Origin of the sequence: Vibrio sp. 10N.286.49.C3 (genome assembly GCF_041469545.1) — a bacterium.
Taxonomy (GTDB): Bacteria; Pseudomonadota; Gammaproteobacteria; order Enterobacterales; family Vibrionaceae; genus Vibrio; species Vibrio tasmaniensis_A.
In genome coordinates this window covers 1-82,952 of sequence record NZ_JBFRKT010000058.1, presented here as the reverse complement: position 1 = coordinate 82,952, position 82,952 = coordinate 1, and the positions used below count along the sequence as shown (strand labels likewise).

72 protein-coding genes and 1 pseudogene are annotated in these 82,952 nt (G+C 43.6%); 44 read left to right on the top strand and 29 right to left on the bottom strand.

The genetic code is table 11. The features are described 5' to 3' along the window. From AB4180_RS21050 to AB4180_RS21035, 4 genes are all read right to left on the bottom strand, one after another. On the bottom strand, positions 1-974 hold a 974-nt coding region (locus AB4180_RS21050; protein ID WP_241909512.1), incomplete at its 3' end, for an ISNCY family transposase. A 298-nt stretch (positions 975-1,272) separates the two neighbouring features. After that, on the bottom strand, positions 1,273-2,997 hold the full coding sequence (locus AB4180_RS21045) for an ATP-binding protein (RefSeq protein WP_009846704.1): 1,725 nt from the start codon (positions 2,995-2,997) through the stop codon (positions 1,273-1,275). Beyond that, positions 2,997-4,181: an FIST signal transduction protein gene (locus AB4180_RS21040; RefSeq protein ID WP_009846705.1), complete on the bottom strand. Its 1,185-nt coding sequence runs from the start codon at positions 4,179-4,181 to the stop codon at positions 2,997-2,999. The genes AB4180_RS21045 and AB4180_RS21040 overlap by 1 nt, the downstream gene beginning before the upstream one ends. A 115-nt stretch (positions 4,182-4,296) precedes the next feature. Then, entirely contained in the window at positions 4,297-4,662 is a 366-nt protein-coding gene (locus AB4180_RS21035; protein ID WP_009846706.1) for a hypothetical protein, read from the bottom strand. Between the two features lie 252 nt (positions 4,663-4,914). Between AB4180_RS21035 and ccoN the strand changes: the two genes are divergently transcribed. From ccoN to uspE, 10 genes are all read left to right on the top strand, one after another. Next, a complete protein-coding gene (ccoN, locus tag AB4180_RS21030) occupies positions 4,915-6,348 on the top strand; it encodes a cytochrome-c oxidase, cbb3-type subunit I (RefSeq protein ID WP_009846707.1) in 1,434 nt (477 codons plus the stop codon). An 11-nt stretch (positions 6,349-6,359) separates the two neighbouring features. Next, positions 6,360-6,980 carry a cytochrome-c oxidase, cbb3-type subunit II gene (gene ccoO / locus AB4180_RS21025; protein WP_004742292.1) on the top strand — a complete coding sequence of 207 codons (621 nt, stop codon included), beginning with the start codon at positions 6,360-6,362 and terminating at the stop codon, positions 6,978-6,980. A 9-nt stretch (positions 6,981-6,989) separates the two neighbouring features. Beyond that, entirely contained in the window at positions 6,990-7,166 is a 177-nt protein-coding gene (locus tag AB4180_RS21020; RefSeq protein WP_009846708.1) for a CcoQ/FixQ family Cbb3-type cytochrome c oxidase assembly chaperone, read from the top strand. Then, positions 7,166-8,140 carry a cytochrome-c oxidase, cbb3-type subunit III gene (ccoP, locus tag AB4180_RS21015; RefSeq protein ID WP_009846709.1) on the top strand — a complete coding sequence of 325 codons (975 nt, stop codon included), beginning with the start codon at positions 7,166-7,168 and terminating at the stop codon, positions 8,138-8,140. The genes AB4180_RS21020 and ccoP overlap by 1 nt, the downstream gene beginning before the upstream one ends. 85 nt (positions 8,141-8,225) lie before the next feature. After that, positions 8,226-8,705, top strand: coding sequence for a FixH family protein (locus AB4180_RS21010; protein WP_009846710.1), 480 nt, complete (start codon positions 8,226-8,228; stop codon positions 8,703-8,705). A 5-nt stretch (positions 8,706-8,710) separates the two neighbouring features. Further along, positions 8,711-11,083, top strand: a complete 2,373-nt coding sequence (locus tag AB4180_RS21005; protein ID WP_102250104.1) for a heavy metal translocating P-type ATPase metal-binding domain-containing protein — start codon at positions 8,711-8,713, stop codon at positions 11,081-11,083. Next, positions 11,083-11,319: a cbb3-type cytochrome oxidase assembly protein CcoS gene (gene ccoS / locus AB4180_RS21000; RefSeq protein ID WP_009846712.1), complete on the top strand. Its 237-nt coding sequence runs from the start codon at positions 11,083-11,085 to the stop codon at positions 11,317-11,319. The genes AB4180_RS21005 and ccoS overlap by 1 nt, the downstream gene beginning before the upstream one ends. Beyond that, positions 11,309-11,983 (top strand): sulfite exporter TauE/SafE family protein, encoded by a 675-nt coding sequence (locus AB4180_RS20995; protein ID WP_102250105.1) that lies wholly within the window; start codon positions 11,309-11,311, stop codon positions 11,981-11,983. The genes ccoS and AB4180_RS20995 overlap by 11 nt, the downstream gene beginning before the upstream one ends. Positions 11,984-12,069: 86 nt before the next feature. Then, a complete protein-coding gene (locus AB4180_RS20990) occupies positions 12,070-12,816 on the top strand; it encodes an FNR family transcription factor (protein WP_009846714.1) in 747 nt (248 codons plus the stop codon). Positions 12,817-12,948: 132 nt separating this feature from the next. After that, positions 12,949-13,899: a universal stress protein UspE gene (uspE, locus tag AB4180_RS20985; protein ID WP_017097864.1), complete on the top strand. Its 951-nt coding sequence runs from the start codon at positions 12,949-12,951 to the stop codon at positions 13,897-13,899. A 272-nt stretch (positions 13,900-14,171) separates the two neighbouring features. On the opposite strand, the gene ttcA is transcribed toward uspE, so the two are convergent. The 4 genes from ttcA to AB4180_RS20965 all read right to left on the bottom strand — a co-directional run bounded on the left by ttcA (position 14,172) and on the right by AB4180_RS20965 (position 17,818). Further along, the gene (gene ttcA, locus AB4180_RS20980) at positions 14,172-15,065 is read right to left on the bottom strand and encodes a tRNA 2-thiocytidine(32) synthetase TtcA (protein WP_029222956.1); all 894 of its coding nucleotides are present in this window, start codon (positions 15,063-15,065) and stop codon (positions 14,172-14,174) included. 289 nt (positions 15,066-15,354) lie between these two features. Next, positions 15,355-16,005 (bottom strand): DUF2987 domain-containing protein, encoded by a 651-nt coding sequence (locus AB4180_RS20975; protein ID WP_102250106.1) that lies wholly within the window; start codon positions 16,003-16,005, stop codon positions 15,355-15,357. A gap of 123 nt (positions 16,006-16,128) precedes the next feature. Next, a complete protein-coding gene (locus AB4180_RS20970) occupies positions 16,129-16,977 on the bottom strand; it encodes a glucosaminidase domain-containing protein (protein ID WP_102250107.1) in 849 nt (282 codons plus the stop codon). Beyond that, positions 16,970-17,818 carry a hypothetical protein gene (locus AB4180_RS20965; protein ID WP_102250108.1) on the bottom strand — a complete coding sequence of 283 codons (849 nt, stop codon included), beginning with the start codon at positions 17,816-17,818 and terminating at the stop codon, positions 16,970-16,972. Before AB4180_RS20965 ends, AB4180_RS20970 begins: the two co-directional genes overlap by 8 nt. A 329-nt stretch (positions 17,819-18,147) precedes the next feature. Here AB4180_RS20965 and potA point away from each other — a divergent pair, with 329 nt between their 5' ends. The 6 genes from potA (at position 18,148) to AB4180_RS20935 (ending at position 24,280) form a co-directional block, all read left to right on the top strand. Then, a complete protein-coding gene (potA, locus tag AB4180_RS20960) occupies positions 18,148-19,263 on the top strand; it encodes a spermidine/putrescine ABC transporter ATP-binding protein PotA (protein ID WP_009846720.1) in 1,116 nt (371 codons plus the stop codon). Further along, a complete protein-coding gene (gene potB, locus AB4180_RS20955; protein ID WP_012603924.1) occupies positions 19,247-20,104 on the top strand; it encodes a spermidine/putrescine ABC transporter permease PotB in 858 nt (285 codons plus the stop codon). Before potA ends, potB begins: the two co-directional genes overlap by 17 nt. Then, positions 20,104-20,874 (top strand): spermidine/putrescine ABC transporter permease PotC, encoded by a 771-nt coding sequence (gene potC, locus AB4180_RS20950; RefSeq protein WP_017100633.1) that lies wholly within the window; start codon positions 20,104-20,106, stop codon positions 20,872-20,874. The genes potB and potC overlap by 1 nt, the downstream gene beginning before the upstream one ends. Before the next feature lie 137 nt (positions 20,875-21,011). Then, positions 21,012-22,046 carry an extracellular solute-binding protein gene (locus AB4180_RS20945; protein WP_017097859.1) on the top strand — a complete coding sequence of 345 codons (1,035 nt, stop codon included), beginning with the start codon at positions 21,012-21,014 and terminating at the stop codon, positions 22,044-22,046. Between the two features lie 227 nt (positions 22,047-22,273). After that, positions 22,274-23,311 carry an extracellular solute-binding protein gene (locus AB4180_RS20940; protein WP_029222954.1) on the top strand — a complete coding sequence of 346 codons (1,038 nt, stop codon included), beginning with the start codon at positions 22,274-22,276 and terminating at the stop codon, positions 23,309-23,311. 102 nt (positions 23,312-23,413) lie between these two features. Continuing rightward, entirely contained in the window at positions 23,414-24,280 is an 867-nt protein-coding gene (locus tag AB4180_RS20935; RefSeq protein WP_017097858.1) for a GGDEF domain-containing protein, read from the top strand. A 110-nt stretch (positions 24,281-24,390) separates the two neighbouring features. On the opposite strand, the gene cobB is transcribed toward AB4180_RS20935, so the two are convergent. From cobB to AB4180_RS20880, 11 genes are all read right to left on the bottom strand, one after another. Further along, complete coding sequence (gene cobB, locus AB4180_RS20930) at positions 24,391-25,125, bottom strand: Sir2 family NAD+-dependent deacetylase (RefSeq protein ID WP_017097857.1); 735 nt, start codon at positions 25,123-25,125, stop codon at positions 24,391-24,393. A gap of 204 nt (positions 25,126-25,329) precedes the next feature. Then, entirely contained in the window at positions 25,330-26,550 is a 1,221-nt protein-coding gene (locus tag AB4180_RS20925) for an ammonium transporter (RefSeq protein WP_102250109.1), read from the bottom strand. A 411-nt stretch (positions 26,551-26,961) separates the two neighbouring features. Next, on the bottom strand, positions 26,962-27,378 hold the full coding sequence (locus AB4180_RS20920) for a hypothetical protein (RefSeq protein ID WP_017059624.1): 417 nt from the start codon (positions 27,376-27,378) through the stop codon (positions 26,962-26,964). Then, positions 27,362-28,435 carry a formate dehydrogenase subunit gamma gene (locus tag AB4180_RS20915; protein WP_102250110.1) on the bottom strand — a complete coding sequence of 358 codons (1,074 nt, stop codon included), beginning with the start codon at positions 28,433-28,435 and terminating at the stop codon, positions 27,362-27,364. The genes AB4180_RS20920 and AB4180_RS20915 overlap by 17 nt, the downstream gene beginning before the upstream one ends. A gap of 13 nt (positions 28,436-28,448) precedes the next feature. Beyond that, positions 28,449-29,057 (bottom strand): formate dehydrogenase FDH3 subunit beta, encoded by a 609-nt coding sequence (gene fdh3B / locus AB4180_RS20910; protein ID WP_004733723.1) that lies wholly within the window; start codon positions 29,055-29,057, stop codon positions 28,449-28,451. 11 nt (positions 29,058-29,068) lie between these two features. Beyond that, a complete protein-coding gene (locus tag AB4180_RS20905) occupies positions 29,069-31,924 on the bottom strand; it encodes a formate dehydrogenase subunit alpha (RefSeq protein ID WP_012603933.1) in 2,856 nt (951 codons plus the stop codon). A 10-nt stretch (positions 31,925-31,934) separates the two neighbouring features. Further along, positions 31,935-32,135, bottom strand: a complete 201-nt coding sequence (locus AB4180_RS20900) for a twin-arginine translocation signal domain-containing protein (protein WP_048610996.1) — start codon at positions 32,133-32,135, stop codon at positions 31,935-31,937. 76 nt (positions 32,136-32,211) lie between these two features. Continuing rightward, positions 32,212-32,880 carry a molecular chaperone gene (locus AB4180_RS20895; RefSeq protein WP_029225439.1) on the bottom strand — a complete coding sequence of 223 codons (669 nt, stop codon included), beginning with the start codon at positions 32,878-32,880 and terminating at the stop codon, positions 32,212-32,214. Positions 32,881-32,889: 9 nt separating this feature from the next. Continuing rightward, positions 32,890-34,551 carry a 4Fe-4S dicluster domain-containing protein gene (locus AB4180_RS20890; RefSeq protein WP_102250111.1) on the bottom strand — a complete coding sequence of 554 codons (1,662 nt, stop codon included), beginning with the start codon at positions 34,549-34,551 and terminating at the stop codon, positions 32,890-32,892. Between the two features lie 302 nt (positions 34,552-34,853). Then, a complete protein-coding gene (locus AB4180_RS20885) occupies positions 34,854-35,540 on the bottom strand; it encodes a DUF3306 domain-containing protein (RefSeq protein WP_102250112.1) in 687 nt (228 codons plus the stop codon). Then, positions 35,530-35,994 (bottom strand): DUF3305 domain-containing protein, encoded by a 465-nt coding sequence (locus tag AB4180_RS20880; RefSeq protein WP_102250113.1) that lies wholly within the window; start codon positions 35,992-35,994, stop codon positions 35,530-35,532. The genes AB4180_RS20885 and AB4180_RS20880 overlap by 11 nt, the downstream gene beginning before the upstream one ends. A 371-nt stretch (positions 35,995-36,365) precedes the next feature. Here AB4180_RS20880 and fdhD point away from each other — a divergent pair, with 371 nt between their 5' ends. After that, the gene (fdhD, locus tag AB4180_RS20875; protein ID WP_009846735.1) at positions 36,366-37,187 is read left to right on the top strand and encodes a formate dehydrogenase accessory sulfurtransferase FdhD; all 822 of its coding nucleotides are present in this window, start codon (positions 36,366-36,368) and stop codon (positions 37,185-37,187) included. A gap of 243 nt (positions 37,188-37,430) precedes the next feature. On the opposite strand, the gene AB4180_RS20870 is transcribed toward fdhD, so the two are convergent. Further along, the gene (locus tag AB4180_RS20870; protein ID WP_009846736.1) at positions 37,431-39,014 is read right to left on the bottom strand and encodes an ABC-F family ATPase; all 1,584 of its coding nucleotides are present in this window, start codon (positions 39,012-39,014) and stop codon (positions 37,431-37,433) included. A 461-nt stretch (positions 39,015-39,475) separates the two neighbouring features. On the opposite strand from AB4180_RS20870, the gene AB4180_RS20865 reads away from it, so the two are divergent. Together AB4180_RS20865 and AB4180_RS20860 are read left to right on the top strand one after the other, a co-directional pair. Further along, entirely contained in the window at positions 39,476-41,821 is a 2,346-nt protein-coding gene (locus AB4180_RS20865) for an ATP-binding protein (protein ID WP_102250114.1), read from the top strand. A 1-nt stretch (position 41,822) separates the two neighbouring features. Continuing rightward, positions 41,823-42,710, top strand: a complete 888-nt coding sequence (locus tag AB4180_RS20860) for a mechanosensitive ion channel family protein (protein WP_009846738.1) — start codon at positions 41,823-41,825, stop codon at positions 42,708-42,710. A 144-nt stretch (positions 42,711-42,854) separates the two neighbouring features. On the opposite strand, the gene AB4180_RS20855 is transcribed toward AB4180_RS20860, so the two are convergent. Continuing rightward, positions 42,855-44,882, bottom strand: coding sequence for a cache domain-containing protein (locus tag AB4180_RS20855; protein WP_102250115.1), 2,028 nt, complete (start codon positions 44,880-44,882; stop codon positions 42,855-42,857). Further along, positions 44,872-46,335, bottom strand: a complete 1,464-nt coding sequence (locus AB4180_RS20850; protein ID WP_009846740.1) for a sigma-54 dependent transcriptional regulator — start codon at positions 46,333-46,335, stop codon at positions 44,872-44,874. Before AB4180_RS20850 ends, AB4180_RS20855 begins: the two co-directional genes overlap by 11 nt. Before the next feature lie 303 nt (positions 46,336-46,638). On the opposite strand from AB4180_RS20850, the gene AB4180_RS20845 reads away from it, so the two are divergent. The 5 genes from AB4180_RS20845 to AB4180_RS20825 all read left to right on the top strand — a co-directional run bounded on the left by AB4180_RS20845 (position 46,639) and on the right by AB4180_RS20825 (position 51,530). Beyond that, the gene (locus AB4180_RS20845) at positions 46,639-47,445 is read left to right on the top strand and encodes a substrate-binding domain-containing protein (protein ID WP_009846741.1); all 807 of its coding nucleotides are present in this window, start codon (positions 46,639-46,641) and stop codon (positions 47,443-47,445) included. A 277-nt stretch (positions 47,446-47,722) separates the two neighbouring features. Further along, positions 47,723-48,421, top strand: a complete 699-nt coding sequence (locus AB4180_RS20840) for an ABC transporter permease (RefSeq protein WP_009846742.1) — start codon at positions 47,723-47,725, stop codon at positions 48,419-48,421. A 10-nt stretch (positions 48,422-48,431) separates the two neighbouring features. Then, positions 48,432-49,151, top strand: a complete 720-nt coding sequence (locus AB4180_RS20835) for an energy-coupling factor ABC transporter ATP-binding protein (protein WP_009846743.1) — start codon at positions 48,432-48,434, stop codon at positions 49,149-49,151. Beyond that, on the top strand, positions 49,129-49,713 hold the full coding sequence (mobA, locus tag AB4180_RS20830; protein WP_009846744.1) for a molybdenum cofactor guanylyltransferase MobA: 585 nt from the start codon (positions 49,129-49,131) through the stop codon (positions 49,711-49,713). The genes AB4180_RS20835 and mobA overlap by 23 nt, the downstream gene beginning before the upstream one ends. Then, positions 49,713-51,530, top strand: coding sequence for a bifunctional molybdopterin-guanine dinucleotide biosynthesis adaptor protein MobB/molybdopterin molybdotransferase MoeA (locus tag AB4180_RS20825; RefSeq protein ID WP_009846745.1), 1,818 nt, complete (start codon positions 49,713-49,715; stop codon positions 51,528-51,530). Before mobA ends, AB4180_RS20825 begins: the two co-directional genes overlap by 1 nt. Before the next feature lie 122 nt (positions 51,531-51,652). Here AB4180_RS20825 and AB4180_RS20820 read toward each other — a convergent pair whose 3' ends face one another. Then, positions 51,653-53,800, bottom strand: a complete 2,148-nt coding sequence (locus tag AB4180_RS20820; protein WP_065680390.1) for a GGDEF domain-containing protein — start codon at positions 53,798-53,800, stop codon at positions 51,653-51,655. Positions 53,801-53,971: 171 nt separating this feature from the next. Between AB4180_RS20820 and AB4180_RS20815 the strand changes: the two genes are divergently transcribed. Further along, positions 53,972-54,238 (top strand): DUF2960 family protein, encoded by a 267-nt coding sequence (locus AB4180_RS20815; RefSeq protein ID WP_004733780.1) that lies wholly within the window; start codon positions 53,972-53,974, stop codon positions 54,236-54,238. A 179-nt stretch (positions 54,239-54,417) separates the two neighbouring features. On the opposite strand, the gene nagK is transcribed toward AB4180_RS20815, so the two are convergent. Further along, positions 54,418-55,326 carry an N-acetylglucosamine kinase gene (gene nagK, locus AB4180_RS20810; RefSeq protein ID WP_012603950.1) on the bottom strand — a complete coding sequence of 303 codons (909 nt, stop codon included), beginning with the start codon at positions 55,324-55,326 and terminating at the stop codon, positions 54,418-54,420. Between the two features lie 163 nt (positions 55,327-55,489). Next, positions 55,490-56,236: a tRNA-uridine aminocarboxypropyltransferase gene (locus tag AB4180_RS20805; RefSeq protein WP_017100056.1), complete on the bottom strand. Its 747-nt coding sequence runs from the start codon at positions 56,234-56,236 to the stop codon at positions 55,490-55,492. Between the two features lie 68 nt (positions 56,237-56,304). Here AB4180_RS20805 and AB4180_RS20800 point away from each other — a divergent pair, with 68 nt between their 5' ends. Beyond that, entirely contained in the window at positions 56,305-57,108 is an 804-nt protein-coding gene (locus AB4180_RS20800) for a sterol desaturase family protein (protein ID WP_069591774.1), read from the top strand. A gap of 223 nt (positions 57,109-57,331) precedes the next feature. On the opposite strand, the pseudogene AB4180_RS20795 reads toward AB4180_RS20800, so the two are convergent. Then, positions 57,332-59,377: pseudogene (locus tag AB4180_RS20795) on the bottom strand (methyl-accepting chemotaxis protein). Positions 59,378-59,481: 104 nt separating this feature from the next. Here AB4180_RS20795 and AB4180_RS20790 point away from each other — a divergent pair. Beyond that, positions 59,482-59,967 (top strand): C40 family peptidase, encoded by a 486-nt coding sequence (locus tag AB4180_RS20790; protein WP_017097841.1) that lies wholly within the window; start codon positions 59,482-59,484, stop codon positions 59,965-59,967. A gap of 91 nt (positions 59,968-60,058) precedes the next feature. On the opposite strand, the gene AB4180_RS20785 is transcribed toward AB4180_RS20790, so the two are convergent. Beyond that, positions 60,059-60,403, bottom strand: a complete 345-nt coding sequence (locus tag AB4180_RS20785; protein ID WP_009846752.1) for a DUF3802 family protein — start codon at positions 60,401-60,403, stop codon at positions 60,059-60,061. A gap of 454 nt (positions 60,404-60,857) precedes the next feature. On the opposite strand from AB4180_RS20785, the gene AB4180_RS20780 reads away from it, so the two are divergent. Together AB4180_RS20780 and AB4180_RS20775 are read left to right on the top strand one after the other, a co-directional pair. Further along, entirely contained in the window at positions 60,858-61,724 is an 867-nt protein-coding gene (locus AB4180_RS20780; protein ID WP_012603955.1) for a fructosamine kinase family protein, read from the top strand. 115 nt (positions 61,725-61,839) lie between these two features. Continuing rightward, on the top strand, positions 61,840-62,043 hold the full coding sequence (locus AB4180_RS20775; protein WP_012603956.1) for a CPXCG motif-containing cysteine-rich protein: 204 nt from the start codon (positions 61,840-61,842) through the stop codon (positions 62,041-62,043). A gap of 177 nt (positions 62,044-62,220) precedes the next feature. On the opposite strand, the gene AB4180_RS20770 is transcribed toward AB4180_RS20775, so the two are convergent. Further along, positions 62,221-62,832, bottom strand: coding sequence for a riboflavin synthase subunit alpha (locus tag AB4180_RS20770; protein WP_102250116.1), 612 nt, complete (start codon positions 62,830-62,832; stop codon positions 62,221-62,223). Between the two features lie 445 nt (positions 62,833-63,277). On the opposite strand from AB4180_RS20770, the gene AB4180_RS20765 reads away from it, so the two are divergent. Next, positions 63,278-64,648 carry an MATE family efflux transporter gene (locus AB4180_RS20765; protein ID WP_102249944.1) on the top strand — a complete coding sequence of 457 codons (1,371 nt, stop codon included), beginning with the start codon at positions 63,278-63,280 and terminating at the stop codon, positions 64,646-64,648. 119 nt (positions 64,649-64,767) lie between these two features. Here the strand turns inward: AB4180_RS20765 and AB4180_RS20760 are convergent, their stop codons facing one another. After that, positions 64,768-65,610, bottom strand: a complete 843-nt coding sequence (locus AB4180_RS20760; protein WP_102249945.1) for a DNA ligase — start codon at positions 65,608-65,610, stop codon at positions 64,768-64,770. Between the two features lie 311 nt (positions 65,611-65,921). Here AB4180_RS20760 and AB4180_RS20755 point away from each other — a divergent pair, with 311 nt between their 5' ends. The 14 genes from AB4180_RS20755 (at position 65,922) to AB4180_RS20690 (ending at position 82,732) form a co-directional block, all read left to right on the top strand. Next, positions 65,922-66,251: an STAS domain-containing protein gene (locus tag AB4180_RS20755; RefSeq protein WP_004733793.1), complete on the top strand. Its 330-nt coding sequence runs from the start codon at positions 65,922-65,924 to the stop codon at positions 66,249-66,251. A gap of 62 nt (positions 66,252-66,313) precedes the next feature. Beyond that, on the top strand, positions 66,314-67,150 hold the full coding sequence (locus AB4180_RS20750) for an OmpA family protein (protein WP_017100333.1): 837 nt from the start codon (positions 66,314-66,316) through the stop codon (positions 67,148-67,150). After that, a complete protein-coding gene (locus tag AB4180_RS20745; protein WP_102249946.1) occupies positions 67,147-69,246 on the top strand; it encodes an SLBB domain-containing protein in 2,100 nt (699 codons plus the stop codon). Before AB4180_RS20750 ends, AB4180_RS20745 begins: the two co-directional genes overlap by 4 nt. Beyond that, positions 69,246-69,935 (top strand): tyrosine-protein kinase family protein, encoded by a 690-nt coding sequence (locus AB4180_RS20740; RefSeq protein ID WP_102249947.1) that lies wholly within the window; start codon positions 69,246-69,248, stop codon positions 69,933-69,935. The genes AB4180_RS20745 and AB4180_RS20740 overlap by 1 nt, the downstream gene beginning before the upstream one ends. Before the next feature lie 599 nt (positions 69,936-70,534). Beyond that, entirely contained in the window at positions 70,535-71,527 is a 993-nt protein-coding gene (locus AB4180_RS20735) for an ABC transporter substrate-binding protein (RefSeq protein WP_009846760.1), read from the top strand. A 147-nt stretch (positions 71,528-71,674) separates the two neighbouring features. Beyond that, complete coding sequence (locus tag AB4180_RS20730) at positions 71,675-72,574, top strand: proline/glycine betaine ABC transporter permease (protein ID WP_102249948.1); 900 nt, start codon at positions 71,675-71,677, stop codon at positions 72,572-72,574. Further along, positions 72,567-73,799 (top strand): glycine betaine/L-proline ABC transporter ATP-binding protein, encoded by a 1,233-nt coding sequence (locus AB4180_RS20725; RefSeq protein WP_009846762.1) that lies wholly within the window; start codon positions 72,567-72,569, stop codon positions 73,797-73,799. The genes AB4180_RS20730 and AB4180_RS20725 overlap by 8 nt, the downstream gene beginning before the upstream one ends. Before the next feature lie 670 nt (positions 73,800-74,469). Further along, a complete protein-coding gene (locus AB4180_RS20720) occupies positions 74,470-74,874 on the top strand; it encodes an Hpt domain-containing protein (protein WP_009846763.1) in 405 nt (134 codons plus the stop codon). Positions 74,875-75,096: 222 nt separating this feature from the next. Next, entirely contained in the window at positions 75,097-76,608 is a 1,512-nt protein-coding gene (locus AB4180_RS20715; protein ID WP_102249949.1) for a sigma-54 dependent transcriptional regulator, read from the top strand. After that, the gene (locus tag AB4180_RS20710) at positions 76,589-77,695 is read left to right on the top strand and encodes a glycosyltransferase family 4 protein (protein WP_102249950.1); all 1,107 of its coding nucleotides are present in this window, start codon (positions 76,589-76,591) and stop codon (positions 77,693-77,695) included. The genes AB4180_RS20715 and AB4180_RS20710 overlap by 20 nt, the downstream gene beginning before the upstream one ends. A 250-nt stretch (positions 77,696-77,945) precedes the next feature. Continuing rightward, positions 77,946-79,322 (top strand): O-antigen ligase, encoded by a 1,377-nt coding sequence (locus tag AB4180_RS20705; RefSeq protein WP_102249951.1) that lies wholly within the window; start codon positions 77,946-77,948, stop codon positions 79,320-79,322. Between the two features lie 92 nt (positions 79,323-79,414). Next, a complete protein-coding gene (locus AB4180_RS20700) occupies positions 79,415-80,200 on the top strand; it encodes a DapH/DapD/GlmU-related protein (RefSeq protein ID WP_102249952.1) in 786 nt (261 codons plus the stop codon). Further along, entirely contained in the window at positions 80,193-81,311 is a 1,119-nt protein-coding gene (locus AB4180_RS20695) for a glycosyltransferase (RefSeq protein ID WP_102249953.1), read from the top strand. The genes AB4180_RS20700 and AB4180_RS20695 overlap by 8 nt, the downstream gene beginning before the upstream one ends. Next, entirely contained in the window at positions 81,308-82,732 is a 1,425-nt protein-coding gene (locus AB4180_RS20690; protein ID WP_012603971.1) for a Wzz/FepE/Etk N-terminal domain-containing protein, read from the top strand. Before AB4180_RS20695 ends, AB4180_RS20690 begins: the two co-directional genes overlap by 4 nt. Positions 82,733-82,952 lie beyond the last annotated feature (220 nt).

Sequence of the window (82,952 nt, the reverse complement as noted above, 5' to 3'; positions counted from 1 at the left end):
GTCAGCGACTTTGAGAGCTTGCGGGTTTCTTGCCAACTGAAAATATCGTCGAGTTCTTGCTTGGACTCTCGAACCGGACGATGCATGTCTTTTGGGTATTGAGCGGACTTAGCAAAGCGATGGTTAAAATCGGCGGTGAAGTAGGGAAGCCAGGCGTTGGCTTGTTCGATGGTGTCGATACCTTGTAAGCGCATCTCTTTAACCAGCCGGTCTTGCAGCGTGAGGTTGGCTCGCTCAACGCGGCCTTTGGCTTGGGAGCTGTTGGCACAGATGAGTTCTATGGCCAGTTCTTTCAGCACGCGCCCGTATTGAGTTTGGCCAACTTGTTTGTGTTTCTCCTGATTCACTCTAAATATGGAGTGTTTGTCGCTGTAAAATGCGATGGGTTTACCGTGCTCATTGAGGTATTCACGCGTCGCCAACATGTAGTCAAACGCGGATTCCGTTTCGCTGAATCTGAGGTTCATCAAGCGGCCAGTCGCATCGTCAATGAACACCAATAGGCAGCATTTGTCGCTGCGGCCTTCAAACCAGTCATGATGGGAGCCGTCAATTTGGATAAGTTCACCCAAGCAATCACGACGGTAACGTGGCTGATAGACTCGAGGTTTTCGTTGTGCATGTGGAAGCCACAGTCCGTCGGCGATCATCCATTGACGTAAAGTTTCGTTTGATACGGGTAAGTTGTGCAGCTCAGATAATTTTTCTTGAGCGAGTGTTGGTGAAAAGTCGCTGTAGTTTTCGCGGACAAGGCTTAACACCGCGTTTCGATAATCACTGGAATACCTATGGTTGCTAGGCTTACCGCGAGCGCGATGAGCCAATCCGCTTGCGCCGTATTTACGAAGTCGGTTCATCAAGCGTTGGATATGACGGACACTCAAGCAGAGAATCTCAGCAGCATCAACTCGACGTATCCGTCGCTGACACACATCTTCAATTACTTTAAAACGATTGATCTCTGAATCACTCATAGTCACCAGCATGTTGTTATGTCCATAGCGTTACCAATATCAATTAAGTCTAGTGGTGATGAGCTAAAGGGACATTTTAACTTTGGAAAATAGTGACATTACAACTTTGCGCCTACAAGCCAACTGCGTATTATGTATATTATGTTAAATTGGGTTTAGTGTTTATGAGGCAGGTATCTTTGTGTGATGCCCTGCCTCTTGTTTGACTACCAAACTGACGTTCTATTTAACAGTAAGTCTATTTACCATAAAATACCTAATAAACATATTTCCTAATCTTCGATTAAGAATACGTTTATTAGACTTCAAGCATTAACCTATCAATTGCTTCAATGATCTCTTTGGTTCTTACAGGTTTGGTAATGAAATCATTCATACCGACATCTAAACAAGAAAATTTATCTTCTACTGATGTGTGTGCCGTTAGCGCGACGATTGGTGTTTTGATGTTTGCGTCTCTCATGTATTTGGTTGTGGTTATTCCGTCCATAACTGGCATCGACACATCCATCAAGATAATGTCTATCGGATCATTACCTCTTTCTACAAAGCCAATGGCTTCTTCACCGTTGCTTGCGATGAAAACTTCGTGGCCTTGCCGCGCAAGGATCAATTGAATCACCATCTGATTCGTTGGGTTGTCTTCAACAACTAACACTGAATAACGGGTTCTTGGAACTTGCGAGTATTTATCTTCTGCAGCATGATCTTGATTGTTCGTAACTCTCGTTAAAACTGGTAACCGCACTTCAAATTTCGAGCCTTTTCCTGGCTCACTCTCGACCGATATACGTCCGCGCATCAGTTCTACTAGTCGTTTTGTTATTGCTAAACCTAAGCCAGTGCCACCAAATCTACGTGTGATTGTGCTATCGGCTTGCACGAACGGACTGAATAATGACGAAAGTTGCTGTGAGCTGATGCCAATTCCGGTGTCTTCTACGCTAATACGGAATGAACTGTGCTGGTATGTAATAGAAACATGTACATGCCCGTGTTCAGTGAACTTTATTGCGTTACCAATGAGATTAAAAAGGATCTGTGCTAAGCGACTTGGGTCGATGTAATGTAGTTCACCTTCTGGAATGTCGCTAGTTAGGGTTAACGACAACCCTTTATCGTCTGCTATCTTCTTTTGTTCAGATAAAACAAAAGTTACAGTGTCTCTTGCGTTGCTCCATTGAGGAGCCAACGAGAAGCATCCAGATTCAATCTTTGAAAAGTCCAATACATCACTGATGATCGCCAATAGGAGTTCAGATGATGTACTCATATTTAACAATATAGACTGTTGTTCATCATTCAGCGGTGTGGACTTTAGCGTGTCGATTAAGCCTATGGTAGCGTTTAGCGGCGTTCTTAACTCATGACTCATCATTGCTAAGAATTCAGATTTGGCTTTGTTGGCTCTTTCTGCGTCTTTTCTTGCTGCTACGAGTTCTGCTGTACGTTCTCGGACTGTCGCTTCAAGTTTTTCTTTGTTTTCAATATCGAAAACAGCACGCTCAATCAGCGGTCGAAATCGGTTTAGAGTGGCTTTGGTTTCAATACTAAAGTGTTTGGTATTGGAATGGATAAAGATGATAACGGATTGTGTTAGCCCGCTATCAATACCAGTAATCAGTACGGAGTTAATTTGGTCTAGGATAATGGGATGCAAAGTGCTGAATTCACCCAGAGATTTGGGTTCAAAAAGAATGGCACATTCTCCATTAATGACTCGCGATAGCTTGCCACAATCTGTCCAATTCATTTGTTCGAATACTTTGTTATTGGTTAACAGGGTTTTGAAACTACCTTCATTCCCTACTCTTGATACCACAATAAAATCATCAAACTTTATGTATTTTTTGAGTGCGAATTCGAGACTAGAAAATATTTCAGATATGTTACTCGCCTTACTGATCGCAGAGATAGTCGATAGGATCACCCTATTCTCTTCAGCTAATTTACGTTCACGGACCTTTAGTTTTTGGAGTTCAATACGAGCTTCTTGCAGCGCTTCTTGGTCTTCAGTATCCATTACTTTTTCAGCCTATAAAACGTTGCAGACGATACCATCAAATTTCCGTGCGCATTTTCACCACCAGAGAGTCTGCCTTGCTCACCAAACGTAAATGGACATATGTATGGAAGCCCACCAAGTGCGTGATTGATTTGGTCACAAACCTCATCCATATCTTGTTTTAGGTGCAGCATTGGTCCTGCACAGAATATGTTGATCGCCCCTAATTTTTCTTCAAGATCCATATCATTATAGTAAGACGAATGAATGATGTTAGCGGCACGACTTATAAGTTGTTGCTTAGAGCCTTGCATCAAATAGATGGTGTCACCTTCATTTATATCAGTGAACAACTCGATACCGTTACACTCAGTTTCTCTGATCGAATGCGATAGCTTGAAATATGGGTAGTCGTAAGAAGAGCCGACCTTTCGGCCTAATGGATAAACTGTCGACTTTTCAAAAATATACCCATCATCACTGCCACCTAAATGAAAATTAGTCCATTCATTATAAACGGTGGTCGCTGGCCTATGGTCGATCTCTAACAATATTCGATTTCTTACTTTGGTGACGGTGCCTGAATACTGAGTGGGTGTATGACCGGCGCTAAAAGATGAATAGATGGATTGTGACGCAAAAAACACCGTTAAAGAGACGCCATTAATAGCAAGAGCTTCTTCGGTAAAGATACTCCAATTTCCAGACACTTGATTGTCTGCTGCGCTTCCACCAATAATCGGCACCTCTGTGCCAAATTTGTTATCGATGGCCGCCATCACCTTCTCTTCATTTCCTGGGGTGGAATGGAGCAAGATAAGATCGGGTATTTCACCTTCTCGGTTGGCGTTCTTTAATGCTTTATCGATGGCGCTGAATGTACTACGGTCTATGGAATCGCCAAAGTGACTGATGCCGGTACCGTAGGCATTGATCCCGGAATCATAGATGATGAGTATCCCAATCACAGGGCCTGAATGGAACCCTGTTTCGGTCATAATACCGTGACAAGTGGTGCAGCCATGTATTGGTGTATTCGGGAGCGCATCTACCAAATATCTCTGCACAGCAAGTGTGGAGTACTCTTCGGTGCAGTAGCAGATAAGACAGGCAATATCGTCAGGGTTTGCCACCCCACTGAGCAGTTCATCTACTGCGATTTTATCGTCTAGGGAATAAGAGACTTTTGATAGAAATTTCATAGATCTCGGAAGATTTTATTAATGCTCTCTTTATAACACTTTTATACAATCTATTTCACTGACTTAGTACATATTTCTATCAAAAGAATTGAGGTGAGACTAACTTGTTACTGTGTTATTCCTTAGAAAGGTTTACAGAAAGTGTGGCTATCTGTTGTGGAAATGTAACCGTTATTGAGGAGTTCTGAGCGTTCGTTCGTAACAGCCAAATTGATGCCCCTTTTTCTTCTAGAGTTCCGCTCTCATTATAGTTAATGATAAATTTACCAGTTTTAGATGTTTCGATCGAATACCCTAGGTTATCACCCGAAATTAAAACATTATGTTTATCAATAGTAATTTGGCAAGGTTTAGAAATTATACAGTTTACTGTTTCGTCATTGTCGTATGTCACTGTTCTCCAAGTAAATGCAGCTATTAAAATAACCAACATGACGATAATTTGAACAAGTCTGCCTTTTGTTAGCTTTTGTGCCGCCATTATAATCTTTACTCCTTGTTACAAAGTTCAAAGTTTTTAAATAAAAATCCAATTCCAGACCAAGCGTAAGGTTACTACTCTGTCATTGATTTGTTAATTCAAGTATAGTGTCGCGTTGAAAATGCCACTTTTTTTTAAAATCAGCAAGTGGAAATAAAGCTCTGAATAGGCTGAATTTCCTTTTCTAATTTGGGTGGCATTACGACGTGAGTCGTGTTGGAAGTAAAGTGTAGTAAATAAGAAATTGGAAGCATGCAAATGAGCCAAGAAAAGCAGCTTGAACAAAACTACAACTATACGGTCGTCCGTCAATTTACCCTCGTTACAATTTTGTGGGGTATTGTCGGTATGGGCGTTGGTGTTTTGATTGCCGCTCAATTAGTTTGGCCACAGCTAAACTTTGATACGCCGTGGCTGACGTACAGTCGTTTACGTCCCCTGCATACTAATGCGGTTATTTTTGCGTTCGGTACAAGTGCGCTGTTTGCAACATCATATTATGTTGTGCAACGTACCTGTCAGACGCGTCTCTTTGGTGGCCCTCTCGTAGCCTTTACCTTTTGGGGTTGGCAAGCGATTATCCTGTCCGCTGCAATTACTTTACCGTTAGGTTTAACCTCTGGTAAAGAATACGCAGAACTTGAATGGCCAATCGATATTGCTATTACTCTTGTGTGGGTAGCTTATGCGGTCGTGTTCTTCGGAACCATGATTAAACGTAAGACATCGCACATTTATGTAGCTAACTGGTTCTTCGGAGCCTTCATCATCACGGTTGCCGTGTTGCACATCGTTAACAGCCTGGCTGTTCCTGTATCTGCGTTTAAATCGTACTCGATTTATTCCGGAGCGATCGATGCAATGGTGCAATGGTGGTACGGACACAATGCGGTAGGCTTCCTATTGACAGCTGGTTTCCTAGGTATGATGTATTACTTCGTTCCTAAACAAGCTGGTCGCCCTGTTTACTCTTACCGTTTGTCGATTGTTCACTTCTGGGCTCTTGTGTCTCTGTATATTTGGGCTGGTCCTCACCACCTACACTACACAGCACTTCCAGACTGGACTCAGTCTCTAGGTATGGTTATGTCTTTGGTTCTGTTTGCTCCATCTTGGGGTGGCATGATCAACGGTATTATGACTCTATCTGGTGCGTGGCATAAGCTACGTTACGACCCTATCCTACGTTTCCTAATCGTTTCTCTATCATTCTACGGCATGTCGACTTTCGAAGGCCCTATGATGGCAATCAAAACGGTTAACGCACTATCTCACTACACGGACTGGACTATCGGTCACGTTCACTCTGGTGCGCTAGGTTGGGTTGCGATGGTTTCTATCGGTTCGGTTTACCACTTAGTTCCTAAACTATTTGGTCAAGAGCGTATGTACTCTGTATCTCTAATCAATGTTCACTTCTGGTTAGCAACGATTGGTACGGTTTTCTACATTGTTGCAATGTGGATTTCTGGTGTGATGCAAGGTCTGATGTGGCGTGCAGTTAACTCTGACGGTACATTAACTTACAGCTTCGTTGAATCTGTAGAAGCATCTTACCCGTTCTACTTTGTACGCTTCTTAGGTGGTTTTATCTTCCTATCTGGTATGTTCCTAATGGCATACAACACGTACAAAACTGTTTCTGCACCTAAAGATAGCCTTAAAGCTATCCCTCAACCGGCTTAAGGAGATTTAGAATGAGCTCAAATTCAAATAATCGCCATGAGTTGGTAGAGAAGAACGTTGGCCTACTGGCGATCTTGATCGTTATTGCTATCAGTTTTGGTGCTTTAGTAGAAATTACCCCTCTTATTTTCCAAAAGCAGACGACTGAACCTGTAGAAAACCTACGCGTTTACTCTGCTCTGGAAATGGAAGGTCGTGATATTTATATCCGCGAAGGTTGTAACGTATGTCACAGCCAAATGATTCGTCCTTTCCGCTCTGAAACTGAACGTTACGGTCACTACTCTGTAGCGGGCGAAAGCGTTTGGGAACACCCATTCCTATGGGGTTCTAAGCGTACTGGTCCAGATCTAGCGCGTGTTGGTGATCGTTACTCTGATGAGTGGCACCGTGTTCACCTTATCGACCCTCGTGAACTTGTTCCTGAATCAAACATGCCTGGTTTCCCATGGCTTGCTGAGAATGTACTTGATGGCAAATTGACTCAACAGAAGCTTGAACTCTTCCGTAATCAATTTGGTGTTCCTTACACAGACGAACAAATTGCTAACGCTAAACAAGATGTTGAAGGAAAAACAGAGATGGATGCAATCATCGCTTACCTTCAATCGCTTGGCCACGCAATGAAATAAGGAATAATTATGGACATTATTACATTTCAAAGTGTTTGGACTGTTACTGTTTTTGCTTGCTTCATCGGCATCGTTTGGTGGGCATACGGCAAGAATCGTAAATCACGTTTCGACGAAGATGCGAACCTAGTGTTTGCAGACGACGAGCCGGCAACAAGTTCTAAAAATCAAGGAGTGACAAAGTAATGAGTACATTCTGGAGTATCTGGGTTAGTGCGATTACGATTGGTACCCTAATTGGTTGTGCTGTCTTGCTTCGTTGGTGTTTTAAAGATCGAACTGGCGTAGAAGAAGGTCATGATATGGGCCATGAATACGATGGTATTCGTGAGCTTAATAACCCACTACCAAAATGGTGGACATACCTTTTCATCAGTACGATTGTGTTTGCAGCTGTTTACCTTGCTCTTTACCCTGGCCTTGGCAATTTTAAAGGTCTACTAGGGTGGACAAGTTCAAACCAAGAAGTTCGTAGTATTGAAGAGTCTCGCTCTTCGATTGCTGCGGCTCAAGCGAACAAGCAGTTAGACGAGTACGCGAAAGAGCTTGATGACGCAAACACCTATTTTGGTGAAGCATTCAAAAAGCTAGCTCACGACGAAAATGGTTTACGTTCTGTCCCTGACATTGCATCAGATGCTGACGCAATTAAAGTGGGCCAACGTTTATTCTTGCAAAACTGTTCTCAGTGTCACGGCTCTGATGCTCGTGGTCAAAAAGGTTTTCCTAACCTAACTGATGACGCATGGCTATATGGTGGTGAACCACAAGCTATCGTGACAACAATCATGCATGGTCGTGTTGGCCAAATGCCTGGCTGGAAAGATGCACTTGGTGAGCAAGGCGTTAAAGAAGTGGTTAGCTACACGCTTAGCCTTTCTGGACGTAGTGTGAATGCTCGTGAAGCTGAAGCTGGTAAAGCTCGCTTTGTTGTATGTGCTGCATGTCACGGTACAGATGGTAAGGGTAACCCTGCTGTAGGTGCACCTGACCTGACCGACCGCGACTGGTTGTTTGGCGACTCTCGCGCTGCTGTGACGGAAACAGTAATGTACGGACGCTCTGGCGTTATGCCTGCTTGGAAAGACATTCTAGGCGAGGATAAAGTACAACTGATTTCATCATACGTGTGGAGCTTAAGCAACTCGGATAATAAGTAACATTTCAATAACAGCCTCTTTCTAAGAGGCTGTCTTTCCTTTATTTTATAACCCCTTCTTTTTATTCTTTTTTGAGATCTTTTTTATGGTAAAGCCTTGGTATAAACAGTTTTGGCCGTGGTTCTTAATCGCGTTGCCAGCGACAGTAGTTATTTGGACCATCATGACGGTTATTGTGTTCACACAGAACTCTGTAGACCTAGTGACTGAGGATTACTATAAAAAAGGAAAAGGCATTAATGTCGACATTTCAAAAGTAAATATTGCAAAGGAACTCGGCCTTTCAGCTTCAGTTAACGAGAAAGGTAACTCAGTTATCATTACTCTTGAGAAAGGTAAACTCGATCACTTCCCTGCGATTAACGCAATGTTTGTTCACAGAACACTGCCTGACCGCGATTTTACTCAACTACTGACAGCGGATGCGAAAGGCAACTACACCATGACTTTGGATCACGAAATGCAAGGACCATGGTTTATTGAGCTTTCTCCGCATGATTCTGAATGGTTAGTGCAAGGTCGCATGAACTTCCCTATTGATACTCCTACTCAACTAACGAATTAAAGCTTATGTGTGAATCCTGTTATCACTGCGGTGAAGATGTACCAGCGGAAACGGATTTTAAAGTAGAAATCTTAGGATCGGTTCGACCGATGTGTTGTCCGGGTTGCGAAACCGTAGCCCAGACAATCATAGATAGCGGTTTGGTCTCTTATTACCAATACCGTACTGCTCCTGCTGAAAAAGCAGATTTGGTGCCAGAGCAGCTTCTGGCACTGAGTCATTACGACAATGAAGATGTTCAATTGGAGTTCGTCCGTAACTCCGAAAACATCTCTGAGGTGACATTGTCACTAGATGGTGTCTCTTGTGCGGCTTGTGCTTGGCTTATTGAGAAGCAAGTTTCTTCAAAGCTTGGCGTTGTGAGTATTCGTGTTAATACCACGACCAACCGTGCTTTGCTTAGTTGGGACAACACTCAGGCCAAACTGAGCGAGTTGCTATCCGCGATTCATAGGTTGGGCTACAAAGCTGCACCATTCGAGGCTGACCAACAAGAAGCCGCTTATCATCGCTCGATGAAGAACTACCTTTATCGCCTCGGTGTTGCTGGGTTAGCAACCATGCAGGTCATGATGCTGGCTGTGGCGCTTTATCTTGAAGTTTTTGGCAGCCTTGAGCCGGAATTCAAAAGCTACTTTCGTTGGGTGAGTTTGATCTTCGCAACGCCTGTACTGCTCTACTCTGCATTACCGTTCTATATTAACGCTTGGCGTAGTATTAAAGGCCGAACCTTGGGCATGGATGTTCCTGTGTCGATCGCTCTATTGTTTGCCTATGTTGCGAGTTTAGTGGCAACGGTGACAGAGCAAGGCGAAGTGTTCTTTGAATCTATCTCGATGTTCACCTTCTTCTTGTTGCTTGGTCGTTTCCTTGAGATGCGCGCGCGTCGTAAAGCAGCAGCCGCGAGTGGTAACCTGCTTAAGTTGGTTCCTGCGATGGCGACAACGTTAGACGGTGAGCAAGTTCCGGTAAAAACCTTGAAGGTTGGCGATCAGATTCGGGTTCTACCCGGTGAGCATATCCCTGCGGATGGTAAAGTACTGTCTGGTAGAGTTCATATTGATGAATCCATGCTGACTGGCGAATCGATTCATGTGGTTAAGAATGAAGGCGATACCGTCTTTGCTGGTACATTGAATGGTGATGAATCGTTTGAATTGGAAGTGATGACGTCTAAAGCGGATTCTGTGATTTCCAATATCGTTCGCCTTCAGGATGAAGCGCAACTGTCTAAGCCTCGCATCGCAGAGATTGCCGATGTGGTTGCTCGATACTTTGTTGCTGTGATTCTGGTTATCTCGTTCGGCACTTGGTTTTACTGGCACCAAACACGTCCAGAAGATGCTTTCTGGATTATGCTCTCGGTACTTGTTGCGACATGTCCTTGTGCTCTATCGCTTGCAACACCGACAGCCATCACCTGCTCAACTTCTCGTATGGGTAATTTCGGTATCTTGCTGCGCAAAGGCCATGTGTTTGAAACTTTGTGCAAAGTGAATCACTTGATCATAGATAAAACAGGCACGTTGACCGAGGGTGATATTCGTATCAGCCAAGTTGAAACCTTCGCACAACTTGATAAAGACACCTGTTTGAAAGTAGCGGCGAGCCTAGAGCAACATGCTAACCACCCTATCGCGAAAGCGTTCAAGACTCATCTTTCTGATGATATCGAAGTAGAGTCTGTCAATAACGTAATTGGCTCTGGTATCACTGGTGAGTGGAATGGACAAGAAGTCGCTATCGGCAGCAGTGAATTCATTCTTGGTGATGCACAAACATCGGAAAGCAATGGTATTTACTTGTCGATGTCTGGTCGACATACCGCAACATTCACTTATGAAGACCCGATTCGTAAAGAAAGTATTGAGTTCATTAAGCAATTCAAAGAAGCGGGAATCAAAACCACGCTGCTGACTGGCGATTCTTTGATTAACGCGAAACCTGTTGCTGAAGAGATCGGCATTACTGACATTGTTGCTAACGCGAAGCCGGAAGATAAACTGGCTTATTTAAACTCTAGAGACGCTAGTGACATCACCATGATGGTTGGTGACGGTATTAACGATGCGCCTATTCTGGCGGGTGCTCACCTTTCTGTCGCAATGGGCGGCGGTACCGACGTGGCGAAAGCCTCAGCGGATATGGTGTTATTGGGTGACAAACTCGATAGATTACTTAAATCACGAACATTAGCGCTTAAAACGCGTAAGATAATCCGTGAAAACTTAGCGTGGTCGTTGGGGTATAACTTACTTATTCTTCCATTGGCTGTTGCTGGTTTGGTTGCTCCATACATTGCCGTTGTTGGCATGTCTGCTAGCTCTATTATTGTTGTGTCTAACTCGTTAAGGCTTTTAAAAGAGCAAGGTAAATAATGGAAAGTTTATACATACTTATTCCAATTGCGATCGTACTTGTGTGCATCGCTGTCGGTATCTTTCTGTGGGCAGTTAAGAGTGAGCAGTTTGAAGACCTTGAGCGTCAAGGCCACAACATTCTGTTTGATGAAGACACTAATGCTCTTCACCATTCTGATAGTAAACCTGTTAAGAACGAGAAAGCTAACGTAGAAAGCCAAACTAACTTAGACAAAAAGAACGATGACGCCTGATTGGATCGGAGCCTTTGTTGTTGGGTTGATCGGCGCAGGTCACTGCATGGGAATGTGTGGTGGCATTGCGTCGCTTCTTTCAATTGGAAACAGTAAACCTTCCCCTGTCATTCCCCTGCTTTATAACCTAGGACGCTTGCTAAGCTATGCCGTGATTGGCGGTGTGATTGGCGGTGCAATTTCTTCTATAGGTCAGCTAAGCGATTTTAACGCTCTGCTAGGTTGGCTTCGATTATTTGCTGCTGGCTTTATGATCGTCTTAGGTTTGTATATTGGCAAATGGTGGTTCGGCTTGTTGTTTTTTGAAAAAGTCGGACAAAAACTATGGCGCTATATCTCTCCTGTCGGTAAATCATTTCTACCATTGAAGCATCCTAGTCACGCTCTACCATTTGGTTTCATTTGGGGGTGGTTACCATGTGGCCTTGTTTATTCTATGCTTACATGGGCGGCCGTATCAGGAAGTTGGTATAACGGAGCGGGTATCATGCTTGCTTTCGGTTTAGGAACCCTCCCTGCGATGCTCACGGTTGGAATGGGGGCAAATTTCCTCAAAAAATTGCAACAAGCTGACTTATTTCGTCAGTTTGGTGCAATTTTAATCCTCATTTACGGCTCCTATACCGGTTATATGGCGCTACAGCTTATTATTTATACCGTATAGCGGCGTCTTTAATCCGGTTTTTTTACTACCCTTTAGGATTAAGGAATGCTAAAATATTGACGTATATCAAATAGTGAAAGATTGTTATGATTTCTGAAAAGCCTGTGACGAAACGTGTTCAGTCTGGTGGCTGTGCGATCCATTGCCAGGATTGTAGTATTAGCCAGCTCTGTATTCCGTTTACTTTGAATGAATCTGAACTCGATCAACTTGATCAGATCATTGAGAGAAAAAAGCCTATTCAAAAAGGCCAAGAGTTATTTAAAGCCGGTGACGAGCTTAAATCTCTATACGCTATTCGCTCTGGAACGATCAAGAGCTACACTATTACCGAGCAAGGTGATGAGCAGATTACTGCATTCCACCTAGCGGGCGATCTTGTTGGCTTCGATGCGATTACTGGTGACATGCACCCTAGTTTCGCACAAGCGTTAGAAACTTCTATGGTCTGTGAAATTCCATACGAAATTCTAGACGACCTATCAGGCAAAATGCCTAAATTGCGTCAGCAAATTATGCGTCTGATGAGTAATGAGATTAAAGGTGACCAAGAAATGATTCTGCTTCTTTCTAAGAAGAACGCGGAAGAGCGTCTTGCTGCATTCCTTTACAACCTTTCTACTCGTTTCTCTCAACGTGGCTTCAGCCCACGAGAGTTCCGCCTAACGATGACTCGTGGCGATATTGGTAACTACCTTGGTTTGACTGTTGAAACAATTAGCCGTCTTTTAGGTCGCTTCCAAAAAGCAGACATCTTGAGCGTTAAAGGCAAATATATCACTATCGAAGATCACGATGCGTTGATGGAACTTGCTGGCGTTTCAAAAGAATAGTCTAGATATCAATGATGTAGTTCAATAATGAGCTACATCATGTTTCTCTCTTAAAACCTCTTATATTTCTCTTATTCTCTCCATAACTACGCTACATTATTTATATGTTCGGTCTGAAAAGTAGGCTTAGTTATGAGTATCTATAACAAAATTTTAGTTGTCGCAGACATTAATCACGATGAGCAACCTGCTCTAGTTCGTGCTATCCAACTTGCCAAGAAAAGCACATCAACAAGCCACATCACTTTCTTTTTATCGATCTACGATTTCTCGTATGACATGACATCTATGCTCTCTGTCGATGAAAGAGACGCAATGCGTAAAGGCGTAATTCATCAACGTGAAATTTGGATGAATAAAGTGGCGGCTCCTTACCTTGATGATTCCATTGAATTTAACGTGCAAGTGGTTTGGCACAACCGCCCGTATGAAGCGATCATTGCAGAGGTTTACAGTGGCGAGCATGACATCCTAATCAAAGGTACGCGTAAGCACGATACCTTAGAATCTGTCATCTTTACTCCTACCGACTGGCACTTATTGAGAAAATGCCCTAGCCCAGTGCTATTGGTTAAAAATGATTTCTGGCCAGAACACGCGAAGATTTACGCTTCAGTTCATGTAGGCTCTGAAACCGAAGCTCACTTAGAGCTCAATGATACGATGGTCGACAGGTTGCTTGAAATCACAGGTCGTTTAGATGCTGAGCCGCTATTGGTAAACGCCTATCCGGTGACACCTGCTAATATCACAATCGAGCTGCCAGAGTTTGACCCAACCTCTTATACTGACGCGGTTCGTGGTCATCACTTAACAGCGATGAAAGCGTTGCGCCAGAAACACGGTATGAGTGAAGAGCAAACTGTTGTTGAGCAAGGCTTGCCAGAAGATGTTATTCCTCGTGTCGCGTCTGAAAACAACGCTGCTATGGTGATTCTTGGTACAACCGGCCGTACTGGATTGTCTGCTGTGTTTATTGGTAATACTGCGGAACATGTAATCGACAAGATTAACTGTGACGTACTTGCTCTTAAACCGTCGGGTTACGTCAGTCCACTTGATCCCAATTTGTCTATAGGTTAATACCTTATAGCTGATTTAAAATCATAAAAAAACGCCTCAAGCACTGCTTGAGGCGTTTTTATTTATCTAGAGCTTCCGCCATTCCAAATACAGAATCGCGAATATCTCGTTATACCAATCACAGTAAGTAAGTGATAATAAATAGCGCAGGAAAAATGCTTGAGAACAAGGCAGAAATTTTCGATAAGTAGTTATTCTACAATCAAAATTTCTAACGATGTTATCGAGTGTTTTAACCAGCTAGGATGAACAGTTATTTACTACGATTGGTATTATACGTTAGTCACGTCGATGAACATTGACTCATCAATATTTGAAGAGGAAATTTCAGCTTCTTCGAATTCGTAGGCCTTGCGATCTTCACTACGGTCTAGTGGAAGGTTTACGAAATCAAACAATTCTCGGTCAGCCAGTTGGCTTGGACTTACGTTCTGAATTGACTTGAAAATCTTCTCAACACGACCTGGCGTTTGCTTATCCCAATCAATCAACATCGCTTTAATGTTCTGACGCTGTAGGTTCTCTTGAGAGCCACACAGGTTACAAGGAATGATTGGGAAATCTAGGTGCTCTGCGTATTGGATTAAGTCCGTTTCACGACAATAAGTCAGTGGACGAATAACAACGTTACGGCCATCATCAGAACGCAATTTTGGCGGCATTGCTTTCAAGCGTGCACCGTGGAACATGTTCAGGAACATCGTCTCAACAATATCGTCTAGGTGGTGGCCAAGAGCAATCTTAGTCGCCCCTATTTTCTCTGCAAACGAGTACAAAGTACCACGACGAAGACGAGAACATAGACCACAAGTTGTTTTACCCTCTGGCACTTTCTCTTTAACTACGGAGTAAGTATCTTTATCTACGATGTAGTAAGGAATGTTCAGAGTTTCGAAGTACTCAGGAAGAATGTGCTCAGGAAAGCCAGGTTGTTTTTGGTCTAGGTTTACGGCAACAACATCGAATTTGATAGGTGCTGCTTCCCGTAAACGTAGCAAAATATCTAGCATCGCAAATGAATCTTTACCGCCACTAATGCACGCCATTACTACGTCATTCTCTTCGATCATGTTGTAGTCAACGATGGCATTTCCAACATTTCGTCTCAGACGTTTCTGAAGCTTGTTGAATTCAAGTGTTTCTTTTTTATTTTCGTTTTGGTTCATTGCGACTCTCACACCGTCGTATTACCGACTGTAGATTGCTAGTGGGACTGTTTTAGGGCGTGGATTATACGGATTTTTATTTGATGTTGAAATAGTAACGGCAGGATTAACAAGCTGAGTATTGGAAAGATTCCGCTTCTTTTGAACTTTAAGCTCTCTAAATGGTTAGATAAACGCGTCTTAACAAATTCGAGGTTTGCATAGTAGACAAAGAAAAGCAGCCTTCTCTAAAAGATCAGGCTGCTTAAGAACTACTTCCTCAAAGCGTAGGGAGTGCTTCTAGCTAGACTTATTGCGCGGGAATGTACGGTAATACGCGAACCGTTGGCTCTGGTAAAGTGATGCTGTCACTTCCATTCAGCTCTTCTAAGGTGAATTTAGCACGCCCTTCTTTAATTGGGATCTGTTTACCGTTAGATAGAGCAATGTTGCCTTCAAGCTTGTCATTGAACTCCAACGTTAACCCTTGGATATTAGGTGTGAACCAGCTAGAGAACATGCCGCTTACGTCTTCTAGCATCGCTTGCATCTGCGGTAACAGGCTTTCTAGCTGTGTAACTTCAACAGTTTCAGCTAAAGGTTCCTGTGTCATGACAACGAGCGAATACGCGCACTCTTGTTCTTGGGTTTGTACAAAGATAAGAGGATTTGCTGAGCGCAGGTTTTGATCTACAGGTAGAAGCAGCTCATTCGCAGGAGACACTTTTAGCTCTTCGTAGTGCTCTTCTTTCTCCATCCACGCTTTGCTGATGTGACAGGTTTTCTGTGCTTGTTGGTCAACAAAGAACACCGCAACTTTGACATCATCGTGCCCTTCTTTGGTGTTGTTTTTCAGCTGAGTATAGAGTTTAGAATACGTGAATATGTATTCTTGCGCCGAAGCTGGAAGAGAAACCCCAAAACTTAAAGTGGCTAATAAAGCGAGTGCTGTCTTTTTCATTATTATAATCTTGTTGAAGTTGAGCGTTTATAAATAGAAAGAGCAGCCAATGAGCTGCTCTTTTGCGATATTGCTTGGTGTCAAATTGACTAAAGAAGTCAATCAAACGGATATCCAAATGAGTTACTTTTCCCAGTATACCTTGTTGTGACGGATCATAGCTTGTAAATCAGTCACATAGTCTGAACCTCGCTCAGAATATTTTAACAAGCCATTGGTCAATTCGGTCGCCGTTTCTTTGGTTAACAGATCATTACCATTTGCTGCCAGTTGCGCACGAATGGCTCTTAAATCTGCATAGGCACGGTTACGATTAAGGTTCATGAAGTAACGGTGTACGGATTCTTGGCTTGAAGAAAATGTTGCTACTTCATGCGAGCTGCCTTCGTTACGTTGTAGCGGAACAAGGCCACAACCTTTGCTGTAACACCAATGTCCGAAATAGTTGTTTGCTTTGGTGGCGAAACGTGATATCCCCCAAGCTGATTCATTAGCAGCCTGTGTCAGTACCAGCGCCTCTGGCAGTACGTTGACTCGGTTAAGCATTTCCGCCAACCATGTCTGTTCTATACCTGTGCTAGGTACCGGTAAGCTGTACAACTTCCCTAACCTTTTCGCATACGACATGTCTTCTGAATCAATATTCGTAATACCTGATTCAGAGATCTTGGTTAAAAACGCACGCTCTTTGGTGATACGTTTGTTTTCAATCTTGATGCTTGGGCGTAGGAACGAGAAAAACGCGTCTTTTTTCTCGTTTACATCCTTAATAGCAGCAAAATTTGGTGCGCTTGAAGCAACAGTTAAGTCATCAAATTGGTCTGCTGAATTCGAGCTTTGTTCTGTCGTACGTCGCCGTTCTTCTTCTTGGTAAAGGTAAGGGCCAATCAGTGAAATAGAACCCACGATTGCTAGTGTTGTTACTTTGAGCGCAAGAGATTTACTCACGCTGCCTTTGTCGTTATTACGCATCGAAGACCTGCGGGTTTTTGTTCTTGTTACCATGGCTATTGTTGTTGCCGTTATTGTTACCGCCATCGCTATCGTCATCGCTCATTGGGCGGTCTGATGCAATTATCTTCAGCTTGATGCCAAACATTTCACGGTAAACGATACCTTTCACGTGGAAGAAGAATGGAAGAACGAAGATCAAGCCAATGCCGTACATCATCGCAGCAACGATGAACATCAGCATAACCATTAGGTATATAGACGCGACTACGAAGATCTTCTTATTTACTGCTCTTAGAGAAAGTAACAGCGATTGCATCGGTGGAACTTTTTTATCACAAATCAGCAGAATTGAGTTGCTGAACGCAAGTGAGAAGTAGATAGACAGAAATGGCAGAATCATACCAGCGATGCCTTGAAGCATTAGGCTGAACAAAGTCACTAGAATGACGGGGATCGTAAACTGTAAACCTTTGCCTATGTGGCGCACTTTAGTTTGAAGACCTGCAGCATGGCTCATTGCCATTAAACAGATGCCGGCATAGATAGGTGCACTGACGACTTCATAGCTAAAATTCGCAATGAAAATCGATTCAACGATCTGGGGTGTAAAGGCCTCAGGGTCGATTACCGCATCTAAGATCACTGCAGGGTCACCAAGTTGCAGTTTTAGCGCGATATAAAAGATAGCCAATTGTACGAACATCAGCGCAACAATCGCAGGGGAAAACGAAAGAAAGTGACTTATCGTATGTTTCCAAGCCTCTTGGAATACAGCCGTTGCTTTGAGCTCATAATCGCCGGAAAGTGCACGGTCGATACTACCGCCCAAATTAAAATCTTTTTCGATGTCGTTGTTCATATTGATACCTAGGTGCGCCAACTAAACGAAGGCACCTAACTTATTGATAAAAAATTACCTTCATTATACCCATATGTCGGATGCAAACTAAAATATGAATCTGTAGCAAGGCTTGCTTTTACGTCTTAATGGTTAATAATTAGACACTTGTTAGGGTGTGAACCCAACAAATAACAGTATGGTAAAGGATGTTTACTTTTACCTGCGAATTTTTTTGTCTTCGAAAGATAAAAAATGCTTTGAATTCACGTTTTTGGTGATTATGATGCGCGCCTTAGAGGTGTATAGCAACAGGTCTCAAATAGAACCAAGGTGGAGAAAAACAGACGTTGAACGCTAAAAAATCAGTAGGGAAGCCAGTAGTACAGCTAACTGGCATCAGTAAAAGTTTCGATGGTAAGGAAGTCATCGGCAATCTGGATTTAAACGTAAATCATGGTGAGTTTCTCACGATTTTAGGCCCATCAGGTTGTGGTAAAACAACCGTGCTAAGAATGATTGCGGGTTTTGAAACGGCGGATAGTGGTGAAATACTATTAGCTGGACAGAACGTAACCCAAGTTCCTGCTGAACAAAGGCATGTAAACACTGTTTTCCAAAGCTATGCCCTATTCCCGCATATGACCGTTTTCGATAATGTGGCATTTGGCTTACGCATGCAGAAAGTTCCAAGCAGCGAGATTGAACCTCGTGTAATGGATGCTTTGAAAATGGTGCGCTTAGAGCAAATGGCACAACGAAAGCCACACCAGCTATCTGGCGGCCAACAGCAACGTATCGCAATCGCTCGTGCTGTCGTTAATAAGCCTAAAGTTCTCTTGTTGGATGAATCTCTATCTGCTCTTGATTACAAACTACGTAAACAGATGCAAATCGAGCTGAAACAACTGCAACGCCAACTTGGTATCACGTTCATTTTTGTAACGCATGACCAAGAAGAAGCACTCTCTATGTCCGACCGCATTATTGTTATGCGTGATGGCGTGATTGAACAAGACGGAACACCAAGAGAGATCTACGAAGAGCCTAAGAACCTATTCGTAGCGCGTTTCATTGGTGAAATTAACGTATTCGAAGCGACAGCTAAATCTCGTCAAGATGAAAAGCGCATTGTTGCGACAATCGAAGGTGAAGAGTCCATTATCTATCACGATAAAGACGTAACACCGGGTCAAAAACTGCAAGTATTGCTTCGCCCTGAAGATCTTCGTATCGAAGAAATCAAAGAATCTGAGCAACGCGGTATTGTTGGTCACATTGTCGAGCGAACCTATAAAGGCATGACATTAGATTCAGTCGTAGAACTTGAGTCGGGTATGCGTGTCATGGTTAGCGAATTCTTCAACGAAGATGACCCTGATGTTGATCACTCACTGGGCCAAAAAGTTGCAGTAACTTGGGTTGAGAGCTGGGAAGTGGTATTAGAAGATGAGCAAGAAGTTTAATTTACAAAACGCAATTGTTGCTTTAATCACAGGTTGGTTGGTGCTGTTCGTGATGATTCCAAACATCATGATCATCGGTACTAGCTTCTTAACTCGTGATGAAGCTAACTTGATTGAGATGACTTTTACTCTCGATAACTATGTGCGTTTGGCTGACCCGCTGTATTTTAAAGTGCTGATGCACTCTTTCTATATGGCAATCGTTGCTACCCTGCTTTGTTTAATTATTGGTTACCCGTTCGCCTATATCGTGGCAAAAATGCCAGCGAAGTGGCGTCCAATCATGTTGTTCCTCGTGATTGTACCATTTTGGACTAACTCACTGATTCGTACTTACGGATTGAAAGTGGTTTTGGGTACTCAAGGGGTTCTGAACAAAGGTTTGTTAGCGTTAGATATTATCGATAAGCCGCTACGCATCATGTACTCAGAAACCGCAGTAATGATTGGTTTGGTGTATATCCTACTTCCATTCATGATTCTGCCGCTGTATTCAGCGATTGAAAAACTGGACGATACGTACCTAGAAGCGGCTAAAGATTTAGGTGCGAACAAACTGCAAACGCTATTGAAAGTCGTGTTACCACTGACTATGCCAGGTATTGTCGGTGGTTGTTTATTAGTGTTATTACCTGCATTAGGTATGTTCTACATCTCTGACCTATTAGGCGGAGCAAAGAACCTGCTGATTGGTAACGTGATTAAGAGCCAAGTACTTAATGCTCGGGACTGGCCGTTTGGCGCTGCGACGAGTATTGCACTGACCGTGGCAATGGCTGTGATGCTTTATGCCTACTACCGTGCAGGCAAGTTATTGAATAAGAAAGTGGAGCTAGACTAATGGGTCGCACAGTTAAGTTCAGCTTTATGGCGCTGGTATACGCTTTTCTATACCTACCTATTATCGTATTGATTACAAACTCATTTAATGCCAATAAATTCGGCATGAAATGGGGTGGTTTTACCACCAAGTGGTATGACGCACTGATTAACAACGACAGCCTAATGCAGGCTGCGTGGCATTCGATCAACGTAGCGGTGTTCTCAGCGACTGCCGCAACGATTGTCGGAAGCCTGACAGCCGTTGCCCTATTCCGTTACCAATTTAAAGGTAAAGGCATCGTCAATGGCATGTTGTTCATCGTGATGATGTCACCAGATATCGTAATGGCGATTTCGCTTCTTGCGCTATTCTTGGTTATGGGTGTACAACTTGGGTTCTTTACCCTACTTGCAGCGCACATTACTTTCTGTTTACCGTTCGTTGTTGTCACGGTCTACAGCCGCTTGAATGGCTTTGATGTGAAGATGCTAGAAGCAGCAAAAGACTTAGGTGCAAGTGAGTGGACGATTCTAAAGCAGATCATTCTACCTCTTGCTAAGCCAGCGGTTGCTGCGGGTTGGTTATTGAGCTTCACTCTGTCTTTGGACGATGTGATCATCAGCTCTTTCGTAACAGGTCCAACTTACGAAATCTTGCCACTGAAGATTTACTCGATGGTTAAAGTCGGTATATCTCCAGAGGTCAACGCCCTAGCAACAGTGATGTTAGTGGTGTCGTTAATACTGGTGATTATTTCTCAGTTGTTAGCGAGAGAGAAAATCAAGTAAGTCTCCTACTCTTTACTGAGACGGACTTGATAAGATTCAAGTTTAATAAAAGTGTTATTCATAAACAGAATGGTAAATTGCCATTCTGTTTTTCTATCTACTGCCTTTAGGCAACGTTTAGTTTGGAGCTAACGTCAATGAAAAAATGGGCTACTCTATTAGCTGGTAGTGCATGTGCGCTTTCAATGTTATCTGCATCATCATTTGCAAAAGATAACAAAGAATTGGTATTCATGAACTGGGGACCTTACATCAATAGTGAGATTCTAGAACAGTTCACTGATGAAACTGGAATCAAGGTTATCTACTCAACTTACGAGTCGAATGAAACCTTGTACGCAAAGCTAAAAACACACAACAAAGGCTACGACCTAGTTGTGCCGTCGACTTACTTCGTTTCTAAGATGCGTGACGAAGGTATGCTACAAAAAATCGACAAAACTAAGCTGTACAACTTCAAGAACCTAGATACTAACTACTTAGATAAGCCGTACGACCCAAGCAACGACTACTCTATTCCACACGTAGTTGCGATTACAGGTCTTGCTGTTAACACTGAAATATACGATCCGGAAGACTTCCAAAGCTGGGCTGATCTATGGAAGCCAGAGCTTGAAGGCCAACTGATGATGATGGACGACACGCGTGAAGTGTTCCACATCGCACTGCGTAAGTTAGGTTACTCTGGTAACACAACCAACGAGAAAGAGATCGACGAAGCTTACGCTGAACTACAAAAGCTAATGCCGAACGTTCTAGTATTTAACTCAGATAACCCTGGTGCGCCATACATGTCTGGTGAAGTGGGTCTTGGTATGCTTTGGAATGGTTCTGCTGCTGCCGCGCAAAACGAAGGTCTACCAATCAAACTGGTTTTCCCTAAAGAAGGCGGTATCGGTTGGGTTGATAACTTTGCGATTAGCTCTGGTGCGGTAAACGTAGATGCAGCTCATAAGATGATCGACTTCCTACTTCGCCCAGAAATTGCAGAGCAAATCTCTCGTGACACAGGCTACCTAACGGCAGTTAAAGCGTCTAACGAGAAGTTTAAAGACAGCCCTGCGCTGTTCCCATCTCAAGAAGACCTTGATCGTGTGGAATGGCAAGCTGCGGTTGGTGATAAGACGGTGAAGTACGAAGATTACTTCATGAAACTTAAAGCCGGTCAGTAAGCGAGTTTGTTATCTAATTGCTCCGGTCAAAAGAGGCTAATAAGTAACTGGTTTACTTAACAAGCCTAGTTAGGTAATCAACAAACTAAAAATAAGAATATCAATGAATAGGCAGCTTAGGCTGCCTATTTTGTTATATCACTGCTATAATTTAGCGCGATTTTTAGAAATCCATTTACTTTGGGTTCAATACCCAGCTCCAAATCAAACAAATGAACGGAACAGTAATGAAAAAAACACTGTATACCGGCGCATTGTGTGCTGCTACTTTACTTTCTACACCCTCTTTCGCAGCTGACCAAGAACTGTATTTTTACAACTGGTCTGAATATATTCCAAATGAAGTACTAGAAGACTTCACCGAAGAGACTGGCATTAAAGTCTATTACTCAACTTATGAGTCTAACGAAAGCATGTACGCTAAGTTAAAAACTCAAGGTACGGGTTACGACTTGGTCGTTCCTTCTACTTACTTCGTTTCTAAGATGCGTAAAGAAGGCATGCTTCAAGAGCTTGATAAAACTAAGCTAAGCCACTTTGCAGATTTGGATCCAAATTACTTAGATAAGCCATTTGACCCAAATAACAACTACTCGATCCCATACATCTGGGGTGCAACGGGTATTGGTATCAACTCAGATATGCTAGACAAGTCTTCAGTTAAAAACTGGGGCGATCTGTGGGATACACAGTGGGAAGGTCAACTGATGATGATGGATGACTCTCGTGAAGTTTTCCATATCGCACTGTCTAAACTGGGTTACTCTCCAAACACGACTAATCCTGAAGAAATCAAAGAAGCGTACGAAGAACTTCGTAAGCTGATGCCAAACGTATTGGTATTTAACTCAGATTTCCCAGCAAACCCTTACCTAGCGGGTGAAGTGTCTCTTGGTATGCTTTGGAATGGCTCTGCTTACATGGCACGTCAAGAAGGCGCAACGATTGACATTATCTGGCCAGAGAAAGGCGCTATCTTCTGGATGGATAGCCTAGCGATTCCAGCAGGTGCTAAGAACACTGAAGCGGCACATAAGATGATCGACTTCCTTCTTCGTCCAGAGAACGCTGCGAAAATTGCTCTGGAGATCGGTTACCCAACACCAGTTAAAACAGCTTACCCTCTTCTTCCGAAAGAATTTTCTGAAGATAAGAACGTTTTCCCGCCACAATCAGTGATGGATAATGGTGTTTGGCAAGACGAAGTTGGCGAAGCGAGCGTTATTTATGACGAGTACTTTCAAAAACTTAAAGTAGACAACTAATTTGTTAGCAAAAATTTAATTGTTGCTAGTAAGTTAAATAAAGCGGCGTAAGCCGCTTTATTTTTATTCAGAAATTATATAGGATTGAGCAAACAATACGAAGTGCGATTACATATGCAAGCAAACCCTATCCTGTTAGTTGTGACTTTTATGCTGTTAGCATCACTGTTGATGCTTGGCTTGAGTTCATTTATTCATATTGATTCAAACTATGATTTGTTTTTCGAAACAAATACCCTCGTGATCACTATGTACATCTATTATGTTGCGCGTCATTCAATTCGTCCCCACAAAGTTCTTCGCTACGGCGCTCTATTACTCATTTTTAACCTATTTTATGACGTATCAACCGAGCTTAAACATCTTGATGAGTGGGCTGACCAAAATGAACTAATAGATACCTTCTTGGAAGACGGGTTGCTACAAATTGCATTTCTATTGATCGCTTACGGCATTACAGAATTAACTGGAAAAATCAAAGACCAAGGTAAACGCGACGAGCTTACTGGTTTGTATAATCGCAAGAAGTTTGACGCGATCAAACTTGCAGAGTTTGAGCTCATTTATTTCGACTTAGATGGACTAAAAGAGGCAAACGACCTTAAAGGCCACAAAGTTGGAGATTTAATGATTGTTCGTTTCTCTCAGGCTCTGAGGCAAACTGCTTTGGAAGATGAAATGGTGTTTAGAGTGGGTGGTGATGAGTTTGTTGCAACGGCTCAACTCGGTCGTGGTGGTGAGTTTGTCAGCCAAGTCAATAACTTACTGCATGGTGAGAACATCAGTTTTTCTTACGGTATCGAAGTGACCAGCCGAGATAATTTTAAACAGGCATTGGTTGAATCCGATAAGGCGATGTACGAAATGAAAAAAGCTCAACGACCTGTTCAAAACTCTTGGTGCACGTCTTGTCCTAATCTAGAGACAAATTGCCTGAATATAGAAACAACAAGGCAAACCGATGACTAGAGCCTCATCTGAATAAATGTCAGTTTGCCACTGATAAATGATAACTGTTGCTGATAACGAGCTCTCAAGTTCCAACCTTAAGCGGGTCAATCAATTTATTGGCACAAGGGTCAGGCCGTTAGAGACCCCTTCTCTGACAGCAATAGCTCACCGACTAGCTTAGGTACCTCGATACTCGCCTTACCGTAACGTTTCTCTTCAAATTCACTCTCTACCGCACTGGGTTCGAGGTTTATCTCGATCGTATGTGCTCCATGCATTTTAGCATCATGTACAAAACCTGCGGCTGGATAAACCACACCTGACGTGCCGATCGAGATGAACAAATCAGCTTCTTCTAACGCTGAATAAATGTCGCCCATCCTCAATGGCATTTCGCCAAACCACACAATATGAGGGCGCATTTGAGCTGGTATCTGGCAACAATGGCACAATTCACCAGTATGAATGTCGTCTTTGTGCTCTAGAACTTGGTTTGACTCACTACAACGTGCCTTAAGAAGCTCACCGTGCATGTGGATGATATTGCTGCTACCGCCTCTCTCGTGCAGATTGTCGATGTTCTGAGTGATGATAGTTACTTTGCCATCGAGCTTATCTTCAAGCTCTCCTAGCGCCTTGTGGGCTGAATTTGGAAAGATATTTTCACTCTGTAATCCATGACGACGCTTGTTGTAAAACGCTTGTACAAGGTCAGGATCTTTTGCAAAACCTTCAGGTGTCGCAACATCCTCGATTTTATGGTTTTCCCATAATCCGTCTTGTGCTCGGAATGTTTGTATCCCCGACTCCGCAGAGATACCGGCGCCAGTAAGAATTACGATATTTCGGTATGGGAAATGCATATAACGTCCTTTTCAATATGTCACTTGGTAACAGCTTAGCACTGTTCAAATTCCAACAATAGTTTTAGGGATTAGACCATAGTCTTAGCCAACTGAATTCATTGGCTATTTGTGACATAACTCGCTTGATCTCTGCTATTCAGAAATGAAATAGGCACAAAAAAAGCGGCCGAAGCCGCTTGATGTTTATCTATTGAACCGTGATCAGTCTTCGTTGATTGATGAGATCTTATGGATAGAAAGATCCGCGCCATTAAACTCATCTTCTTCACTTAACCTTAGGCCAGTTACTTTGCTCAACACACCGTAGACAACCAATGCACCGATTAAAGCCACCGTAATGCCCGCTAGTGTACCAACCATCTGAGCAGTAAAGCTTACGCCCCCTAGCCCCCAGAATGCTTGCTGACCGAAGATACCCGCTGCAATGCCACCCCATGCACCACATACACCGTGCAGAGGCCACACACCTAGCACATCATCTATCTGTGTTTTGTTTTGCATGTAAGTAAACAAGTAAACGAACAATGCGCCAGCTACGCCGCCTGTTACCAGTGCGCCGAGTGGGTGCATTAAATCTGAGCCTGCGCAAATAGCGACGAGACCAGCTAAAGGACCATTGTGGATGAAGCCTGGGTCATTTTTACCTGCAATCAGAGCCGCAAGAATACCGCCAACCATTGCCATGAGTGAGTTCATTGCCACGAGACCGCTGATACCATTGATAGCTTGAGCTGACATCACGTTGAAGCCAAACCAACCCACACATAAGATCCAAGAACCTAGTGCTAAGAATGGGATGTTTGATGGTGCGAAGTTAGTGTGTTTGCCGGCGCGGACACGGCCTTTGCGCATGCCAAGGAAGTAAACCGCGACCAATGCAATCCAGCCGCCAACACCATGAACGACAACAGAGCCCGCGAAGTCATGGAAGCCATGACCGAATTGCGCCTCAAGCCAATCTTGGAAACCAAAATTACCGTTCCAGATGATGCCTTCAAAGAATGGATAAACAAAGCCTACGGTGAACAGTGTTGCGATGAGTATTGGATAGAAACGTGCACGTTCTGCAATACCACCGGATACAATCGCAGGGATTGCTGCGGCAAAGGTCATTAGGAAGAAAAACTTAACTAGCTCGTATCCATTCCCTTGCGATAGCGTTTCTGCGTCGGCAAAAAAGTGCGCGCCGTAAGCGACCCAATAACCGATAAAGAAGTAAGCAATGGCGGAGACTCCAAAGTCCGAGAGGATCTTAACCAACGCATTAACTTGGTTCTTCTTTCTAACTGTACCTACTTCCAAAAATGCAAAGCCTGCGTGCATTAAGAAGACCATGATGGCGCCTAATAATAAAAACAGAGTATCCGAACTCTGCGTCAAGCTCTGTACTGCGCTATGAACTTGGTTAACCGTTTGACTCATTAAAGCTCTCTCCCTTAGCTTTGTCTCAATTGCACTAGAACCGTGCGAATTGATGTCGTAATTAATTAAAGACTCAACAGTAAATGCAAGATGCGTTCCAACTTGGTTACGCAAAAAACGTGCAACAGAGTTTGGTTTTAAGTTATTGATTCTTTGTGGTTAATTTCTTAGGTGCACTTTATTGGTTCTCAGAGAGAGAAAACATTCGATAACTGATTGCACCAATTGTGGGAATTGCACCATATTGATGCGGTCAATATAAGGCATTAGATCAGTTACCTAGCGCCCAAACGACAAAAAGCCCAGTGAAATGAATCACAGGGCTTTTAAGGTCTTTCGCTGATTACAGTTAACTCATCGCAAAGGAGCTATTATCGAGTTTGGTAACCCGAACGGCTTACATATAAACGCTTAAAGGTTTGGACCTGTTGTCGGGTTTTGCGGTAGGTTTTGACTTAAACGCTGCATGCCTTGATACATACGAATAAACCACACCACAATCGCCACACCACCAAATAACATGCCCACATATGGAATGTAGTAAGCGATGTCATCGATAATGTGGTTTTGATACCAGTAATCGTTCACACCGATCAACACGCCATTAGAGGTCGCTACCGTGACGATAAGCACAACAAAGAACGTCAGGTTCAAGAAGAAAGAGCGAATCAAGCCGTAATAATGCGTATCCACTACTTCGCCGTCTTCCCCTTTATCTAAACGATAGCCTGCGTAGATAATCGCGACCACACCAGAGAGAAGACAAGTAAAGGGTGTAAAGCAGCTTAGGATGTAAGCGACCCAAATACCTTTATGAGGTTTGTTCATTCTTATTCACCTCTTCGGTTTTCTCTATTGCTACGTTTGCGCTTTGTTCAGCGCCGCTATTCTCTTGTTCCATCACTTCTTTGTACCAAAGGTCATGGTGCTCTTTAGCCCAAGTTTCATCGACTTCGCCTGTTACCATACCTTCTAGAGCGCCTTCCATACCGAACAGGCCGATGTAGATGTGGAACACAAAGCCACAGATAAGGATTAAAGCAGCCAACATATGGACTAGGTTTGAAAGCTCCATATCTCGACGGGTTTGACCGAAGATTGGAAAGTCCAAAACCAAGCCACTGATCGCAGCGACACTACCCATAACGATAAGCAGCCAAAATAGCGCTTTTTCCCCCGCGTTCGAAAACTCTGCAGATGGATGAGAACCTTTGTGTTTCCCTACCATGCCGCCTAGTTTGATGAACCACTGGATATCGACCATTTTGAAGATCGACTTACGCCACCACTTGATAAGAACAGCCATCAACAACACATAGAAAATCGGGCCGATGTAGTTGTGGTATTGCTTGGCCAGTAGAACGATGAAGCCCCATAAATCGGTTGGGATATAAGGTTTCAAGAAGTGTTTACCGTAAACCAACATCAAACCACTGAAAGCCAGTGTTAAGAAGGTAAACGCCATGCTCCAGTGCAATGCACGATCCAGTCGCGACCAACGTTTGATCTTACGACCCGTTCTTGGTGCACTCAGCATTAATGGGCCAATCACAACGTACATTAAAGTAACGAAAGCAATACTGCCAAAGATAGCGACAGCACCGGCTGGTGACATCCACTTCTCTTTCAATATGTACCACGTTTGACCCGGAGTACTGATCAACACACCATGCTCAGCTGATTGAGATGTGGTGTAACCTTCCTTACCGTTTCTTACTTGTCGCCAAAAATCAGCGCCAGCAAGTTGTGTGATTTCTCTTTCAGTAGAGCTCGATTGAGTTTGTGATGAGTTCGTCTCAGATGCATGACTCAAAGGAGACAGCATTGTTAGTGCTGCCAACATCGGCAGCACAACAAGGAAGAGACGCTTAAACATTGTAAGCATATGTCTCTCCTAACTAGCTCTTCATCGCATCGTAAGAAAGGTCGTTGCCGTCTGTCCAGCCTGCACCCTTCGCACCACGCTCAACAACACGCTGACGGAATACATCAGAGACTTTCTCTGCATCACCCGCTAGTAGTGCTTTGGTCGAACATAAAGAAGCACACATTGGTAGCTTGCCTTCAGCAATACGGTTCGCACCGTACTTCTGACGCTCTTCCACAGAACCAGGTTCTGTTTCAGGGCCGCCAGCACAGAAGGTACACTTGTCCATTTTACCGCGCTCACCAAAGGCTTCCTGTTTAGGGAATTGAGGTGCGCCAAACGGACAAGCAAACAAGCAGTAACCACAACCGATACACAGATCTTTATTGTGAAGTACGATGCCGTCTTCTGTATGTTCAAAACAGTCTGCTGGGCAAACTGCCATACAAGGGGCATCAGTACAGTGCATACATGCGACTGAGATAGAGTTTTCACCCGGTTCGCCATCGTTCAGTGTGACAACGCGGCGACGTTGAATACCCCATTCCAGAGCATCATCATTTTCGTTCTTACATGCAGTGACACAACCGTTACATTCGATACAACGTTTGGTGTCACAAAGAAATTTCATTCTAGCCATTTTAAGACTCCTTACGCTTTACGAATATTACAAAGGGTTACTTTCGTTTCCTGCATCAACGTGACAGGGTCGTAACCATATGTGGTTGCTGTATTGGCAGCTTCGCCAATAACGTAAGGATCAGAGCCTTCTGGGTATTTAGAACGTAAGTCTTCACCTTCAAACTTACCACCGAAGTGGAACGGCAAGAACGCTAAACCCGGTTTAACACGACGAGTAACCATCGCTTTCACCTTGATGCGGCCTTTCTCAGCACCTTCAACCCAAACATCATCGCCATCTTTGAAGCCAATGTCGTTTGCGTCTTTCGGGTTCACTTCAACAAACATCTCTTGTTGAAGTTCAGCTAGCCATGGGTTTGAACGTGTTTCTTCACCACCACCTTCGTACTCAACCAGACGACCAGAAGTCAGAATGATTGGGTATTCAGCAGACTTGTCTTGGTCTTGAATTGATTTGTACAACGTAGGAACACGGAAGATTGCTTCCTTGTCATCCCATGTTGGGTAGTCAGCAACTAGGTCACGACGTGGTGTGTAAAGTGGTTCACGGTGCAGTGGTACGCGGTCTGGGAATGTCCAAACAATCGCACGCGCTTTCGCATTACCAAAAGGAATACAACCGTGCTTGATAGCCACACGCTGGATGCCACCAGAAACGTCAGTCTTCCAGTTTTTGCCTTCAGCAGAGGCTTTTTCTTCTGCTGTTAGGTCGTCCCACCACCCCAGTTGTTTCAGCAGTTTGTCACTGAACTCTGGGTAACCATCTTTGATTTCGCTGCCTTTTGAGTAGCTGTCTTCAGCCAATAGGCTTTGACCTTCAAATTCGACACCGAAACGAGTACGGAAGTTACCGCCGCCCTCAGCAACAGGTTTAGACGTATCGTAAAGGATATGCGTACCTGGGTGTTTCATCTCTGGGTTGCCCCAGCATGGCCAAGGAAGACCGTAAGTCTCGCCATTCGCTGGGCCGCCTTCTGCAGCAAGCGTTGTTTTGTGGAACGTGTGCCAGTTTTGTTGGTGTTCTTTCAAACGTTCTGGGCTTTGACCTGTATAGCCGATCGTCCACATACCTTTGTTGAATTCACGAGTGATGTCTTCAATCAATGGTTGGTTGTTCTCAACACGGATGTTTTTGAACAGTTGATCAGAGAAACCAAGCTTCTTAGAAAGAAGGTACATGATTTCATGATCAGGCTTAGATTCGAACAGAGGATCAACAACCTTGTCGCGCCACTGTAGAGAACGGTTTGATGCCGTTACACTGCCGTAGGTTTCAAATTGAGTGGTTGCTGGAAGCAAGTAAACGCCATCTGTGCGATCGTTCATTACTGCTGCAACTGTTGGATATGGATCAACGATAACCATCATATCCAGCTTCTGCATTGCCTTCTTCATCTCTGGACCACGAGTCTGAGAGTTCACCGCGTGACCCCAGTAGAACATGGCACGGATGTTTTCGCGCTGACGAATCTTGTCTTTGTCTTCAAGTACGCCATCAACCCAACGAGAGACAGGAATACCTGCACTGTTCATTGGTTTTTGACCACCGTATGCGTTGTCGTCGAAACGTCCTTTCACCCAGTCAAAGTCGATGTCCCAAACTTTAGACCAATGGCGCCAAGAACCTTCAGACAAGCCGTAGTAACCCGGTAGTGTGTCTGATAGTACGCCAAGGTCAGTTGCGCCTTGTACGTTATCGTGACCACGGAAAATGTTTGCACCGCCACCTGATTTACCGATGTTACCTAGCGCAAGCTCAAGTACACAGTAAGCACGTGTGTTGTTATTACCTGTAGTATGTTGAGTACCACCCATACACCAAACGATACAACCCGGACGGTTTTCAGAAAGCAGTTTTGCTGTGTGGTAAACGTCTTCTTCGCTTACGCCAGTAACACGCTCAACTTCAGCAGGGCTCCACTTCGCAACTTCTTCACGGATCTCGTCCATGCCGAATACACGTTGGCGGATGAATTCTTGGTCTTCCCATTTGTTAGCAAAGACATGCCATAACACACCCCAGATAAACGCAACGTCTGAACCTGGGCGAAGAGAAACATAGTGATCAGATTTCGCAGCAGTACGCGTACGACGAGGATCCGCAACAACGATCTTACAGTTGTTCTTCTCTTTCGCGATTAAGATGTGTTGCATCGCTACTGGGTGAGCTTCTGCTGGGTTTGAACCAATGAACAGCATCGATTTACAGTTGTGCATGTCATTGAACGAGTTTGTCATTGCACCGTAACCCCAAGTGTTTGCAACACCGGCTACTGTGGTTGAGTGACAAATACGCGCTTGGTGGTCAACGTTGTTGGTGCCCCAAAGCGACGCCATCTTACGGAATGCGTAAGCTTGCTCGTTGCTGTGTTTTGCACTACCTAGGAAGTAAACCGAATCAGGGCCTGACTCTTTACGAAGTTCTAGCGCTTTGTTACCGATCTCTTCAATCGCTTGTTCCCAAGAAAGCTTCTTCCACTTACCGCCTTCCAATTTCATTGGGTACTTAAGACGACGTTCACCGTGGCCGTGTTCACGCAGAGCTGCACCTTTCGCACAGTGTCCACCAGCGTTGAATGGGTGATCGAATGCAGGCTCTTGACCTGTCCAAACACCGTTTTGAACTTCAGCGTAGATACCACAACCCACAGAACAGTGAGAACAGATAGTACGTTTCACTTCTGTTTTCGCTTCAGGGTCGACTGATTTAGCCTGCGCCTTTTTCATCATACCCGGTGCGAATAGACTTGCGCCTACTACCGCACCACCAGCGGCTAATGAAGTGTTTTTCATGAAGGCACGTCGAGACACACCCAGTTGATTGGTTTCTTTGCTCACACTATCGGAGCGTTTGACAAGTTTCATCCGTTATCTCCTAAAGTGTGTCGTAGTAATCGCGAATGTGTTGCGTTTCACGATAGCCAGTCTTCTTCATGTCTTCTTTCGGCATTTCAACCGTTTCTGAAGCTGTTGCCACTTTCGTTGTTCCAGCGACAACCGCACCAGCAACGGCTGCAGTCGTTAAGCCTTTGAGTAAGTCCCTACGGCTTGAGTTTATTTCTTTATTATCTTTCATCATTGCTTCCTTACCTTACGGTAGATCTTTTTGGAGGCTTCATGCCCCTCTATCGATATAATCGCGTACTGCTCGATTACTCGTAATCAGTGACGTTTTTCACATCAATCTTTAATTTGTGTTTACTGCTTTTTGTATTCACGCTGAAACGAACCTGCTCCAACGTTAAGAATGCTTCACATAGCTGTGCTGCTGATTTGTAGAAGTTCGCACTTTCTGCACTTTCAAGCTGACGTGTAAAAGAGTTAAACCAAGGCCCGATATGTTTATTGAAAACGGCTTGTTGTAGCGCGTCTTCTTCATCGGTTAGCATCGCCATTACTTCACAAAGAGCCGCGATATGATCTTCAGGCTCTTTAACCTGCTCATCACGTTCAATGCCAAGCAATTCAAGATCGTGACGGATCTCAGCTAATGGTTTTTCCATCATCGATCCTGTTCTGTGCCAAGATCCAAATGGAACAATCTCCCCACGACCAATGCCAATGAAAAGATTCTGATATTCATCTTCTAGTGCTTCGCGGTTTGATTCAGTTGCTGCTTGTTGAATCGCAATCCAAGCCTTTTGCATCGCACTTTCAGACGCTTCAATGTCTAGTGTCTTTAGAAAGTCGATCACCTCTTCAGAAGGTGCGCTACGAAACAATGCAGAAAGAACCAGATAGATTTCAGTTCTTAGTGTCTGTTCTTGCTTTAATTCTTTTGCGAGCTCAGGCTCTTGTGCCTGATCCAAATTAGTATCCAAGGCCAACTCCTAGTATTTCAATTGTTTCAATGGGTCTTGAGCCATTGAATCGAACATGTCTACCACACGGCAGTCTTCACACATCGCAATACGATTAATTGCTGTCTCATCTGAGAAATGAGAGTGACCGCGTAACTTATTTTGTAACATGTCAATCATAGACTGCGGTGCGAATGGTTTATGACAACGTAAACATTCCGCTGCTTTCTCTTCATGAATCACAACAGCCTTCTGACGTTCTTCTTTCACCCAATTCATACGAGGAGTCAGAGTAAGAACATTCTCAGGACATGCCTTTTCACACAGACCACATTGAATACAGTCTTGCTCTACAAACTTAAGTGATGGAGAGGCACCATCGGTATGCAGCGCACGTGTTGGACACACAGCCACACAGCTCATACACAAAGTACAATCTTTGCTTTCACACGAAACCGTGCCGTATGGCGCATTCGAAGGGAGCTCTACAATGTTTTCAACAGGAATACGAGATGAAGACATCGCGTCAAGTGCTGTGAATAGACGTTGACGTTTATTTCCTTGAAGATCGCCAAGTGCAAGATCGAATGAATCAACACACAGTGTTGGAGGACCTTCACGTAGAGATTCTAAATACAGGATATCGATGGTTTCTTTTGGAACACCGATTTGGTCTAGTAACTCTTGAGCGATCCCTACTTCATTATTCAGGACACGAATGATCGTCTCTGGCATAAAGCGAGAAGCAGCAAACAGAACCTGAGTTGCGCCATTCACTAACGCTGCAAACCAAGTATCAATACCAATAGAAGGCAATTCTTCAACAACGATTGGAATCACGTTATCTGGTAGCGCTTTAAGAGCCATCACGTTGTAAGTTTCATGACGTGAGCTACAGATAAGTACGATTGGGTCCAGACCGCCTGCATGTTCATAGTTAGCTAGCGTACGTTCAATGAACTTTTGCGTATCGTCAGGATTTGGAAGCGCATAGGTAATCGCTTCTGTAGGACAGCTTGTTGCACAAGTCCCAACGCCCTGACATAGGTAAGGGTTAATCTCGATCTTGTGACCTATCTTGTCTGAGCCTTCACTTGATAGTGCGCCAGCAGGACAAGCATCAACACAACGCTCACAGCCTTTAACGCCACGTGAACTGTGCGCACAAAGGTCGGTGTCTAAACGGAAGAACTTAGGCTTATCGAACGTGCCCATTAGCGTTGGAATCTCTTCTAACGCTTCAGCCAGTTTTGGATAACCGCGCCCTACTGGGTAATACCCAGGAACAGGTACTTCTTCAGTCATGCAACTATTCAGACAAAGGTCTAAAACCACATCGAAACAATCGTGATTAATGGCGACTTTCGCTAGGTTGCTTGATGTGCCTTTACTCTCAATCACGACTTCAAACGTGCCGAGGAAACCCGATACTTGAACCGAATTCGCGAAGTACAGTTCTGGGTTTGTGCCCTTTTCGCCGTCTGTTGACAACAAGGTTAAGCTCGTTAATTGAGGTAATTGCGCCGCAGCACTTTCAATGATCGCAGTTGGACCAATAACAAGTGTATTACCGCCGCTTTCGTAGCTAACAGTAGGTGGAATCAGATTTGTTAACTCTACTGTATTTTCAAATGCATACAGTCTTGCTTTAGCGTTATTTGAAGTTGCTTGTTCTAATAATTGTTTAAGCATTGCTCAGTTCCATCTATGGACATGGATAATCTGTTCAACCTTCATTGTAGTAAGCGATAGAGAACTTGCTGAGTAATCCGTTAACAACTAACTCTTTAGCTAGTGTGCCATTCGTTAGACCCTGAACTCGTCTATCTACAAAAAAGTTGATAATGAACGTTATTTAGCAAATGCCATGCCAATTTAATAAGTGTTATATATCAGTGGCTTAATGGTTTTTAGCGTTTATTGTGCGTATAAAAAAACCGCTTGGGACATTTTGTCGCAAGCGGTTCATTGAGTGTTTAGTCAAAATGTACCTATTATTTGTGTGGTATATTTTGTCCCATCTCTTTCAGGTCAGCTTCGTCTGGCATTGTAGCGTTATTATCTGATACTGTTTTTTTATACAGTTTCTTTTCTTCCCCCGCAATTTCGTCACTTTCACTGAATTCTGACTCGGTCTCTTCGGCTTCATTAATAGAGTCATCAACCTCATCAATCAAAGTTTCTTCTTCATTATCAGCGACTTGTTCAGGTTCGTTTACTGTGTCTTCTTCTGTCTTGTCTTTTACCCAATCGCGAAGAGTTTCTGCAACTCCTTCAGACAGAGACTTCAAATTGCTGTAATCGTCGTCGTAATCATCTAAACCATCACGAACGTTGAACTCTTCTGAGAGGAATAGTTTACGCAATGCGGCTTTTTTTACGCTTTCAGAGGCTTCTGATACCAATAATTGGGCAACAGACAAATCTTCAGTGGCTTCTGGTGCGGGATCTTGAACGTCAGCAACATGAACTTCTTCATTGATTTCTATAGTTTCACTCTCTAAAGACTGAGGCGCTGCTGCTTCCATTTCAGACGAAAGATCAGCAGGCGAAATCTCAGAAGTTGAAGAATCAGAGGGAGTGAGTGCTGGTACTTCCAATGTTTGCTCTACTTCCAAAGGTTCGTCAGTGGATTCATCAAGCTTTCGTTGAGACCAACGGCTAAAGAAGTTAGTTGCCATTTGATCTTCCCGCGCCTTTGCGTTTCTTACGTCTTGTTTCTAATAACTCGCCATGACGACCGATGAATGCTTCCATCCAAGCCTGTACGGGCAAAGGAATGTCGTAGGAAAGTACTTGGTTGTCACCGTCCATGTATTGCCCTGCAACGGTTTGTGAGGCAGTAAGTAACTGAATGACGGGCTTAACATCAGAATCGACATTATCCATTACTAAGAAAAGCTTAGGTTGCTGAGAGCTTAGGTTGAATCGATAGTCTGTACGTTCATCTTTATGTAGTTGAAGTAAACAAACGTCTTGGGCGTCATCTTCTGGTGACAGTTCAAACCCCATCAATTCCCATTGAGTGGTTACCCAGATACCTGTCTTGATCTCTTTCTCTATTCTTTGGACACCTATTGGCCAAGTTGCTTCTGTTTTTTCATATTGTTCTTTGAATTCTTTTATCTCAGACATACTTCACCCAATTGATTTTCTTTGGTCTGAATGTGCTTAGGACATTTTGTACTTAGCTCAATCATATAAGCGCTATAAAGCAATAAACACGCCAATACATGTTAACTTTTACCATCTTACATGATGGCTTTCGTTATTAAGTTGTAACTTAACGGTAGTCGATACACGTAAATTCAGACAACTCCACTCGGTGAACTCTCATATTTTGCGCTATTTTAATCTAATGCTTCATGTTTCCATCAATCCCCGTTATTTTGGAATAAGATTTGCTTTAAGTATGAGTTAAAGAATCGATGAACAAGATCGGCGTTAGACCCTCTTGTTAACTTCTTATCTCTTAAAATCGCTATCTCATTAAGTAGGACGTGACTGTGGTAAAACCAAACATAATAAAAACTAGTGAAAACCCACTTCAAACAATCGAAGTTGAAGTGTTTGATGAATATGGTGAGAAGCTAACCAAACAGATCGCTTGTGAACGCCCTCTTACCGTCATGTTGAACTGGAAAGAGATCGTAACCCTGATGACGCTCGGCTCGCGTCCTGAATCTTTAGTCTTGGGTTATTTGAAGAACCAAAGCTTCCTTTCTGACCCTGAAGCAGTTGAATCTATCATCATCGATTGGGAAACCAGCTCTGCAGCGGTTATCACCAATGAAGATACGAGCCAGCTTGAGCAAGCGCTTAAGAAGAAGACGGTGACCTCTGGCTGTGGTCAGGGCACCATGTTTGGTAACGTGATGAAGCAGTTGGAAGATTACCAAGTGCCTCAGACCAAAATTAAGCAATCTGAAATTTACACGGCTTTAGAAGCACTGACTCATTACAACGACACGTACAAGAAAGCTGGCGCAGTCCATGGTTGCGCTGTTTGCAAAGACGACAAGGTTCTATCGTTTGTTGAAGATGTTGGCCGTCACAATGCGGTAGATACGTTGGCTGGTGAGATGTGGCTTAACAAAGAGTCTGGTGAAGATAAGATTTTTTACACTACTGGCCGCCTGACTTCTGAAATGGTCATCAAAGTGGCGCAGATGGGTATTCCTGTTCTGTTATCACGTTCAGGCGTAACGCAAATGGGTTTAGATTTGGCTCAGCAATTTGGTATCACGACCATCGCTCGTGCTAAAGGCCTGCGTTTCCAAGTGTTCACTGGCGCAGAGAAGATTGAATTTGATGTGAAAGGTGAATAATCAGCAGTCGGAAAAAAGCGTAGGTTCGATTGGAGATTCACTAACCGCTTCTAATTGTAAAGTTCTGATGTAAAGAGTTAGTGACCCTTCAAGGATAGATACATAGAAACTTAGCTAGATACAAGATACAAAAACGCCGTCATGCTTTTCAGTATGACGGCGTTTTTAATTTTCAGTTTATAGCTTATGGCTTATGGCTTAATTTCCAACGCATTGAGTTGAAAACTAAGGCTAACTTAAAGCTTAGCCGCGTGCTTTCAAGAACTCAGCGTAAGTACCGCGGAAATCGTTGATCTTGCCATCTTTGATTTCAAGGATACGAGTTGCAAGCGAGTCTACGAATACACGGTCGTGAGATACGAAGAACAATGTGCCTTTGTAGTTCTCAAGAGCCAAGTTAAGCGCTTCGATAGATTCCATATCCATGTGGTTCGTTGGTTCATCCATAAGCAGGATGTTTGGCTTGTGCATCATGATCTTACCAAGAAGCATACGACCTTGTTCACCACCAGAGATAACCTTTACAGATTTCTTAATGTCGTCTTGACCAAACAACATACGACCTAGGAAACCACGAACAACCTGCTCGTCTTCGCCTTCTTGGCGCCATTGGCTCATCCAATCAAACAAGTTCATGTCTGTTTCGAAATCGTGTGCGTGATCTTGAGCGTAGTAACCGATGTTTGAGTTTTCAGACCACTTGTACTCACCAGTACGTGGCTCAAGAGCGCCAGCTAGTGTATTAAGTAGCGTTGTTTTACCCACACCGTTCTCACCGATGATAGCAACACGCTCACCTACTTCGAAAATACCGTCGAACTTGTTGTATAGGTCTTCTTCAAAACCTTGAGATAGGTTTTCAACCACAAGTGCGTTACGGAATAGCTCTTTAGACTGTTCGAAACGGATGAATGGGTTTTGACGGCTAGATGCTTTAACTTCGTCTAGTTGAATCTTGTCGATCTGCTTAGCACGAGACGTTGCTTGCTTCGCTTTAGATGCGTTAGCAGAGAAACGAGATACGAACGTTTGAAGTTCAGCAATTTGTGCTTTCTTCTTCGCGTTGTCAGACAGTAGACGCTCACGAGCTTGTGTCGCTGCCGTCATGTACTCATCGTAGTTACCAGGGAATAGACGAAGTTCGCCGTAATCAAGGTCAGCCATGTGTGTACAAACAGAGTTTAGGAAGTGACGGTCGTGCGAAATGATGATCATTGTGCAGTTACGTTGGTTTAGCGTATCTTCCAACCACTTGATGGTGTCCATGTCCAGGTTGTTCGTTGGTTCGTCAAGAAGCATGATATGCGGGTCTGCAAACAGTACTTGAGACAATAGAACACGAAGTTTCCAACCTGGTGCTACTTCGCTCATTAGACCGAAGTGCATAGATTCTTCAATACCTACCGCAAGAAGAAGCTCACCCGCTTTCGCTTCTGCCATGTAACCGTCCATTTCAGCGAACTGAACTTCAAGATCAGCTACCTTCATGCCGTCTTCTTCGCTCATTTCAGGCAAAGAGTAAATGCGGTCACGCTCTTGCTTAATAGCCCAAAGTTCTTTGTGACCCATGATAACCGTGTCGATTACCGTGAATTCTTCGTAAGCAAATTGGTCTTGGTTTAGTTTAGCTACGCGCTCGTTTGGATCGTAGCTTACGTTACCAGCACTTGGCTCAAGTTCACCAGATAGGATCTTCATGAACGTCGATTTACCACAGCCATTCGCGCCGATTAAACCGTAGCGGTTGCCTTCGCCGAACTTAACTGAAATATTTTCGAAAAGTGGCTTAGCGCCGAATTGTTGGGTGATATTTGCTGTGGAGATCAATGCCGTTACCTTTTTAATGTGAAAAACGCCGCAACGTTACTTGTTCGGGGCTTTAACTGCAAGTCTTGATTGCAATTACCCGCTATTAAGTGAGTGATAACCCAACCAAATCATAGTTTGAGCTGACTCACACTTTTGATTTTCTGTTTATCGACGAAAAGCCGCTGATTTTCAGGGAAAACAAAATATCAAACGGCGCCCTAAAATGGGAGAGATATAACGTCCCAAATCATGCCGACCATTGAATATATCGTATGCTGATTAGTTACAGTAAAACCAACCCGATCAAAGCAGGCACAGACATAGCCAAGATGCTCAAATACTAGACTAATCCCTGACAATTTCATGACAAAATCGATCGAAACAGGAATAAAGTACTCGCCCCCGATACGGGGTTGGATTTCACAAAGTAAGATTATCTAACTATAGTAATCCTAACCTCATAATTCTAAGAGACTTTTATGCGTTCACTATCGCGCTTCTTACTCCTCACTTTAGCCATTCTCTCATGCCCTAGTCATGCCAACTTGGAATACGACTTACAATCTCAGCCGCAGGTATCCGATTCTGCTGTTGACCTCGATGCTCGAATTGATTCGTTACCCGATCCCCTCTTTATGGAGTCGTCGGACCGACGCCAAGTCAATATCTTGTTAGCTGAAGTTCTGCGAGTTCAAAAGCAGGAAATCAAAATCTTCGAGCAACAGATAAAAGCTTATAGAGATAACAACGACGTCGGTCAATGGTTTGAGGTTCAAACCAGTTACGTCACTTTGAATAGCTTAAACGTCAGTAAACAACATCTTCTGGAACAGACGAGCTCTGCGAACAAAGAGCGCTTAACCGGTTTTGGCCCTTATGGTGTTACCCAGTTTAAGCAAGAATGGGAATTAACTAAGCTCAATATTGAGTATCTTGCATACTTCCAAATCCGAAGCTTCAAGGCGTTAGTTAACGATATCTTTATTTCGCCCGTGCCTGTGATTGGTGCGTCGTTAAAAGTGTTGTTCATCTATTTCGGTTTAGTGTGGTGGCTTGCTAACAGCACTCGCTTAATTGAGTTGTTTCGAATTAACTTTCTTGAAGCGAAGACGAATCCTCCTTTCTTGGTTCGTGTCATTTGGTACATCAGCCGCGCTGAAAGTGCGATTGCTTGGCTAATTGCCATCACATTGTCATTGAGAGTGCTTTCTAGTATCCCTAGTCTGCAACATTTGATTTTCCTGGAAATCTTCACGTGGTGGATTCTAGGTGGTTCGATTGCCATCAGCTTTATTTTGGAATTTGCCTACCGTTTGGGGCGTACATCCAATCAAGAAGTGATCGCGCTGCGACTATCGACTATCCGCCGTTACGTGTGGAGCTTCATCGTGGCGGGTGTGATTCTGCAAATATCAAGTATTACGCTAGGCAAAGGCACGATTTATAGTTGGATATATAGCGCCCTGTTTTTCTGGTTTGTATTGGTTACGGTTTCAGTGCTCAAGTTATGGAGAGCGAAAGTCTTCGATACGCTTCAACACATTTCTGATCGTCCGGTATGGGTGAATTGGGCGGTAAACCGTAAGGATACGTTCTTACTTAATGTATTGGCGACGGCCATTGGTATCGTGTGGCTGAGCGTTTACAACTTCCAACACCGCATAATGGCCTTGCTATCTAATTACACGCTGTTTAGCCAAGCTTTGGCGTATCTCTTTAGAATCGAAGTGGCTAAGCAGTCAGATCTTGATAAGAATCAGCAAAACTTGGTTCGAATCAAAGGCGATCAAACGTATGAATACATTCTGCCAGGTAATATAGACAGCACGTTAATTGACTATGCCGGTGACGAGGTTAAGCAACTGTCTCGCTACTTGATGTCTGACAGCCCGGCTATCTGTATTGTTTCAGGCGAGCGTGGTGTGGGCGCGACAACGCTGCTTTATACTTTGCTGCACAAAGTATCTAACGCTGAGCCCGTATATGTAAGCTGCCCTTACGCGGGTTACCAAGAGCTGTTGGCACATCTAGCCGTGAGCATCGGCTTGGAAGAAGAAGCGACTGAAATTCAAATATTAGCGCACCTTCGTAAGAGCAATACCACTTACCTTATCGCGATAGATAACGCTCAACGACTGGTGAAACCAATGGTTGGCGGTCTGTCTGATTTGATTCGTTTGACCAACCTTCTGCGTCGTTCTAAAAAGAACCACCGTGTCGTGATATCGATCGCCAAATCAAGTTGGCGATTTGTGGATAGAGCGCGTGGTGAGCGTCTGCTGTTTGATTTGGTGTGCTTCCTTCCGCGTTGGACAGAGAAACAAGTGGGTGAACTTCTAAATAGCCGTATCAATACGGAGCTTGAGAAGCCGTTGTCTTTTGATGGCTTAGTGGTCCCTAAGCAATGGGACCAAGATGATATGAGTGAAGAAGAACGTGCACGCCAAGGTTTTTATCGAATTTTGTGGCACTACTCTGATGGCAACCCTACCGTTGCGCTGCGTTTCTTCCGACTCTCTTTGAACCGAAATAAAGAGACAGATCAAGCGGTAGTACGTTTATTCCATGTCCCTGAAGCGCAAGAACTAGAGAATATGCCTAAACCTATGTTGGCTGTACTTCGTTCTATTGTACAACTGGAAATCGCTTCTCCAGAAGTGTTGTCTGAATGTACACAGCTGAGCACGGCAGAGATAACGGGGATTCTGCGTTACTTTGAAAGCCGTGGTTATATTGGTTGGCATGAAGAAAAGGCTCGAATTTCCGAGCACTGGTTCCGCCACATTACTAACGTTCTTGATCGTCAACATCTACTGGTGAAGTAAAATGAAGAAGTTATTTATCCTACTATTTGTTGGCTTGGCAAGTGCTGTCAGTTTCCCGACCTTTGCGACGGAAGAGTTAGCTAACGTAGAAAACATCTCTAAGATAGCGAGCTTGGTGCGATGGAGCGGCGTGTTCTTCTCCATGATCGTTATTGCCGCAATGTGGTTGTTGCTTAAGTTCATCAATTCGTTAGTGACCAGTTTTGGTAGTCAGTTCGTGCAATATCGAATGCTGCTACAAAAGCTGCAATCGTTTACTCAGTTCTTTATCTACGTGAGCACCGGTCTTATCGTGTTCATGATGAGCTTTAGAATCAACGACCAAATCTTAGCTTTGATTGGTGGTACGCTCGCCGTGTCGGTCGGCTTTGCGCTTAAAGACTTGGCAGCATCGTTTATCGCCGGCATCACTGTGATGATTGACAGACCGTTTCAGGTTGGTGACCGCGTCACGTTTGAAGGCAACTACGGCGACATCATCACCATTGGTTTACGTTCGGTACGAATGAGAACCCTGAACGATGACATCATTACTATTCCGAACAACAAGTTCTTAAATGAAGTGACCACCAGTGGTAACTATGGCGCATTGGACATGCAAGTGGTGATTCCGTTTTACGTCGGTATGAATGAAGACATCACCCTAGCCCGCGACCTGATTCAAGAAGCCGCGTCTTCAAGTCGTTACATACACTTGCCAAAGCCTGTAACGGTTCTGGTTAAACAGACGATTACCGACAACTACCTAGCGATACAGTTGACGTGTAAGGCTTATGTGGTGGATACCGCGTATGAGAAGTTGTTTGAAACCGACATAACCTTGCGTGTGATGAAAGAGTTTAAGAAGCACAACATCAACCCACCGAAGATTTCAGTGGCAGCGCATTAGGCTTAACGCTTTTCATGTTTTGGGCGCTCGTAATCGTTTGAAATGGCTTGTATTCATTTCAAATGATTAGCCATAAATAAAAACACCTCCGAACTTATCTTAAGTGCGGAGGTGTTTTTTATGTCTTTGTGGTTCAAACTTTGATTAAAGGTTAGACACCAACAACTGCGGTGTGGCTTTTTGCTGAAGATAGATACTAAAGCGACTTCCTTTACCTACTTCGGATTCAACTCGTATTTCGCCGCCCGTTTGGCTCAAAATACTTTGAGAAACGGACAAACCTAAGCCTGTACCGTCTCTTTTGGTGGTATAGAAAGGAGAGAATATACGTTTCAGTTGTTCTTCCTTAATACCACAGCCCTCATCTTCAACATGAACGATCGCACCATGAGATACTCCATTTTCAACCCAATCTTCACTCGAGATAGTCAATGTGCCCTGTCCGTCCATCGCGTGAATCGCGTTCATTTGCAGGTTCACTAGAATTTGCAGCAATTGGTTTCGGTTCACTTCGACTGAGGTTTTAGCATTCAATTGCGAGACATACACAATGCCTTTCTTTTTTGCGCCTGTTTTTACGAGCGTAATACTTTCATCGACAATTGGATTGATATGTTGCCAAGTAATTTCGTCTTGTACACCACCGTGTCGGCTGTATTGAAGTAAGCTTCGTGTGATGTTTCGGATTCGGTCGATCTGCTCCATGATCGCGTGGACTTCTTCGTCTACACGAGCCACTTCATCGCCGAGTTCAAACTTCATTAGTTCAACATTGCCTAGAATTACCGCTGTCGGATTATTGATTTCATGGGCAATACCTGCGGTTAACTCACCTAACGCGGCTAATTTTTCGTTGACCACCAGCTTATCTCTAGCTTGGTTAAGAAGCTGGATGTGCAGTTCGAGTTCTTCCGTTTTCTCTTTCAAACTGGCGGTACGAGAATGAACCTTACATTCGAGTTCAGACGCAGCTTGTTGAATCTCTTGATTACGCTCGTGGAGCAGATCTAACATTTTGTCGAACTGTTTCGCAAGCAACGTAAGTTCGTGTTGATCATCCAAACCCAACGTACCGATTCGCTTGTCTTGCCCCATTTGGACGAGCTTTACGACTTTATGGATGCGTTCAATTGGGTTGAAAAGATCGCGAGCACCACGGTGTACGATCAAACCTGAAGCTAACAGCAGTAATATGATGGTGATGCTGATTTCACCAAGGTTAGTCAGATACGTCTCTACGAGTGGCCAGATTAGATAGCCGGTATAAAGCATGCCAATAACGTTATCAAACTGGTCGTGGATTGGTTGGTAAGCGGTGATGTACCAAGCGTCGTAAACATATGCTCGGTCTAACCACTTTTGCCCTTGATTCAATACTTTTGAATGAACCTCATGAGAAACGCGAGTACCAATTGCGCGCCCTGCACTGTCTTCACTGCTCAACGGTACATTAGTGCTGACACGTAGGTCATCAAGGAACACAGTGACGGTACCTATGCGGCGATTAAAACCATCACGTTGTGGATAGATCAAATTGCTGATCTGATCAACTAACTGTGTGCTGTTGTTAAGTAGGATCCCGCCATCAAGAAAACCAATAACGTGATCATTCTTGTCTCTAATTGACACAACAGTTCGGCTAACTAAACCCCGAGTTTCAACGTTTTGATTATTGAGCATTGGGACTTCGGCTTGCCTTGCAAGGTTTTGGTCTAAATCGTTGAGTTCATTTTGGCTCAATACACTAAAGAACGATTCTTTGCGTGTCAGGTCGAGGTATTCATGCTTTTTCCCCATGCTCTCAACACTTCTCCAACGCAAAAAGTCGAGCTCATAGCGAGATTTGTTTTCAGAAACCCAGCGAGTGAGCTCTTCCTTTGAAATATCACTCGTAAGTTTGATTCGAAAGTTATAAGACTCAGCGAATGCTTGAACGTTATAGGCCTGTTGATTTTGAATTAGATGGATACTGTTGTCGGCAACGTCCAAACGCTCGTCAACATCGATCAAAGCCCCCTGCCACGTATAATGGACAGACCAATACAAAGTGATCGCAACAAGAGCACATAAAGTTAAGATGATCGGCGCTGACGTCAAAAATAACAGACGATAACGCACCATGGTTTTGAACCGGAACGTCCACTTTGACCACCAATGACGTCTAATCGGCATATTCAGAGCCTTCTGTGTTCCAATCTTTATATTTACGCTCTAGCGTTTTCCGTGCAACGCCGAGGTCTCTTGCAGCTGCGGATTTATTACCATCATGAAAACTCACCAGTTGCTCGATATGAGATTTTTCTACTTCTTTGAGTGTCCAAGTGTTGGGGTAACCTTCTGCAGCGTCTACGTTATTCAAGTTTGGTATTTCCGCTCCATGTGACACTGTCACTGAAATGCTGGTGGGCGCAGGATCGCCATTAATTTCGCGCCAATAGTGCGCTGGTGGCTTGTCTAAAAGAATGCATCTTTCGACTAGGTTCTTGAGTTCGCGAATATTTCCTGGCCATTCGTATTCATTCATCGCCAAAATGTCTTCATGCGCCCAGTTTGGGACCGGTACACTAAGTTCACTTGCTAAAAGACGAGTGAAATACGGAACAAGCTCAATTAAATCTGATGGACGTTCTCTCAATGGCACAACATCAATTTTAAGGACATTGAGTCGGTAGAATAGATCGCGACGGAAGTGCCCTTTTTCGACCTCTTGTTGAAGGTTTCGGTTAGTCGCCGCCACTACTCGTACGTCAACGGCAATTTCTTTCTCGCTACCGACTGGACGAATAGTGCGTTGCTCTAACACACGCAACAGCGCTGCTTGCATTGGTAGTGGCATTTCACCAATTTCGTCGAGGAACAAGGTGCCACCACTTGCGACTCTGAATAGACCTTCACGGTTTTTCTTCGCGCCGGTAAATGCGCCAGAGGTATGCCCGAATAGTTCACTTTCAAGAAGTTCTGGGGCGATTGCGCCACAGTTGATTGGCACAAATGGCCCTGTACGTTTACTGGCTTCATGTACACCACGTGCAACTAGCTCTTTACCTGTACCTGACTCACCTTCTATAAGAACGGATGCTCGAGAGGGTGCAAATTGACTGATCAGCAATTTAAGCTGTTTGGTTTTATCTGAGTTACCGATTAACTCGGTCTTGATATGACGGCTAACATCACGCTTCAATGCGTATTGCATTCTTTGGTCAAGGCGCTTATCCATACAACGTAGTACAGCTTGTATCATTTGTTCTAAGTTGAAAGGTTTAAGAATGAAGTCTGAAGCGCCAAGCTTAAGCGCAGATATGGTCATCTCTAGATCAGCATAGCCAGTCATGAAAATAACATCGGCACGTTTGTCGTTGTCGTTAAAAGCCTCTTCCCACTCAATGCCAGAGCGTCCTGGCAGGTTGATATCAAGAACAATGAGATCAAAATGTTCGCTCGAACGCAGTATTTCAGCTTCTTCAACAGACCCTGCACTCGATACCTTGCCAAAGAACTTACCTAGGGCCTTCTTTAGAATAGCCTGCATCCCGACTTCATCGTCCACGACCAAGACGGAAAACGCTTGATATTGAGTCAATGTGTTTGGGTTGAGGTTCGATGCAGGTGAACTAGGTAAAGACATAATGATTAGCCGATGGGGAAAGTTGGGACAGAGTGTACCAATTAACCTTTTGTGCGACAGGGACAATGTGCGACATTTTGTCCTAGCTCATATTTTAATGCATTTTGTTAGCCTAAATGACGCAGTTTTGTTCGATATAACAGCAATTTAATGAAATTTGATGCACTATTTATTGGCATTAAGATTGCTTATTAGGTGTAGATTCCTAATTACAACAATTAGCGTCTTATGCACATGCCCTTCTTTGAGCCCTTTAAAAATAGAGGCATGTCATTCATTTATAACAGAATGGACATAATAATAATGAAAGCAATTCCCCTAACTATTGCAGCTCTATCTATCGTCAGTTACACGGCTAGCAGCGCGGAAGACACCACTCATATCAAATTGGCGACAACCACAAGTACCTACCACTCAGGCTTACTGGACTACTTATTGCCTGAGTTCGAAAAGGATTCTGGTATTAAGGTTGATGTTCTCGCTGCGGGTACGGGTAAATCACTTCGCATGGGTGAAAACGGTGATGTTGATTTGGTAATGACTCACGCACCAAAAGCTGAAGCGAACTTCGTTGAAAAAGGTTACGGCGTTTTACCTCGTAAGCTGATGTACAACGATTTTGTTATCGTTGGCCCACAAAGCGACCCTGCGAAGATTGAATCTCAAAAAGCAGTAGCTGATGTGTTCAAAGCAATCGCGAACAACAACGTGACGTTTGTTTCTCGTGGGGACGACTCTGGTACTCATAAGAAAGAGATGGGTATTTGGGCGCAAACTAAGATGGAGCCGAACTTTGGCGGCTATCGCAGCGTTGGTCAAGGAATGGGCCCAACTCTGAACATGGCGTCTGAAATGCAAGGCTACACCATGACAGACCGCGGTACTTGGTTAGCTTACCAAAACAAACTTGACCTTAAAGTGTTGTTCCAAGGCGACAAGAACCTATTTAACCCTTACCAAGTGATTCTTGTTAACCCAGAACGCTACCCAAGCATCAATTACCAAGCAGCGAAAGTATTCAGTGATTGGTTGGTTAACCCTAAAGGCCAGAAACTGATCAACGACTTTAAACTGCACGGCAAACAGCTATTTGTTGCAAACGCAGAATAGTTGGTTGCAAGCGCAGAATAGCTTGTTGTAAGAAATGAGTCGTGGGTTGTGAGTAAAGCGTAGCGTTGAAGGTTTAACCCTAACCAACTAGCGCTACGCTTAACTAAACAGTCAACGAGACCACCTAAATAATCACGTTTAAAAACCGTCTTGCTTTAAAGGCATTCACGCTTAGAAACAATAGCTGACCAATACAGGCTCAAATAGTTTGTGTCAGCTATGATTAACATCAGACACTACCGATAAAAGCCTATTATCGATTCAAACGAGATACTTCATGACCTTATGGCAAACAACGATTGATGCAATGAATCTACTGGTGAGTTTTGACCACGAATTGTGGCAAATCGTCGCGGTATCCTTCAGTGTATCTTTGTCCGCCATCTCATTAGTGATTGTTCCTGCAATCCTTATGGCTTTCTTACTGGCTTACACCGAATTCCCCGGTAAATGGGCGCTGCTTTCGGTGATCAACACCTTACAAGCGATACCGACCGTGGTAATTGGCTTGTTGATGTACATGATGCTCTCTCGTTCTGGTCCTTTAGGTGACTGGCAATTACTGTTCACGCAAAAGGCGATGATTCTAGGTCAGATGCTGATCTGTTTCCCTATCCTAGTTGCGATGATGCATGGCGCTCTGCAGGCCAGTGACCGCCGAGCAGTAGAAACAGCGCGCACTCTTGGCGTATCAACAACACGAGTCGCGTGTACCTTGATTTGGGAAACTCGTTTCCCTCTATTGGCTGCAACCATTGCTGCCTTCTCTCGTATCGTCACAGAAGTAGGTTGTTCAATGATGGTGGGTGGCAACATTATGGGGATGACAAGAAACATCCCAACAGCTATCGCCATGGAAAGCCACAAAGGCGCATTCGCTCAAGGCGTCGCCCTCGGTATGGTGTTATTAGCATTGGCATTAGCCCTTAACTTTTTCCTTTCCAGTGTGAGAGGAAAAGGCTATTTAAGAACTTAGGAACGCTGTCATGAGTATAAAAATAACAACGCAGCAAATTTCAATGCGCTACAAAGAGCGTGTTTTGTTCCACATCCCCGAATTGTCGATCGGCCCCAACGATGCCATTTATCTCAAAGGGGACAATGGCGTTGGCAAAACGACCCTACTTAAAATCTTATCAGGATTGATCAAGCCGAGCTCTGGCCGTATTCAGTCTCCGACACAAAGCTGGCAACATAGCCTGTTTCCTCGGTTAAAATTTAAAGACATCATCTATCTCCACCAAACTCCTTACCTTTTTGATGGCTCGGTGTACCAAAATGTCGCTTATGGCATTCGCTTTAATAAAGAGAGTCAAAAAGATAAGCGAGCTCAAATAATTAATGCATTAAGAATGGTAGGTTTAGAAACCTTGGCAGATGAGCACATTTCTGTGTTGTCTGGTGGTGAGCGCCAACGCGTGGCAATGGCCCGTGCTTGGATTCTTAAGCCTTCAATCTTGCTTATGGATGAACCAAGTGCTTCTTTAGACAAAGAATCTATTGAAAGATTGGTGATTATGGCCGAAGATCTTCTTCAGAGAGGCGCGAGTTTGGTCATCACTAGCCACCAAACTAACGCGTTAACCGATTTATGTAAGAAGCAGTGGTGGATCAAGGACAACACTTTGACTGAATCACCGCTTCTGCAAGTTATTAAAAAGAACAAAGCACAAGAGAATATTTATGCTGCTTCCAACGCAAACTAGTTGGGTTATTTTGGCTGGCGGACAAGCCAGCCGCATGGGCGGAAAAGATAAAGGACTCGTTGAGCTCAACGGTTCTCCGCTCATTCAATACGTTATTAACAAGCTGTCACAACAAGATGTCAGCATTACCATCAATGCCAACCGTAACTTAGACAGTTACCAAGCATTTGCACCGGTTGTTTCCGATTCTTTCCCTGACTATCCAGGCCCATTGGGCGGCATTCATGCTGGCCTTAAAAACGCGAGCACAGATTGGGTCGGCTTTGTCCCTTGCGACAGCCCACAGATTAGTGATGACCTTGTTGAACGTTTTTGTGCAGCAGTAAAAGAAGACAGCGACATTCTTGTCGCGCATGATGGCGAATTTAAGCAACCAGTATTCACCCTATTCCACAAACGTGTTCTACCAAAGTTAGAAGCGTTTTTGGAACGTGGTGATCGTAAAATTATCTTGCTGTACAAAGAGTGTGTCACGGAATACGTTGATTTTAGCGATTCTCCTAACTGCTTTGTTAATCTCAACACGCCAGAAGAACTCACCCAATTCGGAACGCTTCAATAATGAAAGATTCTAAACAACGCCCTAACCTTCCTCTATTGGGGTTTGCTGCTTACAGTGGCACAGGCAAAACAACCGTATTAGAAGCTCTGCTTCCTTTATTGACAGAGTCGGGTTTAAAAGTTGGTGTGCTAAAACATGCTCACCACGATTTTGATGTCGATAAGCCGGGCAAAGACAGCTACCGTTTACGCAAAGCGGGCGCAAATCAAATGCTGATAGCTTCGCGTAACCGTCATGTGATGATGACTGAGACTCCAGAAGCAGAAGCCGATTTTGATTACCTGTTGACTCGTTTTGATACCAACACACTTGATCTGATTTTGGTTGAAGGCTGTAAGAACATTGCTTTCCCTAAAATCGAGCTTCACCGTGATGAAGTGGGTAAACCTTGGTTGTACCAAAACGATGACAACATCATTGCTATTGCTGCTGATAGCCACGTTGAATCTGACTTACCTCAAATGTCGATCAACGACTTAGAAGCGATTCGTGATTTCATCATCGATTACGCGCAGTCCTTTGACCTTTCCTCTACAAAAGGCAAAGCAGCGTCATGCTCATCTTCAAAAGACGCAGCGCCCGCGGTGTGTTGTGATTCGTTCTCTCCAGCAGGTTTAACCGTAACTCAGGGCCAACAAAAGATTGTTGATAGCATTGACGCGCTTGATCTCACAGAGAGTGTTGAATTACTGCAAGGCTACGGTCGTGTGTTGGCTGAAGATGTGATCTCGCCAATCAACGTCCCACAGAATACTAATTCTGCAATGGATGGCTACGCGATTCGTAGTGAAGATCTTGAATTGGATAGCTACAACATTGTTGCTGAAGTTATGGCTGGTCACAGCTACGACAAAACCGTTCAACAAGGTGAAGCTGTTAAGATCATGACGGGTGCACCAATGCCAGATGGCGTTGATGTTGTTGTGATGCGTGAGCAAGCCGTGCAAGATGGCGATAAAGTTAGCTTCCCAGATGCGAAAATCTCCGTTGGACAAAATGTCCGTATGGCCGGTGAAGATTTAGAAATTGGCCAACCTGTCTTTACACGTGGCACACGCATCGAAGCACCAGAAATGGGTATGATGGCGTCGTTAGGTTTCGGTACCTGCCCTGTTCTGCGTAAAGTGAAGGTGGGTGTGTTCTCAACGGGTGATGAAGTTCAGGCACCGGGCGTTGAGCAAAAGCCAAACTCTATCTACGACTCGAACCGTTTCACTATCATCGGCATGCTTCAAAAGCTAGGTTGCGACATCGTTGATTACGGCATTATCGAAGATGACGAACAAAAGATGATGGATGTACTTCATGCTGCGTCGTTAGAGACCGATATGGTTCTGACTTCTGGTGGCGTGTCTGTTGGTGATGCTGACTACATCAAACTCGCGTTAGATAAGTTGGGTGAGATTAACTTCTGGCGTATCAACATGCGTCCAGGTCGCCCTCTTGCTTACGGCAAAATTGAAGACAAACCTTTCTTCGGTTTACCTGGCAACCCAGTAGCCGTGATGGTGTCGTTCATTAACTTTGTAGAACCTGCAATCCGCAAGCTACAAGGTCAAACTAACTGGACACCAGTGAAAGCGAACGCGATAGCGACTGAGCAATTACGTTCTCGTCAAGGTCGTACTGAGTTCAGCCGTGGCGTGTTCTCAATGAACGAATCAGGCGTGCTTGAAGTAAAAACAACCGGTAAGCAAGGTTCAGGTATTCTACGTTCAATGAGCGAAGCAAACTGTCTAATCGAGATTTCACCAGCGGTAGACACTGTAAAAGCCGGTGAAACGGTGACGATCATTCCTTTGCAAGGTCGTGTGTAAATAAACAAGATTGTTAGCTTTAAGCTAGCGAATTCAGAGTAATACATACTCTAAATAGATGAAGCCCCTGATATTGGATATCAGGGGCTTTCTTTTTATGGGGGGTTGTATACAGAGTTGAACTAAACAAGCTCGACTTTAAGTAATCTGCAATCGACCAAATTATAGTTGTTACGGCCATTTTCTTTGATTTGATAGAGCTGTTTGTCTGCAATATCACAAATCATTTTAAAGTTTCGATCCACATTGTCACTGGCTAAGTCGACGTTAACCCCACCAATAGAGAGTGTTAATTGTTCCGCATAGAGAGCTTTAGGGTTTGCTAATTTGACTTCATTTAACATCTTTCGCAGAGTGACAACCTTATTTTCAATATCACTACTACTCTGTCCGAAGCAAATCGCCATGAACTCATCACCGCCATATCTGAAAAGGTAGTCATTCTTGGTTGTGAATGTTTTTTTAAGTAAGCGACTGATAATACGAAGCGCTTCGTCGCCCTCTAAATGCCCATGAAAATCGTTATAAGCTTTATACTCGTCAACATCGATCATAAGGACCGCTAGAGATTGTTTTTGGTAGTAAGCGTTATGTATTAAGACTGGCGTGATGTTATCTAATTGATATCTATTAGCTAGACCTGTTAGTGGGTCAGTAGTACTCAAGATTTCGAGTGTTTGATTCGCACTTTCTAAACGCTGTCGTTGCTTTTGATTTTCTAGCGACACGGCAATAAAGCTAGCTAAATGTTCTATAAGCTGACAGTGGTGTTCCTGATATTGGTTTGGTAGATGATGCTGAACTGACAGAAAGCCGATTAATTTTTCATTAAGAATGATTGGCGTTAGAATCATTGAGTTAGTATCAAGCTCGCCACGAAACGTAACGAAATTATCGTCTTGTGTGGTTTTACCGATATAGGGTTCTAGAGCCGCATCTGTCGCGCTATTAAAATGAACGGTAGCTCGCTTGCGAATCACATACGTACCAATGGTTTGGTTCTCTTGGCAAACTACTTTTAGGTTCGGTATTAATCCTTGAGTATCAACAAAATAGCGGTAGTCGAGTATGTCTGATTTATCGTCATACATAGCAATCCCAAACTCAGATGTTGGTAGAATCATATTTATCTTATGGAGTATCTCAGGCAGTACGCTTTCTAAATCTGCAGCGGTTGCTATGAATTGACCAATATCAGTGAGCGCACCCATATATTTTTGCATTTGAGTCAGAACGTCATTTTTCTTCTTACTCTGAATGGTACCTACCCCTTCTAGAATACGTTCGCTCTGTTCGCGCTCATAACTTCTCATGTGTTTTTCTAAAAGATCCACATGCTGAGTTTGAAGTGCCGCTAAACCAGACCAATCCTCTTCATCTCGAAAGAGCTTCGCCTTAGTTTGGGCATAGATAGCATAAGAACGGTAACTACTCTTTAGATCAAAATTCTGTTCGAGAAAAGCGCACCCTACTTTTGCTTGTTCTCGCTCTCCAATGCCTTCTAAGAATTGAAACCAGTAAACCAAATTTTCTTTTCGATTATGCTCATCTCTCGATTTTTTGAAGTGCTCTTCTGCCTGATAAAATGCATCTAATACATCACTATCATCGAAGCCTCCCCACAAGAGCATGGTTTGCCCTAGGTAACTATGACAAAGAGCTATCGTCCTGTGACTAGAAAGCGAGGTGCCTATTCTTTTCGCTTCCATAATGGCGCTAACCGCTTGCTCAAACTCATTTGTATGTGCACAGCTATAGGCTAGGTTTAAATGGCTGACAGCACAATCTAACAGGCGATTCGCATTTTGAGATGAAATAATGGCTTTACGAGCATATTGCTTCGCTTGTTCGTATTTTTCTAAGCTTAAGTGCAAGTCACTTAGATTACAGAATATAAGTGACTTAAAATTGTCATCAACTAGGTGTAAGTTTTCTAGTGTTTCTGAGTAACAAGCATACGCTGATTGATAATCACCACGAATGTTGTGGGTAGACGCAAGTAACCCGATGACAAATACATATAGTTGAATTTCTTCAGGAGCAATGACGTTTAGGCAGGCTTTATAATGCTCAGCAGCGTCAGAAAGGTTATCGTGGCGATAGCTTGTGAAACCTTTAAGGAAAAGCGCGATTGAATCCGGGATCGGTTGATTATTAGCTTCGCATAGACTCGTTATTCTGTCTTCGACTTCTTTTAATCCTTTGATTCCAGGGTAGTTCTGGATTCGCGTTATAATTCCCATGATCTTTGGGTAAAGCGTATTGCTCATAAGTTCCGTTTAAGTCAGCCAGATTAAAAAATAACGAATAGTATACCACAAAATGCTTATTACACATTCCATTCATGAGGCTAATAAGTGGTAATTTCCTATCATTATCTTGAGTGGCGTACTGTTTTTATGTAGAGTGCGCGCAAAGTAATAATTATATTGGAGAGCACTATGGCTCGTACCATTCTGTACACTTATAAAGATGAAGACAAAGAGTTATTGTTTTCGAAACAAGAACACCGCACGATCCAAGAAGCTGTTGCAGCCGCTGAAGGTATCGACATCACTGAGTATCTAAAAACTGAGCAGCAGCTTGAGTTCATTTCTGATACTAAAGCGGTTCGTAACTACCAAGACAACTATTTCCGTAAGCTTGGTTTTACTAAGCTTACATTGAAGCAAAAAGACAACCTTGGTGTTGGTAAAAAGAAGAAGTAAGCCCTCTGGCTCTTTTTCTTGATATGTAGCTTCTAGCTTTTCGTTTGTAATTAGAGCTAAGAGCTGAAGAAACGAAAACACTGAACAATAAAAAATGCCGCAACCTCTTTCGAGATTGCGGCATTTTTAGTTGTTCTTTTTAACTATCTAACCTTAGCTAGCTTAACGGTAAGTAACGATTACTTAATGTTAAGGAATGCAGCGCCACGAACACCGCCTGAATCACCGTGTTTCGCTTTGATGATTTTCGGACACTTCGCTACAGACAGTAGGTATTTAGGGATACGCTTTGGCATCTCTTCGTAGATAAGTTCGAAGTTTGAAAGTCCGCCACCCAGTGCAACAACGTGTGGGTCAAGACCCGTAAACAGGTTTGCAAAACAGATAGCCAATAGCTCCATAAAGCGATCTACGTGCTCAGCGGCTTTTGATTCGCCTTCGTTGTATGCTTGAATGATCTCGATCGCTTTCTTCTTCTCACCGAAGTAGTGCTCGTAAATCAGTTCGAAGCCGCGACCCGATAAGTAACTGTCTAAACAACCTTTCTTACCACAACCACAACCCAGTAGCGGTGCGTTGTCGCCAAGGTGGAACCAAGCATCTAGAGGAAGGCGCATATGACCTAATTCACCAGCAACGTGGTTACGACCAGAGAACACTTTACCTTCATAAACTAAACCGCCACCGAAGCCTGTACCTAGAATTAGGCCTGCTACTGATGGTTCGTCTTTAAGTTCATCATCCCACGCTTCTGAAAGCGCAAAACAGTTTGCATCATTTTCAATTTTGACACTACGACCAATAAGCGCTTCTAGGTCTTTGCGTAGTGGTTTCCCCGTTGAAGCTGGTACGTTAACAACCAGCATTGTGCCGTCGTCAGCATCTTCCATTCCAGGAAGACCAAGACCAATTTTGCCTTCGCAAGAAAATTCGTTGTCGTACTTCTTTACCAAACCAGCAATTGTATCAAGTAGCAGTTGATAATCTTCAGTGGGCGTTGGTACGCGTTCTGTCGCTACTCGCTCAAGTTTTTCATTGAATGCACCAAACTCAATCTTTGTGCCGCCAACATCGAAGCCGTAATACATGAAATCTCTCCAATTTTTCCCTAAATTCGGGCAAATAAATTTTTGTAAATAAACAACTAAAGAGCATTATCCATAACACTCCCCCTACAAACCGTGATAGATGACAAACTTATCCCGTGTTTGAGTTTGTTTGAACAACAAGTCAGCACAAAGCGGTTAAAGGTTAGAGTGACTTCTCACTTTTAGTATGATCTATGAAAGCATTCAGGCTCGGTTTGGTTGGATCTGACTTATAACGTGTCTTACTTAACATGTAACTTTCCCGAAATGTCTCAAACCATAGCTGTAAAGTCTTGGCACCCTGCTCTTCACCAGCCTGTTTCAAAACCAAGCTCGCCACTTCTGCTGTCGAAAGATGTTGTTCGTTGTCTGACTTTCGCATCATGTATTGAGAAACTGACTCAGGCTCAATCGATAACACAGGTAAATCTTGCAGATATTCTGAGCGACGAAAAATTCGACGTGCCTCGCGCCAGCTACCATCAATAAAGATCAGCAATAGTGTTTTGTTTGGGTCACGCATTTGTGGCAGATCTTGAACCACGCGTGTTTTGTCGTCGGTATAGTCTTCAGGGAACACGATCACAGGTTGGTATTTGTCGTCTTTTAGAACATCCAACATCTCTTGATTTGGCTCAGTACGATGCCAAAGGTAGGCGTAACTGTCTTTTACCGTATCAACAATTAAACGACCGGTGTTACTTGGTTTTAAGATTTCGTTGTCTGACAAGATCAACATAGTCGCGACGTTCGTATCAATGTTAGGTTGATGCTCGCAGATACAGCTGTCTTGTTTTATTTTACAGAACTCACATCGCACTACTTTACACCCGCGCGCATTAAACGGCTTAGTAGCAATGGATAAACGGTGTTGATATAAACGGTGAAAAGCGTGGATTCTCATGGACAATAACGATAGATCTAGAAAAGTGGCACGATTGTACTTACAGTGACCCTAGAATGATAGAAGGAATTCCCATGCAAGACCCATCCCTGCTTCGCCTTGTTTGTTTTATTGTCGTTTTTGGATCATGTGCGCTTTGGGAGTACCGCTTTCCACGTAAAACGCTGACTCAGAGTAAATGGTTTCGTTGGGGAAACAACTTTGCGTTGGTTGCTTTAAACAGTTTTCTATTAGCCACTCTAATTCCAATCGCAGCATTTCAAGCGGCGGTTATCGCACAAGAAAGCCAATGGGGTCTATTCAATACCCTGTCACTTCCTAAAGAACTCAGCATTCTCATCTGTGTTTTACTGTTAGATTGCGCTATTTACCTGCAGCATTTGGTGTTTCACCGTGTTTCATGGCTATGGAAGTTACACCGAGTTCATCATGCAGATCTAGATATTGATGTCACAACCGGAACTCGTTTTCATCCAATCGAGATGATTATTTCAATGCTGATTAAAGTGAGTTTAGTGATCGCGCTTGGTATACCTGTCATCGCTGTTGTCATCTTTGAAATTGTTCTTAACGCCAGCGCGATGTTTAACCACAGCAATGCGCGTCTGCCACTGTGGATTGATAAGCGATTGAGAAAAGTGATTGTGACACCAGACATGCACCGAGTTCATCACTCGGTCATTGTTAAGGAAACGCACTCAAACTTTGGTTTTTTCTTATCGGTGTGGGACATTTGGTTCAAAACCTATCGCGCTCAACCTAAGCTTGGCCATGATAACGTTCAGATTGGCGTTCCAGAGATTCAAGATGGTAAAGAGCAACGGTTAGACTTAATGCTACGTCAGCCATTTGCACGATTCCCGACAACGAAAGACTAGGTTCGAATTCAGTTGAGTCTCAAGTTTAAACTGAGGTCAAACCTATCTTAATAACAAACCTATCTTAATAACAAACCCGTCTCCATAACAAACCAAGCTTAATACCAAAGCAAAACGCCCTTAGATTCTTGTGAAAACTTAAGGGCGTTTCTGTATCAATAGGAATTTAAGCGTACTTGGTGCTTCAACTATTATGCTGTCAGGCTTAACTCAGCACGCTCGTTTATTTCAACACGTATTTATGAAGCATAGCTTGTTGGTGCCCTGCTATCTCTCCGACTTGCTCTGAACTCTCGATCATGGATTCAAGCTGTAACTTAGTATTCTCGCCTTGTTCAGAAACACGAGTGATCGAATGTGTCACATCCACCGTTGCACGTGCCTGTTGCTCAGTCGCCACCATGATTTGTTCAACACGTCCTTTAATCTGGCTAACCGCTACCTCGATTTTTTCAAACGCTTGTTTCACATCTCCACTGGTTTCCAGTGCATTCGCCATTTCGTTTCTCGACTCTGTTACAGACGCCCGTGAGCGATCAGCTGCTGCTACCAATTCATTCATCATATTTCGCATATTAGTGGTTTGCTGGGAAGTATCGCTGGCTAGTTTTCTTACTTCATCGGCGACCACTGCAAAGCCTCGGCCTTGATCTCCTGCTCGAGCTGCTTCTATTGCTGCATTCAATGCGAGTAAGTTAGTGTTGTCAGCAATGCCGCTGATCATGTCGACCATTTCGCGAATCTGTTTAACACGCCCGTCTAAGTCGGCCATCGATTATTCATTCATGCTTAGAGAGTGTTCTAGTGCATGCAGTCGCTGCTGGTTAAGTCCAACAACTTGACTCCCTGTTACTGACTCACTTTCAGCAAGCTGGGCGTCATCATTCGAGGCGTTAGAAATACGTGCAATTTCACCAATAGATGCTTCAAGCTCTGTAATGGTGGTAATCATGTTTTGAAGTGATTCATTTTGCTCGTGTAAGCTTGAGTTAGTTTGCTCTGCGGCATCGTGACTGACTTCCGCGGTTTGATAAAGCGTTTCACAGTTTCGTGTTACCAAGCGCACCGAATCAGCGGTTGAGTCGACAACAGAATTAAGTTTTGATGCGATAACTTGCAATTCCAATGGGCCAACTAATTGACTCTGTTTTGAAAAATCGTGTTCCGCGAGTAAGCTCATTTGTTGAGTAATGTTCCTGAGTCCTTTGTTCACCCAGTGACGCAATACGAACCATGAAATAGAAATGATGGCCGTTATCACTAATCCGCTAATAAATAGTACTTTGTCTATCGTCGCAATTGTCTGATTGACCACAAACTCGCTTTCATCAATTAAAATGGAAGCGGTGTTCGATAGTTGATTTAAGGTCCCTATCACGGTGTTAGCCAGATAGATGACTTTTGCTAAGTCGGCTTCTTGTTGCTCAACAAGTTCTAGCTTTTGCAGGATTTGTCTTAATACACCGTTATCTGCAAAGCCAGATTTAACCATCTCATAAGGCGCTGTTAAGCTTGCGAACTCTACGATGTCTGGATGCCATTCAGAAAAGTCATCATACGCGAGGTTAATGCCTGCAATTCGATTTCGAAGCTCTCTGTATTCGTCTTGCGCTTTTTCTAAGTCTGATTGCATCATCAACATTAGGAAGGTGTTCGCCATTGCAGAAGCACTCGCTGTGAATCGGTTAGCCGCATCGGAAGCCTCTGGGTTGTTCTGAACAAGGAAAGAACTGATACGGTTCATTTCAGGTCCGATAGAACTCACACCATAGCGAAACTCAGTGACTTGGCCATCGATGAGGTTTTGCTTATTCTGAATTTCAATTTGAGAAGACAACACTTGGCTAGTCATCAATTGTAAGGTCGCCATGTTCTCGGTTAAGTCTTGTTTTTGTTCAACGGAAATCGCGTCAGGAAAAGATTGGGATATGAAGAGGAGTTCTTCTAGCGTTTGGTTACTTTCGGCAACTAACACGTCGATCGAGTTGCCTGTTGTGTTAAGCGTATTTAGGTCGGTTGATTGGGTGCTATAAGTAAGAAGTTTTACCTGCTCCAACACGCTTTGTGTTAATTCGGCGTTGTTTAATGCAAGAGGTAATGCTTGTTCCGAAAGTGCTTCAAAATGGCCCCCGACCCGATCGACGCCTCGGAGACTGACCAAAGATAAAAAGATGACGAGCAAAAGAATGGAAATAAATACAGCGGTGACGGTTTGAATGAGCGAGAATGTATAACGTGAAGGTTTTATTGATAAATTTGTGTCGGGCATGTGAAATCCAGTTTGACTACGAAAAAAGATATCCTTAAGTTAGTTCGTATACTAGAAGTCCTTGATGACGTTTATATTTCAGTTTTTTGTCAGAAGAGTTACATATGAAATTCAGAAAAATGGCTGTAGTTACAATAACTTTAGCAACATTGGCTGCTTGTAGCTCGACGCCATCCCCTTCTCAGCTTAGTCAAACCGCACACAAGCCTCTGTCAAAGTTAGAGCAATCAACGACCAATGCGTATATGAGTGTGTATGAACAGTGGAAAGGTGTGCCATATCATTTCGGTGGGACTTCATTTAGAGGCGTAGATTGCTCTGCTTTCGTTCAAATCGCAGTGCAAACTGCGACCCAGCAAGCCTTACCGAGAACCACAAAAGATCAAGTTAAAAAGGGAAAGGAAATAGCGTATGGACAGGCAATAAGTGGTGACTTGGTGTTTTTCAAAACATCGATGACGGTACGACACGTCGGAGTATATTTAGGAAACAATCAATTCTTACATGCTTCGACATCGAAAGGTGTCATTATATCGAGATTGGATAACCCTTATTGGGCCTCTAAGTTTTGGCATTTTAGGCGTTTATAGTGATTAAAAGATTAACTGATAACACAGTTGCTTTGAAGGTACTATTTAAACGCCTATCGCTGTTTAGCCTAGTAAATGTACTAGAAGCTAATTAGTCGTATTGAGCGACCGCAGTATCAAACAGATTCTTCACTAATGCGATGTATTCATCTAAGAATACAATTTGTTCGTTAGTCGCTTTTTTTGACCATACACCAGCTAACACTTCACCTAAATCAGCCACCACTGAATCCGCTTCTTTCAATAGTTGAAAACGAACGCTTGAATGTAACTCAGGGTTTTGCTCGAAAATAGCCATGATGTTTGTTGATATCATGTCAGTGATGATGTCTTCGACACTTTCATTACCTGTATCGCCATTACTATTAGTAAAGACATCTAGGTTAAATGATAAGTGTTCGATCAAAGCCAAATAGCCATCGGTTTCTACAACCACAATAAATCTCCGTTTAAGCTCAAGAGCAGATTAATATGTACCTACCTAATACTATGTATATGAGTCTGTTTGTCATCTCTTTATTACTAAAAACTGTATTAAAGTGATCCGAGTTAGCATTTAAGCTTAAATTTCAATCAAAACACCCTAACTTCACCAAACACACCTAAAATATAGTGAAAAATAATCTCAACCTATTTCTGCGATTCTATTGTATGAAAATCATCATGCCGTGAGATTAGTTCCAAACTATTTCCTTATATCATTCTCAATTTCTGTTTTGATTTCAAAGGGCTTGAATCAGTTCGAGTTCACAAATCAGCCAATTGATTCTACATTAGTTGAAGAAGAGCCAAGAACATTGACGAGTGCGTCTATAAATTGCTCAGATTTATCCTAAACTATTGCTATTAAACAAACAGTATTTCTAACCTTCAGTCTTTGAGGATTTCCTATGTGGCAGGCCATTTCTCAACAACTTTCAGATACTCTTCTATTTAACTTCCAGATAACTGAACGTACCAAGGTTTCTGGTGGCGACATTAACGATTGCTATATGATTAGCGATGGTAACGAACGTTACTTTGTAAAAGTGAACCAGCGAGAATTTTTACCTAAGTTTGAAATTGAAGCTGAGAACTTACGCTTGTTAAGAGAGACTTCTACCGTTTATGTTCCTGAGTTGGTACTGATTGGTAAAACCAAAGAATGCTCGTTCATTATCCTTAATTACTTGCCGACCAAGCCGCTTGAAACAAGCAATAATAGCTATGACTTTGGCGTTCAACTTGCCCAATTGCATCAATGGGGTGAACAGAAAGAGTTTGGTTGTGACCAAGACAATTATATTGGTAGCACCCTTCAACCCAACCCTTGGCATAAGAAATGGGGACGTTTTTTCTCTGAGCAACGCATTGGCTTCCAACTGCAATTGTTAAAAGAAAAAGGCATCGAATTCGGCGATATCGATGATATTGTTGATGTCGTGAATATGCGTCTTGCAGGCCACAACCCTCGCCCTTCTTTGCTTCATGGCGACCTTTGGAACGGTAATGTTGCTAACTCAGCCTTTGGGCCAATCTGTTACGATCCCGCTTGTTATTGGGGCGATCATGAATGTGATTTAGCGCTAACTGAACTGTTTGAAGGGTTTTCAAAAGAGTTTTATGAAGGTTACCAGAGCGTCAATCCACTCGACGTTGGCTATACTGATCGGAAAGACATTTATAATTTGTACCATCTTCTCAACCACTGCAATCAATTTGGCGGCGAGTATTTAGCACAAACTGAGGCGTGTATTCAGAAGATACAGGCCGTTTAATACCAATCACAGCTAGCTACTACGATTTATATAAGTTGCAACGTTGGATATCGCTATTTGTTACGACCCATACAAGCTACTACGATTAGTGCAAGTACAGTGAGGATAATTCGTCATGCATAAATACACAGAGAAACATGTTTCTTGCCCCCATTGTGGTCATGCAATTAGCATAACGCTGGATGCATCTAATGGGAGCCAAGATTTTTACGACGATTGCCCTGCATGTTGCAATGCAATTCATCTGGACATGCAGGTTGATGAATTGAGAGACAGAATCCATCTCTCGATTGATGCAGACGACGAACAAGTTTTCTAACACACTTTCTCTCTTGTCGAGTTGGCTCTACACCTCGATTTAAAGCTACACCTCGATTTTGAAGCTAGCCTAGAAAAACAAAAAAATTAAAAAAGAGCACTTAATGTGCTCTTTTTTAATATCTTCGACTTTTACTTAGTCAACGCTTTTTGGGCAAGTGTTATTGATGAACCGCTACTACGACGTCTGGTTTGCTAGCACGCGCTCAACAGTATCAACAATCGCTTGTGTTTGAGGATCAAACTCAATATTTACTTGGTCGCCTATTTCGCGGCTGCCAAACAAAGTGCGATTTAGCGTTTCAGGAATCAAGTGTACAGAGAAACGGTTCTCTTCCACTTCACCTATCGTCAATGAACAACCATCAACGCCAATATAACCCTTGCTCAATACATACTTCATTGATTCCTGTGGCAACTCAAACCAAAGCGTGCGGTTGTTTTCAGTCTTGATCACATCCACTAAGTTCGCCATCAACGTAATGTGGCCAGACATACTATGCCCGCCAATTTCATCACCAAATTTTGCTGCTCGCTCAACATTCACTTTATCACCAACAGTCAGTTGGCCTAAGTTCGTCAATCGCAATGTGGCTTGCATTAAATCAAAAGCAATCTGATTGCCCGAAATTTCCGTTACCGTTAAGCAACAACCGTTATGAGCTACTGAGGCACCAATCGCTAATCCCTCAACCATTTCGTCGCTTAGCTCAATGGTATGAGTCTGAAACAACTCTTTTTTGTTTATAGCAACCAGTGTTGCCATGCCTTGAACGATACCTGTAAACATAAGATTCCTATTTAGCATTCTAGGGCGTGTTGACCTTTCTCGGTTAAATTTTGTTCGAGATAAAAGCGTTTTAATTGCGGCGAGGGGGGGGGGAAGTAGCCTAGCATCCTAAGCAAATCTCCCTCAACAAAGAGTAAAACGCTTTTTGCGGGGGCGCCCAGCTCGAACCCTTCGGGCAGCGTTTGCTGGTCATTTTTACTACGTTATCGGCTTCTCATGTAGGCTAGCTACACATCGAAGCCTCTGCCTTGTATAAACACCCAGCAACTCGCTGCAAAAATCAGCTCGAAAGATCAACACGCCCTAATAACAGTTTTTCATAGCAGTTATTGTGACATTTCTTTATGATTCGTCCAGTGGAAGCTTAAGATCATTGTCTCTGATTCCTTCAGAATGTCCTTCCCTACACTATTATTCTAATTTTCCCTCTTATTTGGAGTTGTTTGTGCATCGTTACAAAGAAGAATCCTCGAATCTAATCAAACTTGCGACCCCAGTATTGATCGCATCTGTTGCACAAACTGGAATGGGTTTTGTTGATACCGTAATGGCCGGTGGTGTAAGTGCTATCGATATGGCGGCGGTTTCGATTGCAGCAAGTATCTGGCTACCATCAATCTTATTTGGTGTGGGTCTGTTGATGGCGTTGGTTCCTGTCGTTGCACAACTTCATGGTTCTGGTAGACAAGTGAAAATTCCATTTGAGATTCAACAAGGTGCGTTTTTAGCGCTTGTCATCTCCCTTCCTATCATTGGCGTACTTTTTCAGACACAACTGATATTGGAGTGGATGGACATAGAACAACTTATGGCAGAAAAAACCATCGGCTATATGAATGCGGTGATGTTTGCTGTTCCTGCATTTTTGTTGTTCCAAACGTTGAGAAGCTTTACAGATGGTATGTCTTTAACTAAGCCTGCAATGGTGATTGGTTTTATTGGCTTGCTATTAAACATCCCGCTTAACTGGATGTTCGTATACGGAAAGCTTGGCGCTCCCGCTCTGGGTGGTGTTGGCTGTGGCGTTGCAACCGCTATTGTATATTGGGTGATGTTTGCTCTGCTGTTCGCTTACGTTTTAACATCAAAGCGTTTGGCTAAAATCAATATCTTCGGTACGTTCCACAAGCCTCAGCTCAAAGCACAAATTCGTTTGTTTAAACTAGGCTTTCCAGTTGCCGCTGCTATCTTCTTTGAGGTGACGCTATTCGCTGTTGTTTCTCTGTTGGTTGCCCCTCTTGGGTCTTTGGTTGTCGCCGCACACCAGGTTGCAATTAACTTCTCGTCACTGATATTTATGATACCAATGAGTATCGGTGCCGCCGTGAGTATTCGTGTTGGTCATAAGTTGGGTGAAAACAACACTGAAGGAGCGAAAATCGCGACACACGTGGGAATCATTGTTGGTTTAGTCACAGCCTTAATGACAGCTACATTGACGGCACTATTCAGAGAGCAAGTTTCGTTACTGTACACAGAGAATACGGCGGTAATTACCGTTGCAATGCAATTACTATTGTTCGCTGCAGTTTATCAATGTACTGACGCAGTCCAAGTTATCGCTGCAGGGGCTTTGCGTGGATACAAAGACATGCGTTCGATCTTCAACATTACTTTCATTGCTTACTGGTTACTTGGTCTTCCTATTGGCTACATTTTAGGAATGAAAGATTGGATTGTTGAGCCTATGGGCGCGCACGGTTTCTGGGTTGGGTTCATTGTTGGTCTAACGTCAGCAGCTATTATGCTAGGTATGCGTCTGCACTGGATGCACAAACAAGACGACGATGTGCAGTTAGAATTTAGCTCTCGTTAGATTCGTACTCGCTAAACCGGTATCTCCGTTATTACATACAAAAAGAGCTCTGATTTTCAGAGCTCTTTTTCGTTTACTGTGTGTTTATGGCTATATTGTACTGAACAATCTGATTGGTATTAATACTCACTCTTTTCTCTAACGAAGCGCGCAAACTTGGGTTTTCCATTTTGAGTAAAGCCATTGTAGCGAAAGGTAATACGGCTGCCGATCTCTGGTGGCGCAAGTCTCATTTGATCACTGAACCCGCTTCCAATATAAAACTCAACCCCTTCTTCCGTGTGAACCAAAATCGAACCCATCATCCCTTTGTACTTCCCTGTCCCGCCTTTGTAGCCAATAACTGTGGCTTCGGCATCGTGATGCCTTTTTAGTTTTAACAAGTCATTACTTCGACCTGCTTGATAACGACTGGTGATCTTTCTGAGCATCAAACCTTCGCCATTACGTTCATCGACATTGTCTAATTGATAAAACAGAGCTTTTTCATTTTGAATAGGTACATGTTCGATGTAGCTGATATGAGGTTCTCCAATCACACTTACCCAATGCAATATGTTGTAATAGCGCTTTTGATAATCGCCAGTAGCCCCTGGCATATCAAACAGCATCAAGTCTATTTGGCGCCACGCAGCATCACTAGGTGTGTGATCGAGGACGGTAGATTGGACTAAGTGGAACTTGCCTCTTCCTGCCCAGAGCTCCCCTTCAAGGTGTACCTTCGGTAAGTTTTTTGTAAACCACTTCGGTGAGTATATACGATTCCCGTTGCGTGTATAAAGATGCTGCCCGTCCCACAGCGCTCTAATCCCATCGAGTTTTTCACTCTTCCAGTATTCAGACACATCAATGCCTTGCTGGTATGTGTTTGCGAGCACCAGATGATCAGGCGGTAAATAGGATGAATGAGATGTAAGCGAACACGCCCATAGAGTGGCTATCGCCAATTTTGTTAATCTCATCATCTGCTCCGTATTAATATCTGTCGTGGTCAACAAATGCCTTTAATCCTAAGCGCTCTAACACACAGTTAGACAATCTTTGCTAGAAGATGCGATCAACTCATCAACCTTATTTAACTTTCAATTTCATTCATATAATTAATGACTTATGGGTCTCAAATGTTAACCCATTTTTAGTTCTCATATTGAGAAACCAACTTTCTCAATATGAGATAGAGATTAGCAGTCGACTTAAGTTGTTGAAAAATATGAATATAAAAGTTGGCACATTCAATGCACTTGTTCATACATACTTAAAAGGAGATATCGCTATGGAACTACGTAAGATTGATTTGAATACAACCACACTAACTCTTTCTATCTTCGGTGATTTAGACGCAGCGGGAAGCCGTGATGCTCAGACTGATATTGACGATGTAATCTCAAATGACGGCCACCCTGAAATCGAAGTCGATTTTAGCCAAGTTGAGTTTTTAGATTCATCTGGTGTTGGCGCGATTGTTTACATGTTCAAACGCTTAACTGAACGCGAACGCAACATGCGACTTGAAAATGTGACTGGTCAGCCTCTTGAAATTATGAACTTGTTACGTATTGGCCACGCTATCCCAGTAAATTCAAAAAATCCTACAAATTCATGAAGATCCACTAAGCTAGAAGTAACAAAACATAATAATAAAAAGTAAAAACATAGGACGTTGGCATGAAAATACTGAAAAGCTACATAGCCCTTTCTCTGTCTGCTTTAGTTCTAGGTGGCTGTACTAGCTATCCTGAACAAGGCACTGGCGGCTTGGCTGAAAGTTATGACTCTATTAATTACCAAAATTCCGACTTTTCTCCTGTCATGCCAGACGAACCTCTTGGTCCTGAACACGGATTACGTTTTGATTGGCAACTGGCCAAATTACATCTTGATGCCTTGATTCAAGAAGGCGCCCGCTGGTGCTTCCCCGCTGCTGTTGTGCAAGCGATAGAAAAGCAAAATCGTATCGCTCGCGAACTACAAGGTGGCCTGCTGCTAGATGCGGCCAACGACCTAGTCATTCAAAGAAAACGCTTAAACGAACTTGAAGTTCAACTGGACTACGTAACGTCACAAGCCCGTTGTGAACCACCAAAAAATGAAAACCAATTTAGAATGCAATTGTCGGTTATCGAGCAGTTGTACGACCTGCTTAATGTTGACAACCAATTTGCGGAAAACTCTACTGAAGTCAATCCCAAATACATGGGACGACTTGCCGAGGCAACGACGCTACTGAAAGAACATAAATCTCTAGACCTTGTTGTTACCGGCCATGCCGATGCCACGGGTACCGAAGAATATAACGATGACTTGGCACTTGGACGTGCTAAACAAGTCGAACGCTACCTAACTATTTTTGGCTTAGGTGCTCAGCGAATCAAAGCAGTGTCTGTTGGTGAAACGGTTCCTCTTTTTGAAGGCGAATCAGACGGTACGCGTTTAACCAACCGCAGAGTGAGTATTGAAGTTATCTCCCCTAAAAATGCCGAGAAAATGGGAGGTGGATTATGAAATTATTGATCGCTTTTATCATCACCCTATCGTTATGCCTTTCGAACCTCGTAAATGCTAACGAAGATTTTTCAGACGCGGTTCAAGTCGGTGACCTTATTCAAGTCAACGTACCCGGTGAAAGTACGTTGAACAAAGGGTTTCAAGTGGATAAACGCGGCCGAATTACCCTTCCTGAAGTGGGTGCCGTATTTGTTGCGGGTTATAACAGCGAGCAACTTAACAAAGTCGTTTTAGAGTCACTGGCTACCGCTTATAAAGATCTTTCAAACGCTTCGGTATATGTAAAAGAGCAGCAAATTATCATCTACGTGCAAGGTTATGTAGAACAACCCGGTGAATACACACTGGCGTTAGGCTCAAGTATCCAAATGGCACTCTACGCAGCAGGTGGATTACGCCCCGGTGCACAACTGGACAAATTGATACTTAAGCGAGGTGCGGACAAGAAAGAGTTTAATTACAAACGATTCCTTGATTCAGGTGATGAATCAACACTACCTACTCTGCAATCACTGGATTCATTATTCGTTCCAGCTTCCCCACTAGTCGGTAACATCGAGCAAGAGTTTGACGCAGCAAAGCTTGCAAACTCAGGTGACAGTGCTGACTCTCGCAATTCGATTAAAGTGTTTGGTGAGGTTAACGCGCCGGGTTCGTTCACTTACAAAGAGAATACCGACCTTGTCGACGTATTAATGCGTTCAGGCGGGGTAACTCGCTATGCCAGTGTTGAACAAATCCGAGTAATTTCAAATAATACGCCTACGCTGTTCAACCTTAAGCGTTATTTGGATTCTGGTGACGAAAGCCTACTTCCAATCTTACGCCCAGGTGCAACGATTTTTGTGCCGAAGCAAGAGGAAGAGATCAAATCCGGCGCAAACATGGTTTACGTTATGGGTGAAGTCGCTGCCCCTGGCGCTTTTGAAGGAAAGAGAGACGCGACCTTCATGGATATCCTTGCCAATGCCGGCGGCCCGACTCGATTTGCAGAGTCGCGTCAAATACGCGTAATCAAAGCGGATGGTCGAGTACTTAAATTCGATTTAGCGGCTTACACTGAAGGCTTGCCTAACTCTAACCCACCGAATATTAAAGCCGGTGACGCGATCTTTGTTCCTGAGAAAACCGACATGAACGAGAAATCTTGGTTAAAGATTGCACCAGACAGAGCAGTTAACGTGATCGGTGAGGTGAATCGACCTGGTCGTATAGAATGGTCAGATGAAATGAACTTCATGGGATTATTGGCACACGTCGGCGGCCCCACGCTACGCGCTGACACATCGAAAATTGAAGTCGTGACGGGTAGAAAGTTGGTTGTGTTTAATCTTGATGATTTCATCAGAAATGGTGCGCCACGAGATCTGATGCCACAAATTCGTGCAGGCTCTATCGTCCGTGTCCATGACTTACCACAAGATCCGTCAGACAATAAATCTCAATGGGTACGTCAAAGCTCTGATGCTTCGATCTACATTTTTGGACAAGTGAATGCACCGGGTCGTTACCGCTTCACCAAAGACATGCACTTTCTTGACATTTTGTCTGCAGCTGACGGGCCTACTAAGGATGCCGATATACACAACGTGCGTGTAACTCACCGTGATAAAACCTACTCTAAAGTAAGCAAACTCAATTTATCGCTGTACTTCGAAACCGGTGACGAATCGTTACTGCCAAATGTAACCACTGGTGACACTATTTATATCCCAGAGAAAGGTAAAAACTGGTTAGATACACCGAAAGAAGAAACCGTTCGTGTACTTGGCGCGATTAACAACCCAGGACGTTATGTGTTCAACGACAACATGACCATTTTAGATATATTGGCAGAGGCGGCGGGTCCTACTGATAACGCTTACGTAGAGAAAATTACCATTGTGAATATGTCTTGTTGCCAAGGTCAAGCTCGTACCTTCGACCTTGTTGAATTCAGCAAAACAGCGAACATTTATAACCTACCAGTACTGCGCGCTGGTGACACTATCTACATCCCAGATCGCCGAGAGAGCTTTATGGAAAAAGCTCGTGTAGGTCTAGAAGATATATTACGTCTAACAACAATGATCGTCTTAATAGGAGCTTTATAATGACAATTTCAGCGACCCATGCCGAAGTCGAGCAACTGTATTTAGCTTCTGAACTTAACGGACAGAAATCGATTTGTGTAACTGCCTGTCATTCAGGTGACGGGGTAACCTCTGTTGCAACTGCATTAGCAGAACGTTTTCTCCTTGCTGGTCATTCTACGCTTTATGTTGACCTCAACTTATACAATCCTGCTTTTAAAGATTTGAACATGTTGGAAGACAATCAACAGGGACAGTTAATTGAACATGTCGAGTCTCATCGTACGTTTATCGGTGTCCCTGCTCCACAAATCGCATCAACTCAATTGGCTTATAAAGATCCGACAACGTTACAAAAAGTGGTGAACAACTGGTTAGACAAATACGATCGAGTCATCATTGATACCTCACCGCTTCTCAACATAAACAAAGGCAACATTCCGGCGCAATCTGTCGCGAGTGCTTGTGATAGTACATTGATGGTTGTCGCCTATGGTGAAACCTCTAGTCACCACCTAGAGCAAGCGAAAAAGCTGCTTGATGCGCAGAGTATCAACCTTATGGGTTGTGTGATGAACATGAAACAAACACCTAGCTTTGCACAAGAGTTGGTAAGACAAATCAATCGCATGAAATTCCTTCCAACTAAACTTCGCGATAGCTTGGCCAATAAGCTTTACCAAAATGAGTTTTTAAACCTACCGATGTAACTTTTTCGCGCCACGATAGCTTTTTTGTACAACGATAGCTTTCTTGTGCAACTTCGTTTTCTTGTGCAGCTGTATGGCTGTCATTAATCCCTGACAGCCACCGTGCCTATTGGACTCACGCCAAAATACTCTAAAACCAAGTTGGATATTTTTGACGAAATTATTGTTAAAAATACGATTTTAAAAACCATTCAGCGCATTTTACGCACTTCAGACATGGTCTTACCACCTTTTAAAACCCTTCAAAAATCAACCGCCCATGCCTAACTTTATCGGTAATGTGACACAGACGGTTAAAGTGCCATGTAAATCGCATCAAAGATGGAATTCGTACGATTATTCCCTAAGATTATAAATAGAGGTGGTTTTTGACGAATTTGTAATAGTTTGACAAAGTTATCCGATGGCTGTTGAAACACAGTGGATGAATTGGCAAATCACACTTCACTGACTTTGCACGTTTATCTATTCACACTTCACCCATCCCTCCTTCTGCTCAAATGGTTCAAATACACGGAAAGGATCACCATCGAGCAATTTAGATAATCAATTTACCTTGGTTACCTTAGTTGTATTATTAAAGAGAAAGGAAACTCAATATGAAATACAAGTTAAGCTCCGTATTTTTGTTAGTAGCAGCAGCCAGCGGTAATGCTAACGCTGGAGAATGTGGCAGCGTAACAATCGCAGATATGAACTGGAACTCTGCAACACTGATCGCCAATATCGACCAATTCATCCTAGAACATGGTTATGGGTGTGATGCCGAACTTATCCCTGGCGACACCATGCCAACAGGCACATCCATGATTGAAAAAGGCCAGCCTGATGTTGCACCTGAACTTTGGAGCAACAGCTTAAAAGACGCATTGGACAAGGGTGTCCAAGAAAAACGTCTTCGCTATGCAGGTAAAGCACTTGTGAATGGCGGTGAAGAAGGCTTTTGGGTTCCAGCTTACTTAGTTAAACAATACCCAGAGATGGCAACCATCGAAGGTGTACGTAAAAACGCTAGCTTATTTAAGCACCCTGAAGACCCAGATACATCAGCATTTTACAGTTGCCCAGCAGGCTGGAACTGTCAGATCAGTGCCGGAAACTTGTTTAACGCTCTTGAGCTGGAAGACAGTGGTTTCACGATTGTTGATCCAGGCTCGAGTGCCGGCTTATCTGGCTCTATCGCAAAAGCTTATGAGCGCGAAGAAGCTTGGTTTGGTTACTACTGGGCGCCAACTGCCGTTCTAGGCAAATACGACATGGTTAAAGTTGACTTTGGTAGTGGTGTTAATGAACAAGAGTTCTTAACTTGTACCACCAAAGAAGACTGTGATTCACCTAAAGCGACCATGTACCCGCCTTCACCCGTTCACACTATCACCACTGAGAGTTTTGCGTCACGTGCTCCTGAAGCTTATGACTACTTCACTAAACGTGGTTTCACAAACGACAAAATGAACTCGCTGCTTGCTTGGATGGAAGACAATCAAGCCGATGGTGAAGAAGCGAGCTTGCATTTCTTGAGTGAATTCCCAGAAGTATGGCACCCATGGGTTTCTGAAGAAGTGGCTAAGAAAGTTGAAGCCGAACTGTAAAAGCTTGGTTTAACAACAAGCAATTACGCTTCAACAATAATACGGAAATAACGTCGCTATACTTGATGTTATTCATGATTCGGAGCCCTTTTCATAGGCGATTACCTCATCGTATGAACAAGTGGCGCCGAACTATAAGGATATAAAATGGCTGACACCAATTGGTTATCAACCTTTCCAGAGATGGAACGCGCTGATTTACGAACCATAAAAAAGACGCTAGATGGCGCATACCGTGAATTCTCTCGTGAATACGGTGAAATGATTGAATCTCTATTTGACCCTCTTCTTTCATTCCTGGTTTGGTTTGAAAAACTTCTTATCTCAACCCCTTGGATTATAGTCCTCGCTGTTTGTACAAGCCTTGTCTACGCCGCGAGTCGCTCTTGGAAACTGGCTTTAGGTTGTGTCGCTTCCCTGCTCCTTATTGGTTACTTTGGTATGTGGGAAGACACCATGCGTACGCTTAGTATCATCACTGTGTGTACCTTGGTTTCGATATTCTTAGGCATTCCGATTGGCATTGCGATGGCTCGTTCGAATCGAGCGCAATCTATCGTTACGCCGATGCTTGATATCATGCAAACCATGCCGGCATTCGTTTACTTGATCCCAGTGGTAATGCTACTCGGCATCGGTAAGATTCCAGGGCTAATCGCCGTGGTTATCTACGCGATTCCACCTGTGATTCGTTTAACCAACCTAGGCATACGCTTAGTCGACAAAGAAGTATTGGAAGCGGCTACCGCTTTTGGTGCGAGCAAAAAGCAACGTTTATGGGGTGTTCAACTACCGTTAGCGATGCCAACGATCATGGCGGGTATCAACCAAACCATCATGATGGCACTGTCTATGGTTGTGATCGCATCAATGATTGGTGTTAAAGGCTTAGGACAACCGGTTCTTAAATCCATTACCAACCAATACTTCACATTAGGCTTGATGAATGGTTTCGCCATTGTTGCCCTAGCAATCCTTTTTGACCGCGCTTCGCAGGCGTACGCAAGAAGAACCAATGCGCATTTAGGAGGATTCAAGCATGACTAAACCATTGATTGAGATTAGTGGCCTATACAAAGTGTTTGGACCGAAACCGATGTCTGTTATGAACCGAGTTCAGAACGGCGAACACAAAGACCAGATTCTTGCTGACACGGGTCATACCGTTGGTTTGAAAGAGATTAACCTTGAGATTAACCGTGGCGAAATCTTCGTTATCATGGGGCTTTCTGGTTCAGGGAAGTCGACTTTGATTCGCCACTTCAACCGTTTGATAGATCCGACTCAAGGTAAAATCATGGTTGAAGGCATCGATGTGATGAGCCTCAATACCAAGCAATTAGAAGAGTTCCGTCGTCATAAAATGTCGATGGTATTCCAACGCTTTGGCTTAATGCCTCATCGCACCGTGGTAGAAAACGTTGCGTACGGTTTGGAAGTACAAGGTATCAAAAAAGAAGACCGTTTAGCGAAAGCCAATGAGTGGTTAGAAACGGTGGGGTTGAAAGGTTACGGCAAGCAGTACCCTGCCCAGCTTTCTGGCGGTCAACAACAACGTGTTGGTCTTTCTCGAGCTCTGTGTACTAATGCTGAAATCTTATTAATGGATGAAGCGTTTTCAGCGCTCGATCCTTTGATTCGAAGTGAAATGCAAGATCAACTCATTGAACTGCAAGAGAAGCTTCATAAGACGATTGTTTTCATCACCCACGATTTGGATGAAGCACTTCGTCTCGGCGACCGAATCGCAATTTTGAAAGATGGCGAGTTGGTACAACAAGGTACACCACATGAGATTCTGCTGAATCCAGCCGATGACTATGTAGAGGCATTCGTTAAAGACGTAAACCGTGCTCGTGCATTGACCGTTGAAACCGTTATGCAGCCCCCTCTCTATCGAATCACATCTGAAACGATTGAAGGTGCTTTGGCACAAATGAAGATGCTGAAAAATGACTACGCTTATCACGTAACGGATGAAGGCTATCAAGGTCTAGTCACACAAGAGAGCCTACAGGATGCAGTTGAAGATTCATCGGTGCATGACTTCAGTGAAGAGATATACGAAGAAGTTCCAGCCATTTTGCCTGATGCGGTGATTGAAGAAGTGCTACCAGACACTATGTCTTGTGACTATTCTCTTCCGGTTGTTGATGAGGACGGTAACCTAAAAGGTGAACTAGAGAGAAGCGCTGTTGCTGATATCTTCTCTGAAAGTAGCGAGGAAGAAGTAGAAACCGACCCAAAGCCAAAGATTGATAAAGCTTCGTAGTTCTACTTTTCGATATTTAAAGCACGGCTGTTTAAATTATCGCTATTTGGGTTATAGGGATGTGGGTTATAGCTACTTAGCTTAGCCCAAGCGAGTTAACCTGCTCTAAGACCACTGTTGTTAGTAACTGCAGTGGTCTTTTTTATGTGTATCGGCCTCGCTTTGTCCTGCACTCTCCCCTTTAAGCTTACTAGTACCCAGGCTAATAGGTGCCTAAGTTTATATTTCATAAGAGAAAACAAAATTAAATCAGTTCGTTAGGTTTGTCACAAACATAGTGGCAATTCGGGCGAGAAGGCAATTAATTGCTTTGTTTATAAGGCAAGCAGTTGAAATTATTCTAGAAAATGACTAAAACTTAATAGGGGCTGTTGACCTTTCGAGCTGTGTTTTGCAGCATCTTGTGGAAAATTAATACAAGGAAGAGGCTTTGAAGTGTAGCTGGCCTACATGAAAAGTCTCTAACGCAGTAGAAATGAACCACAAGGGCTGCCCGAAGGGTTCGGCTAAAATCGTTTTATGCTTTGTTGAAGAATATTTGCTTAGAATGACTAGGCTACATACTCTTCGCCGCACCTAAAACGATTTTATCTCGAACAAAACTTAACCACGAAAGGTCAACAGCCCCTTATACTCACGGATATTACGCTCAACAAAAGGACTTAGTTTGATGAATTCCACTTTAGCGTCAGACACAGCTGCACATCTAAACTCACAAGAAGTTAGCGAGCTTGTTGATGAAAGCGTTCTAGAGCAAATGATTCGAGATACAAGTGCGGATATTATCCCGATCTTGATCGACCATTATGTCGAAGAATCACAAACACGGTTGGTCGCCATAAAAGAGGCTGTCGCTCAGCACGACGCTCAAACACTTGAGTTTGAGGTCCACACTCTTGGCAGCACGGCGCTATCATTAGGTAATCGCCCTTTGGGTGAGTTGGCTCGCGCTTTAGAGAAGCAATGTTTAGAACAGAGTCACGATGCGGCATTTCTGCAAGTTGACGAATTACTAGAACTCGCAGAGCGTTCAATCAAAGCCTTGCTTGACAGGAAACAGGCAGGCTTCAGTTAACTTTGGATGTTCATATAAGTATCAGATAAAAACTCAACATAGTCGTTATTAATATAGTCGCCATAAAGATGCGAACCAGTATGAGTAGCAATGTGGGAAATTATACACACCGCGCCTTAAAAGATTGCATGCGGTAGATAACAAATACACAAGACTCGTATTGATGGTTCGATATCACTATGTTATTGATTGGTTAGGATAAAGTTTCAAAAGGAATACACAATGCGCCCTAAGGTATTGTTAGTTGAAGACTCCACCTCACTCGCCGTACTCTACAAGCAGTACGTAAAAGACGAGCCCTACGATATCTTCCACGTCGAAACCGGCGCGGAAGCTAAGACCTTCATTGAAAGGCACTCTCCACAGCTTGTTATTCTTGACCTTAAGTTGCCCGACATGCCAGGGGAAGAAGTCTTAGATTGGATTAGTACGAACGAAATACCGACCGCCGTCATTATCGCGACAGCACATGGCTCAGTAAACATTGCTGTAGATCTCATCCAGCGCGGTGCGGAAGACTTCTTAGAGAAGCCCATTCAAGCCGATCGACTCAAGACTTCTGTTCGCTTACATCTAAAAAGAGCTAAGCTAGAGAACCTTGTCGATGACATGCAAAGCAAGTTCGATCGTGACCGCTTTCATAATTTCATCGGCTCTTGCCTACCTATGCAAGCGGTTTACAAAATCATCGATTCGGTAGCACCAACTACGGCCAGCGTGTTTATTAACGGTGAAAGTGGTACGGGTAAAGAAGTCTGTGCGGAAGCGATTCACCAAGAGAGCCAGCGCAACGGTAAGCCCTTCGTTGCTATTAACTGTGGTGCTATCCCTCGAGACCTAATGGAGAGCGAAATCTTCGGTCACGTTAAAGGTGCATTTACCGGTGCGACAACCGACCGTAAAGGTGCCGCAATGCAAGCGCATGGCGGCACCCTATTTCTCGATGAGCTTTGTGAAATGGAACTGGAGATGCAGAAGAAGCTCCTACGATTTTTGCAAACCGGTACGTTTACCCCACTCGGTGGCAACCGCGAGATTAAAGTGGATGTCAGAATTATCTGTGCGACCAACCGCGATCCACTGGTTGAGGTAGAAAAAGGACGCTTTAGAGAAGACCTTTACTATCGTGTTCACGTTGTGCCTATCGAGATGCCACCGCTTCGTGAACGAGGAAGTGACATTGTCACCCTGTCTAATCACTTCTTGAAGCTGTACGCGAAGCAAGACAAGAAGAAGTTCAAATCAATAGACAAAGAAACGCAGAATCTACTTAAACGTTATGCGTGGCCAGGCAACGTACGTCAGTTGCAAAACATCATCCGTAACATCGTGGTGTTGAACAATGAAACGAGCGTGACCAAAGACATGTTACCGCCTCCGATTAATAAAGTAGACGCAGCTCCAGCCACGAAATCAGTGACACCGATTCGAGTAGCTGCGCCCCAAGCTGCTGTTGTGGAAGCACCAGAAGCTAAGTTGCCACCTATTACACCGGAAGAGTTGGAGCAATCCTCAGTTGTCCCCGCTAACAACGATCCGATGACGCCCGCATTTACAACAAGCGAAGGTGCTATTCGTCCAATGTGGCAAATAGAGCGAGAAGCTATTCAACATGCCATCAATCATTGCGATGGGAATGTGTTAAACGCTGCCGTGCTGTTAGAACTTAGCCCTTCTACTGTTTATCGTAAGAAACAGGCTTGGGAATCGGAAGATGAGTACAATCAAGCCTAACCAAGGTGTACTCGACGTAAACCTTCATGAGATTTGGCTGTTGATCGACAGCCAAACTTTTGGAGGCATAGAAACGCATGTTTTAGAATTAGCACAAGGCCTGATATCGGAAAGCGCTCAGTATTCAGAGGTTGTCCGCATCGTTCTTTTGACTAAGTTTAATCCTGAAGCGATCATCGTTGAAAAGTTAGATGCACTGAACATCCCTTATAATTACCTCTCTGATTTAGCCTCATGTTCTGCAGATTCAAGTAGTAATAGCGCGACACAGCTTAAACGTGCCGTTCAACATTATCAGCCAAGACTTATCCATGCTCATGGTTATAAAGCCAGTTTGGTCAGCAAGTTAATCAAGCTCCCATCTGGTTTCAACAACACAAAGCAAATCACCACTTATCACGCAGGTGAAACCCCAACTGGCAAAGTATGGCTTTATGACTGGCTCGACCGTTACAGCAGCTTTCTTTCTGATCAGTCGCTCGTGGTCAGTGAGAAGATTAAAGCGAAAGTACCGAGTAAAACCCATCAATTGAATAACTTTGTTAAAGTCCCAACCGGATTAACAAAGTCCCCTTCATCAAGCCCATTCCATGTTGGCTTTGTGGGACGATTAAGCCACGAAAAAGCGCCAGATCGATTTGTCGCATTAGCCAAACCGTTTCCTGATGTTCGGTTTGAGCTTTTTGGTGACGGGCCAGAAATGGAAGCGTTAGTTAAATCGCAGCCTGATAATGTTACCTTTCATGGGCATCAAACCAATATGGACGACGTTTGGAGCCAAATCGATTTGTTAATCATCCCTTCCCGCTTTGAAGGCTTACCTATGGCGGCATTAGAATCCATGATTCGCGGCATTCCTGTCCTCGCCACCTCAGTTGGTAACTTGCCTAAACTCATCGAGCACCAAGTTAATGGCTACCTCGCAAATTCTGAGGCCGAGCTAGAACAGTTTTTATCTTTGTGGATGTCATTGTCGATTGAACAACGTGACTCTCTCAGAAGTAACGCGATAGAAACCGTCAAAAACCAATATTCGCCACAAGCTGTTGTCCCGAAGTTGTTGAAAATCTACCAACTCGATCGTTAATCCTAGCCTTAGTCGATAACTGGTTAATTTAGCTTGATAATTTAGCCGTTCTAGTCAGTTTTATACTGATTCTCAAAATGACAAATCTCACCTCAAGGCTAAGCCCTCACTTAATAATCCAACACTAAATCAGTTAGTTAAACAAAATGCATAACTGGCACTCGCTTTGCAATATTTAACATCAGGTGTAACTACGTCTCAAAAGATTGCGAGCGAGTCATGAAGAGTTTATTTGCGAATAGAGGTCACAATGGTCAACCCTGAAGCCAATAGATTGCCAGTCATCATCACTATCAGCACCTTGTGTGTTGGGCTTGGTATTGTTTGGTACTTTGTGCCTCACCCTGCTGTCATTGTCGCGCTCGCTCTTGTGCCATTAGCTGGGTTATTCGTGTTAAACAAGACATTCTGGCTAGTGCTACTGTTCGTTGTCTTTTCATTTTTCCGAATTCACGAAGCCATACCTCAACTCTATTCGTTAAAAATACCGCTGATGCTTTCATTAGGTGCCCTGTCCGCTCTGATCTGGCATGCACTAATCAGTAAAGAGCTAAAAATCTTCTGGCACCCTTGTTTAAATTGGCTCGCCATATTTTGGGTATTGGTTTTCATTGGTATTATCTTCGCGTCTAACAGGCCCATAGCATTTGCAGAATTCAAAGGTGTTTATTGGAAAATAATCGTCATGACGCTGGCGATTACTTGGTTAGTAAACACCACGGAAAATCTTGCAAAAACCGCGATGACGATTATCTACGCAGGCGCTTTAGTCAGTTTTATTGCCGTGTACAACTCAGTAAATGGTATTGGGCTTGTTGAAGGCTCGCGCGTAACTATTGGGCGCGATTTTGGCTCTATGTTAGGTGACCCGAACGACTTAGCACTGGTACTGATGTTCCCCCTTGCCTTTACGATAAGCCAAGCCACCACATCTGGCATTTCACGGTCCAAACGTTTAATCAGTGGGTTAGTCTGTTTGTTACTGCTCGCCGCCATTATTGCGACTCAAAGCCGTGGCGGATTACTGGGTTGTATTGCGGTGATTGGTATTTTTGCGTGGAAACTAGTTCGTTCTAAAGTCCTGTTAATCTCCGTAGGAACCATCGCGGCCGTGGCGCTCTATTTAGTTGCTGGGATCTCAGACAGAGCTTCTGGTGGTGCCGCTGAACAAGGTATCGATGAATCTGCAATGGGTCGAATATATGCCTGGGAAGCGGCAGTAAAAATGGCGGTTGAGAATCCACTGACTGGCGTAGGGTTGAACAACTTCTTCTCGAACTACTTCTTTTACAGTTCGCATTGGGACGGACTGAATCACGCCGTGCACAGTACGTGGTTTGGTGTGTTAGCAGAGACTGGCTTCATTGGTCTTATCATTTTTGTCTGCCTTATCGTTTCTTTGATCAAAACCTCCCGATCCACACTCACCAGATTAAAAAACTCAACTACAGAAATCGCACCTGAACTAAATGCGGTCGCCTATGCGATCTATGCAGGTCTGATTGGAACAATCGTGTCGGGTACGTTTTTGACTCAAGGCTTCAATTGGCCGATTTATATCCTCGCAGCGCTCACAGTTTGCGTCTCTAACGTATCTCAAACTGCCTGTCAAAATGAGAAAACCTAAAACCCACATTTTAACCCATTGAAAATATTATATTTATTAAATGGCACAGTATATGAAAGTACTTCTATATAACAAAATAGAGGATTTTCATTATGACGTCAGTATCTATACATCAATTCAAACATTGGCTTAAGTTTCATCCTAATTCTCGAATTAGAAATGTGTTTTTCATTTTGAAAGACATCAGAAGCGCAGAGCTACCTACCCCTCAAATACTTAATCGTTGCCTCTATCAAGCGCACAAGCTAGTGGTAAATTTGTTTTCTGGCTTGACGAGATTCTTCTACTGGACACCGGCTTTCAAAGGTCGTGTGGCTCAATGTGGCAAGCGCCTGTATTTGTATGGTGGTCTGCCTTTCGTCAGCGGTCCGGTGCAAATTTCGATTGGCGATAACTGCCGTATCTCTGGCCACACGACATTCTCAGGTTGTACTCAACCACTTGAAGGCTTGGAACACCCATTATTGTCGATTGGCAACAACGTTGACATCGGTTGGCAGTCGACTATCGCTGTTGGCGGTAAAGTCGTTATCTCTGACAACGTACGAATCGCTGGCGGCGCGTTTCTATTTGGATACTCTGGTCACCCGCTAGATGCAAAACGTCGAGCGCAAGGTGAAGGTGATGACCCTCAGCAAATCGGCGACATCATTCTTGAACCCGATGTTTGGCTAGGCACGAATGTGACGGTTAAAGGTGGCGTAACTATCGGCGAAGGTGCGGTGATAGCCGCAGGAAGCGTGGTAACAAAGAATATTCCTGCCTTTGCAATCGCAGGTGGTAACCCAGCTCGAGTAGTCGGACAGATTAAATCCGTTGAAGTGACAGAGTCCGATGTGTTCGATTCGTTAGAGACTCATGGAGGTGACCATGCGTGATTTAATCGTATTTGGTGAAGACTTTGGCGGCCTACCGTCATCAACTCAACATTTAGTTCGTCATCTTGCTAAGCAACACAAAGTCTTGTGGGTCAACTCAATTGGCCTAAGACAACCGAAGCTGTCCGCTAAAGATGCCACCCGAGCGTTCAACAAGTTGTTTGGCAAAACCAAAGCCGTTACTCAAAACATGCTCGACTCTGAGGGACACGACAACATTACTATCGTTAACTTAAAGACAATCCCTGCGCCTGCTTCTAAATTTTCTAGAAAGTTGGCTCAGCAAATGATGTTGCACCAACTAAAACCAGTGATTGCCGAGCTTAATCTTAACGCGCCTATCCTATGGAGTTCTCTTCCGACTGCTGTTGATCTGTGCGGACACTTAGGCGAGTCAGCGGTTGTTTATTACTGCGGGGATGACTTTAGTGCACTTGCGGGCGTAGACCACAAGACGGTCGCAAAGCATGAATTAGAACTCATTGAAAAATCAGATTTGATCTTCGCTGCTAGTGAAAAGTTGATGGACAAATTCCCTAGCGAGAAAGCTCAGCTCTTACCACATGGTGTCGATGTCGGGCTATTTTCTACACCTGCACCAAGAGCAAAAGATTTACCAAGCAACCACCGCCCTATTGCTGGTTTTTATGGCAGCCTTTCTAAGTGGCTTGATTATGAAATGATTGATCATGTCGCGACAGCAATGCCGGAATGGGACTTTGTATTCATTGGCCCAAATGAGCTTGATACGATCATGCTGCCTGAGTTGAGTAACGTACATTACCTTGGCCCACGTCCGCACTATACGCTGCCAAGCTATTCTCAACACTGGGATGTGAGCTTGTTGCCGTTTGTTGATAACGAGCAGATCCGAGCTTGTAGCCCACTCAAACTAATGGAGTACCTTGCGGCCGGCACGCCAATTATCACAACTCAATTCCCAGCATTAAAGCCATATCAAGAACATGTCACCACAGTTGGTAGTGTAAACCAAATGATTTGGGCGCTTGATCATGCACGCCAGCTGAGCAATTCACCTATCTCTGTCGTCGAACAAGAGAGCTGGCAGAACCGTGGTAACTTCGTACATTGGATGTTGGAGCTTTTATGAATAATCTTAAGTTGCGCTTACTAGTCATCCTAAATGCCATGTGGCGCCAACGCTACGTTATTGTTCTACCAATCTTTATTTTGCCCTTTGTTGGCTTTGGTGTGAGCAAGTTGGCCCCGACTAAATATGACGCGCATACCAGTATGTTGATTCAAGAAACAGCCAAGATGAATCCATTTTTGGAAGACATCGCCGTCTCTACCATGCTCAAAGATCGACTTAACGCATTGAGAACATTGCTTCACAGTCGACATGTTCTTTACTCGGTCGCTGATGAACTGCAATTAACCACACCAGATATGCCTGAGGTTGAGAAACAAGAGATCATTACTGACTTGTCTCAGCGTTTATCAGTGACTCAACTTGGAAAAGACTTTCTAAAGATAAGCTTAACGTCGAACACTCCAAATGGAATGGAACAAACGCTTCGAGCGGTGAGTGAACATTTTATTGAACAGTTGCTCGCGCCGGAACGTTCGTCAATTGAGGACTCAAGTAATTTCTTGAAAATCCATATAGACAAACGTAGCGCGGAACTTGAAGAGGCAGAAGAAGCGCTAGCCGCATACATGAACGAAAACGTCCAATCGACGCCAGAAGTGCAAAGCCAAAGCTTGAATCGCTTAGCGTCACTTAAACAAACACTGGCAGAAAAAGAGGCGGAATTATCGGGTGTTGAAAAAAGTTTAGGGTCAATTGACCAGCAACTTTCTAAAACTAACCCTGTGATAGGTCGAATCGAAGACCAGATCATCGACATTCGCAGTGAGCTGACTTTGCTGCAAGCCAAATACACAAATAAACACAGTGCCGTACAAGCTAAAGTCCGTGAATTAGACAGGCTTGAAAATGAGCGAAAAAGTTTGCTCGAGGTTACCCAGCCAACGATGAACAGCGACCAACTTTGGGACATCGCAAGTAGCACGACACTGAACAAGCTTTCTGATACCCAACCTCTTCTGGTCACTCAATTACACAGCCTACAACTGGTTCGAGCTCGCTTTGAGTCTTTAACTGAAGAGACCAAAAGCCTTCGTACTATGATTTTCGAATTAGAACATAAGGCGAATAACTTCGGTGAAAATGCCAAAGAGATGTACCGCCTTAAACGTCAAGTTGAAATCAAGCGTCAACTATATGATGAACTGACAGAGCGTTATGAAATGGCTCAGCTAACGGGTTCGCTTGGTGTATTCGAGCAAAACAAACGTGTGAAGATTATCGATTTGCCTTTCACGCCTAGCATGAAATCTAACATGCCGACTTTTATCTTTATTCTGGCTGGATTTGTTGCGGGCATCGGATTGGGCATTGGTCTGGCGGTATTGTTCGAGCTGTTTGACTCTTCAATCAAGCGTAAAGACGAAATCGAAGAGATCTTAGGTGTCCCTGTGATAACGGTGATACCTAAAATGGGCTAGTGAGCCTCAAAGGCATTTTTAATTTGCTAGCCTCGTAGCTTCTTCTTATCTTTTTTGCTTCCTAGCACTAAACGCCAACATTTGCTTGGCGTTTTGCTTGTCTACAGCCTTTCGATTAACCCAAGCCCTATGCTCCAAATAGCTATTCATTGGTGTTTTGTTTTGATTCCCATTTTGAGAAACAAAAAACGCCCTATAGAGGTAATGCCGTTCACTTAAG

What these genes read in the sequence shown, in the direction of transcription:
- AB4180_RS21045 (WP_009846704.1), bottom strand. Translation starts at nt 2,997, where the DNA reads ATGGATACTGAAGACCAAGAAGCGCTGCAAGAAGCTCGTATTGAACTC.
- AB4180_RS21040 (WP_009846705.1), bottom strand. Translation starts at nt 4,181, where the DNA reads ATGAAATTTCTATCAAAAGTCTCTTATTCCCTAGACGATAAAATCGCA.
- AB4180_RS21035 (WP_009846706.1), bottom strand. Translation starts at nt 4,662, where the DNA reads ATGGCGGCACAAAAGCTAACAAAAGGCAGACTTGTTCAAATTATCGTC.
- ccoN (WP_009846707.1), top strand. Translation starts at nt 4,915, where the DNA reads ATGCAAATGAGCCAAGAAAAGCAGCTTGAACAAAACTACAACTATACG.
- ccoO (WP_004742292.1), top strand. Translation starts at nt 6,360, where the DNA reads ATGAGCTCAAATTCAAATAATCGCCATGAGTTGGTAGAGAAGAACGTT.
- AB4180_RS21020 (WP_009846708.1), top strand. Translation starts at nt 6,990, where the DNA reads ATGGACATTATTACATTTCAAAGTGTTTGGACTGTTACTGTTTTTGCT.
- ccoP (WP_009846709.1), top strand. Translation starts at nt 7,166, where the DNA reads ATGAGTACATTCTGGAGTATCTGGGTTAGTGCGATTACGATTGGTACC.
- AB4180_RS21010 (WP_009846710.1), top strand. Translation starts at nt 8,226, where the DNA reads ATGGTAAAGCCTTGGTATAAACAGTTTTGGCCGTGGTTCTTAATCGCG.
- AB4180_RS21005 (WP_102250104.1), top strand. Translation starts at nt 8,711, where the DNA reads ATGTGTGAATCCTGTTATCACTGCGGTGAAGATGTACCAGCGGAAACG.
- ccoS (WP_009846712.1), top strand. Translation starts at nt 11,083, where the DNA reads ATGGAAAGTTTATACATACTTATTCCAATTGCGATCGTACTTGTGTGC.
- AB4180_RS20995 (WP_102250105.1), top strand. Translation starts at nt 11,309, where the DNA reads ATGACGCCTGATTGGATCGGAGCCTTTGTTGTTGGGTTGATCGGCGCA.
- AB4180_RS20990 (WP_009846714.1), top strand. Translation starts at nt 12,070, where the DNA reads ATGATTTCTGAAAAGCCTGTGACGAAACGTGTTCAGTCTGGTGGCTGT.
- uspE (WP_017097864.1), top strand. Translation starts at nt 12,949, where the DNA reads ATGAGTATCTATAACAAAATTTTAGTTGTCGCAGACATTAATCACGAT.
- ttcA (WP_029222956.1), bottom strand. Translation starts at nt 15,065, where the DNA reads ATGAACCAAAACGAAAATAAAAAAGAAACACTTGAATTCAACAAGCTT.
- AB4180_RS20975 (WP_102250106.1), bottom strand. Translation starts at nt 16,005, where the DNA reads ATGAAAAAGACAGCACTCGCTTTATTAGCCACTTTAAGTTTTGGGGTT.
- AB4180_RS20970 (WP_102250107.1), bottom strand. Translation starts at nt 16,977, where the DNA reads ATGCGTAATAACGACAAAGGCAGCGTGAGTAAATCTCTTGCGCTCAAA.
- AB4180_RS20965 (WP_102250108.1), bottom strand. Translation starts at nt 17,818, where the DNA reads ATGAACAACGACATCGAAAAAGATTTTAATTTGGGCGGTAGTATCGAC.
- potB (WP_012603924.1), top strand. Translation starts at nt 19,247, where the DNA reads ATGAGCAAGAAGTTTAATTTACAAAACGCAATTGTTGCTTTAATCACA.
- potC (WP_017100633.1), top strand. Translation starts at nt 20,104, where the DNA reads ATGGGTCGCACAGTTAAGTTCAGCTTTATGGCGCTGGTATACGCTTTT.
- AB4180_RS20945 (WP_017097859.1), top strand. Translation starts at nt 21,012, where the DNA reads ATGAAAAAATGGGCTACTCTATTAGCTGGTAGTGCATGTGCGCTTTCA.
- AB4180_RS20940 (WP_029222954.1), top strand. Translation starts at nt 22,274, where the DNA reads ATGAAAAAAACACTGTATACCGGCGCATTGTGTGCTGCTACTTTACTT.
- cobB (WP_017097857.1), bottom strand. Translation starts at nt 25,125, where the DNA reads ATGCATTTCCCATACCGAAATATCGTAATTCTTACTGGCGCCGGTATC.
- AB4180_RS20925 (WP_102250109.1), bottom strand. Translation starts at nt 26,550, where the DNA reads ATGAGTCAAACGGTTAACCAAGTTCATAGCGCAGTACAGAGCTTGACG.
- AB4180_RS20920 (WP_017059624.1), bottom strand. Translation starts at nt 27,378, where the DNA reads ATGAACAAACCTCATAAAGGTATTTGGGTCGCTTACATCCTAAGCTGC.
- AB4180_RS20915 (WP_102250110.1), bottom strand. Translation starts at nt 28,435, where the DNA reads ATGCTTACAATGTTTAAGCGTCTCTTCCTTGTTGTGCTGCCGATGTTG.
- fdh3B (WP_004733723.1), bottom strand. Translation starts at nt 29,057, where the DNA reads ATGGCTAGAATGAAATTTCTTTGTGACACCAAACGTTGTATCGAATGT.
- AB4180_RS20905 (WP_012603933.1), bottom strand. Translation starts at nt 31,924, where the DNA reads ATGAAACTTGTCAAACGCTCCGATAGTGTGAGCAAAGAAACCAATCAA.
- AB4180_RS20900 (WP_048610996.1), bottom strand. Translation starts at nt 32,135, where the DNA reads ATGAAAGATAATAAAGAAATAAACTCAAGCCGTAGGGACTTACTCAAA.
- AB4180_RS20890 (WP_102250111.1), bottom strand. Translation starts at nt 34,551, where the DNA reads ATGCTTAAACAATTATTAGAACAAGCAACTTCAAATAACGCTAAAGCA.
- AB4180_RS20885 (WP_102250112.1), bottom strand. Translation starts at nt 35,540, where the DNA reads ATGGCAACTAACTTCTTTAGCCGTTGGTCTCAACGAAAGCTTGATGAA.
- AB4180_RS20880 (WP_102250113.1), bottom strand. Translation starts at nt 35,994, where the DNA reads ATGTCTGAGATAAAAGAATTCAAAGAACAATATGAAAAAACAGAAGCA.
- AB4180_RS20865 (WP_102250114.1), top strand. Translation starts at nt 39,476, where the DNA reads ATGCGTTCACTATCGCGCTTCTTACTCCTCACTTTAGCCATTCTCTCA.
- AB4180_RS20860 (WP_009846738.1), top strand. Translation starts at nt 41,823, where the DNA reads ATGAAGAAGTTATTTATCCTACTATTTGTTGGCTTGGCAAGTGCTGTC.
- AB4180_RS20855 (WP_102250115.1), bottom strand. Translation starts at nt 44,882, where the DNA reads ATGCCGATTAGACGTCATTGGTGGTCAAAGTGGACGTTCCGGTTCAAA.
- AB4180_RS20850 (WP_009846740.1), bottom strand. Translation starts at nt 46,335, where the DNA reads ATGTCTTTACCTAGTTCACCTGCATCGAACCTCAACCCAAACACATTG.
- AB4180_RS20845 (WP_009846741.1), top strand. Translation starts at nt 46,639, where the DNA reads ATGAAAGCAATTCCCCTAACTATTGCAGCTCTATCTATCGTCAGTTAC.
- AB4180_RS20840 (WP_009846742.1), top strand. Translation starts at nt 47,723, where the DNA reads ATGACCTTATGGCAAACAACGATTGATGCAATGAATCTACTGGTGAGT.
- AB4180_RS20835 (WP_009846743.1), top strand. Translation starts at nt 48,432, where the DNA reads ATGAGTATAAAAATAACAACGCAGCAAATTTCAATGCGCTACAAAGAG.
- mobA (WP_009846744.1), top strand. Translation starts at nt 49,129, where the DNA reads ATGCTGCTTCCAACGCAAACTAGTTGGGTTATTTTGGCTGGCGGACAA.
- AB4180_RS20825 (WP_009846745.1), top strand. Translation starts at nt 49,713, where the DNA reads ATGAAAGATTCTAAACAACGCCCTAACCTTCCTCTATTGGGGTTTGCT.
- AB4180_RS20820 (WP_065680390.1), bottom strand. Translation starts at nt 53,800, where the DNA reads ATGAGCAATACGCTTTACCCAAAGATCATGGGAATTATAACGCGAATC.
- AB4180_RS20815 (WP_004733780.1), top strand. Translation starts at nt 53,972, where the DNA reads ATGGCTCGTACCATTCTGTACACTTATAAAGATGAAGACAAAGAGTTA.
- nagK (WP_012603950.1), bottom strand. Translation starts at nt 55,326, where the DNA reads ATGTATTACGGCTTCGATGTTGGCGGCACAAAGATTGAGTTTGGTGCA.
- AB4180_RS20800 (WP_069591774.1), top strand. Translation starts at nt 56,305, where the DNA reads ATGCAAGACCCATCCCTGCTTCGCCTTGTTTGTTTTATTGTCGTTTTT.
- AB4180_RS20790 (WP_017097841.1), top strand. Translation starts at nt 59,482, where the DNA reads ATGAAATTCAGAAAAATGGCTGTAGTTACAATAACTTTAGCAACATTG.
- AB4180_RS20780 (WP_012603955.1), top strand. Translation starts at nt 60,858, where the DNA reads ATGTGGCAGGCCATTTCTCAACAACTTTCAGATACTCTTCTATTTAAC.
- AB4180_RS20775 (WP_012603956.1), top strand. Translation starts at nt 61,840, where the DNA reads ATGCATAAATACACAGAGAAACATGTTTCTTGCCCCCATTGTGGTCAT.
- AB4180_RS20770 (WP_102250116.1), bottom strand. Translation starts at nt 62,832, where the DNA reads ATGTTTACAGGTATCGTTCAAGGCATGGCAACACTGGTTGCTATAAAC.
- AB4180_RS20760 (WP_102249945.1), bottom strand. Translation starts at nt 65,610, where the DNA reads ATGAGATTAACAAAATTGGCGATAGCCACTCTATGGGCGTGTTCGCTT.
- AB4180_RS20755 (WP_004733793.1), top strand. Translation starts at nt 65,922, where the DNA reads ATGGAACTACGTAAGATTGATTTGAATACAACCACACTAACTCTTTCT.
- AB4180_RS20750 (WP_017100333.1), top strand. Translation starts at nt 66,314, where the DNA reads ATGAAAATACTGAAAAGCTACATAGCCCTTTCTCTGTCTGCTTTAGTT.
- AB4180_RS20745 (WP_102249946.1), top strand. Translation starts at nt 67,147, where the DNA reads ATGAAATTATTGATCGCTTTTATCATCACCCTATCGTTATGCCTTTCG.
- AB4180_RS20740 (WP_102249947.1), top strand. Translation starts at nt 69,246, where the DNA reads ATGACAATTTCAGCGACCCATGCCGAAGTCGAGCAACTGTATTTAGCT.
- AB4180_RS20735 (WP_009846760.1), top strand. Translation starts at nt 70,535, where the DNA reads ATGAAATACAAGTTAAGCTCCGTATTTTTGTTAGTAGCAGCAGCCAGC.
- AB4180_RS20730 (WP_102249948.1), top strand. Translation starts at nt 71,675, where the DNA reads ATGGCTGACACCAATTGGTTATCAACCTTTCCAGAGATGGAACGCGCT.
- AB4180_RS20725 (WP_009846762.1), top strand. Translation starts at nt 72,567, where the DNA reads ATGACTAAACCATTGATTGAGATTAGTGGCCTATACAAAGTGTTTGGA.
- AB4180_RS20720 (WP_009846763.1), top strand. Translation starts at nt 74,470, where the DNA reads ATGAATTCCACTTTAGCGTCAGACACAGCTGCACATCTAAACTCACAA.
- AB4180_RS20715 (WP_102249949.1), top strand. Translation starts at nt 75,097, where the DNA reads ATGCGCCCTAAGGTATTGTTAGTTGAAGACTCCACCTCACTCGCCGTA.
- AB4180_RS20710 (WP_102249950.1), top strand. Translation starts at nt 76,589, where the DNA reads ATGAGTACAATCAAGCCTAACCAAGGTGTACTCGACGTAAACCTTCAT.
- AB4180_RS20705 (WP_102249951.1), top strand. Translation starts at nt 77,946, where the DNA reads ATGGTCAACCCTGAAGCCAATAGATTGCCAGTCATCATCACTATCAGC.
- AB4180_RS20700 (WP_102249952.1), top strand. Translation starts at nt 79,415, where the DNA reads ATGACGTCAGTATCTATACATCAATTCAAACATTGGCTTAAGTTTCAT.
- AB4180_RS20695 (WP_102249953.1), top strand. Translation starts at nt 80,193, where the DNA reads ATGCGTGATTTAATCGTATTTGGTGAAGACTTTGGCGGCCTACCGTCA.
- AB4180_RS20690 (WP_012603971.1), top strand. Translation starts at nt 81,308, where the DNA reads ATGAATAATCTTAAGTTGCGCTTACTAGTCATCCTAAATGCCATGTGG.